This window comes from Brevundimonas sp. M1A4_2e, assembly GCF_053345555.1.
Window position 1 is genome coordinate 1 of the sequence record NZ_JBKFAI010000006.1, and the last position, 109507, is coordinate 109507.

General features: G+C 68.8%; 107 protein-coding genes, 2 tRNA genes and 1 pseudogene (1 of these 110 cut by a window edge). 68 read left to right on the plus strand and 42 right to left on the minus strand.

Features of this window, described 5'->3' with window-relative positions; genetic code table 11:
• Window positions 1-14: 14 nt before the first annotated feature.
• The 7 genes from ACLBV5_RS12455 (at window position 15) to ACLBV5_RS12485 (ending at window position 7158) form a co-directional block, all read left to right on the plus strand.
• Window positions 15-91 (plus strand) — tRNA-Met (locus ACLBV5_RS12455).
• Window positions 92-560: 469 nt separating this feature from the next.
• Window positions 561-1802, plus strand: a complete 1242-nt coding sequence (locus tag ACLBV5_RS12460; RefSeq protein WP_278070216.1) for a putative DNA modification/repair radical SAM protein — start codon at window positions 561-563, stop codon at window positions 1800-1802.
• On the plus strand, window positions 1802-3253 hold the full coding sequence (locus ACLBV5_RS12465; RefSeq protein ID WP_447605865.1) for a UdgX family uracil-DNA binding protein: 1452 nt from the start codon (window positions 1802-1804) through the stop codon (window positions 3251-3253). Before ACLBV5_RS12460 ends, ACLBV5_RS12465 begins: the two co-directional genes overlap by 1 nt.
• Window positions 3254-3303: 50 nt before the next feature.
• Window positions 3304-4332: an Ldh family oxidoreductase gene (locus ACLBV5_RS12470; RefSeq protein WP_447605866.1), complete on the plus strand. Its 1029-nt coding sequence runs from the start codon at window positions 3304-3306 to the stop codon at window positions 4330-4332.
• A gap of 132 nt (window positions 4333-4464) precedes the next feature.
• A complete protein-coding gene (locus tag ACLBV5_RS12475) occupies window positions 4465-5394 on the plus strand; it encodes a dihydrodipicolinate synthase family protein (RefSeq protein WP_253122785.1) in 930 nt (309 codons plus the stop codon).
• Between the two features lie 12 nt (window positions 5395-5406).
• Entirely contained in the window at window positions 5407-6405 is a 999-nt protein-coding gene (locus ACLBV5_RS12480) for a 4-hydroxyproline epimerase (RefSeq protein WP_303705539.1), read from the plus strand.
• A gap of 84 nt (window positions 6406-6489) precedes the next feature.
• Window positions 6490-7158 (plus strand): GntR family transcriptional regulator, encoded by a 669-nt coding sequence (locus ACLBV5_RS12485; protein WP_303705538.1) that lies wholly within the window; start codon window positions 6490-6492, stop codon window positions 7156-7158.
• A gap of 21 nt (window positions 7159-7179) precedes the next feature.
• Here the strand turns inward: ACLBV5_RS12485 and ACLBV5_RS12490 are convergent, their stop codons facing one another.
• On the minus strand, window positions 7180-8058 hold the full coding sequence (locus tag ACLBV5_RS12490; protein ID WP_134582133.1) for a TSUP family transporter: 879 nt from the start codon (window positions 8056-8058) through the stop codon (window positions 7180-7182).
• A gap of 98 nt (window positions 8059-8156) precedes the next feature.
• Between ACLBV5_RS12490 and ACLBV5_RS12495 the strand changes: the two genes are divergently transcribed.
• The 8 genes from ACLBV5_RS12495 (at window position 8157) to mnhG (ending at window position 16957) form a co-directional block, all read left to right on the plus strand.
• Window positions 8157-9326 (plus strand): M24 family metallopeptidase, encoded by a 1170-nt coding sequence (locus tag ACLBV5_RS12495; protein WP_447605867.1) that lies wholly within the window; start codon window positions 8157-8159, stop codon window positions 9324-9326.
• Complete coding sequence (locus ACLBV5_RS12500; RefSeq protein WP_447605868.1) at window positions 9323-10573, plus strand: NAD(P)/FAD-dependent oxidoreductase; 1251 nt, start codon at window positions 9323-9325, stop codon at window positions 10571-10573. The genes ACLBV5_RS12495 and ACLBV5_RS12500 overlap by 4 nt, the downstream gene beginning before the upstream one ends.
• 296 nt (window positions 10574-10869) lie before the next feature.
• A complete protein-coding gene (locus ACLBV5_RS12505) occupies window positions 10870-13824 on the plus strand; it encodes a monovalent cation/H+ antiporter subunit A (protein ID WP_134582136.1) in 2955 nt (984 codons plus the stop codon).
• Window positions 13821-14165 carry a Na+/H+ antiporter subunit C gene (locus tag ACLBV5_RS12510; protein WP_025976955.1) on the plus strand — a complete coding sequence of 115 codons (345 nt, stop codon included), beginning with the start codon at window positions 13821-13823 and terminating at the stop codon, window positions 14163-14165. Before ACLBV5_RS12505 ends, ACLBV5_RS12510 begins: the two co-directional genes overlap by 4 nt.
• Window positions 14162-15757, plus strand: coding sequence for a monovalent cation/H+ antiporter subunit D (locus ACLBV5_RS12515; protein WP_447605869.1), 1596 nt, complete (start codon window positions 14162-14164; stop codon window positions 15755-15757). Before ACLBV5_RS12510 ends, ACLBV5_RS12515 begins: the two co-directional genes overlap by 4 nt.
• The gene (locus tag ACLBV5_RS12520) at window positions 15754-16251 is read left to right on the plus strand and encodes a Na+/H+ antiporter subunit E (protein WP_134582139.1); all 498 of its coding nucleotides are present in this window, start codon (window positions 15754-15756) and stop codon (window positions 16249-16251) included. Before ACLBV5_RS12515 ends, ACLBV5_RS12520 begins: the two co-directional genes overlap by 4 nt.
• Window positions 16248-16529: a K+/H+ antiporter subunit F gene (locus tag ACLBV5_RS12525; protein WP_134582140.1), complete on the plus strand. Its 282-nt coding sequence runs from the start codon at window positions 16248-16250 to the stop codon at window positions 16527-16529. Before ACLBV5_RS12520 ends, ACLBV5_RS12525 begins: the two co-directional genes overlap by 4 nt.
• Window positions 16526-16957, plus strand: coding sequence for a monovalent cation/H(+) antiporter subunit G (gene mnhG, locus ACLBV5_RS12530; protein WP_025976951.1), 432 nt, complete (start codon window positions 16526-16528; stop codon window positions 16955-16957). The genes ACLBV5_RS12525 and mnhG overlap by 4 nt, the downstream gene beginning before the upstream one ends.
• On the opposite strand, the gene ACLBV5_RS12535 is transcribed toward mnhG, so the two are convergent.
• The 5 genes from ACLBV5_RS12535 to ACLBV5_RS12555 all read right to left on the minus strand — a co-directional run bounded on the left by ACLBV5_RS12535 (window position 16917) and on the right by ACLBV5_RS12555 (window position 20430).
• On the minus strand, window positions 16917-17213 hold the full coding sequence (locus ACLBV5_RS12535) for an HPr family phosphocarrier protein (RefSeq protein ID WP_134582141.1): 297 nt from the start codon (window positions 17211-17213) through the stop codon (window positions 16917-16919). The two genes, mnhG and ACLBV5_RS12535, sit on opposite strands and share 41 nt — an antisense overlap.
• Window positions 17210-17614, minus strand: coding sequence for a PTS sugar transporter subunit IIA (locus tag ACLBV5_RS12540; RefSeq protein WP_025976949.1), 405 nt, complete (start codon window positions 17612-17614; stop codon window positions 17210-17212). The genes ACLBV5_RS12535 and ACLBV5_RS12540 overlap by 4 nt, the downstream gene beginning before the upstream one ends.
• Before the next feature lie 77 nt (window positions 17615-17691).
• A complete protein-coding gene (locus ACLBV5_RS12545; protein WP_447605870.1) occupies window positions 17692-18147 on the minus strand; it encodes an HPr kinase/phosphorylase in 456 nt (151 codons plus the stop codon).
• Window positions 18144-19754, minus strand: coding sequence for an ATP-binding protein (locus ACLBV5_RS12550; RefSeq protein WP_025976947.1), 1611 nt, complete (start codon window positions 19752-19754; stop codon window positions 18144-18146). The genes ACLBV5_RS12545 and ACLBV5_RS12550 overlap by 4 nt, the downstream gene beginning before the upstream one ends.
• Window positions 19723-20430 carry a response regulator transcription factor gene (locus ACLBV5_RS12555; protein ID WP_134582144.1) on the minus strand — a complete coding sequence of 236 codons (708 nt, stop codon included), beginning with the start codon at window positions 20428-20430 and terminating at the stop codon, window positions 19723-19725. Before ACLBV5_RS12555 ends, ACLBV5_RS12550 begins: the two co-directional genes overlap by 32 nt.
• 209 nt (window positions 20431-20639) lie before the next feature.
• Here ACLBV5_RS12555 and ACLBV5_RS12560 point away from each other — a divergent pair, with 209 nt between their 5' ends.
• Window positions 20640-22364, plus strand: a complete 1725-nt coding sequence (locus tag ACLBV5_RS12560; RefSeq protein ID WP_447605871.1) for a hypothetical protein — start codon at window positions 20640-20642, stop codon at window positions 22362-22364.
• A 9-nt stretch (window positions 22365-22373) separates the two neighbouring features.
• On the opposite strand, the gene ACLBV5_RS12565 is transcribed toward ACLBV5_RS12560, so the two are convergent.
• The 10 genes from ACLBV5_RS12565 to nepR all read right to left on the minus strand — a co-directional run bounded on the left by ACLBV5_RS12565 (window position 22374) and on the right by nepR (window position 32679).
• Window positions 22374-22724 (minus strand): TFIIB-type zinc ribbon-containing protein, encoded by a 351-nt coding sequence (locus ACLBV5_RS12565; RefSeq protein WP_253122807.1) that lies wholly within the window; start codon window positions 22722-22724, stop codon window positions 22374-22376.
• A 145-nt stretch (window positions 22725-22869) separates the two neighbouring features.
• On the minus strand, window positions 22870-24093 hold the full coding sequence (locus tag ACLBV5_RS12570) for an NAD(P)/FAD-dependent oxidoreductase (RefSeq protein WP_447605872.1): 1224 nt from the start codon (window positions 24091-24093) through the stop codon (window positions 22870-22872).
• Between the two features lie 38 nt (window positions 24094-24131).
• The gene (locus tag ACLBV5_RS12575; protein WP_278070232.1) at window positions 24132-24440 is read right to left on the minus strand and encodes a GNAT family N-acetyltransferase; all 309 of its coding nucleotides are present in this window, start codon (window positions 24438-24440) and stop codon (window positions 24132-24134) included.
• 31 nt (window positions 24441-24471) lie between these two features.
• Entirely contained in the window at window positions 24472-27366 is a 2895-nt protein-coding gene (gene polA, locus ACLBV5_RS12580) for a DNA polymerase I (RefSeq protein WP_447605873.1), read from the minus strand.
• A gap of 185 nt (window positions 27367-27551) precedes the next feature.
• Window positions 27552-28607 (minus strand): GTPase ObgE, encoded by a 1056-nt coding sequence (obgE, locus tag ACLBV5_RS12585; protein WP_447605874.1) that lies wholly within the window; start codon window positions 28605-28607, stop codon window positions 27552-27554.
• A gap of 48 nt (window positions 28608-28655) precedes the next feature.
• Window positions 28656-29774, minus strand: a complete 1119-nt coding sequence (ald, locus tag ACLBV5_RS12590) for an alanine dehydrogenase (RefSeq protein ID WP_447605875.1) — start codon at window positions 29772-29774, stop codon at window positions 28656-28658.
• A 139-nt stretch (window positions 29775-29913) separates the two neighbouring features.
• Window positions 29914-30051, minus strand: coding sequence for an entericidin A/B family lipoprotein (locus tag ACLBV5_RS12595; protein ID WP_025976938.1), 138 nt, complete (start codon window positions 30049-30051; stop codon window positions 29914-29916).
• Window positions 30052-30098: 47 nt separating this feature from the next.
• Entirely contained in the window at window positions 30099-31784 is a 1686-nt protein-coding gene (phyK, locus tag ACLBV5_RS12600) for a sensor histidine kinase PhyK (RefSeq protein WP_447605876.1), read from the minus strand.
• An 80-nt stretch (window positions 31785-31864) separates the two neighbouring features.
• Window positions 31865-32476: a sigma-70 family RNA polymerase sigma factor gene (locus tag ACLBV5_RS12605; RefSeq protein ID WP_447605877.1), complete on the minus strand. Its 612-nt coding sequence runs from the start codon at window positions 32474-32476 to the stop codon at window positions 31865-31867.
• On the minus strand, window positions 32473-32679 hold the full coding sequence (gene nepR / locus ACLBV5_RS12610; RefSeq protein ID WP_025976935.1) for an anti-sigma T factor NepR: 207 nt from the start codon (window positions 32677-32679) through the stop codon (window positions 32473-32475). Before nepR ends, ACLBV5_RS12605 begins: the two co-directional genes overlap by 4 nt.
• Window positions 32680-32877: 198 nt before the next feature.
• On the opposite strand from nepR, the gene phyR reads away from it, so the two are divergent.
• Window positions 32878-33669: an anti-anti sigma factor/receiver protein PhyR gene (gene phyR, locus ACLBV5_RS12615; protein ID WP_134582151.1), complete on the plus strand. Its 792-nt coding sequence runs from the start codon at window positions 32878-32880 to the stop codon at window positions 33667-33669.
• 70 nt (window positions 33670-33739) lie between these two features.
• Here phyR and ACLBV5_RS12620 read toward each other — a convergent pair whose 3' ends face one another.
• Window positions 33740-34045, minus strand: coding sequence for a hypothetical protein (locus ACLBV5_RS12620; protein ID WP_253122818.1), 306 nt, complete (start codon window positions 34043-34045; stop codon window positions 33740-33742).
• 336 nt (window positions 34046-34381) lie between these two features.
• Here ACLBV5_RS12620 and ACLBV5_RS12625 point away from each other — a divergent pair, with 336 nt between their 5' ends.
• Window positions 34382-35404 (plus strand): NADP-dependent oxidoreductase, encoded by a 1023-nt coding sequence (locus tag ACLBV5_RS12625; protein WP_447605878.1) that lies wholly within the window; start codon window positions 34382-34384, stop codon window positions 35402-35404.
• A gap of 17 nt (window positions 35405-35421) precedes the next feature.
• Window positions 35422-35829: a MaoC family dehydratase gene (locus ACLBV5_RS12630; protein WP_025976931.1), complete on the plus strand. Its 408-nt coding sequence runs from the start codon at window positions 35422-35424 to the stop codon at window positions 35827-35829.
• A gap of 101 nt (window positions 35830-35930) precedes the next feature.
• Here ACLBV5_RS12630 and ACLBV5_RS12635 read toward each other — a convergent pair whose 3' ends face one another.
• Complete coding sequence (locus ACLBV5_RS12635) at window positions 35931-36719, minus strand: SapC family protein (RefSeq protein ID WP_278070238.1); 789 nt, start codon at window positions 36717-36719, stop codon at window positions 35931-35933.
• Between the two features lie 151 nt (window positions 36720-36870).
• On the opposite strand from ACLBV5_RS12635, the gene ACLBV5_RS12640 reads away from it, so the two are divergent.
• Genes ACLBV5_RS12640 through ACLBV5_RS12650 form a run of 3 tightly spaced genes read left to right on the plus strand, consistent with a single transcriptional unit; the run spans window position 36871 to window position 39102 of the window.
• Window positions 36871-37365: a Fur family transcriptional regulator gene (locus tag ACLBV5_RS12640; RefSeq protein ID WP_025976929.1), complete on the plus strand. Its 495-nt coding sequence runs from the start codon at window positions 36871-36873 to the stop codon at window positions 37363-37365.
• Window positions 37366-37370: 5 nt separating this feature from the next.
• A complete protein-coding gene (locus ACLBV5_RS12645; protein ID WP_447605970.1) occupies window positions 37371-38258 on the plus strand; it encodes an alpha/beta fold hydrolase in 888 nt (295 codons plus the stop codon).
• A 34-nt stretch (window positions 38259-38292) separates the two neighbouring features.
• Window positions 38293-39102, plus strand: coding sequence for a hypothetical protein (locus ACLBV5_RS12650; protein ID WP_447605879.1), 810 nt, complete (start codon window positions 38293-38295; stop codon window positions 39100-39102).
• A 4-nt stretch (window positions 39103-39106) separates the two neighbouring features.
• Here ACLBV5_RS12650 and ACLBV5_RS12655 read toward each other — a convergent pair whose 3' ends face one another.
• Both ACLBV5_RS12655 and secA read right to left on the minus strand, forming a co-directional pair.
• Window positions 39107-40270, minus strand: a complete 1164-nt coding sequence (locus ACLBV5_RS12655) for a kynureninase/PvdN C-terminal domain-containing protein (protein ID WP_303683130.1) — start codon at window positions 40268-40270, stop codon at window positions 39107-39109.
• A 150-nt stretch (window positions 40271-40420) separates the two neighbouring features.
• Window positions 40421-43273 (minus strand): preprotein translocase subunit SecA, encoded by a 2853-nt coding sequence (gene secA, locus ACLBV5_RS12660; protein ID WP_447605880.1) that lies wholly within the window; start codon window positions 43271-43273, stop codon window positions 40421-40423.
• A gap of 276 nt (window positions 43274-43549) precedes the next feature.
• On the opposite strand from secA, the gene ACLBV5_RS12665 reads away from it, so the two are divergent.
• From ACLBV5_RS12665 to ACLBV5_RS12680, 4 genes are read left to right on the plus strand one after another with little or no spacing between them, the layout of a single operon-like run.
• Complete coding sequence (locus ACLBV5_RS12665) at window positions 43550-44476, plus strand: peptidylprolyl isomerase (RefSeq protein WP_447605881.1); 927 nt, start codon at window positions 43550-43552, stop codon at window positions 44474-44476.
• On the plus strand, window positions 44473-45858 hold the full coding sequence (gene argJ, locus ACLBV5_RS12670) for a bifunctional glutamate N-acetyltransferase/amino-acid acetyltransferase ArgJ (protein ID WP_447605882.1): 1386 nt from the start codon (window positions 44473-44475) through the stop codon (window positions 45856-45858). The genes ACLBV5_RS12665 and argJ overlap by 4 nt, the downstream gene beginning before the upstream one ends.
• Window positions 45855-46271: a (deoxy)nucleoside triphosphate pyrophosphohydrolase gene (locus ACLBV5_RS12675; protein WP_253122822.1), complete on the plus strand. Its 417-nt coding sequence runs from the start codon at window positions 45855-45857 to the stop codon at window positions 46269-46271. Before argJ ends, ACLBV5_RS12675 begins: the two co-directional genes overlap by 4 nt.
• A 26-nt stretch (window positions 46272-46297) precedes the next feature.
• Window positions 46298-46474: a Flp family type IVb pilin gene (locus ACLBV5_RS12680; RefSeq protein ID WP_134582159.1), complete on the plus strand. Its 177-nt coding sequence runs from the start codon at window positions 46298-46300 to the stop codon at window positions 46472-46474.
• A 3-nt stretch (window positions 46475-46477) separates the two neighbouring features.
• Here ACLBV5_RS12680 and ACLBV5_RS12685 read toward each other — a convergent pair whose 3' ends face one another.
• Window positions 46478-47374, minus strand: coding sequence for a methyltransferase domain-containing protein (locus ACLBV5_RS12685; protein ID WP_447605883.1), 897 nt, complete (start codon window positions 47372-47374; stop codon window positions 46478-46480).
• Here ACLBV5_RS12685 and ACLBV5_RS12690 point away from each other — a divergent pair.
• From ACLBV5_RS12690 to ACLBV5_RS12710, 5 genes are all read left to right on the plus strand, one after another.
• The gene (locus tag ACLBV5_RS12690) at window positions 47373-48179 is read left to right on the plus strand and encodes a phosphoribosyltransferase family protein (protein ID WP_447605884.1); all 807 of its coding nucleotides are present in this window, start codon (window positions 47373-47375) and stop codon (window positions 48177-48179) included. The two genes, ACLBV5_RS12685 and ACLBV5_RS12690, sit on opposite strands and share 2 nt — an antisense overlap.
• Before the next feature lie 35 nt (window positions 48180-48214).
• The gene (gene grxC, locus ACLBV5_RS12695; RefSeq protein WP_025976919.1) at window positions 48215-48472 is read left to right on the plus strand and encodes a glutaredoxin 3; all 258 of its coding nucleotides are present in this window, start codon (window positions 48215-48217) and stop codon (window positions 48470-48472) included.
• Window positions 48473-49312: a carbon-nitrogen hydrolase family protein gene (locus tag ACLBV5_RS12700; RefSeq protein WP_447605885.1), complete on the plus strand. Its 840-nt coding sequence runs from the start codon at window positions 48473-48475 to the stop codon at window positions 49310-49312.
• Window positions 49309-49758: a DUF1178 family protein gene (locus tag ACLBV5_RS12705; RefSeq protein WP_447605886.1), complete on the plus strand. Its 450-nt coding sequence runs from the start codon at window positions 49309-49311 to the stop codon at window positions 49756-49758. The genes ACLBV5_RS12700 and ACLBV5_RS12705 overlap by 4 nt, the downstream gene beginning before the upstream one ends.
• Before the next feature lie 88 nt (window positions 49759-49846).
• Window positions 49847-50380, plus strand: a complete 534-nt coding sequence (locus ACLBV5_RS12710) for a GNAT family N-acetyltransferase (protein ID WP_447605887.1) — start codon at window positions 49847-49849, stop codon at window positions 50378-50380.
• A 4-nt stretch (window positions 50381-50384) separates the two neighbouring features.
• Here the strand turns inward: ACLBV5_RS12710 and ubiG are convergent, their stop codons facing one another.
• Window positions 50385-51203, minus strand: coding sequence for a bifunctional 2-polyprenyl-6-hydroxyphenol methylase/3-demethylubiquinol 3-O-methyltransferase UbiG (ubiG, locus tag ACLBV5_RS12715; RefSeq protein ID WP_447605971.1), 819 nt, complete (start codon window positions 51201-51203; stop codon window positions 50385-50387).
• A 57-nt stretch (window positions 51204-51260) separates the two neighbouring features.
• On the opposite strand from ubiG, the gene ACLBV5_RS12720 reads away from it, so the two are divergent.
• The 5 genes from ACLBV5_RS12720 to ACLBV5_RS12740 all read left to right on the plus strand — a co-directional run bounded on the left by ACLBV5_RS12720 (window position 51261) and on the right by ACLBV5_RS12740 (window position 57945).
• Complete coding sequence (locus tag ACLBV5_RS12720; RefSeq protein WP_447605888.1) at window positions 51261-52550, plus strand: aspartate kinase; 1290 nt, start codon at window positions 51261-51263, stop codon at window positions 52548-52550.
• Between the two features lie 55 nt (window positions 52551-52605).
• Complete coding sequence (gene ptsP / locus ACLBV5_RS12725) at window positions 52606-54885, plus strand: phosphoenolpyruvate--protein phosphotransferase (protein ID WP_447605889.1); 2280 nt, start codon at window positions 52606-52608, stop codon at window positions 54883-54885.
• A gap of 98 nt (window positions 54886-54983) precedes the next feature.
• On the plus strand, window positions 54984-56111 hold the full coding sequence (locus tag ACLBV5_RS12730) for a helix-turn-helix domain-containing protein (RefSeq protein WP_447605890.1): 1128 nt from the start codon (window positions 54984-54986) through the stop codon (window positions 56109-56111).
• An 80-nt stretch (window positions 56112-56191) separates the two neighbouring features.
• Window positions 56192-57346: a flavodoxin-dependent (E)-4-hydroxy-3-methylbut-2-enyl-diphosphate synthase gene (gene ispG, locus ACLBV5_RS12735; protein ID WP_447605891.1), complete on the plus strand. Its 1155-nt coding sequence runs from the start codon at window positions 56192-56194 to the stop codon at window positions 57344-57346.
• 2 nt (window positions 57347-57348) lie between these two features.
• A complete protein-coding gene (locus ACLBV5_RS12740) occupies window positions 57349-57945 on the plus strand; it encodes a glutathione S-transferase N-terminal domain-containing protein (protein ID WP_447605892.1) in 597 nt (198 codons plus the stop codon).
• Window positions 57946-57948: 3 nt separating this feature from the next.
• On the opposite strand, the gene ACLBV5_RS12745 is transcribed toward ACLBV5_RS12740, so the two are convergent.
• The 3 genes from ACLBV5_RS12745 to ACLBV5_RS12755 form a co-directional block, all read right to left on the minus strand.
• Entirely contained in the window at window positions 57949-58641 is a 693-nt protein-coding gene (locus tag ACLBV5_RS12745; protein ID WP_447605893.1) for a hypothetical protein, read from the minus strand.
• 66 nt (window positions 58642-58707) lie between these two features.
• The gene (locus ACLBV5_RS12750; protein ID WP_025976908.1) at window positions 58708-59478 is read right to left on the minus strand and encodes a sulfite exporter TauE/SafE family protein; all 771 of its coding nucleotides are present in this window, start codon (window positions 59476-59478) and stop codon (window positions 58708-58710) included.
• 87 nt (window positions 59479-59565) lie between these two features.
• Window positions 59566-60183 carry a response regulator gene (locus tag ACLBV5_RS12755; protein WP_447605894.1) on the minus strand — a complete coding sequence of 206 codons (618 nt, stop codon included), beginning with the start codon at window positions 60181-60183 and terminating at the stop codon, window positions 59566-59568.
• 198 nt (window positions 60184-60381) lie between these two features.
• Between ACLBV5_RS12755 and prfA the strand changes: the two genes are divergently transcribed.
• Window positions 60382-61449, plus strand: coding sequence for a peptide chain release factor 1 (prfA, locus tag ACLBV5_RS12760; RefSeq protein WP_278070253.1), 1068 nt, complete (start codon window positions 60382-60384; stop codon window positions 61447-61449).
• Window positions 61450-61459: 10 nt separating this feature from the next.
• Here the strand turns inward: prfA and ACLBV5_RS12765 are convergent, their stop codons facing one another.
• The gene (locus ACLBV5_RS12765; RefSeq protein ID WP_447605895.1) at window positions 61460-62647 is read right to left on the minus strand and encodes a YihY/virulence factor BrkB family protein; all 1188 of its coding nucleotides are present in this window, start codon (window positions 62645-62647) and stop codon (window positions 61460-61462) included.
• A 159-nt stretch (window positions 62648-62806) separates the two neighbouring features.
• On the opposite strand from ACLBV5_RS12765, the gene prmC reads away from it, so the two are divergent.
• The 5 genes from prmC (at window position 62807) to ACLBV5_RS12790 (ending at window position 67625) form a co-directional block, all read left to right on the plus strand.
• A complete protein-coding gene (prmC, locus tag ACLBV5_RS12770) occupies window positions 62807-63715 on the plus strand; it encodes a peptide chain release factor N(5)-glutamine methyltransferase (RefSeq protein WP_447605896.1) in 909 nt (302 codons plus the stop codon).
• 276 nt (window positions 63716-63991) lie between these two features.
• Entirely contained in the window at window positions 63992-64891 is a 900-nt protein-coding gene (locus ACLBV5_RS12775) for a DUF4167 domain-containing protein (RefSeq protein WP_447605897.1), read from the plus strand.
• A gap of 81 nt (window positions 64892-64972) precedes the next feature.
• Entirely contained in the window at window positions 64973-66319 is a 1347-nt protein-coding gene (locus tag ACLBV5_RS12780) for an ATP-binding protein (protein ID WP_447605898.1), read from the plus strand.
• 85 nt (window positions 66320-66404) lie between these two features.
• Window positions 66405-67139 (plus strand): DUF4893 domain-containing protein, encoded by a 735-nt coding sequence (locus tag ACLBV5_RS12785; RefSeq protein WP_447605899.1) that lies wholly within the window; start codon window positions 66405-66407, stop codon window positions 67137-67139.
• A gap of 84 nt (window positions 67140-67223) precedes the next feature.
• Window positions 67224-67625, plus strand: a complete 402-nt coding sequence (locus tag ACLBV5_RS12790) for a hypothetical protein (protein ID WP_025976900.1) — start codon at window positions 67224-67226, stop codon at window positions 67623-67625.
• Between the two features lie 179 nt (window positions 67626-67804).
• On the opposite strand, the gene ACLBV5_RS12795 is transcribed toward ACLBV5_RS12790, so the two are convergent.
• The 3 genes from ACLBV5_RS12795 to ACLBV5_RS12805 all read right to left on the minus strand — a co-directional run bounded on the left by ACLBV5_RS12795 (window position 67805) and on the right by ACLBV5_RS12805 (window position 72464).
• The gene (locus ACLBV5_RS12795) at window positions 67805-69457 is read right to left on the minus strand and encodes a serine hydrolase (RefSeq protein ID WP_447605900.1); all 1653 of its coding nucleotides are present in this window, start codon (window positions 69455-69457) and stop codon (window positions 67805-67807) included.
• Window positions 69458-69527: 70 nt separating this feature from the next.
• Entirely contained in the window at window positions 69528-71438 is a 1911-nt protein-coding gene (locus ACLBV5_RS12800; RefSeq protein ID WP_313634128.1) for a BCCT family transporter, read from the minus strand.
• Between the two features lie 150 nt (window positions 71439-71588).
• The gene (locus ACLBV5_RS12805; RefSeq protein WP_447605901.1) at window positions 71589-72464 is read right to left on the minus strand and encodes an isoaspartyl peptidase/L-asparaginase family protein; all 876 of its coding nucleotides are present in this window, start codon (window positions 72462-72464) and stop codon (window positions 71589-71591) included.
• Between the two features lie 109 nt (window positions 72465-72573).
• On the opposite strand from ACLBV5_RS12805, the gene ACLBV5_RS12810 reads away from it, so the two are divergent.
• On the plus strand, window positions 72574-73575 hold the full coding sequence (locus ACLBV5_RS12810) for an NADPH:quinone oxidoreductase family protein (protein WP_447605902.1): 1002 nt from the start codon (window positions 72574-72576) through the stop codon (window positions 73573-73575).
• A 141-nt stretch (window positions 73576-73716) separates the two neighbouring features.
• On the opposite strand, the gene ACLBV5_RS12815 is transcribed toward ACLBV5_RS12810, so the two are convergent.
• A complete protein-coding gene (locus ACLBV5_RS12815) occupies window positions 73717-74121 on the minus strand; it encodes a YkvA family protein (RefSeq protein ID WP_253122869.1) in 405 nt (134 codons plus the stop codon).
• 54 nt (window positions 74122-74175) lie between these two features.
• Here ACLBV5_RS12815 and ACLBV5_RS12820 point away from each other — a divergent pair, with 54 nt between their 5' ends.
• From ACLBV5_RS12820 to lpdA, 3 genes are all read left to right on the plus strand, one after another.
• Window positions 74176-74958, plus strand: a complete 783-nt coding sequence (locus ACLBV5_RS12820) for an SDR family oxidoreductase (RefSeq protein WP_447605903.1) — start codon at window positions 74176-74178, stop codon at window positions 74956-74958.
• A gap of 269 nt (window positions 74959-75227) precedes the next feature.
• Window positions 75228-75302 (plus strand) — tRNA-Gly (locus ACLBV5_RS12825).
• A gap of 204 nt (window positions 75303-75506) precedes the next feature.
• Window positions 75507-76919 (plus strand): dihydrolipoyl dehydrogenase, encoded by a 1413-nt coding sequence (lpdA, locus tag ACLBV5_RS12830; protein ID WP_447605904.1) that lies wholly within the window; start codon window positions 75507-75509, stop codon window positions 76917-76919.
• 107 nt (window positions 76920-77026) lie between these two features.
• On the opposite strand, the gene ACLBV5_RS12835 is transcribed toward lpdA, so the two are convergent.
• Genes ACLBV5_RS12835 through fsa form a run of 3 tightly spaced genes read right to left on the minus strand, consistent with a single transcriptional unit; the run spans window position 77027 to window position 79346 of the window.
• Window positions 77027-77971, minus strand: coding sequence for a tyrosine recombinase XerC (locus ACLBV5_RS12835; protein ID WP_447605905.1), 945 nt, complete (start codon window positions 77969-77971; stop codon window positions 77027-77029).
• Window positions 77953-78654: a DUF484 family protein gene (locus ACLBV5_RS12840; protein WP_025976891.1), complete on the minus strand. Its 702-nt coding sequence runs from the start codon at window positions 78652-78654 to the stop codon at window positions 77953-77955. Before ACLBV5_RS12840 ends, ACLBV5_RS12835 begins: the two co-directional genes overlap by 19 nt.
• A gap of 38 nt (window positions 78655-78692) precedes the next feature.
• On the minus strand, window positions 78693-79346 hold the full coding sequence (gene fsa / locus ACLBV5_RS12845) for a fructose-6-phosphate aldolase (protein ID WP_447605906.1): 654 nt from the start codon (window positions 79344-79346) through the stop codon (window positions 78693-78695).
• Between the two features lie 171 nt (window positions 79347-79517).
• Here fsa and ACLBV5_RS12850 point away from each other — a divergent pair, with 171 nt between their 5' ends.
• A complete protein-coding gene (locus ACLBV5_RS12850) occupies window positions 79518-81680 on the plus strand; it encodes a primosomal protein N' (RefSeq protein WP_447605907.1) in 2163 nt (720 codons plus the stop codon).
• 158 nt (window positions 81681-81838) lie between these two features.
• Here the strand turns inward: ACLBV5_RS12850 and ACLBV5_RS12855 are convergent, their stop codons facing one another.
• From ACLBV5_RS12855 to ACLBV5_RS12865, 3 genes are read right to left on the minus strand one after another with little or no spacing between them, the layout of a single operon-like run.
• The gene (locus ACLBV5_RS12855; protein ID WP_447605972.1) at window positions 81839-82624 is read right to left on the minus strand and encodes a glutaminyl-peptide cyclotransferase; all 786 of its coding nucleotides are present in this window, start codon (window positions 82622-82624) and stop codon (window positions 81839-81841) included.
• A gap of 27 nt (window positions 82625-82651) precedes the next feature.
• Complete coding sequence (locus ACLBV5_RS12860; protein WP_134582184.1) at window positions 82652-83479, minus strand: TerC family protein; 828 nt, start codon at window positions 83477-83479, stop codon at window positions 82652-82654.
• Window positions 83480-83534: 55 nt separating this feature from the next.
• Window positions 83535-84545 carry a cation diffusion facilitator family transporter gene (locus ACLBV5_RS12865; RefSeq protein WP_447605908.1) on the minus strand — a complete coding sequence of 337 codons (1011 nt, stop codon included), beginning with the start codon at window positions 84543-84545 and terminating at the stop codon, window positions 83535-83537.
• Window positions 84546-84771: 226 nt separating this feature from the next.
• Between ACLBV5_RS12865 and ACLBV5_RS12870 the strand changes: the two genes are divergently transcribed.
• The 5 genes from ACLBV5_RS12870 (at window position 84772) to ACLBV5_RS12890 (ending at window position 89664) form a co-directional block, all read left to right on the plus strand.
• Window positions 84772-85326, plus strand: a complete 555-nt coding sequence (locus tag ACLBV5_RS12870) for a F0F1 ATP synthase subunit delta (protein ID WP_025976885.1) — start codon at window positions 84772-84774, stop codon at window positions 85324-85326.
• Window positions 85327-85393: 67 nt separating this feature from the next.
• Window positions 85394-86926: a F0F1 ATP synthase subunit alpha gene (gene atpA / locus ACLBV5_RS12875; RefSeq protein ID WP_025976884.1), complete on the plus strand. Its 1533-nt coding sequence runs from the start codon at window positions 85394-85396 to the stop codon at window positions 86924-86926.
• Between the two features lie 37 nt (window positions 86927-86963).
• Complete coding sequence (locus tag ACLBV5_RS12880; RefSeq protein WP_025976883.1) at window positions 86964-87833, plus strand: F0F1 ATP synthase subunit gamma; 870 nt, start codon at window positions 86964-86966, stop codon at window positions 87831-87833.
• A gap of 37 nt (window positions 87834-87870) precedes the next feature.
• Window positions 87871-89391 (plus strand): F0F1 ATP synthase subunit beta, encoded by a 1521-nt coding sequence (gene atpD / locus ACLBV5_RS12885; protein ID WP_025976882.1) that lies wholly within the window; start codon window positions 87871-87873, stop codon window positions 89389-89391.
• A gap of 3 nt (window positions 89392-89394) precedes the next feature.
• The gene (locus ACLBV5_RS12890; protein ID WP_003167474.1) at window positions 89395-89664 is read left to right on the plus strand and encodes an ATP synthase F1 subunit epsilon; all 270 of its coding nucleotides are present in this window, start codon (window positions 89395-89397) and stop codon (window positions 89662-89664) included.
• 112 nt (window positions 89665-89776) lie between these two features.
• Here ACLBV5_RS12890 and ACLBV5_RS12895 read toward each other — a convergent pair whose 3' ends face one another.
• Entirely contained in the window at window positions 89777-90253 is a 477-nt protein-coding gene (locus tag ACLBV5_RS12895; RefSeq protein ID WP_134582188.1) for an RNA pyrophosphohydrolase, read from the minus strand.
• Between the two features lie 77 nt (window positions 90254-90330).
• On the opposite strand from ACLBV5_RS12895, the gene ACLBV5_RS12900 reads away from it, so the two are divergent.
• Window positions 90331-90726, plus strand: a complete 396-nt coding sequence (locus ACLBV5_RS12900; protein ID WP_447605909.1) for a Tat pathway signal protein — start codon at window positions 90331-90333, stop codon at window positions 90724-90726.
• 170 nt (window positions 90727-90896) lie between these two features.
• Here ACLBV5_RS12900 and ACLBV5_RS12905 read toward each other — a convergent pair whose 3' ends face one another.
• Window positions 90897-91871 (minus strand): ABC transporter ATP-binding protein, encoded by a 975-nt coding sequence (locus ACLBV5_RS12905; RefSeq protein WP_447605910.1) that lies wholly within the window; start codon window positions 91869-91871, stop codon window positions 90897-90899.
• Between the two features lie 189 nt (window positions 91872-92060).
• Here ACLBV5_RS12905 and ACLBV5_RS12910 point away from each other — a divergent pair, with 189 nt between their 5' ends.
• The 12 genes from ACLBV5_RS12910 to ACLBV5_RS12965 all read left to right on the plus strand — a co-directional run bounded on the left by ACLBV5_RS12910 (window position 92061) and on the right by ACLBV5_RS12965 (window position 100891).
• Window positions 92061-92351, plus strand: coding sequence for a hypothetical protein (locus tag ACLBV5_RS12910; RefSeq protein WP_025976877.1), 291 nt, complete (start codon window positions 92061-92063; stop codon window positions 92349-92351).
• Between the two features lie 57 nt (window positions 92352-92408).
• Window positions 92409-92648, plus strand: a complete 240-nt coding sequence (locus ACLBV5_RS12915; RefSeq protein WP_024355136.1) for a zinc-finger domain-containing protein — start codon at window positions 92409-92411, stop codon at window positions 92646-92648.
• Window positions 92649-92657: 9 nt separating this feature from the next.
• Window positions 92658-93098 (plus strand): VOC family protein, encoded by a 441-nt coding sequence (locus ACLBV5_RS12920; protein WP_134582191.1) that lies wholly within the window; start codon window positions 92658-92660, stop codon window positions 93096-93098.
• Window positions 93095-93712: a DUF6655 family protein gene (locus ACLBV5_RS12925; RefSeq protein WP_035302177.1), complete on the plus strand. Its 618-nt coding sequence runs from the start codon at window positions 93095-93097 to the stop codon at window positions 93710-93712. Before ACLBV5_RS12920 ends, ACLBV5_RS12925 begins: the two co-directional genes overlap by 4 nt.
• Window positions 93713-93848: 136 nt before the next feature.
• On the plus strand, window positions 93849-94535 hold the full coding sequence (locus ACLBV5_RS12930; RefSeq protein WP_447605911.1) for a nicotinate-nucleotide adenylyltransferase: 687 nt from the start codon (window positions 93849-93851) through the stop codon (window positions 94533-94535).
• A 114-nt stretch (window positions 94536-94649) separates the two neighbouring features.
• Complete coding sequence (gene rsfS / locus ACLBV5_RS12935) at window positions 94650-95096, plus strand: ribosome silencing factor (RefSeq protein ID WP_134582192.1); 447 nt, start codon at window positions 94650-94652, stop codon at window positions 95094-95096.
• Window positions 95097-95120: 24 nt separating this feature from the next.
• Window positions 95121-95585, plus strand: a complete 465-nt coding sequence (rlmH, locus tag ACLBV5_RS12940) for a 23S rRNA (pseudouridine(1915)-N(3))-methyltransferase RlmH (RefSeq protein ID WP_025976872.1) — start codon at window positions 95121-95123, stop codon at window positions 95583-95585.
• Window positions 95585-96679, plus strand: coding sequence for a peptidoglycan DD-metalloendopeptidase family protein (locus ACLBV5_RS12945; protein ID WP_227157872.1), 1095 nt, complete (start codon window positions 95585-95587; stop codon window positions 96677-96679). Before rlmH ends, ACLBV5_RS12945 begins: the two co-directional genes overlap by 1 nt.
• Window positions 96680-96818: 139 nt before the next feature.
• The gene (locus ACLBV5_RS12950) at window positions 96819-98258 is read left to right on the plus strand and encodes a S41 family peptidase (RefSeq protein ID WP_447605912.1); all 1440 of its coding nucleotides are present in this window, start codon (window positions 96819-96821) and stop codon (window positions 98256-98258) included.
• 121 nt (window positions 98259-98379) lie between these two features.
• On the plus strand, window positions 98380-99585 hold the full coding sequence (locus ACLBV5_RS12955) for a divergent polysaccharide deacetylase family protein (RefSeq protein WP_447605973.1): 1206 nt from the start codon (window positions 98380-98382) through the stop codon (window positions 99583-99585).
• A 97-nt stretch (window positions 99586-99682) separates the two neighbouring features.
• Window positions 99683-100642 (plus strand): hypothetical protein, encoded by a 960-nt coding sequence (locus tag ACLBV5_RS12960; protein ID WP_447605913.1) that lies wholly within the window; start codon window positions 99683-99685, stop codon window positions 100640-100642.
• Between the two features lie 51 nt (window positions 100643-100693).
• Window positions 100694-100891 (plus strand): hypothetical protein, encoded by a 198-nt coding sequence (locus tag ACLBV5_RS12965; protein WP_134582194.1) that lies wholly within the window; start codon window positions 100694-100696, stop codon window positions 100889-100891.
• Window positions 100892-100946: 55 nt separating this feature from the next.
• Here the strand turns inward: ACLBV5_RS12965 and bioB are convergent.
• Window positions 100947-101960, minus strand: a pseudogene (gene bioB, locus ACLBV5_RS12970) (biotin synthase BioB); the annotation flags it as partial.
• Between the two features lie 75 nt (window positions 101961-102035).
• Window positions 102036-103520 carry a globin-coupled sensor protein gene (locus ACLBV5_RS12975; RefSeq protein WP_025976094.1) on the minus strand — a complete coding sequence of 495 codons (1485 nt, stop codon included), beginning with the start codon at window positions 103518-103520 and terminating at the stop codon, window positions 102036-102038.
• Between the two features lie 255 nt (window positions 103521-103775).
• On the opposite strand from ACLBV5_RS12975, the gene ahcY reads away from it, so the two are divergent.
• Window positions 103776-105167 (plus strand): adenosylhomocysteinase, encoded by a 1392-nt coding sequence (gene ahcY, locus ACLBV5_RS12980; RefSeq protein ID WP_313634112.1) that lies wholly within the window; start codon window positions 103776-103778, stop codon window positions 105165-105167.
• Between the two features lie 218 nt (window positions 105168-105385).
• Here ahcY and ACLBV5_RS12985 read toward each other — a convergent pair whose 3' ends face one another.
• Window positions 105386-106510 carry a hypothetical protein gene (locus tag ACLBV5_RS12985; protein WP_447605914.1) on the minus strand — a complete coding sequence of 375 codons (1125 nt, stop codon included), beginning with the start codon at window positions 106508-106510 and terminating at the stop codon, window positions 105386-105388.
• A 113-nt stretch (window positions 106511-106623) separates the two neighbouring features.
• Window positions 106624-108780: a TonB-dependent receptor domain-containing protein gene (locus ACLBV5_RS12990; RefSeq protein ID WP_447605915.1), complete on the minus strand. Its 2157-nt coding sequence runs from the start codon at window positions 108778-108780 to the stop codon at window positions 106624-106626.
• 142 nt (window positions 108781-108922) lie between these two features.
• Here ACLBV5_RS12990 and ACLBV5_RS12995 point away from each other — a divergent pair, with 142 nt between their 5' ends.
• Together ACLBV5_RS12995 and ACLBV5_RS13000 are read left to right on the plus strand one after the other, a co-directional pair.
• Window positions 108923-109126 carry a twin transmembrane helix small protein gene (locus ACLBV5_RS12995; RefSeq protein ID WP_025976098.1) on the plus strand — a complete coding sequence of 68 codons (204 nt, stop codon included), beginning with the start codon at window positions 108923-108925 and terminating at the stop codon, window positions 109124-109126.
• Window positions 109127-109160: 34 nt separating this feature from the next.
• Window positions 109161-109507, plus strand: partial view of a cob(I)yrinic acid a,c-diamide adenosyltransferase gene (locus tag ACLBV5_RS13000; RefSeq protein ID WP_447605916.1) — the 5' portion only. The gene runs 226 nt beyond the window's last position; only the first 347 of its 573 coding nucleotides appear in the window; the start codon lies at window positions 109161-109163; its stop codon lies beyond the right edge, outside the window.

Here is a 109507-nt window from a genome sequence, read left to right on the forward strand (position 1 = left end):
ACACACCGCCTTGCCGCGGGATGGAGCAGCCCGGTAGCTCGTCAGGCTCATAACCTGAAGGTCGCAGGTTCAAATCCTGCTCCCGCACCCAAGTTCAAAACCCCCGAAGCTCATGCTCCGGGGGTTTTTGCTAATCTATGCCCTCTCTCAGCCCGACAGGCTCGATCACAGGGCAGCGCCGCAGGGCTATCTGGGCGTCGGTTGAACGTCGGCTTGATTTCGACTGCGCAGAGCGACCACTCCTGGCGCTGTTGTATCGTTCGTTCTGGCGATGGGCGTGGGAGCGATCCCTGCGACGGTGTTCAACGACGACCGCGTGTAGACGGATCGAGTTCTCACGGCCGGCGGTTGGATGGATTTCGGCTTTGAGGTCGGCCAAGCGAGCGAGTTTGGGGCCCTGCCGCGTTCGACGGCTCGTCGGGCGAAGCCGGTCAGCCAGAGCGGGGCCGAGCTTTTTCAAACATCCTTGGCGCGGCGACGCTGCGACGAGTCTTGCGTTCGACCAAAAAAGCGCTGCGGTGACGCTGGACCTGGTCTGATGCGGAACATATCATGAACTTATGGCTCAGATCGATCTTCGACGAAAGCTGGCGGTTCTGGCGGACGCCGCCAAATACGACGCCTCCTGCGCCTCGTCCGGCACGACAAAGCGCAACTCCCTGGGCGGGCGCGGGATCGGCTCGACCGAGGGCATGGGCATTTGTCACGCCTATACGCCCGACGGTCGGTGCGTCAGCCTGTTGAAGATTCTGCTGACCAACTTCTGCATCTACGACTGCGCCTATTGCATCAACCGGGTGTCGTCGAATGTCGAGCGGGCGCGCTTCACGGTGCAGGAGGTCGTCGACCTGACCCTGGCCTTCTACAAGCGCAACTACATCGAAGGGTTGTTCCTATCGTCCGGCGTGATCCGCAACGGCGACTATACGATGGAGCAGCTGGTCGAGGTCGCGCGGCGCCTGCGCGAGGATCATTACTTTCGCGGCTATATCCACCTGAAGCTGATCCCAGAGGCGGACGCGCGGCTGGTGGAGCTGGCGGGCCTCTATGCCGACCGACTGTCCGCCAATATCGAGCTGCCACGCGACGAGGCCCTGGGCCGTCTAGCCCCCGAGAAGGACGCGCGGACGATCCGCAAGGCGATGGGGCAGGTGCGGCTGAAGCTGGAAGAGGCCAAGCCGGAAAAGCGGGACCGTAAGCGCCCGCCCGCCTTCGCCCCGGCCGGTCAATCGACCCAGTTGATCGTCGGCGCCGACGGCGCGCCGGACACGGAGATCATGGCCCGCAGCGCCGCCCTTTACGGCGGCTATGGCTTGCGCCGGGTCTATTATTCGGCCTTCAGCCCCATTCCCGACGGCTCGAGCCTGCTGCCCCCGACCAAGCCGCCGCTGATGCGTGAACACAGGCTCTATCAGGCCGACTGGCTGATGCGTTTCTACGGCTTCACTGCGCCCGAGATCGGGGAGGGGACCGACGAGGGCATGCTGGATCTGGCCGTCGATCCCAAGCTGGCCTGGGCGCTGCGGCGCCGCGAAGCCTTCCCTGTCGACGTGAACCGGGCGGCGCGCGAAACCCTGCTGCGGGTGCCGGGGCTCGGGGTGAAGGCGGTGGACCGCATCCTGTCCGTGCGGCGGCATCGCACTTTGCGGCTGGAGGACGTCGGTCGGCTGACGCGGTCGATCGAGGCGGTGCGGCCGTGGATCACGGCGCTGGATTGGACGCCCGGCGGTCTGACGGACGCGGCCGACCTGCGCGCGCGCCTGGCGCCGCAGCGCAAGCCCGAGCAGTTGAGCCTGTTCTGATGCGCACGGCGGTCCTGGCCGATCCGTTGGATTTCGACGGCTGGCGCAAGGCGGCGCGGCGGCTGCGGCTGGCCGACATCGAGCCGGGCCGGGTGAAGTTCGCCGTGGGCGCGACTGGGGGCGGCCTGTTCGACGAGGGCGGCGCCCTGCCTGAGGTCGAAGGCGCTTTCACCGCGCCGCGCGCGTTCTTGGAAACGGCGGCGCAACTGATCCAGCATCGGTCCGAGGATCGCTTCGACCTGATGTATCGCCTGCTGTGGCGGCTGAAGGATCAGCCGAACCTGATGGCCGTCCTGTCCGACCGGGACGTGGCCGAGGCGGCGGATCGGGTGAAGGCGGTGCGCCGCGCCGCCCACAAGATGAAGGCCTTCGTGCGCTTTCGACAGGCGCAAGACGAGGCGGGCGAGCGCTGGGTCGCGTGGTTCGAGCCCGCCCATCGGGTGCTGCAGGCGACGGCGCCCTTCTTCGCGCGCCGGTACAGCGCCATGCGGTGGTCGATCCTGACGCCGGACGGGGCGGCGCACTGGGACGGAACGCTTCTGACCTTCGGCCCGCCCGCCGATCAGTCCCAGGCGCCCGCCGAGGACGCGGTGGAGGATTTCTGGCGCACCTACTACGCCTCGACCTTCAATCCGGCGCGGCTGCGGCCTCAGGCGATGCGGTCGGAAATGCCCAAGCGTTACTGGAAGAACCTGCCCGAGGCGGCATTGATCCCGGAACTCACCGCCGCCGCGTCGGTTCGCACGGAGGCTATGGTGAACCAGGCCGCGCACACGCCCAATGACAGGTTCCAGCGCGTTCGCGCGCCGTCGGTGGATCGCGCGGCGACGGATGATCTGGTCCCCGAAGGCCTGGACGAGCTGGCGCGCGGCGTTCAGGGATGCCGCCGCTGTCCGCTGTGGCGCGACGCCACCCAGGGCGTTTGCGGCGAAGGACCGAAACGCGCGGCCTTGATGGTCGTGGGAGAACAGCCGGGCGATCAGGAAGACCTGGCCGGTCGGCCCTTCGTCGGCCCCGCCGGGCGTCTTCTGGATGCGGCGTTCCAAGAGGCGGGACTGGATCGCGGCGACCTCTACCTCACCAATGCGGTCAAGCATTTCAAGCACGAGCCGCGCGGCAAGCGTCGGCTGCACAAGACGCCCAATGCGGGGGAGGTGCAGGCCTGCCGCTGGTGGCTGGATCATGAACGGCGCCTCGTCAGGCCGGAGCTGATCCTGGCTCTGGGCGCGACGGCGGGGCTGGCGGTGCTGGGACGAAAGCCCGCCGTCCAGGCCGAACGCGGCCGCGTGCTCACGACCGAGGACGGCGCGCGGGTGCTGCTGACGGTGCACCCGTCCTACCTGCTGCGCCTGCCCGATCCGGCGTTGCGCGCCGAGGAACGAAGGCGTTTTCTGGCTGACCTGTCCGTCGCCCGAGACGCGCTTAAGAGAACGGACGCTAAACGGGCTTGAAGTTTTTGCCCGCGCCCATATCGTATACGATTGTGTTGCGGGAGAGCGATATGAGCGTGTTTGAGGCCCAGGAAACGGTCGCCTTGTCGATTGACGAGGTGTTCGCCCTGTCGCGACGGGTGCTGACGGGGGCGGGGCTGTCCGTTCCGCATGCCGAGGCGGTGGCGCGCGCCATCACGGCGGGCGAGCGGGACGAGTGCGCCTCGCACGGGCTCTATCGTCTCCCCGGCTGCGTGATGACCATTCACTCGGGCAAGATGTCGCTGGACGCCGAGCCGGTCATCACCGACGCCTCGCCCGCCCTGGTGCGCGTCGACGCCCGTTACGCCTATTCCCTGCTAGCCTTTGAACGAGCCGCCCCGCTGTTGGCGCAGAAGGCCAAGGAGGTCGGGGTGGCGGCGCTGGTCATCAACAACTGCTTCCATTTCTCTGCCCTGTGGCCCGAGATCGAACACCTGACCGGCATGGGCGTGGCGGCCCTGGCCATGACGCCGAGCCATTCGTGGGTGGCGCCGGCGGGCGGCAAGCGCGGCCTTCTGGGCACCAATCCGATCGCCTTCGGCTGGCCGCGTCCGGGGCCGCACCCCTATGTCTTCGACTTCGCCACCAGCGCCATCGCGCGCGGCGACATGGCGCTGCACGACATCGCCGGCAAGCCGATCCCCGAGGGCTGGGGCGTCGACGCCGAGGGGCGGCCGACGACCAATGCGCGCGCGGCTCTGGACGGCGCCATGCTGACCTTCGGCGGGCACAAGGGCTCGGCCCTGTCGACCATGATCGAACTGATGGCGGGCCCGTTGATCGGCGATCTGACCAGCCGCGAATCGATGGCCTTCGACGACGGCGCCAAGGCGGCGCCCATGCATGGCGAACTGATCCTGGCGTTTGATCCGGACCTGATGGGCGGCGGAGATCCCGAAGCCAACGCGGCGCGGGCCGAGGCCCTGTTCGCCGCCTTCGCCGACCAGGGCGCGCGCCTGCCGTCGCAGCGCCGGTACGAGGCCCGCGCGCGCAGCCTGGCCAACGGCGTGCGCACCCCCAAAGTCCTGTACGACCAGATCATGGCCCTTGGGTTCTGACCCGAGGCGGCCAAGCCGACCAGCAGGCGTGAGAGCGGATTTTTAAAGGTCCTCCAGGGCCTTGATCGGTCACCGCTTCCGGCTTAATCATATACCGTATACGAAATAAGCAAGCTCGGGAGGGAGCAGCACATGGCGGGAATGAAGTTGGATTGGACCGGGGTGATTCCGGCGGCCACCACGCAGTTCAATGAGAGCCTGGGGGTCGATTTCGACTCCACCCAAAAGGTTCTGGACGGCCTGATCCGTGATGGCGTCGACGCCATCATTGTCATGGGCACTGTGGGCGAGAACAACTCGCTGGAGCCAGAAGAAAAGCGCGCTGTCCTAAAGGCGGCGGTCGAGGTCGTGGACGGCCGCGTGCCGATCATCACCGGGGTCAGCGAACTGACCACGGCGCGGGCGGAGGCCTACGCCAGGGACGCCGAAGACATCGGGGTGGACGCCCTGATGGTGCTGCCGGCCATGGTCTATGTGCCGACGCCGGCGGAGCTTGAGGCGCACTTCCGCGCCGTGGCCGCCGCCAGCGGCCTGCCCAACATGCTGTACAACAACCCGCTGATGTATCGTCAGACGCTGAACAACGACGACCTGCGCCGCCTGTCGGACGTGCCGAACATCGTCGCCCTGAAGGAAAGCGCCCCGGACTCGCGCCGCATCACCGACATCTTCAACGAGCTGGGCGACCGCTACTCGGTCATGGTCGGGCTGGACGACGTGGCGCTGGAAGGCATGATCCTGGGCGCCAAGGGCTGGGTCTCGGGCCTGACCAACGCCTTCCCCGAAGAGTCGGTGGCCCTGGTCAAGGCGGTTCAGGCCGGCGACATCGCCCGCGCCCTTGAGATCTATCGCTGGTTCATGCCGCTGCTTCACCTGGATTCGGTTGCGGATCTGGTCCAGTCGATCAAACTGTCCGAGATGATCATGGGTCGCGGTCACGAACGGGTCCGCATGCCGCGCATGCCGCTGGCCGGCGCCCGCCGCGCCGAGGTCATCGCCATGGTCGAAAAGGCGGCGGAAACGCGCCCGATCGGCTCGGGCAAGGCCACCAAGATCACCTGATCGGGAGCCCAGATGCGCGACGTCTTTTTCTGCATCGACGGTCATACCGCCGGCAACCCGGTTCGCCTGGTCGCCGGCGGCGCGCCCCTGTTGTCAGGGGCCAGCATGGCCGAGCGGCGGCTCGACTTCCTGAGCCGCTACGACTGGATCCGCACCTCCTTGTGTTTCGAGCCGCGCGGCCACGACATGATGAGCGGAGGCTTCCTGTATCCGCCGACCCTGCCGGATGCGGACGCGGGCATCCTATTCATCGAGACCAGCGGCTGCCTGCCCATGTGCGGCCACGGGACGATCGGCATGATCACCTTCGGGCTGGAGCATGGCCTGATCCGGCCGCGCACGCCGGGCCGGCTGAAGATCGAGGTCCCTGCGGGCGTTCTGGACATCGCCTATGAGACTGAGGGCGATAAGGTGACCTCGGTGCGCATCCGCAACGTGCCGGCCTATCTGGCGGCGCAAGGCATCGAGATCGACGTGCCGGGCCTCGGCCCGCTCAGCGTCGATGTGTCTTACGGCGGCAACTACTACGCCATCGTCGAACCGCAGGGCGCCTACACCGGCCTGGACGACCTGGGCGCCAGCCGCATCATCGAACTGAGCGGTCTGGTGCGCGAACGGGTGCGGGCGGCCTTCCATCCGGTGCACCCGGACGAGCCTTCGATCAACGGCGTCAGCCACGTGCTGTGGGCCGACAAGCCGAAGGGCGAGGGCGCCGACGGCCGCAACGCCGTCTTCTATGGCGACAAGGCCATCGACCGCAGCCCCTGCGGCACCGGCACCTCGGCGCGGCTGGCCCATCTGCACGCCAAGGGACGGCTGAAGGTCGGCGACGCCTTCGTCCACGAAAGCTACATCTGCAGCCGGTTCATCGGCCGGGTCGAAGCTGAAACGACCGTGGGCGACCACAAGGCCATCGTGCCCTCGATCGAGGGTTCGGCGGTCGCCACAGGCTTCAACACCATCTGGATCGACCGCACGGATCCCTTCTGGGCCGGCTTCCAGGTCGTCTGAGCGACTGGCCGTCGTAATTGCGCACGGCGCACGTTATGGCTGGGCCGGGCGACCGGCCCAGCCTTTTTCGACTCGATGAACCGCATGGCCGCATCTCCGTTTGAAGTCCGCACGCTGTCCGACCGCCTGATGGAGGTCGTGCGCGACATGATCCTGTCGGGGGCGATCGCGCCTGACGTGCCGATCCGGCAGGACGCCCTGGCGGCCGACCTGAACGTCTCAAAGATCCCCCTGCGCGAGGCGCTTGTGCGGCTGGAGCAGGACGGACTTGTGGTGTCGCACCCCAACCGGGGCTTCTTCGCGCGCGGCATGAGTGCGGCCGAGGTGGAGGAGATCTTCGAACTTCGCCTCAAGCTGGAGCCGGACGCGGCGGCCGAGGCCTGCCTCGTCGCGGATGAGGCCCGGCAGGACGAGGCTCTGCAGGTGCTGGCGCAGTTGAATGCGGCGGCGGCTGGAGGGATGCCGACGGTCGGCCCTCTGAACCGCGCCTTCCACATGGCTCTGGTGCAGCCGGGCAAGCGCGCCCTGACCGCGGAAATCACCACCCGCCTCCACGTCATGGCCGACCGCTATGTGCGCAAGCATCTTGAGCACAAGGGGCGCCATCTGACGGCCGAAGCCGAACACCAGGACATCCTTCAGGCCTGGCTGGCCCGCGACGCCGATAAGGTGCGCCGTCTGGTGGCCGACCACCTGCAGCACACCCTGTCCGACCTGCGCGAGGAGTTCGCGCAGGGCGACAGGCAAGGCTGATCAATAGCCTTGCCCGCAACCTCAGCCCTGTTCGACCGGGACGGGCTGCTGACGGGCCTTCAGGGCGGTCATCAACAGATTGACGGCCGCGTAGAGCACCACCACCACCACGCCCCAGCGCAGCACCGTCAGCGGCAGGGAGGTGATGACGAAGGCGGCAAGCAGCACCGCCGGTATCCCCCCGATGGCCATCCCCAGCACCAGCCGCAGATCGATGCGTTCGCTCTTGATGAAGCGCAGGCTCGACACCGGCATCAGGAAGGCGCAGGCGCCCATCATGATCGGGAAGGCCGCCGTGGGGTTCATGCCCATCAGGCTGAGCATGATCAGCGAAGGCGCATAAAGGCCGATGCCGAAGCTCATCAGGGCGCCCATCAGCACATGGGCCAGGACGGCGATCAAGAACAGGTTGCCGTCCAGGGCGACCGCCTCTCCGCCCGCAGGCATCAGGTTCAGATTGGTCATGGCGTAAAGGGCGGCGGCGATCAGCAGGGCCGCGCCGACCACGATCTGAACCGCGCGCACCGGCAGACGCAGCACGATGGGCGCGCCGATGACAGCCCCCAGGATGGAGGCGCCGATGCAGGCGATCAGCAGCACCGGATCGACCTGGATCAGCTTCATGAAGACCAGCCCCTGCATGACCGTCGGCAGGCAGTGGCCGGCGTTCAGCACCGCCGGAAGAAAGCTGTCGGGAACGAGTTTGCGGAACCGCAGCCAGGCCGTGGTCGGCGCAAAGGAGCCGATGCCCAGCGCATCGAAGAAGTTGGCGACCGCGCCGATGGCTATGCCTTCGGCCTTGGGTTTCAACGCTCCGCGCGCCTTGGCGGTGCGGACCAGTTGGACGGCGTAAAAGGCGGCCAGCAGCGCCAGCGCCGTCAGCAGAACGGCTATAATCATGATGTTTCCCTCCCCCGAGGTCCTCGCCGCCCTTTACGAGCGATCCGAGGAATGAAAGAAAACATGACTAGAAATCAGATACAATATACATTCGAGCCATGACCTTTCTTCCGCCCAGCGCCCCGCCCATCACCGTCGCCGAACGACAGGATCGCGTCGCCGCCCTGGCCGCACGATTGAGAGCCGATGGGCTGGCGGCCCTGCTGGTCGGACCTACGGCGTCGCTGCGTTATTATACGGGACTGGACTGGCATCCGTCCGAGCGGCTGACCGGCGCGCTGATCCATGTCGACGGCCGGGTCCAGTACATCTGTCCCCGGTTTGAGCTGGACAAGGTGGCCGGGCTGACGGCGGGCGCCGTCGCGGGCGACATCCTGACCTGGGAAGAGGAAGAAAGCCCCTACGCCCTGGCGGCGGCCAGCCTTCCCGAGGCCGGCGTGCTGGCGATTGACGATCAGGCGGCGGCCTTCATCTGGCTGGGCCTCAGCCGCGTTCTGGGCGCCGATCGCGTCACGGACGGCGGCCCGCTGATCGTCGCCCAGCGCAGCATCAAATCGGCGGCCGAGATCGCCCTTCTGACCCGCGCCAAGGCCATCACTCTGGAGGTCCAGCGCCGCACCCGTCACTGGCTGAAAGCGGGCGTCCTCACCTCCCAGGTCAAGGCCTTCATCGACGCCGAGCACCGCGCCCTTGGCGGCGAGGGCGGGTCCTGGTTCTGCCTGGTCTCCTTCGGCGACGACACCTGCCTGCCGCACGGGGGCGAGGGCGACCGCGCCCTGGGGGCGGATGATGTCGTGCTGATCGACACCGGGACCCTGGTGGACGGCTATCACTCGGACATCACGCGCACCTATGTCTTCGGCGAGCCGAGCGACGACTTCCGCCGCGTCTGGGCGCATGAGAAGGAAGCGCAGGCCCGCGCCTTCGCCGCCGCGGCCGTGGGCGCCCCCTGCGCCAGCGTCGACGCCGCCGCGCGCGACTATCTGACCGGTCTCGGCTACGGTCCCGACTACCGCCTGCCGGGCCTGCCGCACCGCACCGGCCACGGCATCGGTCTGGACATTCACGAAGCGCCCAATCTGGTGCGCAGCGATGTTACGCCGCTGGCGCCCGGCATGTGCTTCTCGAACGAGCCGATGCTGGTCATTCCCGGCCGGTATGGCGTGCGCCTCGAAGACCATTTCTACATGACCGAGGCCGGGCCGGTCTGGTTCACCGAGCCGTCGCATAGTCTGGACGACCCGTTCGGAGAGGACGCGGCGGCATGACGACAGCCCGGCGCTGGGCCGTCGTCGGCGGGGGGCTGGTGGGGGCGGCGACGGCACTTCGCCTTCAGGCGGCCGGTTTTGAGACGACGCTGATCGACCGGGGCGACTCGCGACGCGGCGCCTCCTTCGGCAACATCGGCCACATCGCCGCCGAGCAATGCGAGCCCATGCCCTCGCCTGCGACCCTCAAGGGCGCCGTGGGGCGGCTGTTCGCCTTTGGCGGGCCGCTGGACTTCCGCGCGCGCGATGCGTCCTTGTGGGGGCCGTGGGCGCTGCGGTTCCTGGCCGCGTCGCGTCCGGCGGCGGTCGCTCACGGCGCCGAGGTCCTGGCGCATCTGCTGGACGATCCGGTCGGCGCCTGGATGCGTCTGGCCGCTCTGGCCCAGGCGCCCGAGAGCCTGATCCGGGCGACGGGCCACTCGGTGGTCTGGTCCACGCCCGAAGCGGCCCGGCGCGGGCTGGCCGGTTGGAGCGCCGCGCGCACCGGCGGGGCGCGCTTCCGCGTGATGGAGGCGGATGAACTGGCCGCCTATGACCCCGTCCTGCGTCAGCGTCCAGCGGGCGGAATCCGGTTCACCGGCACGGGTCAGGTCAGCGAGCCGCAGGCGGTGCGCGACGCCCTACTGGCCGCCTTCGCCGCCAAAGGCGGGCAGACGGTTCACGCCGATGCCGCCGCCATCCGGCCCGTGGCCGACGCCGCCGAGGTCGCCCTGTCGGACGGAACAGTCATCGACGCCGATCGCGTCGTGGTCGCGGCCGGGGCCTGGTCGGAGCGCCTGATGCGGCCTCTGGGCGTGCGCGCGCCTCTGATCGGCGAGCGGGGCTATTCGGTGCAGTCGGCCCAGCATGACTGGCCCGAAGATCTGCCTCTGACCGTGTTCGAGGACCGCGCCCTGGCGGTCGCTCGTTTCGACGGGGGCCTGCGCGCCTCCAGCCACGTCGAGTTCGGCGCCGCGTCTGCTCGGCCCGATCCGCGTAAGTGGCGCAGCATCGAGGCGCATCTGCGCGACCTGGGCGTGGCCTTCTCGGCCCAGCCTGACCGGTGGTGCGGCCCTCGGCCGACCCTGCCGGACTATCTGCCCGCCATCGGACGGCTGAACGCTCACCCTCAGGTGCACTACGCCTTCGGTCACCAGCATCTGGGCCTCACGACGGCGGCGCGAACGGCGGAGATCATCGAGCAGATGGCGCTGGGCCGGCCCGCGCCTGCCTGGACCAAGGCTCTTAAGATCGAGCGCTTCGGCTGAGATTCCGGGGGCGCCGATGGCGCGGCGAAGGGGCGAGACCGGGCCGTAGCGTACAGCCCCGCCGGCGTTCGTCGCCCTGGCTCGAGCCTGTTCCTGGTTGAGGCGACCCACGGCTCAAACTTGCCGTGAGGTCGCGGCGCTGCGGCAAGGCGATGGCCGAACCGCTCCTGCTACGGTCACAATCGCGCCAACTCGTCGCTTTGACGCAAGGGCGTCATTTCCCTTAGGAAAAAGTCTGGCAAAACGAAAAGGCGCGATCCGCAGTCTTTCGGGCGCCGTCCCACAACCTATCGGAGATGATCGACACGCCCGTGCCAGCCAGCTTCCTCCTGCTCGTCATTCTCGTCCTGCCCTTCATCGGGGCCATGATCGCCTCGGGGCTGCCGCGTCACGCGCGGACCTCTGCGGCCATTCTGTCGTGGATCATCGCCCTGATCAGCGTCGGCTGTCTGGCGGTGCTCTGGCCGCGGTTCCAGGACGGGGAGGTGTTGAAGCTGACGCTGGCGTGGCTGCCGTCCCTGGGGGTGAACCTTACGATTCGCCTGGACGGCCTGTCATGGGTGTTCAGCGCCCTGATCCTGGGGATCGGCGCGCTCGTGGTGCTTTATGCGCGCTACTACATGTCGCCGAAGGACCCGGTGCCGCGCTTCTTCTCCTTCCTGCTGGCCTTCATGGGCGCGATGCAGGGCGTGGTGCTGTCGGGCAATCTGATTCAGCTGGTGGTGTTCTGGGAGCTGACCAGCCTCTTTTCCTTCCTGTTGATCGGCTACTGGCACCAGAATGCCTCGGCGCGCGAGGGCGCCCGGATGGCGCTGACCATCACGGCCACCGGCGGGGTGGCCCTGCTGGTCGGCATGATCCTGATCGGCCGCATCGTCGGCAGCTATGAGCTGGACGCCGTCATCGCCGCGCGCGACGTCATCCTGGCCAGTCCGATCTACCCGGTCGCCCTGGGGTTGATCCTGATCGGGGCCCTGACCAAGAGCGCCCAGTTCCCGTTCCACATCTGGCTGCCGCGCGCGATGGCGGCCCCGACGCCGGTCAGCGCCTATCTGCACTCGGCGACGATGGTGAAGGCGGGCGTCTTCCTGCTGATGCGGTTCTGGCCCGTCTTCGGCGAGACCGAGATGTGGTATTTCGTGGTCGGCGGCCTGGGCCTGACGACCCTGCTGGTCGGCGCCTGGTGCGCCATTTTCCAGCACGACCTGAAGGGCCTGCTGGCCTATTCGACCATCAGCCACCTGGGCCTGATCTGCCTGCTGCTGGGCCTGGGATCGGACCTGGGCGCCATCGCGGCCATCTTTCACACCATCAACCACGCCACCTTCAAGGCCTCGCTGTTCATGGCGGCGGGCATCATCGACCACGAGGCCGGGTCGCGCGACATGCGCAAGCTCAGCGGTCTGATCCGCTTCATGCCGATCACCGCCACCCTGGCCATGGTCGCCGCCGCCGCCATGGCGGGCGTGCCCCTGCTGAACGGTTTCCTGTCCAAGGAGATGTTCCTGGCCGAGGCCCTGGCCAGCACCCAGACCTCGGCGCTGAACCAGGCCCTGCCGGTGCTGGCGACCCTGGCGAGCGCCTTCAGCGTCTTGTATTCGCTGCGCTTCATCCACACGACCTTCTTCGGGCCGCCGTCGACTGAGCTGGACCGCGTCCCGCACGAGCCGCCCGGCTGGATGCGGCGTCCGGTCGAGGTGCTGGTGGCCCTGTGTCTGCTGGTCGGGGTCTTCCCGGCGGTCACCGTCGGCCCCTTCCTGCGCAGCGCGGCCGTGACCATGCTCGGCTTCGACCTGCCCTATTACAGCCTGGCCCTGTGGCACGGCTTCAACCTGCCGCTGCTGCTCAGCGTCATCGCCATGGCGGGCGGCATCGGCCTCTATGTCGTCTTCGGCAAGGCGCTGAACGCCAATCCGCGCGGCGGTCCCTGGGGCATGAAGCGGCTGAACGGCGGCTATCTGTTCGAGCGCTCCCAGGTCATGTTGATGGACCTGTCGCAATGGATCGTGCGCCACCTGGGCGCGCAGCGCCTGCAGCCGCAGCTGCGCCTGATCCTGCTGACGGCCTTGCTGTCGGGTGCCGTGGCGGCGGCGGGCGGCTTCGTGTTGACCTGGCCCGAGTTCCGCGTGCCCCAAGCGCACAACCTGGCCTTCGCCGCCCTGTGGCTGGCGGGGGGCGCCTGCGCCCTGGCCGCCGCCTGGCAGGCCAAATACCATCGCTTGGCGGCCGTCATCCTGATGGGCGGGGCGGGGCTGGCCAGCTGTCTGACCTTCGTCTGGCTGTCGGCGCCGGATCTGGCCCTGACGCAGCTTGTGGTCGAGGTGGTGACGACGGTGCTGCTGCTGCTGGGCTTGCGTTGGCTGCCCAAGCGGCTGGCCGAAATCCATGTCCCTGAGTCGGAGCGGCGCCGCGCGCTTTGGCGCCGTCGTCTGGACCGGGGCATCGCCATCTTCGCCGGGGCGGGCGTGGCGCTGATCTCCTGGGCCGTCATGGTGCGCCCGCCGGTCGAGGGCGTGTCGCGCTTCTTTATCGAGAAGGCCTATGAGGAGGCCGGCGGCCGCAACGTCGTCAACGTCATTCTGGTCGACTTCCGCGCCTTCGACACCTTCGGCGAGATCACCGTCCTGGGCGTGGTCGGCTTGACGGTGCTGGCCTTGCTGCGCCGCTTCCGGCCGGCCAGCGACAGCCTGTCCCAGCCGATACAAAAGCGCGTTCAGGACGCGTCTGACCGCGCCCGCGAGGGTCGCAGCGAGGGCGACACCCTCAGCGACACCATGATGATCCCCGGCGTGGTGATGCGCTGGCTCTTCCCCTTCATCATCCTTCTGGCGGTGCACCTGTTCCTGCGCGGGCATGACCTGCCGGGCGGGGGCTTCGCGGCGGGGGTGGCGCTGTCGATCGCCTTTATCCTGCAATATATGGCGTCCGGCGCCCGCTGGGTGGAGGAACGGCTGGAGATCCGCCCGATCATCTGGATCGGCGTCGGCCTGCTGATTGCGGCGGCCAGCGGCGCCGTGGGATGGATCTTCGACCAGCCCTTCCTGACCTCCTATTTCCAATACGCCGACCTGCCGCTGCTGGGCCGCGTCCCTCTGGCCAGCGCCGTCCTGTTCGACCTGGGCGTAGTGGTCCTGGTCGTGGGCGCTACCGTGCTGATCCTGGTCGCCCTGGCGCACCAGTCGCTGCGCCGCGCGCGCATTGAGGAGGCCGAGGCCGAAGCGGACGCCGAGCAGAAGGGAGGGGCGCAATGACCCAGATCGTCCTGGCCCTGGCCATCGGCGTGCTGACCGCCTCGGGGGTGTGGCTGATGCTGCGCCCGCGCACCTTCCAGGTGATCATCGGCCTGTCGCTGGTCTCCTATGCGGTCAATCTGTTCATCTTCTCCATGGGTCGGCTGCGTTCCGGCGCGGCGGCCTTCACCCGCGAGGGCGCCGAGGACCCGGCCCTCTACGCCGATCCGACGCCCCAGGCCCTGGTGCTGACGGCCATCGTCATCAGCTTCGCCCTGACGGCCCTGTTCCTGGTGGTGCTGCTCGCCTCGCGCGGCGAGACCGGCAGCGACCATGTCGACGGCCAGGAGGCGCCCGAATGACCGATTGGCAGGAACATCTGATCATCGGGCCGATCGTGCTGCCGATGGTCATCGCGGCGGCCATGCTGCTGTTCGACGAGCGCCGCCGCCTGCTGAAGGGCGGCCTGAGCCTGTTCGCCATGGCCGCCATCCTGGCCATGGCCCTGGCCCTGCTGCACGAAAGCGCGACCGGGGCGGCGGGCGGGGGCGACACCGCCCGCGTCTACCAACTGGGCGACTGGCCGGCGCCGTTCGGCATCGTTCTGGTGGCTGATCGTCTGTCGACGCTGATGGTGGCCCTGACCAGCGTGCTGGGCGCCTGCTCCATGATCTTCGCCCTGGCGCGGTGGGACCGGGCCGGGCCCCGTTTCCACGCCCTGTTCCTGCTGCTGGTCATGGGCGTCAACGGGGCCTTCCTGACCGGCGACCTGTTCAACCTGTTTGTCTTCTTCGAGATCATGCTGGCGGCCTCCTATGGCCTGGCCCTGCATGGTTCGGGCGAGGCGCGGATCCGCGCGGGCCTGGCCTACATCGCCGTCAACCTGACGGCGTCCATGCTGTTCCTGATCGGGGTCAGCCTGATCTACGGCGTGACCGGCACCCTCAACATGGCCGATCTGGCCGTGCGTATTCCCCAGATCGCCGCGGCCGACCGCGGGCTGTTCCACGTCGGGGCGGCGATCCTGGGCGTGGCCTTCCTGACCAAGTGCGCCATGTGGCCGTTGGGCTTCTGGCTGACCACCACCTATTCGGCGGCCAGCGCGCCGGCGGCGGCCGTCTTCGCCATTCTGTCCAAGGTCGGCGCCTATGTGATCATCCGCCTCAGCTTCCTGCTGTTCGCGCCCGACAGCGGCGCCTCGGCCGGGTTCGGCCAGTTGTGGATCCTGCTGGGCGGGTTGGCGACCATCGGCTTCGGCACGGCAGGCATGATCGCGGCGCGCGACCTGTCGATCGCGGCGGCCTACGCCGTCATCGTCTCTTCGGGCACGGTGCTGGCGGCGGTCGGGACGGGCAACGCCGATGTCCTGGGCGGGGCGGTCTTCTATCTGGTCGGCTCGACCCTGGCCTGCGGCGCCCTTTTCATGCTGGCCGAGGTCCTGAACAGGGGCCAGGACCTGGGCGCCCGCTCGGGCCGCGCCGTCTTCGACGATGAATATTTCGACCCCTTTGACGACGAAGAGCGCAATGAGCCAGGTCTGGTCATTCCCGCGGCGGTGGCGGCTTTGGGCGGAGCCTTCCTGATCTCGACCCTGATGATCGCGGGCCTGCCGCCGCTGGCGGGCTTCATCGGCAAGCTGGCCATGATGGAGGCCCTGTCGGGCCTGGGCGGCTGGGCCGGCTATGGGGTGATCATAGCCCTGTCGCTCGCCTCGCTGGGCGCCCTGATCGGTCTGACGCGGCTGGGCATGGCGGCGCTGTGGGCGCGAGACGACGACGCCGAACCGGCGATCGTGGTCGGCGCCGCCGAGGGCGTGGCCATTGCGGGCCTGCTGGCGGCCTGCCTGTTTCTGGCGGTCTTCGGCGAGGCGGGCTTCGCCTATGCCGACCACACGGCCGACTGGCTGGTGCGGCCTGACGCCTATGTCCGCGCAGTGCTGGGAGGCGGCGCATGATCCGGGCGGTTCTGCCTCACCCCATACTGTCGCTGGGGCTGTTCGGGGCCTCCCTGCTGCTCAGCGGCTCGACGGCGGCGCCGTCGCTCGCCCTCGCGCTGCTGATGGCCCTGGCGGCGCCGCAGATCATGCGCGTTCTGGATGTTGAGCCGGTGCGGCTTAAAAAGCCGCTGACCCTGCTGAGCTTCGCCGCAGTCGTCGCCTGGGATATCGTTCGCTCGAACTGGGAGGTGGCTCTGGTGGTGCTGGGGCTGAACGCCTCGCGCGACAGCCGCGTCTCGGGCTTCGTCCATATTCCGCTGGAGATGCGCGACCGCTATGGCCTGGCGGTCCTGGCGGTGGTCATCACCAGCACGCCGGGCACCATCTGGGTCGAATATGAGGACGCGACCGGCGTGCTTCTGCTGCATATCCTCGATCTGCAGGACGGCGACGACTGGGCGGAGCGCATCAAGAACCGTTATGAGCGCCGCCTGATGGAGATCTTCGAATGAGCGGCGCCGTCTTCTACTGGGCGCTGGTTTTGGCGCAGTTGTTCCTGGCGGCCGCCGGCCTGATCGGCGTGTGGCGCATCGCCAAGGGCCCGCGCGCCCAGGACCGCATCCTGGGTCTCGACACGCTTTACCAGGCGGGCATGTTGTTGGTCGTCGCCTTCGGCGTGCGGACGGGCACCCAGCAGTACTTCTATGCGGCCGTAATCATTGGAATGCTGGGCTTCACCTCCTCGGTCGCCCTCGCCAAATTCCTGATGCGCGGCGAGGTGATCGAATGAGCGGTTTTCCGGCCAATGTCCCGGCCTGGGCGGCCCTGCTGGCGGCGGGCCTGGTGCTGTTCGGCGCCGGCCTGACCTTCATCGGCGCGCTTGGCCTCGTGCGGCTGCAGACCTTCTATGAGCGGGTTCACGCCCCGACCTTGGGGGCGACGCTGGGCATGTTCCTGGTCTTGTGCGGCTCGGTGATCTATTTCACGGGGGCCGAGGGGCGCTTCATGCCCGTCGAACTGCTGGCGGCGGTCTTCTTCACGGCGACGACGCCGGTGACGCTGATCATCCTGGCTCGCGCCGCCCTGTTCCGCGACCGGACGGATCGATCCGGCGACGGCGTGCGCGTGCCGCTGGAGGGCGAGTGCGCGGGCGTCGTCCGCACGCCTCCTGACCTGGTTACTGGTCCTCGTCGAAGCGACGCGCCACAAGATCGATGAGAGCCGCCACGGCCTGGGGCGCGTCGCGCCCTTCGGCCTTCACCTCGACATCGCAGCCGATCCCGGCGCCGAGCATCAGCAGGCCCATGATCGAGCGCGCGTCCACGCTAACCCCGTCGCGCGTGACGTGAATCTCGGATTCGAACTCCGAGGCCAGTTTGACGAACTTGGCCGAGGCGCGAGCATGCAGGCCGCGCTGATTGCAGATGTTCAGGGTCGCCGTGGCGATGGCGGCTGGATCGGCGGCGTCGCTCATTTTTCGCCCGCCAGCACCCAGGAAGCGACCGAGATGTATTTGCGCCCGGCGTCCTGAGCATGGGCCACGCAGGCCTCCAGGCTTTCGCGGCCGCGCACGCTGGCCAGCTTGATCAGCATGGGCAGGTTCAGCCCGGCGATCACCTCGGCGCCGGTCTGTTCCATGACCGAGATGGCCAGATTGGACGGGGTGCCGCCGAACATGTCGGTCAGCAGGATGACGCCCTCGCCCTCATTGACGGCTGCGGCGGCGTCGACGATGTCGCGGCGGCGCCGCTCCATGTCGTCCTCGGGGCCGATGCAGATGGCGGCGACGCCGCGTTGCGGTCCCACCACATGCTCCATCGCCGACAGGAATTCAGAGGCCAGGCCCCCGTGGGTGACGATCACCAGCCCGATCATATAGGCTTCACCAAAGACATCCCCAGCCCGCCTTCGCGAGCGACAAGCCTTGTTTCATAGGGCAATCGCGGCTCGGATCAAAGAGCGGGCGGCGCCATCTCCGAAACAGCGTTAAGGGCGGCCGCCGCGACGGCCGCCGCCGAGGCCGGCCGCGGATCCAGATCGAGCTGAGGCAGGAGCACGCCCTCGATGACCCGCCATGTCGGCTGGGGCAGGCGCTCGACCGGCTCGCGCGTCAGGCGCAGGGCCAGGGCCAGCCGGGTCGAGGGGCGAAAAGGCCGGCTGACGATGCCGACGCCGCGCACCTCCATCCGCCCGGCGATGGTGTCGGGAACAGTGGCGTAAAGCGCGCCGCGACAGGCGAAGACCTCCACCCAGTCGTCGCCGACCAGCCGCCATCCGTTCTGCATCAGCCGCAGCGCCAGGTCGCTCTTGCCTGCGCCGGACGGCCCCTGGATCAGCACGCCGCGCCATCCCTTAGACGTGCGGGCGGCGACGACGCTGGCGTGGACAGGCTGGCGGGCAGGGGTCATGCGCGTTTGCCGACGGCGGGCAGGCTGACTTCAAAGCGGGCGCCCAGAACGGACCCGTCTTCGCCCTTGCGGTTTTCGGCGCGGACCCGGCCGCCGTGGGCGTCGACGATCTGGCGGACGATGGACAGGCCCAGACCCGAGTTGGCGCCGAAGGCCGTGCCCTTGGGCCGCGAGGTGTAGAAGCGCTCGAACACCGTCTCCAGGTTTTCAGCCGGGATGCCCGGGCCGTCGTCGTCGATGCGGATGCGCAGGGGCAGGTCGGCCGGGCTGTCGTCGCGATACAGGCTCACACGAACCTCGCCGCCGGCGGGGCTGAACGAGCGGGCGTTGTCGATCAGGTTGCGGAACACCTGGCCCAGAGGCACGTCGCGGCCCATGACGCGGGCGTTGTCGGTCGCCGTGACGAGCCGAACAGCCGGTTCGTCCGGCTTCCGACCGGCCTCATAGACGCCGATGATGTCGCCCAGCAGATCGTTCAGGTCGATGGCGCGCGGCCGGTCGCGCGACAGTTCGGCGTCCAGGCGCGAGGCGTTGGAGATGTCGGTGATCAACCGATCCAGACGCCGCACGTCCTGTTGCAGCAGATTGGTCAGACGCGCGCGCTGCTCGTCCGTCTTGACCAGCGGCAGGGTCTCCAGAGCCGAGCGGATCGACGTCAGCGGGTTCTTGATCTCGTGGCTGACGTCAGCCGCGAAGCGTTCGATGGCGTCCATCCGGGTCGACAGGGTGTCGGTCATCGACTCCAGGGCGCGGGCCAAATCGCCGATCTCGTCCTTGCGGTCTTCCAGATCGGGCAGGGAGATGGCGCGGGCGCGTTGCAGGCGCACCTGGTCCGCCGCCGCCGACAGCCGCATGACCGGCCGGGCCACGAACAGGTGCAGCACCAGGGACGCCAGCAGGTTCACCGCCAGGGCCACCAGGGCGAAGGGCATCAGAGCCCGCCGCTGGGCGTCCAGGGTGGCGTTGACGTCGCCGGCCTCCAGCGTCAGCACGCCCAGAACCTGTTGCACATGGCGGACGGGCAGGGAGACGGAGACGACCCGCTCGCCCTCCTCGTTACGGCGCAGGGAGGCCTGGGGCGCGCCGGTCAGAGCCCTCTCGACTTCGGCCGACAGCTCGGCGTTGGCCCGGGCCAGACGCGCCGTCTCGCGCGGCGATGGTTCGGCGGGGGCCAGAGCCGTTCCCGCGGGGTGGGCGGGCGGCAGGGGCGCGCCCGGAATGGTGTCGCTGACCCGGAAGGAGTCGGACACCTCGATCCCGTCGATGTCGAAGAGGCGGGCGCGCTGCCCGGCCGGAATGAAGTTGTCGCGCAACCACAGGGCGGCCGCCCGATCATCCAGCATGGGATAGGGGTCGCCCTGGGTGATGCCCAGTTCGCCCAGAACGTTGGCCAGAAGCTCGGCCTGAACGCCGAGGGATTCCTGACGCGCCTCGATCAGCCCTCGCCGCCATTCGTTCAGCAGCAAGGCGCCGCCGAACAGGATCAGCAGGCTGAGAAGATTGAGAGCCAGGATGAATCCGCCCAGGCGCGATCCGCCGAAGCGGAATCGGCGCCGCGCCCGGACGGTTTCAGGTTCAGCTCTCGCGGTAGCGGTATCCGACGCCATACAGGGTCTCGATAGCGTCGAACTCAGGGTCGACCATGCGGAACTTCTTTCGCATCCGTTTCACATGGCTGTCGATGGTGCGGTCGTCGACATAGACCTGATCGTCATAGGCGGCGTCCATCAGATTGTCGCGACTCTTCACGAAGCCGGGGCGCTGGGCCAGGGCCTGAAGCAGCAGGAACTCGGTGACGGTCAGCTTCACCGGCTTGCCGTCCCAGGTCGATTCGTGGCGCGCCGGGTCCATCGACAGCTTGCCGCGCTTGATCGCCTTGCCGGCTTCGGCGGCGGCCGGGTCGATGGGGTCCAGACCTTCGACGCCGGCGCGGCGCAGCAGGGCCTTCACCCGCTCGATCAGCAGGCGCTGGCTGAAGGGCTTGTGGATGTAGTCGTCGGCGCCGAGGTTGAAGCCGAGGATTTCGTCGATCTCCTCGTCCTTGGACGTCAGCATGATGACCGGCAGGCTGGAGGTCTGGCGCAGGCGGCGCAGCACTTCCATGCCGTCCATGCGCGGCATCTTCACGTCCAGGATCGCCAGGTCCGGCGGGGTGGTCTCCAGCGCTTCCAGGCCCGAGGCGCCGTCGTGATAGGCGGTCACCGTGTGGCCATGGCTTTCCAGAGCCAGGGAGACGGAGGCGACGATATTCTCGTCGTCGTCGACCAGAGTGATGTTGGCCAAGGGCTTCTCCTTAGTGCGGGCGGGGAACGTCCGGTCCGCCGTCGTCTGCACAACGCACGGCAAGCGTAACTGTTCTACTCGATCGTGGTGACTTTACGTTCACACAAAATGGAGCGCGTCGTCGCGGCTTTCAACCGCTGGAGACGAAAGCGAAACCCGAACTTAAGCTTGGGGCCGCAGGATAAGCGTCTGTGCTTGCGAAGGGCGTCATGGCCGGACCTGTTCATTACGAAATCTACATCCGCCGCACGGCGCCGGCCGACTGGTCCCTGCATCAGGCCGTGGAGGACCGGCGTCAGGCCGTCGACGCCGCCGAGGCGCTGTTGCGCGACCGTGAGGCGGTCGCCGTGCGCGTCACCAAGGAGACGCTGGACCCCGACACGATGGAGTTCGCCAGCGTCATCATCCTGACGCGCGGCGCGCCGGAACTGTCGCGCAAGCGTCCGCCCGCCGTCGACCAGCGCGGCCCGGCCTGTCGCGGCGTCGGCGACCTGTACGCCCCCCATGCGCGCGAGACCCTTGGCCGCGTGTTGGAGGACTGGCTGAACCGGCAGGGCGCGACGGCCTTCGAACTGCTGCACCGGCCCGACCTGGCCGAGCGGCTGGAGGCCTCTGGGGTCGAGCTTCAGCACGCGATCCAGAAGGTCGCCGTGCCCGAGGCGCAGGCCATCCCGGGTCAGTCGGTGCACGACCTGATGCGCCACTATCAGCGCCTGGCCGAACAGGCGATCGAGCGGCTGCTGACCGCCGGGCGCAAGAAGCAGTTTCCCAGCTTCGAGGATCGGCCGGTCGCGGCGACGGCTCTGGCGCTTCAGGGCGCGGCGGACCGGGCCTTCGTCATGGGCGGGGCGGTGGCGGGCGCCCTGCGCGGCCTGCCGGGCGCGCGGGCGCGGGTCGAGCGGCTGATGGACATCTGCGATCAGGCCCCGGCAGAAGGCGCGCCGCGCGCCCTCGTTCTGGTGCCGGTGGAGCAGATTCTTTGCGAGCTTTTGGGGTCGCGTCACGGCCTGGCTCAGGTGCTCGGGCCGGGGCTGGATCAGGGCGCCAGCCTGGCGGCGGTGGTGCGCATGGCCGCCCCGCGCGAGGTGGACGCCGTCCTGGCGCAGGATGCGCGCCTCAGCCTGCTGGCCCCGCCGATCGAGGGGCCGGTACGGCGTCTGGGCGAGCGGCTGGCGGCGGGCGAGTTTCCCCTGCTGGCCGCCTCCCTGGCGCGCATGGTGCTGCGCGAACTGATGAGCCAGCGCCGCCTGCGCCCCGGCGACGCGGTCGGCGAGATCGAGATCCTGCGCGTCCTGGCCATGGCGCTGACGGCCACGGCGGGGCGTCTGCTGACGCTGGAAGAGGTGCAGACCGCCTTTATCGAGCGGTCCAAGGCGCTGGTCGCGGCAGACTTCGTCGCCGCCTATGTCAAGGATTGCGCCAGCGTCCTGTCCGAGGCGGAGCGGCTGACGCGCCTATGCGAAAACGTCACCGGCGGCGCCAACAAGCGGGCGGCCGCGCGCTGGCTGGACGCCTGCGTCGTCTCCCTGCGGTTTGAGACCGAAATGCGGGCCCGCACGCCCGGCGCGACGCCGCCCGGGCAGCGGCTGATGGCCCTGGCCGAGCTTCAGCGCGGCGTGCGCAAGGCCGGATTGTCCGAGCGTGAGACGCAAGGGGTGGTCGAAGCCCTCGGCGCCGTTGGCGGCGCGATCGAGGCCGACGCCCGGCTGACGGCGCAACTGGCCCGCGCGCCGGCCCCGGTCCCGCAGAAGCTGGCGGTGCTGCTGCGTCTGGCGGCGGGCGAGACGGGCCCCAGCGGGCCGGTCGCCGAGCGCGCCCGCGCCGAGGCGGTGCGCCTCATGCGCGCGCCGGACGCCCGCGCCGCCCTCAGCGCCGAGCCGCAGGCGCTTCAGGCTCTGCGCCCGCTGATGCAGGCTGCGGGGCTGGCGGCCTAAATCGACGGCTCAGTCGAAGATGTCGAAGATATCCAGACGCTTCTTCTTCTTGCGGTACTGATAGTCGTCGTCGCGGCGGCGGTCGTGGTCGTAGCGGTCGTCGCGTTGACGCGGCGGCTCGCGATAGGTCGGCTGGCCGCCCCAGGGTTGTTGGGACGGTTGCGGCGGCGGCGCATAGGCCTGGGGCGCGGGCGCGGGCGCGGCGGCGCGGCCCTCGTCGCCGGCGGCGGCCATCAGCTTCTCCAGTTCGCCGCGATCCAGCCAGACGCCGCGACAGGTCGGACACATGTCGAACTGGACGCCATGGCGGTCCAGCGTCTGCATCGGCGCATTGTCGTTCGGGCACATCAACAGGGGCATCGTCATCCTCTTTCGTCGTTAAAAGCGGTCCGACATCACGCCGCCGAAGCGCCGCCAGAGGGGCCCGTCCCGCTACCTGAAAGAGGTAGGGCGCGTCCGCGCGCGCGACAACGCGCCGCGTCGCCGCAGGCTCTGTTTCACCGGCTCAGCAGCTCTGACCCGCGGCCCAGCCCGACGACCAGGCCCACTGGAAGTTGTAGCCGCCCAGCCAGCCGGTCACGTCCGCCACTTCGCCGATGAAGAACAGGCCGGGGATGGTCTTGGCCTCCATCGTCTGTTGGTCCAGGGCGGCGGTGTCGACCCCGCCCAGCGTCACTTCGGCGGTGCGATAGCCTTCGGATCCGACCGGCTTGACCGTCCAGGCGTTGACCGCCTCGGCCAGGGCCCGCAACTTCTTGTCGCCGACTTCCGCCAGTTTGCCCGACAGGTTTTCGCGCGCGCACAGGGCCTCGGCCAGACGGCGCGGCACGACATGGCCGACGGCCGTGTGGACCGCCTGCTTGCCATTCTCGGTCTTGGCGGCCAGAATTTCAGCCGCTGCGTCGCGATCGGGGGCCAGGTCGACGGTGATCGCCTCGCCCTCGCGCCAGTAGGTGCTGATCTGCAGGATGGACGGCCCCGACAGGCCGCGATGGGTGAACAGCAGGCCTTCGCGGAAGACGGTCTCCTTGGCCGGGCGGCCGGGGCCGGCCTCCTTGGGCGCCTTGTGGCGCACCACCGCGTCGACCGACACGCCCGCCAGCGGCTTGAGCTGCTCCAGCAGGCCGGGCTCGAACGTCAGTGGAACCAGCGCGGGGCGGGTGTCGGTGACGCGCAGGCCGAAGCGCCGCGCGATCTCATAGCCCCAGCCGGTTGCCCCCATCTTGGGAATGGACTTGCCGCCGCTGGCCACGACCAGCGACGCCGCCGTCACGCGCGATCCGTCGTCCAGATCGACCTGAAACCGCTCGCCCGCGCGCTCCACCGTTTTGACGCCGACGCCCAGCGACAGGGTGACGCCCGCCGCCTTCATCTCGTCCGTCAGCATGCGGATGATCTGTTTGGCGCTGTCGTCGCAGAACAGCTGGCCCAGGGTCTTCTCGTGCCAGGCGATGCCGTGGCGGTCGACCATCTTGATGAAGTCGTGCTGGGTGAAGCGCCGCAGGGCCGACAGGGCGAAGCGCGGGTTTTCGCCCAGAAAATTGGCGCCGCTCGTCCCCAGATTGGTGAAGTTGCAGCGGCCGCCGCCCGAGATGCGGATCTTTTCGCCGGGGGCGCGGGCGTGATCGATCACGCGCACGCGACGGCCGCGCTTGCCCGCCTCGATGGCGCACATCATGCCGGCCGCGCCGGCGCCGACGATCAGGACGTCGATGTCTGAACACTTCATCGCCCCGCCCTAGCAGGGGATCGCGCGCGAAGCGACCGTCAGAGGCCCAGCATGGCTCGATAGGTCGGATGCACCTGATCGGCGTATTCCGGGTGCTTCTTCAGATAGCTGGAGAAGAAGGTGCAGGTCGGCAGGATCAGCAGACCCTTGTCTTTCAGATCGGCCAGGACGTGCTTTGCCATGCGGCTGGCGATGCCGCGCCCTTCCAGTGGGACGGGCACGAGGGTCTCGGTGATCAGCCGCCCGCCCGCGACCGGGTTGTAGATGACCACGGCGGTCTCGCCGTCGACCTCCAGCTCGTAACGCTTGGCGTCTTCGTTGTCGCGGATTTCGGGGTCCAGGCTCATGTCGTGATCCTTGCTTGAAAGCCAATGGGTTTTAGTGCGCGCCGTCCCAGTTCAGGGCCGCCTTGGCCTCGACATCCAGCGGCACGCTCAGATCGACGACAGGCAGGGCGGCGCCTTCCATGATGCGGCGGATGATGGCGATGGCGCGGTCGGCCTCGGCCTCGGGGGCCTCGAACACCAGTTCGTCGTGGACCTGCAGCAGCATGCGGGTTTGCAGACCCGCCTCGGCCAGGGCGCCGGGCATGCGGATCATGGCGCGGCGGATGATGTCGGCGGCGGCGCCCTGGATCGGGGCGTTGATGGCCGCGCGCTCGCCGAACTGGCGCTCGGCGCCGGACTTGGAGTGGATGGCCGGGATGTGGATGCGCCGCCCGAAGACGGTGGTGACGAAGCCCTGCGCCTTCACCAGCGCCTTGGTCCTGTCCATGTAGGCGCGGATGCCGGGGAAGCGCTCGAAATAGGTCTTGATGTAGGCGCCGGCCTCGCCCTGGTCGATGCCCAGCTGGGCGGCCAGGCCGAAGGCGCTGATGCCGTAGATGATGCCGAAGTTGATGGCCTTGGCCCGGCGGCGCGTCTCGCTGGGCATGCCCTCGACCGGCACGCCGAACATCTCGGACGCGGTCGCCGCATGGATGTCGAGGCCGCTCTTGAAGGCGCGCTTCAGCTCGGGGATGTCGCCGATGTGGGCCAGAAGGCGCAGCTCGATCTGGCTGTAGTCGGCGCTGATCAGCACATTGCCCGGCGAGGCGATGAAGGCCTGGCGGATCTGCCGGCCGGTCTCGGTGCGGATCGGGATGTTCTGCAGGTTGGGATCGGACGAGGCCAGGCGCCCCGTCGTCGCCGCCGCCAACTGATAGGAGGTGTGGACCCGGTTCGTCTGCGGGTCCATCGCCGCCACCAGGGCGTCGGTATAGGTGCCCTTTAGCTTGGACAGCTGGCGCCAGTCCAGGATGGTGCGGGGCAGGGCCTGCGTCTGGGCCAGCTCCTCCAGCACGCTGGCGTCGGTGCCCCACTGGCCGCTGGCGGTCTTCTTGCCGCCCGGCAGGTTCATCTCGCCGAACAGGATCTCGCCGATCTGGCGCGGGCTGCCGACGTTGAACGGGCGGCCGGCCAGTTTGTGCGCCTCTTCCTCCAGCTCGGCCATGCGCTGGCCGAAGGTCGAGGACAGGGAGCGCAGACGATCCGGATCGACGCGAACGCCGGCCCGCTCCATGTCGGCCAGAACGGCGGGCATGCCGCGCTCCAGCGTCTCATAGACGCTCGACAGCCCCTCGGCCGCCAGGCGCGGCTTCAGCAGGCGATGCAGGCGCAGGGTCACGTCGGCGTCCTCGGCGGCGTAACAGACGGCCGACTTCATCTCCACGTGCTTGAAGCTCTTCTGGCTCTTGCCGGTCCCGGCCACGCTCTTGAAGGTCATCGGCTCGTGGCCGAGGTGCAGCCGCGCCAGCTCGTCCATGCCGTGGCCGTGCAGGCCCCCCTCCAGCACGTAGGAGATCAGCATCACGTCGTCGATCGGGGCGACGCGCACGCCGCGCCGGGCCATGACGGCGAGGTCGTATTTGATGTTCTGGCCGACCTTCAGCACCGATGGGTCTTCCAGCAGCGCCTTCAGCCGGGCCAGGGCCGTCGGCTTGTCGATCTGCTGCAGGGGCGGGCGCGCGTCGCCGCCGTCGCCGAAGTCCAAGCCGCCGTCGCCGGTCGGCTCATGTTCGTGCGTCAGGGGGATGTAGCACGCGTCGTTGGGCCCCACGGCCAGAGACACCCCGCACAGTCCGGCGTGGGTCGAGGACAGGGCGTCCGTCTCGGTGTCGAAGCCGACCACGCCCGCCGCCTTGGCCCGCGCGATCCAGCGGTCGAGGTCTTCCAGCGTCTGCACGCATTCATAGCGATCATGATCGATCGCCTGGGGCTCGGCCGGGGCGGCGACTTCGGTCTGGCCATAGCGCGGCGTAGCCACCGGGACGCTTGGCTGGCGCGCGAAAGTCGAGCCTTCCTTCTGCGGCGCCTTGCCGTCGCCGACGCGGCGGGCCAGCGATCTGAACTCCATCATCTCCAGGAAGGCGGACAAGGTCTGCGGGTCCGGGTCGCGGATGACGAAGTCGTCGATCGGTTCGGGAATCGGCGCGTCGCAGGTCAGCTTGACCAGTTCGCGCGACAGGCGGATCTGATCGGCGAAGTTGATCAGGGTCTCGCGGCGCTTGGGCTGCTTGATCTCGCCGGCCCGGGCCAGGAGGGTATCGAGGTCGCCGTACTCGTGGATCAACTGGGCCGCCGTCTTGGGGCCGATGCCGGGGGCGCCGGGCACGTTGTCGACGCTGTCGCCGATCAGGGCCTGGACCTCGACCACCTTGTCGGGCGTGACGCCGAATTTTTCAAACACGGCTTCTTCGTCCAGGCGGCGATCTTTCATCGGGTCGTACATGACCACGCCGCCCCCGATCAGCTGCATCAGATCCTTGTCGGAGCTGACGATCACCGCCTCGCCGCCCGCGTCGCGCGCCTGGCAGGCGTAGGTGGCGATCAGGTCATCGGCCTCGTAGCCGGCCATCTCGACGCAGTGGACGCCGAAGGCCTTGGTGGCCTCGCGCACCAGGGGGAACTGCGGGACCAGATCCTCGGGCGCCGGGGGACGGTGGGCCTTGTATTGATCATATAGATCGTTGCGGAAGGTCTTCTCCGAATGGTCGAAGACGGCGACCAGGTGCGTCGGCCCGTCCTCGCCCTTCATGTCGCGGATCAGCTTCCACAGCATGTTGCAGTAGCCCTGCACCGCGCCCACGGGCAGGCCGTCCGACTTGCGGGTCAGCGGGGGCAGGGCGTGGTAGGCGCGGAAGATGTAGGCCGAGGCGTCGATCATCCACAGCCGCAAGGGCGGCCCGTCTTGAGTGAGGGGGCGGGCGGGGATTTCGGCGGTCGCGTCGGTCATGGCGCGAACATAGGGGGCGGAAGGCGCGGCGTCATCCGGCCTTAGCTTTCCTCCCCATGCAATGGGGAGGGGACCGCGTAGCGGTGGAGGGGCTTTGCCACAGCGTAACCAAGCAGCCCCTCCGTCACGGACGCTATCGCGTCCGCGCCACCTCCCCATTTGCATGGGGAGGAGAGCTCCCGCGCTTACGGCTGCCAGCCGCCCGGCGTTTCGGGAATGATGTCCGCGCCCTCGTCGGTGACCTCGCCGCGGGTCAGTTTGACCTCGGCCCAGGCGGCGCGCAGCAGTTCGGTCACGCCCTCGCCTGAGACGCCGGACACCAGCATCGGGCGACGGCCCGCGACCGCCTCCAGCGCCGCCGCCTTCTCCTCACGAGCCTCGGGCGTCAGGGCGTCGATCTTGTTCAGAGCCAGGATCTCGGTCTTGTCGGCCAGGCCTTCGCCATAGGCCTCCAGCTCGCCGCGGATGATGCGATAGGCCTCGACCACGTCGTCCTGCGTGCCGTCGATCAGGTGGATCAGGCTGGCCGAGCGCTCGACGTGGCCCAGGAAACGCGTGCCCAGGCCTGCGCCCTCGCTGGCGCCTTCGATCAGGCCGGGGATGTCGGCGATGACGAAGCGTTCCGACGGGCTCAGGTCCACCATGCCCAGGTTCGGCGTCAGGGTGGTGAAGGGATAGTCCGCCACCTTGGGCCGCGCCGCCGAGACGGCCGACAGGAAGGTCGACTTGCCGGCGTTGGGCAGGCCGGCCAGACCGATGTCGGCGATCAGCTTCAGCCGCAGCCAGATCCAGCGCTCCTGGCCTTCCTGGCCGGGGTTGGCGTGGCGCGGCGCCTGGTTGACCGGCCCCTTGAAGCGGGTGTTGCCCCAGCCGCCGTTGCCGCCGGACAGCAGCTTCACCTTCATGCCCGGCTCGTCCAGGTCGACGAGCACGGTCTCCTTGTCCTCGTCCAGCACCTGGGTGCCGACGGGGACGCGCAGGACCACGTCCTCGCCCTTGGCGCCGTGCATCTGGCGGCCCTGGCCGTGGTGGCCGGTCTGGGCCTTGAAATGCTGCTGGTAGCGGAAGTCGATCAGGGTGTTCAGCCCATCGGCCGCCTCGACCCAGACGTCGCCGCCCTTGCCGCCGTCGCCGCCGTCCGGGCCGCCGTTGGGAATGAACTTTTCGCGACGGAACGAGACGGAGCCCGCGCCGCCGTTGCCGGAGCGAATGTAGATCTTGGCCTGGTCGAGGAACTTCATGGGCGCCTTATGGCCTAGAAGCGCGGCGAATTACAGGCGGGTGCGATCTTAGCCGCGCGCCCAGACGCCGAAGGGGTCGCGCCACGACAGGCCCAGCGCCTTGCCGACCGCCGGATGGGTGACCTCGCCCTTCAGCACGTTCAGACCGCGGGCCAGGTGCGGATCGGCGCGCAGGGCCTCCAGTCCCCGGTCCGCCAGGGCCAGGCCATAGGGCAGGGTGGCGTTGGTGAGCGCCTCGGAACTGGTACGCGGCACGGCGCCGGGCATGTTGCCGACGCAATAGTGAATGATGTCGTCGACCACATAGGTCGGATCATCGTGGGTGGTCGGGCGCGAAGTCTCGAAACAGCCGCCCTGGTCGATGGCGACGTCGATCAGGACGCTGTCCTTCTTCATCGACGACAACTGGTCCCGGCGCACGAGGGTCGGAGCTTCTGCGCCCGGCGTCAGAACGGCGCCGATCACCACATCGGCCTTGGGCAGTTCCTCCTCGATGGCGTGCAGCGAGGAATAGCGGGTGATGACGCGCCCGCCGGTCACTTCGTCGATATGACGCATCCGGGGGATGGAGCGCTCCAGCACCACCACCTCGGCGCCCAGACCGACGGCCATGCGCGCGGCGTTCAGCCCCACGACGCCGCCGCCCAGCACCAGCACCCGCGCGGGCGCCACGCCGGGCACGCCGCAGAACAACAGCCCCATCCCGCCCTTGTGCTTCAACAGGGTCTCGGCCGCCGAAAAGACCGCGATCCGTCCGGCCACCTCGGACATGGGCGCCAGCAGAGGCAGCCCTCCATTGGCGTCCGTCACCGTCTCATAGGCGATGGCGGCGCAGCCCGAGGCCAGCAGGGCCTTCGTCTGTTCGGGATCGGGCGCCAGATGCAGATAGGCGAACAGGATGTGGTCCGGCTTCAGCAGGGGGAACTCGGCGGGCTGAAGCTCCTTGACCTTCACGATCATGTCGCTGTCGGCGAAGACGGCCGCGGCGTCGGGGGCGATGCGCGCGCCCGCCTTCTCGTAGTCGGCGTCGGTAAAGCCCGCGCCCAGACCGGCTCCGGTCTCCAGCAGGACGGTATGGCCGTGGGCGACGTATTCGCCGGCGGCGGCTGGCGTCAGGCCGACGCGATGTTCATTGGTCTTGGTTTCTCGGGGGGAGCCGACGCGCATTTTTCTTTCACTGTCCTGACCCCTGCGTGGGGCGCGCGGACGCTAAACAAGCAGGCCATGCGGTGCCAGCGAAAAATAAAACCCCGCGGACACAAATGTCCGCGGGGCGAAAACTCCGGCCCGATGAGGGCTGGAGCGCTTAGTTCTTGGCGTCGCGAGCGGCGCCTTCGACCGCCTGGCCAGCGGCCTGGGTGTCCTTGCCGACGCCCTGAATGGTGTTGCAGGCGGCGGTGGTCAAAGCAGCGGCGGCGACGGCCAGAATGATGATCTTGCGCATAGGAGGCTCCTGTTGGTTCGGGCTCCGCGCCCGTCCTCCATACAACGCTACGCTTGGGGCGGGGTTCCGCTGAGACGAAAGGCTGCGACCTCTCGCACCTGGGCTGCGTCGCGGGCTTCGGGCGTGACGAAGGTCAGCCGCGCGATTGAGCCGCCGCCCGGCGCGGGAATGATCCGGGCCTCGCCGCGTAGTTGCTTGGCGAAGGCCATCATCAGAGTGCGGCCGACGCCCGCCTCGACGGCGTCGTCCAGTCCGGGGCCGTCGTCCTCGACCTCCAGCACACTGGTGTCGCCATCGACCTTGAAGCGCACCTTCAGCTCGCCGCCGCGGCCAGCGAAGGCGTGTTTCTGGGCGTTGGACACGGCTTCGACCAGCCACAGGGCCAGGGGCGCCAACTTGTCCGGGTCGATGATCAGCGGGTCGGCTTCGATGGACGTCGTCACCAGGGGGCCGCGCACCGCTTCCCCGGCGATGAGCTGGCCGACCAGTTCGCGCAGGAAGGTGTCGGCGTCGGCCTCGCGAATGTCCTCGCTCTGGTAGAGGACGCGATAGATCTGGGCCAGGGCGGTGATGCGCTGTCGCGTGTCGCCCAGCGCCGCCCGCGCGCCCAGATCGGTCACCGCCCGTTGCTGCATGGACAGCAGGGACGAGATGATCTGCAGATTGTTTTTCACCCGGTGGTGGATTTCGCGCAGCAGGGCGTCCTTCTCCTCCAGCGCATCCAGAATATCCCGGTCGCGACGGGTGATGGTCTCGCCCAGCTGGCCCAGGGTGCGGGCCAGGGTGCGGATTTCGGCCGGGGCGTGCTCGGCCTGGACCGGGCGAATGGAGAAACGTCCTCGCGCATAGATGGCGGCCACCCGTTCCAGATAATCCAGCCAGCGCACCACGATCCGCTCGGACAGCAGCATGACGGCGGCAAAGGCGGTCAGCCACGCCGCCAGCGGCAGCAACAGGGTGCCGAACGGGTTCAGCCGCGCCCAGGACAGCAGTCCCGGCGCCGGCGCCGACAGCAGGACGAAGACATCCTGCCCAGCCAGAGGCGCGCCTCCATAGACATTGCGTCGTCCCTGGGCGTCGCGCGCTTCGAACATGACGACGGCGTCGGCGCGCGCCCGGTCCGTCCAGCCGTTCGCCTCGGCCGCGCGTTTCAGCGCGAACGGCCGCGGATCAGTGGCGATCAGAATGTTTCCGGCGCCATCCGTCAGCGCCGCCTCCGACCCGGCGGGCAAGGCGGGATCGCGGATGTCCGGCTGGAGCACGCTCAGCGGCACCGTGGCCGCCATCGCGCCTTGAAAGGCGCCCATCGGGCGTTCCCAACGGACGGCGACGATCAGGGATTCGCCGTCGGCCGAACGCTGCATCACCACGTCTTCGCCGCGCTTCAGGCGCTGGTGCCAGGTATCCGCCGACACGTTTTGTTTCGTCTGCGCCTCGCTCTCGCTGCGCGAGGCGCAGACCGGCGCGCCCGTGGCGCTGTAGCGCGCCAGGCTGGTGATCCCCTCCATCCGCGCAGCGAGGGCGGTAAGGCGAGCCTCGCAAAAGAAGCCGCCCCCTTCCGGCGTCAGAGCCTGCAGCAGCACCACGGTCGAGCTGATCCGGGCCTTGGCGTCCGAGGCGCTGCGTTCGGCCGCCAGCTGCAGGTCGAGCCGGCGCTCCTGCTCCTGCTTGCGGAACTCGGCCTCGGTCTGGATCACGCCGAGCAGCAGTATGGGCAGCAGGCCCAGGGCCATGGCCAAGCCCAGGCGGAATCGGATGCCCTGGACGCGACGGCGCCCGAGCTTGCGGCCCAGAACCCGGCCGACACGCACCGCTATTTGCGCCCGGCGCCGCTTAATCTGTCCGCGTCGGCCAGGATCGAGCGCATGGCGTCGCCCGCCGATTGGCCGTCGCGCGCATAACCGCCGCGCTCCAGCGTGGCCTGCAGGGCCTTGCGCGCGCGCGACACCCGGCTCTTCACTGTGCCGACGGCGCATTGGCAGATTTCCGCGGCTTCTTCATAGGCGAAGCCGCCCGCGCCCACCAGGATCAGGGCCTCGCGCTGTTCTTCCGGCAGCGACTTCAGCGCCTGACGCAGTTCGTCCAGCGCCACCGGCGCCTCGGGGTCGTCTACGGCGATCAAGGTGCGTTCGGCGGCTTCCTGGTCCAGCTGGGTCTGACGCCACGAGCGGCGCTTTTCAGAATAGAACTGGTTGCGCAGGATCATGAAGGTCCAGGCCTTCATGTTGGTGCCCATCTGATAGCTGGCGCGGGCGTCCCACGCTTTCATCATGGCTTCCTGAGCCAGATCGTCGGCGGCCGTCGGGTCGCCGGTCAAGGTCCGGGCGAAGGCCCGCAGATGAGGGATCAGGGTGACGAGTTCAGCTTTGAACGCGTTGTCGTCTGATGACGAGGGCCGGGCGGCGGGGGTGGTGGTGGTGGTCACTGCCCCTCCTTGGCGGATGCGCCCTGATCGGCGCGGCGAAGGATTTCCAGAAATTCGTCCGGCACGGGCTCGTTGACGACTTCGTCGAACATATGGCGCAGCTTAACGCCGATGGCCTGTTGACGCAGACGGACCTCTTCGAGATCGCGTTCGTCCGAGTTGGACCCGCTGATACGCGCGGGGGTGTCCTTAGGTTCAATCATGGAGTTTCCGGCCGCCGCCCAAGCCTTGTGAAGTCGTTCATAGAGACGCAAAACGCCGCCTCTCCAATAGAGTTCCTACGCCGTTGCTATTTTATGCTCAAGCTGGACGAAGCCCACGGAACCGTGGCGTCTCTGATACGTTAAGGTCCGTCTAAGCCCGTCTCGTCAGTGGAGGCGGGCGCAGTCGGGGATCTACATATGAGCCTTTTGGCCAGACTTGCGCCGCATCTGCCCTATGTTCGCCGTTACGCGCGCGCCCTTACCGGCGATCAAAGCACGGGCGACAACTATGTCCGCGTCGCGCTTGAAGCCCTGGCGGCGGGCGAGCGTCAGCTGCCTGCCGACATGACGCCGCGGGTGGCGCTCTACCACGTCTTCCATACCATCTGGTCGAGCACCGGGGCCCAGCTGGAAAGCGGCGGCGTCTCCGAAGCCGACGACGCTTCTCGTCGGCTGATGCGCATCGCGCCCCAGTCGCGACAAGCGTTCCTGTTGACCGCGCTGGAAGGCTTTACGCCGTCCGAGGCCGCCCAGATTTTGGCCGTCGATCCGCGCACGGTCGAGCGCCTGATCTCTGAAGCTCAGTCCGACATCGACGCCGAGTTGGCCACCGACGTATTGATCATCGAGGACGAGGCCATCATCTCGGCCGACATCGAAAGCCTGGTGAAGGAGTTGGGCCACCGGGTCACCGGCACCGCCACCACCCACGACGAGGCCGTGGACGCCGTTTCGCGTCACGCGCCGGGACTGGTTCTGGCGGATATCCAACTGGCGGACGGCTCTTCGGGCATTGACGCGGTCAAGGACATCCTGCGCAAGTTCGATGTTCCGGTCATCTTCATCACCGCCTTCCCGGAGCGGCTGCTGACCGGGGAACGGCCCGAGCCGACCTTCCTGATCACCAAGCCCTTCCAGCCGGAAACGGTGAAGGCGGCGATCAGCCAGGCGCTGTTCTTCCATCCCTCGCGCCAGAAGGCGGCCGCCTGATCCACGGCGGCGCCCCCGACGCCTTTTTAGGGGCTCCGCTGCTGCGGAGCCCCTTTTTGCTGGTGCAAGATCAGGCGGCGGGAGAGGCGTCGACCGGCGGCGGCGCCGCTTCCGGGCCGGCGCTGCGGGCGGTGCGGTCGGCATCCACGACCGGCGGCGGTTCAGGCGTCATGCTGGCCTCCTCGGAGGTTCGACGCAGGCCGGCGTTGTTGACGGCCCATATGCCCAACAGCAACACGGCGGCCGCCCCCGCCGATACGATCAGCAGCATCAGGATGCGACGCCCGCCGCGGCCCTGGCGCACATATTGGGCCTCCACGGGGTGGTGAGTCTCTACGGCGTCGGCCGAGTGCGAATGCGGGTCTTGATGGCTCATGGGCTCGCCTCCTTGTCGCGGTTTGAGAACCTGTAGGGCGAACGTCGCCGTCGCTCGGCCGTTCCTTCGACGCCGGGACGCGAGCCCGTCGCCCAGGTCGGGAACCGAGTCGCAAGTCCGTCGTTATTCGATCGCCGAGGGCTATTCCCCCGGGCCGACCTGACCGTCGGTCTTCGCCCTCGCCTCATTCTCGATGATGCGACTCCTGGCGGATCCTCAAAAAGGGTCCGCCTTCTTTTTTGCTTGGCGGGCATGCGTCTGTGTTCGGCGGCTTGCTCTGCCAGCGGGAGGCGCCACTATGGGTCCTGAAAGAAAACCCTGATGGGAGACAGACTGATGAGCTTGCGCAACCGACAGTGGATCCTGCGTCGCCGCCCGCAGGGGCTGATTCAGGATGGGGATCTGGAACTGGTCGAAAGCGTCGTGCCTGATCTGAAGGACGGAGAGGTCCTGGTCCGCACGATCTATCTTTCGATCGACCCGACGAACCGCACGTGGATGAACGATTCCGAAGGCTATCTGCCGCCGGTGGGTCTGGGCGACGTCATGCGCGGGCTGACGCTGGGGGTGGTCGAGCAGTCGCGCGGCGAGCGGTTCAAGGAAGGCGAGCTGGTCACGCCTCTGTCCGGCGCCTGGGCCGACTACGCTGTCGTGCCCGAGGCGGGGCTGCGGCCGGTCCATCGCGCGCCGGGCCTGCCGCTGACCGCCAACCTGTCCGTGCTGGGCATGACCGGGATGACGGCCTATTTCGGCGTCACCGACGTGCTGAAGGCCAAGGCGGGCGAGACCCTGGTGATCTCGGCGGCGGCCGGGGCGGTCGGCTCCATCGCCGGCCAGGTGGCCAAGCAGCGCGGCTGCCGCGTCATCGGCATCGCCGGCGGCGCCGAGAAATGCCGCTGGCTGACCGAGGAGCTCGGTTTCGACGGCGCCGTCGACTACAAGAACGAGGATGTCGGCGACGCCCTGGACCGGCTGGCTCCCGACGGCATCGACCTCAATTTCGAGAACGTCGGCGGCGACATCATGATCGCCGTGTGGAACCGGCTCAAGGTGCACGGCCGCATGGCCGTCTGCGGCCTGATCTCGGCCTATAACGCCACGCGGATGCCGCCTTCGCCCAATTTCTCGCGCATCATCACCCACCGTCTGAACGTGCAGGGCTTCCTGGTCCTCGACTACGCGCACCGCGCCAAGGAGATGATCGCCGAAATGGGGCCTTGGCTGGCCGACGGGAAAATTCAGTGGAAGGTCCACGTCGATGACGGTCTGGAAGGGGCGGTCGGCTCGCTGAATCGCTTGTTCACCGGCGACCATGACGGCAAGCTGATGGTCCGGGTGTCGGAGGAGCCGGCGGCCTGAGCGAGGAACGACCGCGCATGACCGAACCTCTGCACGTCCATTTCGAGGATCTTGAGATCGGCCAGGTCATTCCTCTGGGCGCCTGCGCCGTGGATGCGGCGGCGCTGGACCTGTTCGCCGAACGCTTCCTGCCGGGGTGGGACGTCGCCTATGGCGCGCCTGAAGCGATGGTCTACGCCCTGTGGAGCCGTCTGTCCGCCGATCGCATGGGCGGCTGGGCGGGGTCCAAGACCCTCGCGGTCGACGGGCTGCGCTTCCTGCGCAATCCCCCGGCGGGCGAACTGCTGCGCGGCCGGCTGACGGTGATGGGCAAGGATCCGGTCGGCGACGAGAAGGGCGTGGTCATCGCCCAGCAGGACATGCTGGACGAGGCCGGACGGCTGGTCTTCTCCTGCCTGACCCGCGCCCTCGTGGCCCGCCGCTAAACCCATCTCCTGACAAAAAACGCCCCGCCAGCAATCTGACGGGGCGTCTTCATTTCATTGTTCATCGGGCCGTCGCGCGAACGCGCGTCGGCCCGATTTAATCAAGCGTTGGCGGCGACCGGTTGCTGGGCGGCGCGGGTCAGGGCCATGGCGATCAGGCGGTCCCAGCCCAGCAGCGACACCAGGTGGGCGTAGATCTGGCCCAGGGCGCCGTTGTCGCGCAGTTCGGCCAGCTTCTCGACCGGCAGGGCCTTCAGCTTGTCTTCCGATACGGCGAAATATTCGGCGATCTTTTGCGGCGCGCCGGCGGTGCCGTCGGCGTTGCGCGGGGTGAAGGTGGCTTCACGCACCTCGAACAGGTCCAGTTCCGTCAGCAGGTTGATGAAGGACTCGGTGCGCACGCGCTCCTGCTCGAAGTTGTTGCAGAACTCCATGCCGAAGTTGACGTAGCCGCTGGGCTGGCCGTTTTCGAACAGCGGCGTCTCGCCGCCTTCGACCACGAAGGGAGCGGCGCGGTCGATGCACAGCACCATGCGCTTCTGCTCTTCGTCATTGGCGAAGACGAAGGGATAGCGGCGGACATAGGCCGGGATATAGGCGTCGGGCCGGAAGTCGCCGTTCTCGATGAACAGGTTCTCGCCCTGGTTCAGGCCCATGGCGGCGACGGGCTGCTTGGCGTCGCCGACGAAGATGACCGGATAGGACAGGGCGGCCGGGGCGAACTCCGTCACCGTCAGCGGCACGACGTGGGTCTGGGCCACGAAGGCGTAGGGTTTGTCCGCGGGCGTCACGCCCAGCTTGCCGTGCACGTCGGCCGACAGCGGCTCCGGCTGGGAATAGAACAGGACAGTGCCCGACAGGGGGCTGTTCGCTTGGGTGGCGTCGGTCATGAAATAGGGTCTTCTGAACAGAAAGGACGGCTCTTCTAGCCCATGCCCGAGGCCGCCGCAAACGCCGCGGTTTGGCCACAATGGCGCCTGATCGGGCCTGCGGCGCGCGGTCCCGGTTGCGGCGCGGCTCAGGACCCCCTAGCTCTAGCTCATGGGCGACGCCTGCGATCATGATCATATCGACAGCCGACCCGGCGCCGCCGAGGTCGAACGGGCGATCGCCGCCGTCGAGGCGCGGTTTTCGGCCGACGGCGACCGCATGACCGCCCCGCGGCGCCGCGTGCTTGAGCTGCTGCTGTCGGCCGCCGAGCCGGTCAAGGCCTATGACCTGATCGCCCGTTATGGCCTCGATGGTCAGGCCGCCAAGCCGCCGACCGTCTATCGCGCCCTCGAATTCCTGGAGAAGCGGGGCCTGGCCCACCGCATCGCCTCCATCAGCGCCTATGTCGCCTGCACGGCCGACGCCTGCGCGCCGGGCGGCCATGCGGCGGCCTTCCTGATCTGCGACTGCTGCGGCGCGACCGAAGAGGTGGCGGTCCCCGGCGCCGATGTGATCGCCCAGGCGGCCGCGAACGCGGGCTACGCGATCGACCGCACCACCATCGAAGGCCACGGCCGGTGCGGCGCCTGCCGCATCGCGGCCTGATCCGGATGGACGCTCTGGCCCTGTCGGCGCCGCGCCGGATCAGCGTGCCGATCGACAATCGCTGGGGCGCGGGCGACATGGCCGTGCTGGACTTCGGCGATCCCAAGCGGCCGGTCGACCTGATCTTCGTCCACGCCAACGGCTTCAACGCCCTGACCTATCGTTCCGTGCTGCAGCCCCTGTCGGGCGCGCTGCGGATCTGGGCGCCGGATCTGCGCGGTCACGGCCGGACGCGCCTGCCCGCCGTTCCCGACGGCCGCCGCAGCTGGAAGGATCATCGGGACGACCTGATCTGCCTTCTGGAGGCGATCGACGGCCCTCCTGTCGCCCTGGCCGGCCATTCCATCGGCGGGACCTGCGGCCTGATGGCCGCCGCCGAGCGCCCGGATCGGGTCTCGCGACTGTTGCTGCTGGACCCTGTCGTCTGGCGCCGCGAGATGGTGTGGGCGATGAACCTGCCGCTCGCGGGCCTGCTGTCCCAGCGCTTTCCCATCGTCGCCAACACCCTGCGCCGCCGCGCCCTGTTCGACAGCCGTGAACAGGCCATGAGCGCCTATCGCGGGCGCGGCGCCTTCAAGGGCTGGCCGGACATGATGCTGGCCGACTATCTGGCTGACGGTCTGGTCGAGACCGATTGCGGGCTGGAGCTGGCCTGCGCTCCGGCGTGGGAGGCCTCCAACTACGCCGCCCAGGCGCATGACCCCTGGCGGGCCCTGGCGAGCTATCCGGGCGCTGTGAGAATCCTCAAGGCGGAGACAGGCGCCCTGTGCGCCGTCGCCCCGTCGTCGCGCCGCCCGAATGTCGAGGTCGAGACCGTGGCGGGGGGCGGTCACCTGTTCCCCATGACCCATGCCGAGCTGACGCGCGACGCTCTGCTGGACCTGGCGGTCTGACAGCCGCGCCATTCGGTGCTAGGCCTTGGCGGCGATGACCTCCGCCGCCCTGACCTCATCCTCCGACACGGACTGGCCGCGCCTGCTGCTGGGGACGCTGATCGGCGCCGTGCTCGGTCTGCTGTTGCTCGGCGTGGTTGTGGCGGCCTGGTGGCTGGGCGTGGCGCGGCACGATCTGCAGCGCCTGACCGCGTCTCAGGGGTTGGAGGCGCGGCTGGAGCAGGCGGCGGGTCCCGCGGCCTTCGGCCTCACACCCGTCTATGTCTACGACCCGGACGGCGCGGGGTGGGACTGGCTGGCGCAGACGGCTCCGCTGTGGGAGGCGCAGGGGCATGAGATCCGCGCCATCCCGGTCGGCGCCGATGAGGCGCTGGAGAGGGATCTAGCCCGCCTGGCTCATCGCTGGGCCGAGCCGCCGCGCAGGCCCTTGATCCTGTGGCGCGAGGGCGAGGATCTGGTTCTGTGCCGTTGCGACAGCCCCCGCGCGCGAACCCAGGCGCGTCAGGCGCTCGAGGCCTCGTCGCCTGACGCAGAACCCGCGCTGACCGCCCCGGCTGCGCCGCCGACCGCGCGCCGACCGCCCCTGCCGCCGACGCCGAAATATCCGACGCTGGGCCCGCCGCCGAGGACCGAGGCGAGCGCGCCGCCGCCGCCAGCCGCCGCCGCTCCAGCGCCGCGCGCGACCCCGACGCCGCGGCTGCCGGGCGATCCGGCCCCGGCTACTGCCGCACCGGCCGCGCGGGCGACGCCGCCTGCCTCAGCCCCGGCGCCGCGCCGCGAGCGTCAGCCGCGCCGCACCGATCCGCCTGAGGCCCGCCGCGACGCCGACAGCCTGTTCTTCTAAAGGCCTAGTCCAGCCGGGCGCAGGCGTGGATCAGCCGCTCGACGTCTTCCTGGCTCTGGTACAGGCTGAAGCCGAAGCGGATGACGTCGTCGCGCACATCGGCGATGACGTTCATCTCCTGCAGGGCCGCCTTCCAGCGCGGAGCGTCGGCGTGGCGCAGGGCCAGGAAGCGGGCGCGGGGCGCCTCGCCGTGGACCGGATTCAGAATCTCGGCCTGTGACAGGCCGCCCGCTTCTGCGCCTTCAATCGCCGCCTGGAACCGCGCCTGCAGGCCGCGCGCGTGGTCGGCGATCATCGCTGTGGTCAGGCCGTGCTGGTCCAGCATCGCGCGCACGGCGTTGAAGCGGTAAAGGGCGCTGGCGTCGAAGGTGGCGCCCCAGAAGCGGCCGCCGTCGGTGCGGTACTGAACCCCGCCGGGCGGGCCTTCCAGATGGCCGAACTCGGCGAACCAGCCGGTCACGACGGGGCGCGGCCCGAAGCCGGGCGGGGCGTGCAGGAAGCAGGCGCCTTCGCCCGCCATCGCGTACTTATAGCCGCCCGCCAGATAAAAAATCTTGTCCGCCACGGCCGAAAGGTCGGTCGGCGTGGCCATGAAGCCGTGATAGCCGTCCACCACGACCCACGGCCCGGCCGGGTCGGCCAGGTCCGCCAGTTCGGCGATGCGCTCGAACAGGCCGCCGGTGCGGAAGAAGACCTGGCTGACGAAGATCAGGTCGTGCCCGCCCGCCCGCGCCGCCGCGACGAACCGCTCGGCGAAGGTCTCGAACGGGGCCAGGGGCACGCGGGTGACCACGGCCTGACCGGCCTCTTCCCAGCGTTCCGACTGGCGGCGGAAGGAGTGGAACTCGCCGTCGGTGGCCAGGATGCGCACCGGCGCCGTGTCGACCGCCGAGACGATGCGCAGCAGGATGTCATGGGTGTTCGGCGCGAAGATCAGGCTGTCGGACGAGGGCAGGCCCAGCTCGCGCGCGACGTGGCCTTGAGCCTCGGGGATGACCTCGCCGAAGATCAGGTCCCATTTGCGATCAGCGAAGCGGTTGGCCTCGGCCCAGGCCCGCACCTGGCCGTCGAAGCTGGCGTCGGGCCACAGGTGGTGGCTGTGGGCGGCGAAATGCAGGCGTTCGGGGTCGAGGCCGAGCGCGCGAGAGAACAGGGGCTTGTAGTTCATGAGGGCAGGCTAACGCGCATGGCGGCCGGCGTCACCGGGCAAAGAAAAAGGCGGGCCGCTTTCGCGAACCCGCCTCTCTCAACTCAGTCTTCGGCGCTCAAGCAGCGAGCGACCGCGTCGCGAGCGTAGCGCCGCGCGCGTCAGCGCGCCTTAAACCAAACTACCGTGGCAGTGCTTGAACTTACGGCCCGAGCCGCAGGGGCAGTCGGCGTTGCGGCTGGTGCGCTCCCAATCGGCGGGCAGGGCCTCGACCGGCAGTTTCGAACGATCATCGCCGGTCAGCATGCCTTCCGGGTTCTGGGCCATCGGGTTGGCCATTTCGTTCTCGCCGGTGCCGGGGTTCAGGTGGATTTCCTGGAACTCAGGCATTTCCATCGGCGGCGGCGCCTGGAACTGGAACTCGACCGTCATCAGCCAGCGCGTGACGTTGTGGCGCAGGTCGTGCAGCAGGGTCTCGAACAGGTTGAAGGCTTCGGTCTTGTATTCGTTCAGCGGGTCCCGCTGGCCGTAACCGCGCAGGCCGATGACGCCGCGCAGGTGGTCCAGGTGGACCAGATGCTCGCGCCACTGCATGTCGATCATCTGCAGCATGAACTGCTTTTCGAGGCCGCGCGTCTGATCGGCGCCGATCAGCTCCAGACGTTCAGCGGCGCGGGCGTCGGCGGCGACGGTGATGCGCTCTTCGATCTCTTCGTTGGAGACGCCTTCTTCGGCGGCCCAGTCATGCAGCGGCAGCTCCAGGCCCAGGGTCGAGCGGACCTTTTCGTCCAGGCCGTCGATATCCCACTGCTCGGCATAGGCCTTGGGCGGCATATAGCGTTCGACCAGGTCGTTGATCACGTCGCTGCGGAAGTCGGCGACCAGTTCCGACAGATCGGTGGAGTCCATGAACTCCTGGCGCTGTTCGAAGACGGCCTTGCGCTGATCGTTCACGACGTCGTCGTACTTCAGCACGTTCTTACGCATGTCGTAGTTGCGGGCTTCGACGCGCTTCTGGGCCGTTTCGACGGCGCGGTTCAGCCACGGATGGCTGATGGCCTCGCCTTCGGCCACGCCGAACTGGCGCATGATGGCGTCCAGGCGGTCGCCGGCGAAGATGCGCAGCAGGTCGTCTTCACACGACAGGTAGAATTTCGAGGTGCCGGGGTCGCCCTGACGGCCGGTCCGGCCGCGCAGCTGGTTGTCGATCCGGCGGCTTTCGTGGCGCTCGGTGCCCAGGACGAACAGGCCGCCGGCGGCCAGAGCCTTCTCCCTGGCGACAGCGATCTCGGCCTTGAACTCGGTTTCCTTGGCGGCCAGCGCCTCGGGCGGGACCTCCATCGCCATGTTGCGCTGTTCCTGGACCCAGCGCTGGATCCGCATGTCCAGGTTGCCGCCCAGCTGGATGTCGGTGCCGCGGCCGGCCATGTTGGTGGCGATGGTCACCGCGTGCGGCAGGCCCGCCTCGGCGACGATATAGGCTTCCTGTTCGTGCTGGCGCGCGTTCAGGACATTGTGCGGGATGCCGCGGCCGGTGACGTACTCGATGTCATAGGCCGGGTCGCCGACCTTCTGGGCTTCCTTCTCACGGCCTTCGTATTCGGGCTTCAGCTTGCGCGAAACCTCGACCTGATAGTCGTAGTCCTTCAGCAGGTCGGACAGTTCTTCGGACTTCTCGATCGACACCGTGCCGACCAGGATCGGCTGGCCGCGCACATAGCAGTCGGCGATCTGAGCGGCGATGGCGCGGTTCTTCTCTGCGAAGGTGCGGTAGACCTCGTCGTCGTAATCCTTGCGCAGGATCGGACGGTTGGTCGGCACTTCCAGGACGTCCATCTTGTAGATGTCGAGGAACTCCTGCGCCTCGGTCGCCGCCGTGCCGGTCATGCCGGACAGCTTTTCGTACAGGCGGAAGTAGTTCTGGATCGTCACCGAGGCCAGGGTCTGGTTCTCGGGCATGATCTTGACGTCTTCCTTGGCCTCGATGGCTTGGTGAAGACCTTCGGACAGGCGACGGCCGGTCATCATGCGGCCGGTGAACTCGTCGATCAGGACGATCTCGCCGTCCTTGATGATGTAGTCCTTGTCGCGCTGGTAAAGGGTGTTGGCCCGCAGGGCCTGGTTGGTGTGGTGGACCAGGCTGACGTTGGCCGGATCATACAGATCGACGGTGTCCTCGGCGAAGTGGCCGCCCTGTTCCAGCATCTGCTCCATACGCTCCGAGCCCAGCTCGGTCAGTAGGGCCTGACGCTGCTTCTCGTCGAGGTCGTAGGTGGCCTTGTCCTTGACCAGTTCCTTCACCAGGGCGTCGACGATCTTGTACAGGTCCGAGCGGTCCTCGGTCGGGCCCGAGATGATCAGCGGCGTGCGCGCCTCGTCGATCAGGATGGAGTCCACTTCGTCGACGATGGCGAAGTGGTGGCCGCGCTGCACCATCTCGCGTCGGTCGTAGACCAGATTGTCGCGCAGATAGTCGAAGCCGAACTCGTTGTTGGTGCCGTAAGTGATGTCGGCCTGATAGGCCATCTGGCGCTGACCCTGCGACAGGCCGTTGACGATCACGCCGACCTCCAGGCCCAGGAAGCGATAGACCTTGCCCATCTGCTCCGCGTCGCGGCGGGCCAGGTAGTCATTGACGGTGACGACGTGGACGCCCTTGCCCGCCAGCGCGTTCAGATAGACCGGGGCCACGGCCACCAGGGTCTTGCCTTCGCCGGTCCGCATCTCGGCGATGCCGCCTTCGTGCAGGATCATGCCGCCCGCCATCTGCACGTCGTACTGACGCTGGCCCAGCACGCGCTTGGAGGCTTCGCGCACGACGGCGAAGGCCTCGTTCTGCAGCTTGTCCAGGCTCTCGCCGGCCTCGATGCGATCCCGGAAAGTCTGCGTCATCATGCGCAGCTCGTCGTCAGAGAAGGCCTCGAACTTAGGTTCTAGGGCGTTGATCTTCTGGACCTGGGCCTGGAAGGCCTTGACCTTGCGGTCGTTGGAGGAACCGAGAAGTTTCTTGGCGAAGCCGAGCATGGGCGATCCGGGTCAGGCGGTCGAGCGGCTGAAGGCTCTGAGAAAGACAGGTTTCGCCCGGTCGGGAGGCCGCGATCACGCCAGCCCTAGGCCTTCCCTGCAGTCAGGGCGCGCGAAGGGCCGCGCATACGATCGAAAATCCCTCGACTTGGGCGCAGGCGGGACTTAAGCACCGCCCTTACCCCTGTCAACGCGAGGGCCTTTTTAAGGCGGCGCCGCGCAGGCGCGAACGGTCGCCCCGGCGACCTGTCCCCAGACCCTTGCCCGGAGCGTCCGATGCGAGCGCGGCGTCCCCTCACCAGCCTGTTTCTGGTCGCCGCCGTAGGGCTGGCGATGGGCGTGGCCGCCTGCGGGCGCGGCGGCGACGAGGCTGCGCCGGAAAAGAACGACCGGGTGGTGGCCAGGGTCAACGACCGCGCCGTCTGGGCCTCGGACGTGCGGCGCGAGGCGGTGGCGCAAGGGCTGATCGGCGAGGACGACCCGCTGGATGTCTCCTCCGAACTGTTCCGCCGGGTGATGGACGAGGTGGTGGATCAGAAGCTTCTGGCCGCCGAGGCCGAGCGTCGCGGATTGGATTCCAGCCCCGCCGCCCAGCGTCGCCTGCAGGCCGTGCGCGAACGCATCCTGGGCGACATGCTGGTGGAAAAGGTGGTCTCCGGCGCTGTTTCGGAACAGGCGGTCGAGCGCCTCTACGCCGAGCAGCAGCGTCTGGCGCGCGCCACCGAAGAGGTCCGCGTGCGCCTGATCCTTGCGCCCACCAGGGAGCAGGCCGACGCCGTTCTGGGCGTGCTGGGCCAGGGGGCGGCGTTCGAGGCCGTGGCCGCTCAACGCTCCATCGATGACGCCACCCGCTATTCCGGCGGCGATCTGGGCTATTCGACGCTCGACGTTCTGCCGGGGGCCTATGCGACGGCCCTGCAGGGCAAGACGCCGGGCCAGGTCGTCGGTCCGATCCAGACCGAGACCGGCTGGGCCGTGCTCAAGGTCGAGGATCGACGCGTGGAGACGGCGCCGACGCTGGAGCAGGCCCGTCCCCAGATCGTCCGCTATCTGACCTATGAAGGCGTGCGCCAATTGCTCGAGCAACTTCGCGGCAAGGCCGAGGTGGAAATCACCCTGAACGACGCAAAGACGCCGCCGCCCGCCGCCGCCGCGCCCGCCGATAAAGTCCCCGTTCCTCCCGCCGCCGGAAACGCCACATGAGCCAGCCGCCCAAGTCCGCCTCGACCGGCAAGAAGATCGAAACCGTCATCGAGAAGGCTCTGGACCCGTTGGCCTCGGCCCTGAAGCGCGCGGCCCAGTCGGCCGGGTCGACGCCGGCCAAGGCCTCTGCGCCCGGCAAGCCGGGACTGATGATCTCGCCGCTGGCCGTGCCCTTTCCGGCCATCGCGCCGATCGGCGGGGTCGAGATCGCGACCGCGCGCGCGGGCTTCTACAAGCATGAGCGCGACGATCTGGTGGTCTTTCACTTTCCTGAAGGCGCCTCGTGCGCGGGCGTCTTCACCCGGCACAAGGTCGGCTCGGCGCCGGTCGACTGGTGCAAGCGCCAGCTGGACGCCGACAAGGGCGGCGAAGAGGTCCGGGCCCTGATCGTCAACGCCGGTTGCGCCAACGCCTTCACCGGCAAGGCGGGCGCCGATGCCGCGCGTCGCACGGCCTCGGAGTTCGCCAAGCGCTTCGGTTGCCGCCAGCGCGACGTCATGCTGGCCTCGACCGGGGTCATCGGCGTGGTGCTGGACGACAAGAAGATCACCGCCCGCCTGCCCGAGGTTCAGGCCGGTCTGAAGGCCGACAACTGGGCCAGGGCCGGCCTGGGCATCATGACCACGGACACCTTCCCCAAGGGCTCCTACGCCGAGTGCGAGATCGAGGGCGTCAAGGTGAAGATCGCCGGCATCGCCAAGGGTTCGGGCATGATCGCGCCGGACATGGCGACCATGCTGGCCTTCATCGTCACCGACGCCGACATCGCCCCGCCGGTGCTGAAGGCCCTGCTGAACCTGCACGTCCGCACCACCTTCAATTCTGTGACGGTAGACGGCGACACCTCGACCAACGACACGGCCCTGCTGTTCGCCACGGGCGCGTCCGGCGCGCCGCGCATCGGCCGCGTCGGCGACCGCCGCCTGAAGGAGTTCTCGGCGGCGCTGGACGCCGTCATGCTCGATCTGGCTCACCAGCTGGTCAAGGACGGCGAAGGCGCGACCAAGTTCGTCAAGGTGACCGTGGACGGCGCCGCTTCGCCCGCCTCGGCGCGCAAACTGGCCAAGTCGATCGCCGACAGCCCGCTGGTCAAGACCGCCATCGCCGGCGAGGACGCCAACTGGGGCCGCATCGTCATGGCGGTGGGCAAGACCGAGGAGGCCGTCGATCGCGACCGTCTGGCCATCCGTTTCGGTCCCCACGTCGCCGCCGTCGACGGCGCGCCGTCGCCTGACTACGACGAGGCGGTCATGAGCGCCTATATGAAGAACGACGAGATCGACATCACCGTCCATGTCGGCTCGGGGCGCGCCTCGGCCACGGTGTGGACCTGCGACCTGACCAAACGGTACATCGAGATCAACGGGGACTATCGCTCGTGAGCGAGACGCTAGCCGTCCCCACCGTCCTCGTCGTCGCTGTCGCCCTGATCGATCCGGACGGCCGGGTGCTGATCGCCAAACGCCCCGAGGGCAAGCAGTTGGCGGGCCTGTGGGAATTCCCCGGCGGCAAGGTCGAGCCGGGCGAGCGGCCCGAGACGGCCCTGATCCGCGAGCTGAAGGAAGAACTGGGCATCGACGTGAAGGAGGCCTGCCTGGCCCCCTTCGTGTTTACCAGTCACGCTTACGAATCGTTTCACCTGTTGATGCCACTGTATCTGTGCCGGCGCTGGTCCGGCGTGGTCGAGGCGCGCGAGCATGCGGGCCTGGCCTGGGTGAAGCCGGACAAGCTGTCGGCCTATCCCATGCCTCCGGCCGATGAACCGCTGATCGCCTGGCTGCGCGATCTGCTCTGACAGGCCGACGACAGGGGAGGCCGGGCGTGAAGGGTTTCATCCACCGGCTGCTCCGCGATGAAGGCGGCGCCACCGCCATCGAATACGGCCTGATCTGCGGCCTGATCGGCATGGTCGTACTGGCCGCGCTCGGCGCCTTCTCCGGGCGGATGGAGGCGGTCTACGGCAAGGTCAGCCAGTTCGTGCTCGCCGCCGGCGGCTGACGCTCAGCCTTCCTCGCCGGTCTGCTCCCTGACGCCCAGCGCATCGGCCAGACGCGTCTTGGCCGAGCCGCGCTTGGCGGGCTTCTGCTGGCTCTCGTGCGGCGCCCATCCGGCCAGGTGCACCATCTCGAAGGTGGCGGGGATGCGCCCGTCGGCCTCTGCGTGGCGCTCGCCGTAGAGCTGGGCCGCTCGGGCCAGCACGGCGCGGCTCAGCGGCCGGATCGGCCCGGCCAGCACATTGGTCTCGCCCATCGCCCGCAGGTCGCGCATCAGGGCGAAGGGGTCGCCATAGCGCACGGTCACCCGGTCCACGTCCGTCACCGGCAGGGCGAACCCGGCCCGTTGCAGCAGGGCCGCCCCGTCGAAGCCGTCGGCGAAGGGCGACACGCGCGCCTGCGCCCCGCCGTTGACCTCCAGCTCCGCCTCGGTCAGCACGCCGCGCAACTCCTTCAGCGTCGCCGCCCCGAACAGGCTGGCGACGAACAGGCCGTCCGGCTTCAGCGCCCGACGGATCTGGCTCAGGGCGCCGGGCAGGTCGTTGGCCCAGTGCAGGCCCAGCAGGTTGACGATCAGATCGGCCGATCCGTCCTCAAGCCCCAGCGGCCCGGCCCCCGGCGCGGCGCGCTCGGCCGTCGAGCCGACGGCGCGGACCTCAGCCACCCGTTCGCGCGCCGGGCTGTCGGCCAGGGCGCGGGCGAAGACGCCGGGATGGGGCGACAGGTCGACGGGCGTCTGAAACTCGCGCAGGATCACCTCGAGGCTGTTCACCGCATTGTCGGCGGCGCGCAGGTGCAGGAAGTCGGCGCCCCCGAAACGTCGGGCGGCGCGGGTCAGGCGCGCGGCGCGTCGGGCGGCGTCGAAGAGGATCGGGGGACCGGAGGAAGGGGAGGGGGCGCTCATGTCGGTTCAGGATGGGGGCTGGCGAGGTCGATTGAAAGGCGTCGGGGGGCCTTTAGCATCCGGCGCGCGCGATGCGGGGCGGGGCCTGCTGGATATTTTGCTGCCGCCGCTCGCTCACGACAGCCGCGAGGCGGCGGCGTCCGCCGGCCTTTCGCCCGACGCCTGGAGCCGGGTCGCCTTTCTGGAGGCGCCGGTCTGCGACGGCTGCGGCGCCGCGTTTGAATGCGACGGCGGCGACTTCGCGGCGGATCGGTGCGCGGCCTGCCTCGCCAGCCCCTACGCCTTCGGCCGGGCGCGGGCGGCCTGCGTCTATGACGAGGCGTCGCGCGGGATCATCCTGAAATTCAAGCACGGCGACCAGCAGCAGTTCGCCCCCCTGTTCGCCCGCTGGATCAGCCGCTCGGCCGCGCCCCTGATTGAGACGGCCGACGCCGTGGTCCCCGTGCCCCTGCACCGCGCCCGCCTGCTGTCGCGTCGCTTCAATCAGGCCGCCGAGATCGCCCGGCCGCTGGCCCGCGCGGCGCGGCTCGACTACCTGCCCGACGCCCTGATCCGCGCCCTGCCGACCGCCAGCCAGGGCGGCAAGTCTGCGCGCGGGCGGCGGCTGAACGTCAAGGCGGCCTTCGCCGTGACCGAGGCCGGGCGGCGACGCATCAAGGGACGGCGCCTGCTCCTGGTCGACGACGTGCTGACGACGGGGGCCACCGCCGAGGCCTGCGCGCGGGTCCTGATGGAGGCCGGAGCGCGCGCCGTCGACCTGGCCGTCATCGCGAGGGTGAAAAACGCGCGCGAACCGCTTAAATGAAGGAAAGCCTTCCCCTCAGCCTTCAGGAGCTCCCCTTGGCCGAAGTCGTTCTCTACACCAAACCCGGCTGCCCCTACTGCATCCGCGCCATGGCCCTGCTGGACAGCAAGGGCGCGGCCTATACCAACATCGTCGCCTCCAACGACCCCGAGAAGAAGGCCGAGATGGTCCAGCGCTCGGGCGGCGCCGCCACCTTCCCGCAGATCTTCATCGACGGGAAACACGTCGGCGGCTCGGACGACATCCACGCCCTGGACCGCAAGGGCGAGCTGGACGCCTTGCTGGCGGCCTAGGTGACCGACGCGCTCGACATTGCGCTGATCCAGACGCGGACGCCGGCGACGGCGGCCGCGGGGCTGGCGCATGTCGAGCCCCTTATCCGCCAGGCCGCCGCAGGGGGCGCCCAGCTGATCCTGACGCCTGAGGGGACCAACGTCCTCGAACAGCGCCGGGCCTTCCGCGACGCCGCCCTGTCAGACGAAGGCGCCGATCCGGCTGTGCTGGGGCTGCAGGCCCTGGCCGCCGAACTGGGAGTCTGGCTTCTGGTCGGCTCGGCCATTGTCCGTTCGGGCGTGGCGGACGACCCGCGCGCCGCCAATCGCTCGCTGCTGATCGACCCCGGCGGTACGATCACTGCGCGCTACGACAAGCTGCACGTCTTCGATGTCGACCTGCCGAACGGCGAGACCTATCGCGAGAGCGCCTCGGTGCGGCCCGGCGAGGCGGCGGTGGTCGCCGATACGCCCTGGGGCGGTCTGGGCCTGACCATCTGCTACGACCTGCGTTTTCCGCACCTGTATCGCGCCCTGGCCAAGGCGGGCGCGAGCCTGATCGCCGTCCCCGCCGCCTTCACCCGCCCGACCGGCGAGGCGCACTGGGAGACGCTGCTGCGCGCCCGCGCGATCGAGACAGGGGCCTTCATCCTGGCGCCGGCCCAGGGCGGCGCGCATGAGGACGGCCGCCAGACCTGGGGCCGCTCCCTGGTCGTCGGCCCGTGGGGCGAAATCATCGCCCGGCTCGACCATGATGAGCCGGCCGTGCTTCACGCCCGGCTGGACCTTTCTGCTGTAGAGCGGGCGCGCGCCTCCGTGCCGGCCCTGCGCCACGACCGCGACTTCGACCTGCCCCTATGATCCGTTACGCCCTTTGCTGCGACCACGACCACGGCTTCGAGGCCTGGTTCGGCTCCTCGTCCGACTACGACGATCAGGCGGCGCGCGGCCTGGTCGAATGCCCCTTCTGCGGCTCGACAGCGGTGCGCAAGCAGGTGATGGCCCCGGCCGTCTCGGGCACGAAGAAGACCGCGCCGTCGCCCGACGCCCTGAAACCTGAAGCTCTGAAGCAGATGCAGTCGATGATGATGCAGGCGGCGCAGCAGGTGCGCGCCCACGTCGAGCAGAACTTCGACTACGTCGGCGACGCCTTCGCCCGCGAGGCCCGCGACATCCACGAAGGCCGCAGCGAAAAACGCGAGATCTACGGCGAGGCCACCCCCGCCGAGATCAAGAAGCTCAAGGACGACGGCGTGCCCTGCGCCCCCCTGCCCAGCTTGCCGCCCGACCCCAAGAAGGCGAATTAGTCGCAGTCTTTCGCTCGCGACGCACGGTGCACGGTCGCCTATGTCGGGCGCGGAGGGATTTGACGTTAACGGATGAATGGAGCGTGCAATGGCGATTCAACAGGGCGAAGCTGAACGCCCGCTGTCCGAACTGAACTGGCGGGCCATGACGCCGGACGACCTCGACGGCGTGGTCGCGGTGGCCCAACTGTCTTTCCCCGATCATCCCGAAGAGCGCGCCTGTTTCGCCAACCGGCTGGAGCTCTATCCTCAGGGCTGCTTCGTTCTGGCGGCGCAGGACGGAGCGATCACGGGTTATCTGGTCGCCTATCCGTGGAGGCTGAATGCGGCCCCGGCGCTCAACGTGCTGATCGACGCCATCCCGGCCGAGGCGGAGGTGGTCTATCTGCACGATCTGGCCCTGCACCCCGATACGCGCGGCGGCGGCCACACCCGCCCCATCATCGAGCGTCTGGCCGATCAGGCCCGGGCGGACGGCTGGCCGTCGGTGGCGCTGGTCGCGGTCAACGACGCATCAAGCTTCTGGTCGCGCAACGGTTTCGAGATCCAGAACCCGCCCGGCATGGCCGAGAAGCTGGCCAGCTACGGCGACGACGCCCGCTACATGGTCCGGCCGCTCTGAGCGGTCAGGCGTCCCGCGTCGCCATCATCATATAGTTGACGCCCGCGTCATCGCCCTCGCTCCAGCGGTCGCTCAGCGGGTCGTAGGCCAGGCCGTAGGGGCCGGTGACGCTCAGGGGCTCCCCGTCCAGCATGGCGCGCAGTTCTTCGGGCTTGAGGAACTGGCGCCAGTCGTGGGTGCCCGCCGGCACCCAGCGCAGCACATATTCGGCCGCGACCTTGCCCAGCAGCAGCCCCTTCAGCGTGCGGTTCAGGGTGGCGACGATCATCAGGCCGCCGGGCTTGATCAGCTTTGAGCAGGCGCGGATGAAGCTTTCCGGGTCGGCGACGTGCTCGATCACCTCCATCGTCAGCACCACGTCGAACGGCCCGGCCCCCGCTTCGACCATCTGCTCCACCGTGGCGGCGCGATAGGCGATGTCCAGCCCGACCTGCTCGGCGTGGGCGCGGGCGGTGCCGATGTTCTCGGACGAGGCGTCGATGGCGGTGACGTCAAAGCCCAGGCGCCGCATCGGCTCGGCGATCAGCCCGCCGCCGCAGCCGATGTCGATCAGGCTGAGGCCGTCGAACGGCGCGCGCGCCTTTACGTCGCGCTGGAAATGCTCGGCCGCCCGGTCGCGCACGAATTTCAGCCGCGCCGGATTGAAGCGATGCAGGGGCGCGAAAGGGCCTTTGGGGTCCCACCACTGCGCCGCCTGGGCCGAAAAGCGCGCCACATCGGCAGGATCAATGCTCGGCCCTTCGGCACGATCGGTAGCAAAGGGTGAAAAACCCTCATCGCTTTGGGGTTTGCGCGGATCAAGGCTGTCGTTAGAAGCGGGCATGGGCTCAGGCATGGACCGCCTTCGCCCGCCATGCAAGCAGGGGGATCAGGCGCAGGGATGACGCGGGCCGACACGAACCGGTTGGTGATGAAGTTCGGCGGCACCTCCATGGCCGACCTCGAACGCATCCGTCGCGCGGCGCGCATCGTCGCCGCCGAGGCCTCCAGAGGCAAGGGCGTGGCGGTGGTCGTCTCGGCCATGGCGGGCAAGACCAATGAGCTGGTCGCCTGGACCGACGGCGTCGGCGCCGCCGCGCCGGGCCTGTACGCCGACAGCGCCCTGTCGGACGACGAATACGACGTAGTGGTCGCCTCGGGCGAGCAGGTGACCTCGGGCCTTCTGGCCCTGACCCTGCGCAACATGGGCTTCAAGGCCCGCAGCTGGATGGGCTGGCAGATTCCGATCCTGACCGACGACGCCCACGGCCGCGCCCGCATCGAGGAGGTGCCGGGCGACGTGCTGGGCGCCGCCGTCGACGCGGGCGAGATCGCCATCGTGCCGGGCTTCCAGGGCGTGACCCGCGACGGGCGCATCACCACCCTGGGCCGGGGCGGCTCGGACACCTCGGCGGTGGCGGTGGCGGCGGCGCTCGGCGCGCCGTGCGACATCTATACCGACGTGGACGGCGTCTATACGACCGACCCGCGCATCCAGAGCCGCGCCCGGCGCCTGGAGAAGGTGTCCTACGAAGAAATGCTGGAGATGGCGTCGCTGGGCGCCAAGGTGCTGCAGACCCGCTCGGTCGAGCTGGCCATGCACAAGCGCGTGCCGGTGCGCGTCCTGTCCAGCTTTATCGAACCGGATGAAAACGGAAACCTGCCGCAACACGCCGGCACCCTGATTTGCGACGAGGATGAGATCGTGGAAAAGCGCATCGTTTCCGGCGTGACCATGAGCCGGGACGAAGCCCGGATCACGCTTTTGGGCCTGTCGGACCGGACGGACGCCCCGGCCGACGTCTTCACCCGCCTGGCCGAGGCCGAGGTCAATGTCGACATGATCGTGCAGAGCCAGGCCCGCACCGAAGGGGCGGTCAATCTGACCTTCACGACCGGCCGCCGCGACGCGCGCCGCGCGGCCGACCTGATGATGGCGGCCAAGGCCGATATCGGCTTTGAGGAGCTGCGGGTCGACGACGACGTGGCCAAGGTCTCGGTGATCGGCGTCGGCATGAGAAGCCACGCGGGCGTGGCCCAGACCATGTTCCGCGCCCTGGCCGACAAGGGCGTGAAGTTCCAGGCTATCTCGACCTCTGAAATCAAGATCAGCGTTCTGATCGATTCGGATTATGCAGAGCTGGCGGTGCGTGCGCTGCACGCGGCCTACGGACTGGACGCGGAAAGCTAGGATAACGGACGCGCCGCCCTATCTGAACGGATCGGACGGTTAGGCGGGAGAGACCATGGTCAAGGGCGCAGCAGTGACGGCGAGGGGGCCACGCCTCCTGTTGCGCCAGATCCGCGAGGCCCTGGCCGGGCCGGGGGGCGGCGCGCCGGCCCAGACCCGGCTGAACATGGTGGTGCGGATCATCGCCCGCTCGATGGTGGCCGAGGTCTGCTCCATCTATCTGCGGCGCGCCTCGGGCGAGCTGGAGCTGTTCGCCACCGAGGGGCTGAACCCCGAGGCTGTCCATAACACCCGCCTGCGCCCCGGCGAGGGTCTGGTCGGCGAGGTGGCCCGCACGGCCGAACCGCTGAGCCTGTCGGACGCCCAGTCGCACCCCAGCTTCTCCTACCGGCCGGAAACGGGCGAAGACCCCTATCACGCCTTCCTCGGCGCGCCCCTGCTGCGCGGCGGCCGGGCCATCGGCGTTCTGGTCGTCCAGAACCGCGCCGCTCGTCGCTATGACGAGGAAGAGATCGAGGACATCCAGACCATCGCCATGGTCCTGGCCGAGACGGTGGCCTCGGGCGAGCTGCTGGCGCTGGAGGAGTTGCGCGACGTCGAGGTGGCGCCCCATCGGCCCGAACGGCTGCGGGGACAGAAGTTCGCCGAAGGCCTGTCGTTCGGTCGGGCGGTGCTGCACGAGGCGCCGATCGCGCCCGAACAGCTTCTGGCCGACGACCCGGTCGCCGAGGAGGTCCGCCTGAAGGCGGCGCTGGACGGTCTGCGCACCAGCATCGACGCCCTGCTGGAAGGCAGTCAGGGCAAGCTGGGCGGCACCCCCTATGAGGTGCTGGAGACCTATCGCATGTTCGCCGACGACCGGGGCTGGAACCGGTCGCTGGAGGAGGCGGTGCGCTCTGGCCTGACGGCCGAGGCCGCCGTCGACCGCGTCCGCAACGAGCACCGCGCCCGCTTCGCCAACGCCCGCGATCCCTACATCCGCGAGCGGCTGCACGACTTCGAGGACGTGGCCAACCGCCTGCTGCGTCTGATGGCGGGCGACCATCCGGGCCAGCGCGACCTGCCCGACGACGCGATCCTGGTGGCCAAGAATCTGGGTCCGGCGGACCTGCTGGAATATCCGCGCCACAAGCTGCGCGGCCTGCTGCTGGAAGAGGGCTCCGCCGCTGCCCACGCGGCCATTGTCGCGCGCGCCCTGCAGATCCCTTGCGTCGGCCGCCTTCAGGGCCTGCGCGACCGCCTGACCGAGGGCGATCAGGTGATCGTCGACGGCGAAACGGGCGAGGCCTATCTGCGGCCGCGTCCGGACATGCTGGCGGCGGTCGAGAGCCGCATGGCCGTGCGCGCCCAGCAGCGCGCCGAGTTCGACCAACTGCGCGACACCCCCGCCGTCACCAAGGACGGCAAGCGCATCGTGCTGCTGACCAACGCCGGTCTGGCGGTGGATCTGGAGAATCTGGACGCTACGGGGGCTGAGGGCATCGGCCTGTTCCGCACCGAGTTCCAGTTCATGGTCTCGGACGAACTGCCGCGCCTGGACTCGCAGACGGCGCTCTACAAGCTGGTGCTGGATGCGGCGGGCGATCGGCCGGTCACCTTCCGCACGCTGGATATCGGCGGCGACAAGGTCCTGCCCTATCTGGACAATGAGCGCGAGGAGAACCCGGCGCTGGGGCGGCGCGCCATCCGTCTGGGGCTGGATCGTCCGGCCCTGCTGAGGATGCAGCTGCGCGCCCTGCTGACCGCCGCCGCCGGGCGCGAACTGCGCGTCATGTTCCCGATGATCGCCACGGTGGACGAGTTCAGGGCCGCGCGCGAACTGGTCGACATTGAATGCGACTGGGCGCGGCGCCGGGGCCGCCCGCTGCCGTCCCTGCTGCGCGTCGGGGCCATGATCGAGTGCCCCAGCCTGCTGTGGCACCTGGACGCCCTGCTGCCGCTGACCGACTTCGTCTCGATCGGCACCAACGACCTGATGCAGTATATGTTCGCCTCCGACCGCACGAACCCGCGGGTGTCCGAGCGTTATGACGCCCTGTCGCCGCCCTTCCTGCGCGCCCTGGCCGAGATTCAACAAAAGTGCGCCGACAGCGCCACGCCGGTCTCCGTCTGCGGCGAACTGGCGGGCCGCCCGCTGGAGGCCTTCGCCCTGATCACCCTGGGCTACAGCCGCCTGTCCGCCCCCGCAGGCGGGGTGGGGCCGGTCAAGCGGATGATCCTGTCGGCGGATCTCAACGCGGCGCGACGGGGGATGAACGTCCTGCTCGGCTCCTCGGCCGGGTCGGTGCGCGGCGAGATCGAGTCGCTGGCGCGCAAGCTGAACGTGGAAGTCTAGGAAAGCTGCGCCGCTTTCCCGCGTTGCCCGCGCTCCTCGCCTCGTCTAAGCGGGGATGACGGGCGCACGGCCGCCTGGCGTGACGGAACCCCGACCCTATGGACCAGGATCGGCAAGCCGCGTTCGACTTCGACGCCGACGCGACGCTGGATCAGACCCCTGAGCCGACGCCCCAGCCGGCGCCGGAAGATCCCTCGGATGATTCCCTGGGCGCGACTTTGCGCGCCGCGCGTCTGGCCTCGGGCCTGTCGATGGCCCAGCTGTCGACCATGACGCGGGTGCATCCGCGTTTCCTGACGGCGCTGGAGCAGGCCGAATACGCCGCCCTGCCGTCGCGCATCTTCTCGATGGGCTATGTGCGCGCCTACGCGGGCGCCCTGGGGCTGGACGAGCTGAACGCGATCGAGCGGTTCAAGCAGGAATATCCCGATGCGGCCGTGCCGCTGCAGCCGCCGACGGGCGCCGCCCTGCAGCAGATGCGCCAGAACTCGCCCAAGATCCTGGGCGTCATCGGCGCCTTTCTGGCGGTGGTGGTCGGCTGGAACGTGTTTCAGCGCCTGAACCGTATCGAGGCGCCGCACCCGTCGGATCTGGTCGCCGTACCCAAGGACTGGGCCGAGCAGGCCGACCGCCAGCGCGACCGCGCCCTGTACCTCGGCGCCCCCCGGGCCGCCCCGCCGGATCAGACCACGCCGGCCATGTACATCACGCCGGGCTTGGAGGCGCAGCTGACCGGCATCGACCCGGACGACCCCAACGCCGCGCCGCCGCCCGCCCCGCCGGTGCAGGCCGCCTTCAACCCGCGCGGCGCCATCTACGGCGCCTCGGCCACGGTGTCGCAGGTCACGCTTCAGGCCCGCAAGCCCGCCATCCTGGTCATCCGTCAGGGCGACGGCCGCATCCTGTTCGCGCGCCAACTGGCGGCGGGCGAGGCCTGGCGCGCGCCGCCCGGCCTGTCGGCCACCATCGACACGCCCGATCCGGAGGCGTTCGACGTCTATCTGAACGGCGAGCACGGCGGGGTCCTGCCCGCGCCTCAGTCGCCGCTGGGCGCGCTGAACAATCGCGCCCAGGCCGCCGCGCGTGAATCCGAGGCGCGCGCCGCCGCCGCCGTCGAGGCCCGCGCCCGCGCCGCCCAGGCCGCCGCCGCCGCCGCCGCCGCTGCGCCGGGACCGCAGCCGTATCAGCCTGCCGCTGCCCCGGTCGCCCAGCCGCCCGCCGCCTGATCTGATCCTTTGGCTGCGACGACGATCTTTCGTCGTCTGTCGTGGTTTTGCCGTCCGTCCTGTCCTATGTGTACGGCGTCATGAGCGACCAAAGTTCCGAACTCGGCCACGTCCGCCCCTGGCGCCACATCGAGCGCCGCAAGAGCCGCCAGATCATGGTCGGCTCCGTTCCCGTCGGCGGGGGCGCGCCGATCAGCGTCCAGTCGATGACCAATACGCCGACCGCCGACGCGGCGGCGACGCTGGAGCAGATCCGCCAGCTGGAAGAGGCCGGGGCCGACATCGTCCGCGTCTCTTGCCCGGACGAAGAGTCGACGGCGGCCTTCAGCACCATTGCGCGCGAGGCCTGCGTGCCGCTGGTGGCCGACATCCATTTCCATTACCGCCGAGGCATCGAGGCGGCCCAGGCGGGCGCCGCCTGCCTGCGCATCAACCCCGGCAACATCGGCTCGATCGAGCGGGTCAAGGAGGTCGTTCAGGCCGCCCGCGACCACGGCTGCTCCATGCGCATCGGCGTCAACGCCGGGTCGCTGGAGAAGGAGTTGCTGGAGAAATACGGCGAGCCCTGTCCCGACGCGATGGTCGAAAGCGCCCTGAACCACGCCCGCATCCTGCAGGACCTGGACTTCCACGAGTTCAAGATTTCGGTGAAGGCGTCCGACCCCTTCCTGACGGTCGCCGCCTATCAGCAGCTGGCCGACGCCATCGACTGCCCCCTGCATCTGGGCGTGACCGAGGCGGGCCCGCTGCGCACCGGCACGATCAAATCGGCCATCGGCATGGGCAATATGCTGTGGTCGGGCATCGGCGACACCATCCGCGTGTCCCTGGCCGCCGATCCGGTCGAAGAGATCAAGGTCGGTTTCGACATCCTCAAGTCGCTGGGCCTGCGGCACCGGGGGGTGAACATCATCGCCTGCCCGTCCTGCGCGCGTCAGGGCTTCAACGTGATCGAGACGGTGGGGATTCTGGAAGAGCGGCTGGCGCACATCTCGACCGCCATGTCGCTGTCGATCATCGGCTGCGTCGTCAACGGGCCGGGCGAGGCCCTCTATACCGACGTCGGCTTCACCGGCGGCGGCAAGGGGGCGGGCATGGTCTATCTGAACGGCAAGATCGCCCACAAACAGGCCAACGACGGCATGATCGAGGAGATCGTCGCCCAGGTCGAAGCCAAGGCCGCCGAACTGGACGCCGCCCGCGCGGCTCCCGCCACCCTCAACGCCGCCGAGTAATCATGAAACTCTACATCACCACCCCGTCGCCCTTCGCGCGCAAGGTGCGCATCGTCGCCCGTGAAAAGGGTCTGGCCGACCGTATCGAGGAGATCGTCGTCGATCCCTACGGCAATGCGCCGGAGCTGCTGTCGACCAACCCGGTGGTGCAGGTGCCGACCCTGATCGCCGAGGACGGCCTGCCGCTGAACGACAGCCCGGTGATCGCTGAATATCTGGACGCCCTGGGCGCCGGCCCGCGCCTGCTGCCGCCGGAAGGCGCAGAGCGTCTGCGGGTCAAGCGGCTGGAGACGCTCGGCAATGCGGCGCTGGAGATGGGCGTCAAACTGGTGCTGGAGAAGCGCCGCCCGGAGCAGGAGCGCTCGGCGTCCTGGATCGAGCGCTGGACCGTCAATATGGGCCGCGCCCTGGACGCGCTGGAAGCCGCCGCGCCGGACGGCCAGGCGCTGGACGTGGGCGTGCTGACGGCGGGCGTCGCCGTCACCTGGATCGGCTTCCGCCACCCGGACTACGACTGGAAGACCGGGCGCCCGAACCTGGTCGCCCTGCAGACGGCGCTGGAGCAGCGGCCCAGCTTCATCGACACCTATCCCGTCTGAGGCTCAGTCGTCCCCGTCGAACGCGGCGAGAAGGCGGTAACGCAGACGGGTGTTGTCCGCCTCCAGAACCTCCAGCCGGGCGCCGCGAAAGCCGATCACCGCGCTGTGGGCCAGGTCATAGTCGAGGCTCTGGGTCTGCGGCGCGCTGTCGCCCATCGTCTCGCGATAGAGGAAGCGGACCTTGCCGTCGGCCCGGCCGTGGTAGATCAGCTCGCGTCGCCGCGCGCCCTCGTCGGCCTCTTCGATACGGATATCGCGCACCTGGGGCGTCGCGTTCCAGGTCAGGACGCACTGGCCCGGCGTGATGAAGCCGCGCACCGGGCCTGAGCCGTCCTTGGCGCGGCACAGCCCGCCGGAGGCGTAGGGCGCCGTTCCGAACAGCGGATCGCGGGCGGTCATCCGGTCGGAAAAATAATAGATGTGGCGGGCGTCGCTCTGGCGCGCCGCCAGTCGGCCCGGCGCGATGGTGAAGCGTTTTCTCAGCACCCCGTCGCCCCAGCTCAGCTCATTGGCCAGGGCCAGACCCGGCAGGCTTCGGCTCCGTCCTGTCGCGACCGCCGCCTCGCCCACTTCGATGGCGGCGACGGCGCCGAGAGCGGGCTGATCGATCTGTTCGATCTGCGGCGGGATCGTCTGTGTCGAGGCGCAGCCGGACACCAGTCCCCCGACCATGACGCCGATCATCCATACGCGCATTCGTCGCCCCCCGGCCTGGTGTGGGGACAGTCGGCCAGCCGCGCGATCGGCTGTCAATGACCCGCGTTAGGTCAGGAGCTGATAGCCCTGGAACGCCGCCAGCACGATCAAGAGGCCGCCGACGGCATAGGTCAGCACCTTGCGCGGCACCTTCTTGACGATCAGGCCGGCGAAGGGGGCGGCGATCAGCCCGCCGACGACCAGTCCGCCCACAGCGGCGGCGTGATTCTGGAGGGCCCCGGCTTCTTCCCAGTGGCCGGTGACCAGGGCCCAGACGAAGGTGGCCGAGACGGCGACGGTCAGGAAGAACTCGGCCGTGTTGACCGTGCCGATGGCCTTGCGGGGCTCGTGCCCGGCGCCGACCAGGGTCGAGGAGACGGTCGGCCCCCAGCCTCCGCCGCCGATCGCGTCCAGAAAGCCGCCGACCAGTCCCAGCGGCCCGGTGATCCAGGCGGGCAGGCGGCGGTGCGGAATATCGTGCCCGGCCCGCCACAGAATCCACACTCCGATCAGGGCCAGATAGGCGACGATGAAGGGCTTGATCACCGCCGCTTCCAGCCCGGTCAGCACATAGGCGCCCAGAACTCCGCCGATCACCCCGGCGACGGCCAGCGGCGCCATCAGCCGCCATTCGACGTTCTTGTGCCAGGCGTGGCTGCCCGCCGAGGCGGCGGTGGTGAAGACTTCGGCGGCGTGAACGCTGGCCGACGCCGTGGCCGGGGGCACCCCCAGCGCCAAAAGGACGGATGACGAGATGACGCCATAGGCCATGCCGAGCGCCCCATCGACCGCCTGGGCCAGGACGCCGACCAGCAGAAACAGGAAGAAGGTTTCCATTCAGCGCCTCAGCCGGGGATTACGGACCATCAGGCGCAGGTCGCAGCCGGTCTGGCAATGGCCTGCGCGAAGCGCCCCTGCCGGGCGTCAGGCCCCCTCCAGCCGGGCGATGGCGTCCAGCACGTCGCGCCCGCTGTAGGGTTTGATCACCATGGCGGCGGCCAGCTCGGCGTTGTGCGCCGCCGCCGTGACGTCGCCCGACAGGAAGATGACCGGCACGCCCCAGCGCGATTTCAGCTTGCGCGCCAGGTCGACGCCGGTCGCCTCGCCCGACAGATTGATGTCCAGCAGGGCCAGGTCGATGGCGTGCAAGGCGGTCGCGGCCTCGGCCGCTTCGGCGCTGTGGAAGGGGCCGATCACGCGATGTCCGGCGGCGTCCAGCGCCTCGGTCAGATCGGCGGCGGCGTCGGCGTCGTCCTCGACCAGCAGGACGGTGCGGGGCTCGACCGGCGTGGAGGCCGCCGTCGGCTCCGGCGGCGCTTGCCGCACCAGGACCGCGCGGAGATAGGGCCACAGTTCGGCGGCGGGCCGCTCGGCGTCCAGGTCGAAGATCTTGGCCAGAGCCTTCAATTCCTGTTCGGCGGCGGGGCTTATGGAAGGTGAGCCCGGCGTCAGCAGGCCGTCGTAGAGCGCGCACAGGCGCGCGACATCGGCGCCCGGCGCAATGGCCGCCGGCGCCCCTTCAGGAGGTTTCTGATATGTCATGCCCTGTCTCCTCTTCCGTTCCAGCCCGTTAAAGTCGAGGTGGAGCTAGGGTGTTTGCAGGTGCGAAGAAACCGGGCTGACGGGCTTGTGACGGCCGTTCACAATCGCTCCATATGCGCGTGTAGAGGCGTTTTTATCGACACGGCGCGGCGGCGCGGGTAAGGCTCCGCCCTCGTTTTCCTCTGCAAGGACACGCCGTTGCGACTGCCCCAGGCCCGGCTCGATCAGGTGCTCGACCGCTTCCATCAGGTGGAGGCCCGCATGGGCGCCGCCACGGACGGCGCCGAGATCGTGCGCCTGTCCAAAGAGCACGCCGAGCTCAAGCCGGTGGCGGATGCGGTTCAGGCCCTGGCGCGCGCCCGCGCCGAGATCGAAGACCTGAAAGCCATGGCCGCCGACCCGGAAATGGCCGCCCTGGCCGGCGATGAACTGGACGCCCTGACTGCACGCCTGCCGGAACTGGAGCGCGAGGTCGCCTTGCTGCTGGCGCCGCGCGACGCCGATGAAAACGCCTCGGCCGTGCTGGAAGTGCGCGCCGGCACCGGCGGGGACGAGGCGGCGCTGTTCGCGGGCGACCTGTTCCGCATGTATTCCCGCTACGCCTCCACGCGCGGCTGGCGCGTCGAGATCGACAGCGCGACCGAGGGCGATGCGGGCGGCTTCAAGGAAATCATCGCCACCGTCAGCGGCGAAGGCGTGTTCGGCCGTCTGAAGTTTGAAAGCGGCGTCCACCGCGTCCAGCGCGTGCCAACCACAGAGGCGGGCGGCCGCATCCACACCTCGGCGGCCACGGTCGCCGTCCTGCCCGAGGTCGAGGACGTCGAGATCGAGATTCTCGACAAGGACATCCGCATCGACACCTTCCGCGCCTCCGGCTCGGGCGGCCAGCACGTCAACAAAACGGATTCGGCGGTGCGCATCACCCACCTGCCCACCGGCATCGTCGCCACTTCGTCAGAGAAGTCGCAGCACGTGAACCGCGACAAGGCGATGAAGAACCTGCGCATCCGCCTGTACGACATGCAGCGCCAGGCCAAGGACGCCGCTCGTTCCGACGCGCGCAAGTCTCAGGTCGGCTCGGGCGACCGGTCCGAGCGCATCCGCACCTACAACTTCCCGCAAGGGCGCGTGACCGATCACCGCATCGGCCTGACCCTGCACAGCCTGCCGCAGATTCTGGAAGGCGACCTGGCCCCTTTGCTGGACGCCCTGATCGCCGAGGATCAGGCCGCTCGCCTGGCCGATCTGGAAGCTGAGTTCGCTTAAGGCTCAGGCATCAGCGCCGTTTCTTGCGGGCGCCTCGCTTCAGCACCCGGTCGCCCAGGCTCTCGGCGTATTTCAGCGTATAGGCCAGGGCGGCGGGGTTGCCGCGACGGGCCCCGACGGAATCGGCCATCACTGCGCCCCGCTCGCCGATGGCCAGGGGCGGGCCGATGGTCGTGTCCTGGGCCGTCTGGTGTTCGATCTCGGCGTTCAGGCGCGCGCCCATCAGGATCACCTGCACCGAGAACCAGGTCCACAACAGGAAACCCATGGCCGCCGCCAGCGGGCCGTAGGAATCGGTGCGCACGAAGTTGGTCAGGAACCAGCTGAACAGGAAGGAGACCAGCAGGCTCATCGTCGCTGCGAACAGGGCGCCCGGCGTCAGCCAGCGCCACCGCGCCCGCGCCCGGCTCGGCCCCAGCCGATAGATCAGGGCCAGCGCGCCGACATAGCCGAAGAACAGCAGGGGCCAGCGGAGCGGCGCCAGATAGGCCCATTCGTCCTGAAGCCCGAACACCGCCAGCACCAAGGGCACGCCGACCACCAGGGCCGAACTCAGCAGCACGGCCGCCATCGCCGAGACGGTGAAGGCCATGCACATCAGGTTGTAGACCACGATGTTGCGCCGCTCGACCTCGTGATAGGCGAGATTCAGGCCGTAGAAGAGCGTCTTGATGCCCCCGTTCGCCGCCAACAGCGTCAGCAGCAGGGTCCACACCAGGGTGAAGGTCAGCTGACCGGTGGAATTGCCCGCCAGCCGCGTCATCTCAGCCCCCAGGAACTGCGCCACGTTCGAGGGCAGGATCTCATACAGGAAGCTGAGCTGCCCCCAGGCGTCGGCCGGATCGGCGAACAGGCCGTAGATGGTGACGAAGGCGCCCAGCGTCGGGAACAGCGCCAGCAGCATGAAGAAGGTCACGCCCCCCGCCACGAAGCCGACCCGGTCGCCGAAATAGCCCATCACCGTGCGCCACAGGATATCGACCCAGCCCTTGTGCGGGATTTGCAACGGCCGCTGGGCCAGGCGACCGCGTCCCGGCTCCTTGGCGTCATAGTCCTCGGGCGTCGGATCGCGCGGCGGCAGGACGTCGGGGCGCGGCGGCCGCAGCTCAAGGCCGAAGCGATGGCCTTGCGTATAGAGCAGGTGGGCGGCGGTGGCTCCGGTCGCCAGCCCGCCGGCCGCAGCCGCCAGATAACGCACCAGGCCGCCGCTGCCTCTCGTCGAGGAACCAGAGGGGCGACGCCTTGAACGGCGACGGTTCGATTTGAGCAGGTCGTGAATCCCCATTCGCCCCTCAACGGCTACGCTGCGATGCCGTTCCGTCTTGAAATCGCGCGCCGCAGACCCCAATCACCGGGAATGCCCGATCAGAACACCCAACCGACCCTGCTGACCGCCTGGAAAGGCGCGCAGGCCCGCCTGAAGGCCGCCGGCATCGACAGCCCCTCCATCGACGCCCGCCTGCTGCTTGAGGCGGCGACCGGGGCGGGGCGCGTCGACATCCTGACCGATCCCTATCGCGCTCTCAGCGAAGAGCAAAGCCGCGCGCTGGACGCCATGGTCGATCGCCGCCTGCGCCGCGAGCCGGTGTCGCGCATCCTGGGCCGCAAGGGCTTCTGGAAGATCATGCTGAACGTCACCCCCGACGTGCTGAGCCCGCGCCCGGACACCGAGACGGTGGTGGACGTCATCGTGCGCGCCTTTCCGCCGCACTCGACCTTTGAGATGGCTGATCTGGGCACCGGGTCGGGCGCCATCCTGCTGGCGGCCCTGGCCGAGCGGCGCGGCGCGCGCGGCGTCGGCACCGACATCTCGACCGAGGCCATCGCCGTGGCGCGGGAGAATGCGGCCAATCTGGACCTGAACAACCGCTGCACCTTCATGCGAACGGACTGGGCGGCGGGTTTCGCCGACGCCAGCTTCGATCTGGTGGTGTCCAACCCGCCCTATATTCCGACCGGCGACATCGCCGGCCTGGACCCCGAGGTGCGCGAGCACGACCCTCATCTGGCTTTGGACGGCGGGCCGGACGGGCTGCAGCCCTATCGCGACCTGGCGCCCGAGATCGCCCGCATCCTGCGCCCCGAAGGCGTCTTCGCCGTCGAGATCGGCTGGGACCAGGGCGAGGCGGTCAAGGCCCTGTTCGAGGCGGCCGGCTTCACCGACGTCAAGGTGGTCAAGGACCTGGCGGATCGCGACCGCGTCGTGACCAACGGTCCGGACCCCCGCGTGGGCCCCATCCCCGAGGTCGAGGCGCCGCTGCAATAAAAACCCTTGGAAAGCGGCGCGCCGCGCGCTAAGTCCGTGTTGTTCCCATCCCAACGCATCCTTTTCGGGCAGGTTTGCTCGCTTAAGCGCGTCCGGGTCCAGTGACGGTCGCGCCCCTCAGACGGACGCGGCGGACCACGGGGAACGCACGGTTTTCCGAAAAGCTCGCACCGGGGATAGGCCCCGAACGAACGGAACGACGAACAGGGTCCCGCCCGTCTTCTTCGACGGCGGCCCGCACCAGCACGGTAAGCTCCGATGAGAGATTTCAAGGGCATGAAGCGTCAGCGCGGACGCAACCGGAAGCCCGGCGGCGGCAACAACGCCAACGCCACAAATCCGAACCGCTCGTGGGACTCGCAAGGTCCTGAGAACATCAAGGTCCGGGGCAACGCCCAGACCGTCTATGAACGCTATATGCAGCTGGCGCGCGACGCCGCAGCCGCTGGCGACCGCGTCCTGGCGGAGAACTACACCCAGCACGCCGAACACTATTTCCGCGTCCTGCGCGCGCTTCAGCCGCAACGCCCGGTCAGCGAGATCGCCCAGCGCGAACTGGCGGGCCAGGGCTTTGACATCGATTTCGAGGACGAATCGGGCGCTCAGGCCGCCGCGATCATCGCCGCTCAGCAAGCCGAGGAGCGCCGTGTAGAAGACGAGGCGCGCCGCCAGGCCGAGCGTGCCGACCGTGAGGCCAACCGCGACCGTGACCGCGATCGCGACCGTGACCGTGACCGCGAGGGATCGGACAACGGCGCCGACGCCGAAGGCCGCGAGGGCGGTCGCCGCGAAACCCGTCGGGAGCGCTGGGAGCGCCGGCGTGAGGAGCGCAACCGCCGCTTCGAGAACAATGAAGGCGAAGGCGACGCTGCCGCCTCTGGCGAAGATTCGGCCCCGGGCGAGGACCAGCCGATTCAGAGCGCCGAGGCGCCGGCCGTGGTTGAAGAAGCCCCGGTCGAGCGCGCGCCTCGCGCGCCTCGCGCTCCGCGACGTGCACGTGCGGCGGCCGAGGACGATGCGGCTCAACCGACCGATGACGCCGCCGCTCTGCCGGGCTTTCTGACGCGGCCGATCGCGGCCGGAGAAGCGGCCTCCGCCGAGGATGAACCGGCCCCCGCGCCCAAGCGTCGCACCCGCCGCAAGGCCGATGCGGTCGCCACGGACGAAGAAGGCTGAGACCCGCTTAACCCGTAGGGGTTGCGCCTACAGACAAATACAACCTTTCGTCGTCATCCTCCCGCTCTGGGAGGAAGGCTGATGGAATTGCTCGTCTTTGTAGTCGCTCTCTGTCTGGCGACAGGCGTCGCCGGGGTCCGGCTGTCTTTCCGCGCGCATCGACGCATCGGCGCGGTCCAGCGTCTTCATGACGGCCAGCTGGAAGGCGCCCGTGGCCGCGTCGCCCAGCTCGAGGCCGCGCTGACGCAGTCCGATGCGGCGCGCCTGCGTGCTGAAGAAGAGGCCTTTCAGGGCCGTCGTCGCCATGCCGATCTGATCCGCGTCGTCAGTCGCCAGATGCGCACGCCGCTGGAGGGCGTGCTGGGCTTTTCGGATCTGCTGCGGTTGAACGCAGGGGGCGAGCCGCTCAGCCATCGCCAACGGCAGGCGGCCGAACGCATCGGCGAAGCGGCGACGCGCCTGCTGACGCTGGTGGAGGGCTTGAGCGCCCTGGCCGAGGCCGAACGGCCGGCGACGGGCCGGCTTCAACGCGTCGATCCCCTGTTGCTGGCGCACCGCGCCTGCCTGCCCCTGCTTCAGGAGGCCGAGGCGGCCAAGGTGTCGCTGGCCCTGCCCGAGCCTCAGGCCGGGCTGACCGCGATGGCGGATCCCGAACGCCTGATGCGCGTCTTCGCCGACGTGATCGCGGGTGCGGTACGCCGCAGCGACCCCGGCGGCTCTGTGGAGATTCAGGCGCGCCGTCTTGGCGGCGAGGTCCAGGTGACGGTTCGCGACAACGGTCCGGGCCTGTCGTCGGCGCAGCTTGAAACCCTGTTCCAGCCGCTCGCCGCCCACGCCATCGCCGCTGTCGGCGAAGAGGGCGCCCGCTCATCCTGGCCGGGACTGGCCGCCGCCAGGACCCAGTTGCAAGCCATGCAAGGCCGTCTCGAAGGCGTCAGCGCCGAGGGGCGGGGCGCCGCCTTCATCATCAGCCTGCCTGCCGTCGACGCGGCTTCGACGGATGGGGCGCCGAATGCGGATCGCCTGTTGCCGGAGCTGTCGCGGTTGCCGCACGGCGTGGTCCTGTATGTCGCCAGGGACAAGGCCGCCGTCGCCCTGATGCGACGCCTGGTGCAGGATTTCGGCGGCTTGCAGCTTCATGTCGCGGACTGCGCGGCCAAGGCCGCAGCGATGGCGCGCGACCTGCGGCCGGACGCAGTGGTGCTCGATCTGGATCTGGCGGCGGACGGCGGCGCGGCCTTCCTGACGGACCTGCGGAGGGACCCGGCCATGCGCTCCACCCCCGTGCTGGGCGTCAGTTCGGATCCTGAGGTTTCCAGGGCCGCGGACGTGGCCGAGGTGCTGCACCGCCCGGTCTCCGTGACGGGGTTGGCGCAGGCGTTGACGCGCGCCCTCAGCGGACCGCCGGCGATGCGCGCCGCTTCATAAGTCGCGGCTCAGGGTTGACGCGGAGGGCTGCGACGGCTTCCTAGAGAAATGGGGCTTTCGATCCCGTTCGTCAGGGAAACCCGATATGCAGCGCGCGCCCGTTGACTTTTTCCGACCAACCGTTGTCCGCACCGGTCTGGCGGCGCTGTCGCTGTCCGCCCTGCTGGCGGCGTGCGCCACGACCCCGCCGCCGCCCCCTCCGCCTCCGCCGCCGCCTTCCATTCCGGCCGCGCCGGACGCGCCGACGGGCGCCGTGCTGGCGGATTGGCGCGGCGTCATCACCGCCGCCGATCGTGATCGTTATCAGCGCCGGGCCGCCGCCTGGTCGCTGGCTCTGGAGCAGTCCAGGCGTCAGACAGGTTCGGGCGACCTAGCGTCGCTGGGCGATCTGATCGACCCGGCCGCGACGCGGGCGGGCGTGACGCCGCCTGAGGGCGCCTATCGCTGCCGGACGGTCAAGCTGGGCTCTCAGGGCGGTGACGGCGGTCTGGGTTATGTCGTCTACGGCTGGTTCGCCTGCCGCATCGAGAACACCGCCCTGGGGCTGAAGCTGACTAAGCTCAGCGGCTCGCAACGTCAGGCGGGCCTGCTGTTCCCCGAGAATGATCGTGAAATGGTCTTCCTCGGCTCGATGGCGCTGGCGTCGGAGCCAGCCGCCCGCGCCTATGGCCAGCGGCCCGAGCGCGACATGGTCTCGGTGCTGGAGCGGATCGGCGAAAGCCGCTGGCGGCTGGTGACGCCCTGGCCGGCTAATGAGTCCAACCTCGATATCCTGGAGCTGGTTCCTGCTCCGGCCGCGACGCTGAAGCGCCGACGCTGATCGGCGTCGTCATGATGCTTGACCGCAGGCGGCTCTCGCCGCCACCTTGCGCGTCTCTTTGCTTTAGCTTTTCAGGACAAGCCCATGCGCGGCGTCGGCCTCACCGTTGGATCCATCGTCGGCGTCGTCGCCGTCCTGGCGATCGTGCTGATCGGATTTCCGACCTACAACGTCTACTCCAAGCAGATGGCCGGCCGCGCCGCCTATGAAGAGGCGGTGCAGAACCGCCGCATCCGCGTGCTGGAGGCCCAGGCCGCCCTGGACTCGGCCAAGCTGACCGCCGCCGCCGAGATCGAGCGCGCCAAGGGCGCCAATGAGGCCAACCGCATCATGGCTGAGGCCCTGGGCGGCCCGGAGGCCTATCTGCGCTGGTCCTACATCAACATGCTGCAGGAGACGGCCGGCAAGGACGGTCGCCAGACCATCTACATCCCGACAGAGGCGGGCATGCCGATTCTCGAGGCGGGGCAGCGGCCTGCGCGCTGACCGAGGCCCTTCTTCCCTTGTGGGAGAAGGTGGCATGCGCAGCATGACGGATGAGGGGTGATGGCGGGCGGCTTCAAGGTTCAAACGTGTCGTCGCCCCACATCTTAGGCGAGGCGCCCACACCCCTCATCCGGCCCTGACGGGCCACCTTCTCCCACAAGGGGAGAAGGGACTTTTTTTCAGACCCGCGTCAGCCGCAGGTCTTGATAGTCGTAGCTGAAGTCGATGTCGGGCGAGACGCCCTTGACCGTGGCGGTCGCGGGCTTGGCCGTGGCGATCGCAAAGGTGATGAAGGCGTCCTCTTCGCGCTTGTCGGGGAAGCGGGTGCGGAAGGTCTCGCCGTCATAGGGCTCCAACCAGCCCTGCAGCGCCGGGGTGTGGGTGAAGCGCAGCCACAGGCCGGACTTGCGGTTGCGGCCGCGACCTTCGGTCTTCGGCTCGATGACGATGTCCCCGTACCAGGGATCGCGCCAGGTTCCGGCGTAGGCCTCCAGCGGCAGGGAGGGGGCCGCGCCCGCCGCCTGCTTGGCGTCGATCTCGACAGCGGCCTTCAGCGACTTCTCGGTTCCCTCGGCCTCGCGCTTCTTGGAGTCGGCGATCCAGTCGACGTCGACCTTGTTCATGGCGATGTCCGAAAGTCCCGAACGCAGGGCGCGCAAGAGGAAGCTCTCCTCGGCGTTGGTGAAGACGGAAAAACCGATTTTGCGGCCGGGGATCAGCACCGTGGCCGAGATGCCGCCGGGCGAGCCGCCGCCGTGCGTCGCCAGCCGCTCGCCGCGATAGTCCTGCACCTGCAGCCCCATGGCGTAGGTCGAGGCCACGGCCCGGTTGGGCAGCTCAGCCGTCGGTCCGTTGGACGAGGAGACGACGATGTTCGGCTTGACCATCTCGCGCGCGGCGGCTTCGGAGAACAGGCGCGACCCGTCGGCCAGCTTGCCGTCGTTCAGACGCACGGCGATCCACTTGGCCCAGTCGTGGGCGCTGGCGCAGATGCCGCCCGCCGCCGCCGCCGAATCCCAGTTCCACACCTCGACGATGGACTCGGCGATCTGGGTCATCGGCCCCTGATAGCGCAGGGGCGGCCCGACGCGGCCGTGGGGCAGGGCGCTTTTCTTCGGATCGGCCAGGCGGGCCAGGGGCACGCTCTCGCTCATGCCGACCTTGTCGAAGATGCGGGTCTGGACGAAGTCCTCCCACGACAGGCCGGATGCCTTCTCGATCACGGCGCCCGCGACCACGAACATCAGGTTGCAGTAGTTGTAGCCTTCGCGAAAGCCGTCCTTGACCGGCACGAAGGCGGCCTGGGCCAGGACCTCGGCGCGGGTCCGGTCGCTATTGGGCCAGAACAGCAGGTCGCCCGCGCCCAGGCCGAAACCCGCGCGGTGGCTGAGGGTATCGCGCACGGTGATCCGCTCGCCCACCATCGGGTCCGACAGGGTGAAGCCCGGCAGATACGTCCTGATCGGCTCGTCCCACTTCACCTTGCCCTCGTCGACCAGGATGGCCAGGCAGGCGGCGGTGACGTTCTTGGAGTTCGACGCAATGGCGAACAGGGTGTGCTCATCGACCGGCTCGGCCTTGCCCTGGCGGCGCACGCCGTAACCCTTGGCCAGCACCGTCCTGCCGTCGCGCACCAGGGCCAGGGACACGGCGGGCTGCTCCGGCCAGGCGGCCATGCAGCGCTGCACCCAGGCGTCGGCGGCGGCGGCGATCTCCTCGTCGGAGCGTGTATCGGCGCTGGTCTGGGCCCAGCCGGTCGTCGGCAGGGCCGCGCCCGTGGCGGCGACGGCGGACGAAATCAGCGCCGCGCGGCGCGACAGGCGGATGGACATCAAGAACGCTCCCGAAGACTGAGCGGCGACGCTACCGCCGCCCGTCTCCGGGGCCAAGGGGGAGTCTGACCTAGGCGGCCAGCCGCCAGCGTTGCAGGTGCTCCAGCACGTCCGCCACGATCTGGGCGCGGGTAAAGCCGGTCACGTCGCGCGGGCGGGCGCCGTCGCCGGTCACGGCGCTGAGCCGCCACTCCAGCGCCCGGCGACTTTCGGGGGCTTCCAGCGCGGTGAGGGCGGGGCGAGGTCGCGACCGGGCGCCCAGTCGATACAGGAAGTCCCGCCCGTTGGCGTGCTCGACCCTCAGCCAGACGCCGTTCTCGTCGCTCTGCACTTCGCTGTTCTCCAGCCCCTCGGCGGCCACGGCGGCGCGCACCTCTTCCAGCGCCGGGGCGCCGTGGCGTGCGATCTGGCGATCAATATCGCGGCGGCTGGCGGGGGCTAGGATGCGCTTGAGCTGTTCGCGCAGCGGCGCCGCGTCGGTCTCGACGGCCTCGCCCTTCAGGTCGGCGTTCATCTGCCGCGCCAAGCCGAAACAGGCCAGGATCATGATGACGGCGAAGGGCAGGGCCGCCACCAGTGTCGCCGCCTGCAGGGCGCCGAGCCCGCCGGCCAGCAGCAGCAGGGCCGCCGCCAGCCCCTGCACCAGGCACCAGTAGATGCGCTGCCAACGCGGCGTGTCCTCGGCGCCGCCCGAGGCCAGGGTGTCGATCACCAGAGAGCCTGAATCCGCCGAGGTGACAAAGAAGACCGCCACCAGGGCGATGGCCAGGACCGAGGTGATCGCCGTCCCCGGCAGATACTCCAGGAAGCGGAAGAGGGCCGTCGACAGGTCCGCCTGAACGGCCTCCGAGATCGCCCCCGCCGCCACGCCCAGGTCCAGGCTCATGGCCGAATTGCCGAAGACCGTCATCCACAGGAAGGTGAAGGCCGACGGCACCAGCAGCACGCCGATCAGGAATTCCCGAACGGTCCGCCCGCGTGAGATGCGGGCGATGAACATGCCGACGAACGGCGACCAGGCGATCCACCAGGCCCAGTAGAACAGGGTCCAGTCCGCCATCCATGCGCGCGGCTCATAGGCGTAGAGGGTGAAGGTGCGGACGAAGAAATGATCCAGATACAGGCCGAAATTCTGCACATAGGCCCGCAGCAGGAACAGCGTCGGCCCCGCGATCAGCACGAACAGCATCAGGCAGACGGCGATGACGAGGTTCAACTCGGACAGTCGCCGCACCCCCTTGTCTACGCCCGTCAGGACCGAGATCGTCGCCGCACCCATGACCACGGCGATCAGCCCGACCTGCATCATCACATTGCTGGGTACGCCGAAGACGTAGTTCAGTCCCGAGTTCATCTGCGCCACGCCCAGCCCCAGGGAGGTGGCGATGCCGAACAGCGTGCCGCAGATGGCGAAGATGTCGACCGCATCGCCCAGCCAACCATTCACCCGCTTGCCCAGTAGGGGATAGAGACTCGACCGCATGGTCAGGGGCAGACCCTTCCTGTGCGCGAAATAGCCCAGGCTGAGGCCGACCACGGCGTAGATGGCCCAGGCATGCACGCCCCAGTGGGTATAGGTGATGACCATGGCCTCGCGCGCGGCGTTCAGCGTGCCGGGCTGGGCCTCGGGCGGGGCGATGTAGTGCTGAACCGGCTCGGCCACGGCGAAATACATCAGGCCGATACCCATGCCCGCCGCGAACAGCATGGCCAGCCAGGAGACATAGGGAAAGTCCGGCTCGGCGTCGTCCGGCCCCAGCTTCAGCCGTCCGGTCGGCCCGACCGCCAGCACCGCCACAAACAGCAGGAAGCCCGCCACCGAGGCCACGTAGAACCAGCCGAACGTGTCTATGACCCAGGCCTGGGCGCGCCCGAACAGCAGGTCGGACGTAGCGGGCGCCATCAGGGCGAGCAGCAGCAGCCCGCCCGCAATCGCGCTGGCCCCCCAGAAGACGCGGGGGTTCATCTTGGTCGTCAGCATGGGGGCCAAGCGTCCGGCGAAGCTTATTGTTCCAGCCCTTCGCCGACCCTGCTGCAGATCAGGCCCCAGGTCAGGGTTGAGGACAGGCGCAGGAACCGGTCAGGCGGCGCAGATGAGAGGAGGCGAGGGCGGCGCCGCCCTCGCGACGGTTCACCGCTCGAACACTTCGACCCCGATCAGGCCGTCGGTCGCCAGCCAGGCGCGCTTCATGCCCTGGCTGTTGTAGGGGGCGGCGATGTTCCCCTCCCGGTCCAGGGCGATCAGGCCGCCGTCGCCGCCCAGGGCGCCGATGCGGTCGATCACGCTCTGAGAGGCCTCGGCCAGCGACTGACCGGCGGCGACGCCGAAGGCGGTGCGGGCGGCGGCGGCGACGCGGATGAAATACTCGCCCTGTCCGGTGCAGGAGACGGCGGCGTGCTCGTCGGCCCAGGTTCCGGCGGCGGGGATGGGGGTGTCGCCGACGCGGCCCGGCATCTTGCCGAACACGCCCGCGGTCGAGGTGGCGGCCGCCAGACGGCCCTGGCTGTCCAGCACGCAGCAGCCGACGGTGCCATGGCTCAACATGCTGGGCGGGTGGTTGTCCTCGCCCTTGCCGGCGCCGGTGAACCAGGCGGCGGGGTCGTCCACGCGCGCCAGGCCCTGTTCGGCGGCGAAGCGGGCGGCGCCGCTTCCGGCCAGCATGACGTGGGGGGTGCGGTCCATCACCGCGCGGGCGGCGACGACCGGGTTGCGGAAGCCCTGCAGGGCGGCGACGGCCCCGGCCTTGCCGGTCGCGCCGTCCATCAGGCTGGCGTCCAGCTCATATTCGCCCGCCAGATTGGGCGAGGCGCCGCGCCCGGCGACGTAGAGGCCGGAGTCTTCGAGCATGACGACGGCCTCGACCGCCACGTCCAGCGCCGAGGCGCCGGCGTCCAGCCGCGCCTTCATCGCCTCGACCACCTGGCGCATGTTGGCGACCTCGGCGTCGTAGTTGCGCTCGCGCCGGGCCCCGGCGCCGCCGTGAAGGATGAGGGCGGGTTTCGCCATGATCGTCTCCTCAGAACCTGTTCGGCCTCTTTGCATCGGGCCGCAGGCTGATTAGCGTCGCTGGCGTGTCGGCGCCATGGCCGGCGGGGGTGGCTGAAGAGAGTTCCTAATGCGCGCAGTCCTGTCCAAGGCTCCCGGCGGCCCGGAATCGCTTGTCGTCGAGGAGGTCATGGACCCCACGCCCGGACCGGGCGAGGTGGTGATCGAGGTCAAGGCCGTGGGCGTCAACTATCCCGACGCCCTGATCATCGCCGACAAATACCAGTTCAAGCCCGAGCGCCCTTTCGCGCCGGGGGCCGAGGTCGCCGGCGTGGTCGACGCTGTCGGCGAAGGGGTGAAGGGCGTGTTCCGGGGCGACCGGGTCGTCGCCGTGCCCGGCTGGGGCGGCATGGTCGAGCGACTGAAGGTCAGGGCCGAGACCCTGATCCCTATCCCCGACGGCATGGACTATGAGACCGCCGCCGGCTTCATCATGACTTACGGCACCAGCTATTACGCGCTGAAAGACCGGGCGCAGCTGCAGCCGGGCGAGACCCTGCTGGTGCTGGGCGCGGCGGGGGGCGTCGGCGCCGCCGCCGTCGAGCTGGGCAAGGCGATGGGCGCACGCGTGGTCGCCGCCGCCTCGACCAACGACAAGGTGGAGTTCGCGCTGGAGTTGGGCGCCGACAACGGCCTGATCTACCCGTCCGGCCCGATGGACAAGGCGGCGCAGAAGACGCTGTCGGGCGAGTTCAAGCTGTCGACCGGCCGCGACGGCGCCGATGTGGTCTTCGACGGGGTGGGCGGCGACTACGCCGAGCCGGCCCTGCGCGCGATGGACTGGAACGGGCGCTACCTGGTGGTGGGCTTCCCGGCGGGGATTCCGTCCCTGCCGTTGAACCTGACGCTGCTGAAGTCGGTGTCGGTCATCGGCGTCTTCTGGGGCGCCGCCGTCGCCCGCGATCCCAAGGCCCACGCCGCCAACATGGCAGAGCTGATGCAGCTCTACGCCGAGGGCAAGATCAAGCCGCGCGTCAGCCGCACCTTCCCGCTGGAACGCGCCCATGAGGCCATTCAGGCGCTCAGCGACCGCACGGCCGTCGGCAAGATCGTGGTGAAGGTCGAGGATTGATCGGAGCATCCTTCTCCCCTTGTGGGAGAAGGTGGCCCGTCAGGGCCGGATGAGGGACGGCGACAGGATTTCAGACCAGGCGCCGACACCCCTCATCCGAGCGCCTCCGGCGCCCACCTTCTCCCACAAGGGGAGAAGGATTTATTCCTCGTCCTCCCGCAGCCGTTTCAGCGCCTGCGCCGCCTGATCGTGATGGCGCGGTTTCAGGTGCGCGCCCAGGGTCGCCAGCACGGCGGCGATCACCGCCGCGTCGTCGGTGAAGCCGATGCCGGCGAAGATGTCGGGAATGGCGTCCACCGGCATGACGAAATAGGCCAGCGCCCCCAGGATCAGGCCCTTGGCCGCCAGCGGGGTCTTGGGGTCCTGGGCCGCGTACCACGCGGCGACCGCCTGCTGGGCGAAGGGGATGCGGGCGGCGGTGCGCCGCATCTTGGGCCAGAAGCCCTTGCGCACGCGCAACTCGTTCACCTTCTGCACGGCGGGAACCAGGGCCTTGTCAGGATTGATGGCGTCATCAGGCGACATTCCGTTGGTCTTTGCGGTCATGGCCGCTAAATCCTCGCACGAGCACTCGGTTCAATCGAATATAGGACGACTTCCATGAAACTCGACGCTTCGATCGCGGCGGTGGTGACGGGCGGGGCTTCGGGCCTTGGCGAAGGCACGGCGCGCGCCCTGGCGGCCAAGGGCGTCAAGGTCGCCCTGTTCGACCTGAACGAAGAGCGCGGCGAGGTCATCGCCCAGGAGATCGGCGGCGTCTTCTGCAAGGTCGACGTAACTTCGGACGACAGCGTCGCCGCCGGATTCGCCAAGGCGCGCGCCGCCCATGGCCAGGAGCGTCTGACCGTCAACTGCGCCGGCATCGCCACCGGCCAGAAGACCGTCAGCCGCAAGAAGGACACCGGCGAGATCCGCGCCCACGACATGGCCCAGTTCGAGCGCACCGTCTCGATCAACCTGTTCGGCACCTTCCGCGTCCTGTCGCAGTCGGCGGCGGGCATGGTCACCATGGAGCCGATGGAAGACGGCGAGCGCGGCCTGATCGTCAACACCGCCTCGGTCGCGGCGCAGGACGGCCAGATCGGCCAGGCGGCCTATTCGGCGTCCAAGGGCGGCGTCTACGCCATGACCCTGCCGATCGCGCGCGACCTGATGAACGAGGGCGTGCGGGTCAACACCATCCTGCCGGGCATCATGTGGACGCCGATGATGGCGGGCATGGATCAGAAGGTGCAGGACGCCCTGGCCGCCATGATCCCCTTCCCCAAGCGCCTGGGCACGCCGGCCGACTACGCCGCCCTGGCCCTGCATCTGGCCGAGAACACCTACATCAACGGCGAGTGCATCCGTCTGGACGGGGCTATACGCCTCGCCCCTCGCTAAGGCGAGGAGCGGAAGGCCGCTAACGCTCGCCGCGCGGCGGCTCGCTGCTTGAGCGGGTCGGGCGCGTAACGGCAGGCGGCGGCGCTTTGAAGCGGCCTCCGGGGCGTCCTTTCGGGCGTTTCGGGGGCCGTTTTCGTGTGAAGTTTCAGGGCTGTTCGAAAAAAATCGACGGATTGGACGAAAATCGAAAAAGGGGCTTGCGCGATCCGAAGCGGGTCCGCTATACGCCCCTTCCTCGACGGGGAGCAGCACATCGCTCCCAACGGAGTGCGGGCGTAGCTCAGGGGTAGAGCATCACCTTGCCAAGGTGAGGGTCGGGCGTTCGAATCGCCTCGCCCGCTCCAGTCGAAGCGTGGAAAACGGGGTCCGGCCGCAAGGTCGGGCCCCGTTTCGCTTTTCCGCCCATTGTGTTCAGCCTGCATGGCCGCGCGCGCGATCGCGGCCTATATGGAGCCTGGCGGTTGACCCCGCCGGGAGCGGCGCTAGTGTCCGCGCCGCTTCCTTCCCAGCGCATTTCGTATCCAGCGCCAGACCGATCAGAGGACCTCATGGCCGACGCCGCTTCCCAGACCTATGACGTGGTGATCATCGGGGGCGGGCCCGGCGGCTACAACGCCGCCATCCGCGCCGGCCAGCTGGGCCTCAAGGCCGCCCTGGTCGAGAAGCGCGCCACGCTGGGCGGCACTTGCCTGAACGTCGGCTGCATGCCCTCCAAGGCCCTGCTGCACGCCTCGGAGCTCTATGAGGCCGCCAACGTCGAGTTCGCCGGCATCGGCATCGAGGTGAAGCCCAAGCTGAACCTTTCCCAGATGCACAAGGCCAAGGACGACAGCGTCGAGGCCCTGACCAAGGGCATCGAATTCCTGATGAAGAAGAACAAGGTCGACGTGGTGAAGGGCTTCGGCCGCATCGCGGGTCAGGGCAAGGTCGAGGTGGAAGCCGAGGGCGGCGCCAAGACCACGCTGGAGACCAAGAACATCATCATCGCCACCGGCTCCGAGCCGACCCCCCTGCCGGGCGTCGCCTTCGAAGACGGCAAGGTCATCGACTCGACCGGCGCCCTGTTCCTGCCCAAGGTGCCCAAGCACCTGATCGTCATCGGCGCGGGCGTCATCGGCCTGGAGCTGGGTTCGGTCTGGCGCCGCCTGGGCGCCCAGGTCACGGTCGTGGAGTTCCTCGACAAGGTCGGCGCGGGCATGGACGGCGAAGTCGCCACCGCCTTCCAGCGCGGCCTGACCAAGCAGGGCATGACCTTCCGCATGGGGACCAAGGTCACCGGCGCTCAGACCTCCAAGGACGGCGTCGAACTGACGCTGGAGCCGGCCAAGGGCGGCGCGGCGGAGACGCTGAAGGGCGACGTGGTGCTGGTCGCCATCGGCCGCCGCCCCTACACGCAAGGCCTGGGGCTGGAGACGGTCGGCGTCACGCCGGATCAGCGCGGCTTCATCGCCAACGACCACTTCAAGACCTCGGCGCCGGGCGTCTGGGTCATCGGCGACGTGACGCACGGCCCGATGCTGGCCCACAAGGCCGAGGAAGACGCCGTGGCCGTGATCGAGCTGATCGCAGGCAAGCCGGGCCACGTCGACTATGACCTGGTGCCGTCGGTGATCTACACCGGCCCGGAAGTGGCCTGGGTCGGCAAGACCGAAGAGGCGCTGAAGGCTGCGGGCGTCAACTACAAGAAGGGCAAATTCCCCTTCGCCGCCAACAGCCGCGCCAAGATCAACCACGAGACCGAGGGCTTCGTGAAGGTCCTGGCCGACGCCGCGACCGACAAGGTCCTGGGCGTCCACATCTACGGCCCGCAGGCCGGCGAGCTGATCGGCGAGGCCTGCATGACCATGGCCTTCGGCGGATCGTCCGAGGACATCGCCCGCACCTGCCACCCCCACCCGACACGCTCCGAAGCCGTCCGCCAGGCGGCCATGGGCGTCGAGGGCTGGACCATGCAGGCGTAAGCCTCCGGCTTCCGTTTGAAGTCAGAACGGCGCGCTCCGCACGGGGCGCGCCGTTTTGTTTGGAACGGCGTCAGGAAGCGCGATCATGGCGGTCTGGCCCCCCGGGGTCAGCCGCGCGGGTGCGCCTGCGAGTAGGCGGCCAGCAGGCGGGCGGCGTCGACCTGGGTGTATTTCTGCGTCGTCGACAGGCTGGCGTGGCCCAGCAGTTCCTGGATCGAACGCAGATCGGCCCCCGCCCCCAGCAGGTGGGTGGCGAAGCTGTGCCTCAGCGCGTGGGGCGTCGCGGAGGCGGGCAGGCCGAGCCGTCCGCGCAGGCGCTGCACCGTCGCCTGCACATGGCGGGCGTTCAAGGGGCCGCCGCGCCGCGCTCGGAACAGGGCCTGCTCGGCGTCGATGACGAAGGGCTGGAGCGCAAGATAGGCGTCGATCGCCTCGCGCACCTGGGGCAGGACGGGGACCATGCGCGTCTTGCCGCCTTTGCCGGTGATGCGAAGGCTGTCCGGCAGGGGGGCGTCCGACCGCGTCAGCGACAGGGCCTCCGAAATCCGCAGGCCGCAGCCGTAGAGCAGGGTCAGGACGGCGCGGTCGCGCGCCGCCTCCCACGGCTCCATGTCGGGGTCGGCCTCGGGTTCGTGCAGCAGCCCTTTCGCCTGATCCTCGCTGATCGGTCGGGGCAGTGAGGGCTTGACCTTGGGCCCGCGCACCAGGGTCAGTTGCGGTGTCGCCACGCCCAGCCGTCGGTCGAGGAAGGCGTGAAAGCCCCGGATGGCGGCCAGGGTCTGGCTGAGCGAGCGGGCGTTCAGCGGGCGCTCGCCGCTGCGGCGCTCGGCCAGGTGGGCGCGCGCCTCGGCCGCCGTGACCGAGCCGAGCTCGGCCGCGCTTTGCGGCCCGCCGCGATGGCGCTCCAGAAAGGCCAGATACAGCCGCCCGATATGGCCATAGGCCTCGAGCGTGCGCGGCGACAGGCGGCGTTCGTGGGCGAGATGCTCCAGCCAGGCGGCCAGGGCGTCCTGCGAAGTCATGGAGGGGGCGGTCAGGCTTCCAGCGGCCATCGCTCGGCCATGCGTTCGACGACGCGGGCGACGAAGGCCACCAGTTCGCAGCCCATGGCGGGGGTGAAGCCGTCGTCCTCGGCCGAGCCGAAGGCGCACAGGGCCGGTCGGGGCAGGCTTTCGCCGGGCGCGCTCAGGCTCATCCGCACCAGGGCGACCGAGGCGACTTCGCCCTCAGAAGGGCCGAACAGGCTGAGGCCGGTGAAGTTGGGACCGAGCCAGTGCAGGCCGTCCTCGCCCAGCAGGGCGTCGACGCGGCCCGGCTCCAGCGCCTTCCAGCCGAAGGGGACGGCGCCCGGCTTCTCGATCGCCACGGCGGCGCCGGCCAGGCCGAAGCGGCCCTGCGCGACGGCGTCCAGATGGCGCGCCAGTTCAACGTGGGTGCGCGCCTCCATCAGGTCCAGGGCGGCGACATGGGTCTGGGTCTGGGCGGCGAAGTTGGCGCGGGCGATCTCTTCGATCAGCTTGCGCGCGCCGGCCTCGCGCTGGGCCACGGCCTCCAGCCGCGCCAGGGCGGCGCGGCCGAAATCGACGACGTTGCGGCCGGTGGCGGCCAGGCCCAGCTCTTCCAGCAGGGCCCGGTCGTCCAGCAGGTGTTCGGCGTGATCTTCCAGCCAGGCGCGCACCTGCGGCCAATGAAGGCCCGCGGCCGGGTCGGCAGAGAGGTCCAGGGAAGTGCTCAAGCGGGACCTCTCATCGGGTCAGAACTACAGAATCGGCGTCACAGGATGGACTGACCGGTCTTGCCCCAGTCCGCCAGAAACGCATCCAACCCCTTGTCGGTTAACGGGTGCTTGACCAAGGCCTTGAAAACGTCGGCCGGAATGGTCGAGGCGTCGGCCCCGGCCAAGGCGGCGGCGGTCACATGGTCCGTATTGCGCACCGAGGCGGCCAGGATTTCCGTGCTGAAGTCGTGGATGTCGTACAGGGTGCGGATGTCCTCCAGCAGGCCCACGCCGTCGGCGCCGACATCGTCCAGACGGCCGACGAAGGGCGAGATGAAGGTCGCGCCGGCCTTGGCCGCCAGCATGGCCTGGGCCGCCGAGAAACACAGGGTGACGTTGGTCTTGATCCCCTTGTCGGCGAAGGCGCGCGTTGCGCGCAGCCCGTCCCACGTCAGCGGCAGCTTGACCACGACGTTGGGGGCGATGGAGGCCAGCTTGTCGCCCTCCTTGACCATGGTCTCGAAGTCGGTGGCCACGGCCTCGGCCGAGATCGGCCCCTCGACCAGGGCGCAGATTTCGGCGATGACCTCGGCGATGTTGCGACCCGACTTGGCGATCAGGCTAGGATTGGTGGTGACGCCGTCCACCATCCCGGTGGGCAGCAGGTCCTTGATGACGGCGACGTCGGCGGTGTCGAGAAAGAGTTTCATGGGGAAGAGTTCTAACCCTGACCAACGCGAAGGGCGACTCCCCTTTTCCTCCCCATTTTATGGGGAGGGGGACCACGTCGTGGTGGAGGGGCATGCCCGGTTTGAAGCAGCCCCTCCGTCACGGCGCTGCGCGCCGCGCCACCTCCCCACTCAGTGGGGAGGAGAAGCCGCGTGAAGGTCGCCTCCGTCCTCATCCCCCTGCCGGTGCCGGAAGCCTTTGACTACGAAGTCCCCGAGGAACTGACGGTCGCGCGCGGCGATCAGGTCGCCGTGCCGCTGGGGCCGCGCCTGATCCGGGGCGTAGTGGCCGAAGTGTTCGAGACGACCGGCTCCAACCGCAAGCTGAAGGCGGTCGAGCAGGTGCTGGACGATCCGCGCCTGCCGGAACGCACGCTGGACTTCGTCGAATGGGCGGCGCGCTGGACGCTCAGCCCGCCTGGGGAGATGGCGGCCACGGCGCTGAAGGGCCTGCGCGCGCCGCGGCCCCGGCCCGAGCGGCGGGTGCGGCGTGTCGAGGGCCGCAGTCCCGCCCGCCCGACGGCGGCGCGCACGGCGGTGCTGGAGGCCCTGGGCCAACGATCCATGCCCGGCCCCGATCTGGCGCGGGCGGCGGGCGTCTCGTCCGGGGTGGTCAAGGGCCTGGTCGATGAAGGGGTGCTGGAGCCGTTCGAGGTCGAGGCGGTCGCCGCCTTCGACCCGCCCGATCCCGACCATGCGCCCGCGACCCTGAACCCGGATCAGGCGGCCTCGGCGGCGGCCATTGCGGACGCTGTGGCGGCGGGCGGCTTCGCCCCCTTCCTGCTGGACGGGGTGACGGGCTCGGGCAAGACCGAGGCCTATCTGGAGGCGGCGGCGCGGGCGCTGCGGGCCGATCCGACGGCGCAGGTGCTGATCCTGCTGCCCGAGATCGCCCTGACCCAGGCGGTGATCGAGCGCATCACCGCCCGCTTCGGCGTCGCCCCGGCCGAATGGCATTCCGGCGTCGCCCCGCCGCGCCGGCGACAGGCGTGGGAGGCGGTGGTCTCCGGCCGCTGCAACATCGTCGTCGGCGCGCGCTCGGCCCTGTTCCTGCCCTACGCCAACCTGAAGCTGATCGTGGTGGACGAAGAGCACGACGGCTCGTTCAAACAGGAGGAAGGGCTAGTCTATCACGGCCGCGACCTGGCCGTGGCGCGGGCGCGGATCGAGGGGGCGACGGTCGTCCTCGCCTCGGCCACCCCGTCGCTGGAGACGCTGTGGAACGCCCATCAGGGGCGGTATCGCTGGCTGAAGCTGGCGGCGCGACACGGGGCGGCGGTCCTGCCCGAGATCGGCCTGATCGATCTGCGCGACTGTCCGCCGGACCCGCAGACCTGGCTGTCCGCACCTTTACGCGAAGCCATCGGCGAGACGCTGACGCGCGGCGAGCAGAGCCTGCTGTTCCTGAACCGGCGCGGCTACGCCCCGGTGGTGCTGTGCCGGTCGTGCGGGCATCGGCTGACGGCGCCGGATACGGATTCCTGGCTGGTCGAGCATCGCTACACCGGGCGGCTGGTCTGCCATCTGACCGGATTCTCCATGCCCAAGCCGAAGGCCTGCCCGTCGTGCGGGGCCGAGGATTCGCTGGTCCCCGTGGGGCCGGGCGTCGAGCGGGTCGAGGAAGAGGTGCGCCAGCTGTTCCCCGAGGCGCGCACCGCTGTGTTCAGCTCGGACACCGTGCCGGACGGCAAGTCGGCCCGCGCCCTGATACAGAGCATGGCCGACGGCGAGATCGACATTCTGGTCGCCACCCAGGCTGCGGCGAAAGGCCACAACTTCCCGCGCCTGACGCTCGTGGGCGTGGTGGACGCGGATCTGGGCCTGCGCGGCGGCGACCTGCGCGCGGCCGAGCGCACCTATCAGCTGCTGGCCCAGGCCACGGGCCGGGCGGGGCGGGCGGACAAGCCGGGCCGCGCCCTGCTGCAGACCTGGACGCCCGAGCATCCGGTGCTGCAGGCCCTGGCGGCGGGCGACCGCGACGCCTTCGTCGAGGCCGAGATGGCCGAGCGCGAGGCGGCCTCCCTGCCGCCGCACGGCCGTCTGGCGGCGCTGATCCTGTCCAGCGAGAACGCCATGGCGGTCGAGAAGGTCGCCCGCGACCTGGCCGAGGCCATCCCCAACGCCGAGCGGCTGGAGGTCTATGGCCCCGCCGACGCGCCCCTGGCCCTGGTGCGCGGACGGCGACGCAAGCGGCTGTTGGTGCGGGCGGATCGCGACGTGAACCTGCAGGCCTTCCTGCGCGCCTGGCTGGCGCGGGTGAAGGTCCCGGCGTCCGTCAGACTGACCGTGGACGTGGATCCTTATAGTTTCTTGTAGGGCGCTATCGCTCGCCGCCGGCGGCTCGCTGCTTGAGCGCGTCCCTTACATCCGCTCACCCCGGCGGACGCCGGGGCCCAGTGAGAGCCTCAGAAGCGGTCGTTTGCAGCCAAAGGACTGGATCCCGGCGTCCGCCGGGACGAGCGGGAAGAAGGGGCTTATCGCGGCCCGGTGAGCCGGATCTCGAACAGGGCGGGCCAGTCCTTGCCGGTGACGAACAGGCGGCGGCTCTTGGCGTCCCAGGCGATGCCGTTCAGCACGTCGTCGGCCGGATCCTGCACCGGATCCTTGAGCAGGCCGGTCAGGTCGATGACGCCGACGACCTGGCCGGACGCCGGGTCGATGCGGACGATGTAGTCGGTCTGCCAGACGTTGGCCCAGACCTCGCCGTCGATCCATTCCAGCTCGTTCAGCCGCCCCAGCGGACGGCCGTTCAGGGTGACGGCGAGGCGGCCGGTCTCGGCCTGGGTGTCGAGGTCGAGAAAGCGCAGGGTCGCCGATCCATCCGACAGGATCAGGCGCGTTCCGTCGTGCGTCAGCCCCCAGCCTTCGCCCGCATAGGCGAAGCGCGACAGGGGGCTCAGGTCCTTGGCGTCCCAGATGAAGCCGACGCCGTTGATCCAGGACAGGGAGAAGACGCGCCCGTCCTTCTCGGTCAGGCCCTCGCCGAAATACTCGGGGTCGAGTTCATGACTCTGAAGCACGACGCCGTCCTCCAGCCGCACGCGGCGGACGCTGGACGGGTTGCGGCCGGTGCTCTCGATCAGCACGCCGTCGCGGATGACCAGCCCTTGGGTGAAGGCGGCCGGATCGTGGGGAAAGGCCCGCACCACCTCATAGCCGTAGACCGCAATCGGCGCGGGCGCTGGGCGGGCGGGGGAAGATGGGGGGGCCGGCCCCGGCGCTTGCGCCGCCGCCGGCGCGCAAAGCGCCAGCAGAAGCATCGCCAGGACCGGCCCCACGCCCATGTCTTAGACGCCGGGCTCGGCGGTTTCGGCCTTGTTGAGGGCGGCCCGCGCGGCTTCCTGGGCCTGGGCCTTTCTGATCTGGGCGTTGCGCGACCACATGTTCAGGCCTTCCACCAGAGCCGAGAAGGCCATGGCGGCGTAGATATAGCCCTTGGGCACATGGACGCCGAAGCCGTCGGCGATCAGCACGGCGCCGATCATCAGCAGGAAGCCCAGGGCCAGCATGACCACGGTCGGGTTCTTGTCGATGAAGTTGGCCAGCGGATCGGCGGCCAGCAGCATGACGGTCACGGCGGCGATGACGGCCACCATCATGATGGGCACGTGTTCGGTCATGCCGACGGCGGTCAGGATCGAATCGACCGAGAAGACCAGGTCCAGCAGGATGATCTGGAAGATGGCCGCGCCGACGTTGTTGAGGACGACGTCCTTCTTGTCCTTCTCCAGCAGATCGTTCGACGGGGTGGTGTCGACCGAGTGGTGGATTTCCTTCGTGGCCTTCCACAGCAGGAACAGGCCGCCGGCGATCAGGATCAGGTCGCGCCAGGAGAAGGCGGTGTCGAAGGTCTCGCCGTGGAAGCCCAGGTCGAACACGGGCTGGGTCAGGCCGACGATCCAGCCGATGGTGGCCAGCAGGCCCAGACGCATGATCAGGGCCAGGCCGATGCCGATGCGGCGCGTGCGTTGGCGATGCTCGGGCGGGAGCTTGTTGGAGAGGATCGAGATGAAGATCAGGTTGTCGATCCCCAGCACGACCTCCATGACCACCAGAGTCACGAGGGCCGCCCAGGCGGCGGGGTCGCTGAGGAGCGGGGTTATGCTTTCAAGCATCGGGTTTCCAGGATGTGATGGTGAGCATAAGCGGTAACGGGGCCGTGAGGTTGCATCAAGCGGTCGTGCGCGGCGTCGTGGTCGCACCCCCCGGCACATCGGACACCAGGGCGCCCGGCCCGCCCCCCGCCATGACGGCCGCGCGGACCGCCGCGTGGCTGGCCAGGCTCTGGGCCTCGACATAGATGCGGCCTGCCTGGGGGTGGGCGGCGCGGATGCGCTGCTCCAGCCGCGCCACGGCAGCCTCGACATCGGCGGCGCTGAGCCGGTCGTCGAAATCCAGGCTGAGGGCGACCAGGATCTCGTTGGGTCCGAAATGCATGGTGCGCAGGTCGTTCAGACCCTCGACGCCCGGCTCGGAGCGGGCGATGGCGGCGATGCCGGCCCGCGTGACTGGATCGGCGGCCTCGCCGGTCAGCAGGCTCTGGCTCTCGAAGGCCAGGAAGCCGGCGGTCAGGGCCAGCACGACCCCGATGGCCACGGAGGCGACCCCGTCGATGACGGGCAGGCCGAAGACGTGGCTGGCGACCACCCCGATCAGGGCGATGACCAGGCCGGTCAGGGCGGCGGTGTCCTCGAACAGCACGGTGAAGACGGTGGGGTCCTTGCTGTCGCGCACGGCGGCCAGCAACGGGCGGCCGCCGCGCTGGCCGTTGAAGGCCCTCAACGCCACCCACCAGGAGCCGCCCTCGAACAGCACCGCCAGCCCCAGCACCAGATAGTTGACCCAGGGGTTCTGGATCGGCTCGGGCGCGCGGATGCGCTCGAGCCCGTGCAGGATCGAGATGACCGCCCCCAGGCCGAAGATCAGGATGGCGACGACGAAGGTGTAGAAATAGAGCTGAAGCCCGTGACCGAAGGGATGGCTCTCGCTGGCCGGCCGCGCGGCGCGGCGCAGGCCGATCAGCAGCAGGACCTGATTGCCGGTGTCCACGGCCGAGTGGATCGCCTCGCTCATCATGGCGGCCGAGCCGGTGAACAGGGCGGCGGCGAATTTCGTGATGGCGATGGCGGCGTTGCCCGCCAGGGCCGCGAAGATCACCTGCTTGGATGTAGAGGCGGCCATGACATCCCGCTTCGGTTCGACCAAAGGAGCGCGGGTGCGGCGTTATCGTTCCGCGCCCCTTGGTTGCGGCTTGCGGCCTTGCATGGTATCAGCCGCGCGGCTTTAGCGAAGGGCGTATCGAAAGATGCGTCCCCAGCGTGCTTTCTCAAAGCATATCAGGCCCTTGACTGGCGCAGGCGACTGCGGCCGGTCTTGCGACAATCGCTTCAGACGCGGACCAATATAAGTGGCGGACGATTTCAGGACGACGGAAGTCGGCGGACGGTATGCACAGGCGCTGTTCGACCTGGCGGATGAGACGGGGGCGCTGGACGCCGTGCGCGCCGATCTGGCTTCGCTGAAGGCGGCCTGGATCGACAGCGCCGACCTGCGCCGTCTGGCGACCTCGCCGCTGATCTCTTCGGATGATCAGGCCAAGGGTCTGGCGGCCATCGCCGACAAGGCGCAGTTCACGGCCACGACGCGCAACTTCCTGGGCCTGCTGGGCCAGAACGGCCGCGCGGCGGACCTGCCGGGCGTGATCGCCGCCTTCGAGGCGCTGTACGCCAAGAAGACGGGCGTGGTGGCCGCCGAGGTGACTTCGGCCGTGGCTCTCAGCGCCGCTCAGACCAAGACGATCCAGAGCGAGCTGCGCGCCGCCCTGGGCCGCGACCCCGAACTGACCGCCCGCGTCGATCCGTCGATCCTGGGCGGCCTGAAGGTCAAGGTGGGCTCGAAGCTGTTCGACGCCTCGCTGAAGACCAAGCTCGACCAGATGACCTTTGCGCTGAAGCGCGCCTAAACCCCGAATTTCAGTTCAAGCCGGGCCAGCGGGCCCGCACCGAAGACGAAAGCCGAAAGAGCCAATCATGGATATCCGCGCCGCCGAAATCTCGGCCATCCTCAAGTCGCAGATCGCCAACTTCGGCGTAGAAGCCGACGTTTCCGACGTCGGCCAGGTGCTGTCGGTCGGCGACGGCATCGCGCGCATCCACGGCCTGGACAACGTCCAGGCGGGTGAAATGGTCGAGTTCACCAAGGCCGGCGTGAAGGGCATGGCCCTGAACCTGGAACGCGACAACGTCGGCGCGGTGATCTTCGGCGCGGACGCCGCCATCGCCGAGGGCGACGACGTGCGTCGCCTGGGCGAGATCGTGGACGTGCCGGTCGGCAAGGGCCTGCTGGGCCGCGTCGTCAACCCGCTGGGCGAGCCGATCGACGGCAAGGGCCCGATCCAGTTCACCGAGCGTCGCCGCGTCGACGTGAAGGCCCCTGGCATCATCCCGCGTAAATCGGTTCACGAGCCGATGCAGACGGGCATGAAGGCCATCGACACCCTGATCCCGGTCGGCCGCGGCCAGCGCGAGCTGATCATTGGCGACCGTCAGGTCGGCAAGACCGCCGTCGCCATCGACACCATCCTGAACCAGAAGACGGTCAACAAGTCGGACGACGAGTCGGCCAAGCTGTACTGCATCTACGTCGCCATCGGCCAGAAGCGCTCGACCGTGGCCCAGATCGTCAAGACTCTCGAAGAGTCGGGCGCGCTGGAATACACCATCGTCGTGGCCGCCACCGCGTCGGAACCGGCCCCGCTGCAGTTCCTGGCCCCGTTCGCCGGCACCGCCATGGGCGAGTATTTCCGCGACAACGGCATGCACGGCCTGATCATCTATGACGACCTGTCCAAGCAGGCCGTGGCCTACCGCCAGATGTCGCTGCTGCTGCGCCGTCCGCCGGGCCGTGAAGCCTACCCGGGCGACGTCTTCTACCTGCACAGCCGCCTGCTGGAGCGTTCGGCCAAGCTGAACGAGGATTACGGCTCGGGCTCGCTGACCGCCCTGCCGATCATCGAAACCCAGGCCAACGACGTGTCGGCCTACATCCCGACCAACGTGATTTCGATCACCGACGGCCAGATCTTCCTGGAATCGGACCTGTTCTATCAGGGCATCCGTCCGGCCGTGAACGTCGGCATCTCGGTGTCGCGCGTGGGCTCCTCGGCCCAGATCAAGGCCATGAAGCAGGTCGCCGGTTCGATTAAGGGCGAGCTGGCCCAGTATCGTGAAATGGCCGCCTTCGCGAAGTTCGGCTCGGACCTGGACGTCTCGACCCAGCGCCTGCTGGCCCGCGGCGCCCGCCTGACCGAGCTGCTGAAGCAGCCGCAGTACTCGCCGCTGGCCGTCGAGGAGCAGGTCGTGTCGATCTACGCCGGCACGCGCGGCTATCTGGACGGCATCGCCGTTTCGGACGTCGGCCGCTTCGAGAGCGAACTGCTGGCCCGCGTTCACGCCAACCACGCCTCGCTGCTGGAAGGCATCCGCACCAAGAAGGCCCTGACGCCCGAGCTGGAAGCCGAGCTGAAGGACATCCTGGCGGCCTTCGCCAAAACCTTCGCCTGATCGTTCGGCCCTGTAGTCAAAGGAAGAGCAGAGCCGGATGGCTAGCCTCAAGGAAATGCGCGATCGGATCGGAAGCGTCAAAGCGACGCAGAAGATCACGAAAGCCATGCAGATGGTCGCCGCGGCCAAGCTGAAGCGCGCCCAGGAGCAGGCGGAGAACGCCCGCCCCTATGCGTCGCGGATGGCCTCGGTCATCGCCAACCTGGCGGCGGGCGTCGGCGACGACGGCCCGCGCCTGATGACCGGAACCGGCGCCGACCAGAAGCACCTGGTCGTCGTCGCCACGGCCGACAAGGGTCTGGCGGGCGGGTTCTCGACCAACGTCATCCGCGCCGCGCGCGATCACATCAACAGCCTGATCGCCAACGGCAAGGACGTCGAGATCGTCGCTGTCGGCCGCAAGTCGCGCGACCAGCTGACCCGCCTGTTCGGGGACAAGGTCGTCAAGACTTTCGAGTTGAGCGAGCACAAGACGGTGGGCCTGCACTCGGCCCAGCCGATCGCCGAACTGCTGGCTGAAAAGTTCGAGGCGGACGAGGCCGACAAGGTCACGCTCTTCTACAGCCAGTTCAAGTCGGTGATCTCTCAGGTCCCGTCGTCGCGTCAGCTGGCCCCGGCCGAAGTCGACGCCGACGCCTCGGCCGACGCCGGCGCGCTCTATGAGTACGAGCCGTCGGAAGAGGACATCCTCGAGACCCTGCTGCCGCGCAACCTGACGACGCAGATCCTGGCCGCCCTTCTGGAAAACCAGGCCGGCTTCTTCGGCGCCCAGATGGCTGCGATGGACAACGCCACGCGCAACGCCGGCGACCTCATCAGCGCCTTGACGCTGCAGTACAACCGTTCCCGCCAGGCCCAGATCACCACCGAGCTGATCGAGATCATCGCCGGCGCTGAAGCGCTCTGATCCCGACACAGCCGACATTCGACACGGATAAACCCCGATGACCGACACCACCGCCCCCAAGAAACCCGCCGCCAAGAAGCCGGCCGCCAAGAAGGCCGCTCCGGCCGCCGCTCCCGTCGCTGTCGCGGGCCAGGGCAAGATCGCCCAGGTCATCGGCGCCGTCGTCGACGTTGAGTTCACCGGCCACCTGCCGGGCATTCTGAACGCTCTGGAAACCCAGAACGTCGACCAGAAGACGGGCGAGCCCTTCACCCTGGTCCTGGAAGTGGCCCAGCACCTGGGTGAGAACATGGTCCGCACCATCGCTATGGACACGACCGAAGGTCTGACGCGCGGCCAGGCCGTCGTCGACACCGGCAAGTCGATCATGGCCCCGGTCGGCCCGGGCACGCTCGGCCGCATCATGAACGTCGTCGGCCAGCCGATCGACGAAGCCGGTCCGATCAAGACCACCGAGTTCCGCCCGATCCACCGCGAGGCGCCTTCGTTCGAGGAGCAGTCGACCTCGTCGGAAATCCTGGTCACGGGCATCAAGGTCATCGACCTGATCTGCCCCTACACCAAGGGCGGCAAGACCGGCCTGTTCGGCGGCGCCGGCGTCGGCAAGACCGTGACCATGCAGGAACTGATCAACAACATCGCCAAGGCGTACGGCGGTTATTCGGTTCTGGCCGGCGTGGGCGAACGCACCCGCGAAGGCAACGACCTGTATCACGAGATGATCGAGTCGAACGTGAACGTCGCCGGCGGCGGCGAAGGCTCCAAATGCGCCCTGGTCTACGGCCAGATGAACGAGCCCCCCGGCGCCCGCGCCCGCGTGGCCCTGACCGGCCTGGCCCAGGCCGAATACTTCCGCGATGAAGAGGGCAAGGACGTCCTGCTGTTCATCGACAACATCTTCCGCTTCACGCAAGCCGGTTCGGAAATGTCGGCTCTGCTGGGCCGCATCCCCTCGGCCGTGGGCTATCAGCCGACGCTGGCCACCGAGATGGGCAACCTGCAGGAGCGCATCACCTCGACCAAGAAGGGCTCGATCACCTCGATCCAGGCCATCTACGTCCCGGCTGACGACCTGACCGACCCGGCGCCCGCCGCCTCGTTCGCCCACTTGGACGCGACCACGGTTCTGAACCGCGACATCGCCGCCCAGGCCATCTTCCCGGCCGTGGACCCGCTGGACTCCACCTCGCGGATCATGGACCCGCTGGTGATCGGCGAAGAGCACTACACGGTCGCCCGCCGCGTTCAGGAAATCCTGCAGCAGTACAAGGCGCTGAAGGACATCATCGCCATCCTGGGCATGGACGAGCTGTCGGAAGACGACAAGCTGGTCGTGTCGCGCGCCCGCAAGATCCAGCGCTTCCTGTCGCAGCCCTTCTTCGTGGCCGAGCAGTTCACCGGTTCGCCGGGCAAGTTCGTCGAGCTGGCTGACACCATCCGCTCGTTCAAGGCGATCTGCGACGGCGAATACGACCACCTGCCGGAAGCCGCCTTCTACATGGTCGGCGCCATCGAAGAGGCCGTCGAGAAGGCCGCCAAGATGGCTGCGGAAGCCTAAGTCATGGCCGGTAAGCTGAACTTCTCCCTCGTCGCCCCGGAACGCGAAGTCTTCGCCGGTTCGGTCGATCAGGTCGATGCGCCGGGCGTCGAGGGCGACTTCGGCGTCCTGCCGGGCCACGCGCCCTTCATGACCACCCTGCGCGAAGGCGTGGTGACCGTCTATGACGGCGCCCAGCGTCGCCGCTTCGAGGTCAAGGGCGGCTTCGCCGACGTCAACGGCGAAGGCCTGACCATCCTGGCCGAAGAGGCCTCGGAGCTGACCGCGAACTAAGGTTCGCGCGGCTGAAACGATCAAAGGCCCCTCGCTCCGGCGGGGGGCCTTTTGTTTTGAGCGATGGCTTTAGTGCATTGGCGGAAGGGCCGAGGGGTTGGAGGGCGAGCGCTTAGGCGGCCCACTCTCCGAACGCCTGCACCACCTGCTCATAGACCGGCCGTTTGAACGGCACGATCAGGCCGGGCGCTTCGTCCAGCCGCCCCCAGCGCCAGGCGTCGAACTCGGGCTCGCCGTGCGCGTTCAGGTCGATCTCGTCTTCGGCGCCGGTCAGGCGGAAGGCGAACCACTGCTGGCGCTGCCCCTTCAGCCCCTTCCAGCTCTTCGGGCTCGGCAGGCCCTCGGGGAAGTCATAGGGGATCCAATCCCTCGTGCGGCCCAGAAGGGCGATGGAGCGCACGCCGGTCTCCTCGTGCAGTTCGCGGCGGGCGGCGGCCTCCAGGTCCTCGCCGTCGTCGACGCCGCCTTGCGGGAACTGCCAGTTCCACGGCTCGGGCGTGTCGGCGCGGCGGCCGAACCAGACCTGGCCGGCCGGGTTGAACAGGACGACCCCGACGTTGGGGCGATAGAGGGACAGATCGATGCTCATGCCCTTCGCATACGCCGCCGTCTCGATGCGGGCTAGGCGTCAACGTCCGGGAAAGGCGCCGCGACTAAGGTCGCCGCATGGACAGACGTCATCTGATCGGCCTGACTTTGAGCGCCTTGACGCTGGCGGGCGCGGCGCAGGCTTCGCCTGAGAAGAGCGGCGGCGGCAAGGGCGGCTATCTGTCCTTGCCCACCGCCACGGCCACGGTTCTGCGCCGCGACGGGCGGCGCGGGGTCATGACGGTCGAGACCGGGCTGGACATCGCCGACGGCGCCCTGATGGAGCGGGCGCGCCTGTCGCAGCCGCGCCTCAGCGCCGCCTATAACGAGATCGTCCGCATCGCCGCCGAGCGGCTGCTGCCGGACGCGCCGCCGAATGTCGAATGGCTGGTGGTGGCGTTGCAGCACGCGACGGACGCGATCCTGGGCAAGCCGGGGGCCAAGCTGCTGCTCGGCACGGTGATGGTGGCGTGATCCGCGTCGTCATCCTCCGGCGTAGCGAAGCGGAGACCGGGGGACCCAGCGGCGCCCGTAGGGCGAAAGCGGCCGCCACCGCTCTAGCCGTAAAGATCGCCTTCGGCGCCGCTGGGTCCCCCGGTCGCGCCGCTCCGCGGCTTGCCGGAGGATGACGGAGGGGGGAGAGGTCAGTCCTGCGTCGGATCGGGGCGGCTCGTGTCGCCGTAGGTCATGGCCAGGAAGACGTCTTCCAGATCCGGATCTTCGGTGGCGATGTCCTTGATGGTCACGCCCGCTGCGCGCACGGCCGCCAGCACCTGTTCGACGCTGGACTCGCCCGTGCGGTAGGTGACGACGAAGGCGCCGTTGGCGCGCGGGGCGACGTGGAAGCCGTTCAGGACCGGCAGGGTCTCGGGCGCCGTCTCGGGCGTCACCACCACGTTGCGGGTGTCGAGACGTTTCAGCAGCTGCTGCGTCGGCTCGCAGGCCACGACCTCGCCCCGGTTGATGATGGCGATGGTGTCGCACAGCTCCTGGGCCTCTTCGAGGTAGTGGGTGGTCAGGATCACCGTCACCCCCTCCTCGTTGATCTTGCGGACATAGTCCCACAGCTGGCGGCGCAGCTCGACGTCCACGCCCGCCGTCGGCTCGTCCAGGATCAGCACGGGCGGATTGTGCACCAGGGCCTTGGCCACCATCAGGCGCCGCTTCATGCCGCCGGACAGGGCGCGGACATAGGCGTTGGCCTTGTCCGACAGGCCCAGGGCCGCCAGCAGTTCGTCCGAGCGGCGCTCGTTGGCGGGCACGCCGTAAAAGCCGGCCTGGACCTCCAGCGCCTCGCGCGGGGTGAAGAAGACGTCGGCGACGATTTCCTGCGGCACCACCCCCAGGGCCGAGCGGGCGTCGCGCGCCTCATGGTCGATGTCGCGGTCCCAGATGCGGACCGTGCCCTCGGACTTGTTCACCACTCCGGCGATGATGTTGATCAGGGTCGACTTGCCCGCGCCGTTGGGCCCCAGCAGCCCGAACATCGAGCCGCGCGGCACTGTCAGGTCGACCCCGCGCAGGGCCGTCTTCGGCGGCGACTTGCGCGAGCCCTTGTAGGTCTTCTTCAGCCCCCTGACCTCGATGGCGTTGACGGGCAGGGCGGGGGCTTGGGTCATGGCGCGGACTTCGACTCGGGCAGGGAGGGGCGGACGGCATAGGTAGGGGGCGCGGCGCCGTTCGCCAAGGCGTCGTTGCGAAGGTGAAGACAAGGCTGCGAGACGATATGTCAAAGTCGCTTGACGCCGCCCTCAACCATGTCTAGCTTACTTGTCAGAAAGACAACTTCGCTTGGATAAGGAAACGCCATGACCCCCGCCATCGCCTCCCGCAAAACGCTGACCCGCACCCGCTTGATCGGCTTTATCGCCATGGGTTTCTGCGCCGTCGGCTACGTCGGCTTCGCCCTGGCGCTGGGCGCTGGCAAGATGGAATACCTGCCGATGACCCAGGCGGCGATCATCGCCGCCGTCGCCGCGGTGGTCGGCGAGGTCGGCCTGTGGGTCGGCGCCGGCTGCCTGGGGTTGACCCTTTTCAAGAAGCGCAAGGCCCTGTTCGACAAGGTGATGGGCCGCAAGCCCGCCGCGTCGGACGTTTGACCTGAGGTTCCGGTCCGCCTAGGAACGGCGCAAAGCCTCTCCAGACCGGACCGGATCATGCCTCCCCGTCATCTCGAAGCCGTCATTCCTCCCCCCGAAGAGATCGTCGTCTCGACCAAGCGCGTCGCCTGCGACGGCGGCGGCGGCGCCCTGGGCCACCCGCTGGTCTATATGGACATGGGCGAGGACGACTTCATCGAGTGCGGCTATTGCGACCGCCGCTTCGTGCTGTCGGCGCACCCGCAGCCGGAGAACGAATACCTCGACCCGGCGGCCCGCCCGCCCGAGGCGCACTGAGGCGGGACGATGCGTTTTCTGCACACCATGGTCCGGGTGAAGGATCTGGACGCCTCGATGCGTTTCTACTGCGACCTGCTGGGTCTGCGGGAGACGCGTCGCGCCGACTATGAGGCCGGGCGTTTCACCCTGGTCTATCTGGCGGCCCCTGCGGACAAGGCGCGGGCCGAGGCCGAGAAGTCGCCTGAAGTCGAGCTGACCTACAACTGGGACGATCAGGATTACGACGGCGGCCGCAACTTCGGCCACCTGGCGTTCCAGGTCGACGACATCTACGCCGCCTGCCAGCGCCTGATGGACGGCGGCGTCGTCATCAACCGCCCGCCGCGCGACGGTCACATGGCCTTCGTCCGCTCGCCGGACGGCATCTCGATCGAACTGCTGCAGGCGGGCGAGCGTCTGGCTCCGGCCGAGCCGTGGGCCTCCATGCCGAACGTGGGCGCCTGGTGAGGACTGCTCTCCGTCTCCTGCCCGCCGCCTTGGTCCTGACCCTGGGCGCCTGCGCCATGGTGACCGAGACCAATCCGGCGCGGACGGCCACCGACATGCTGCTGGTCAACCGGGCGGCCGACCGCGCGGTCGAGGGCCTGACCCTGCCCATCCCCCAGGGCGCGCGCGTCTTCGTCGACGAGACCTATTTCCAGGCCGAGAACGCCCGCTATGCGCTGAGCGCCATCCGCGCCGCCCTGTCGGAAGCCGGCTACGCCATCGTGCGCGAGCGGGGCGAGGCCGACGCCATCTTCGAGGTGCGCGCCGGCGCCCTGTCGCTGGATCAGTTGCGCCGGGTGGTCGGCATCCCCGACATGCGGGTGCCGATCAATGAGAGCCTGAACGTCGTCTCCATCCCCGAGGTGTCGCTCTACTCCAACCGCGACCGCATGGGCGTGGCCGAGTTCTCGGGCTTCCTCTACGACGCGCGCACCGGCATGCCCCTGGGCGCCGTCACGCCCATGATCGGCCAGTACAAGATCCGCAGCCACAAGGCCTTCATGATGCTGACCTGGGGCCAGCAGCTGGCCCAGCCGGGCGAGCGCGATCCGGGATCGAGCTGGAAGGAATTCTAGGGCGGGGCCAAATCGCCCTTGCGCCGCTCGGTCCGTTCGCGGAGCGAGACAGGCGCGTTCGGCCGTGTTAGGGCGCAAGTGAGCATAAGGCGTTCCGGCCGCGCTCATCTGTTCGCCGCCGCCGCAAGAGACGCCCTTGTCCTTCTTCCACGCCGGTCCTGCGCCGAAAGGCTCCGGTCTTCGCCGAGGCGCCCTGCGCGACGGGCTGGACCTGGCGCCGGGGATGAAGGTCGGCCTGTTCGGCGGCTCGTTCAATCCGGCCCACGACGGCCACGCCCATGTGGCGGCCACCGCCATGCAACGACTGGGGCTGGACCGGGTGGTCTGGCTGGTCTCGCCGCAGAATCCGCTGAAGTCCGCCCATGAGACCGCCCCCTTGGCCGAGCGGATGGCCTCGGCGCGAGCGGCCGCGGCGACGGTCGGCCCAGCCATGATCATCTCGGATTTCGAGACGCGGGCGGGTACGCGCTGGACCGTGGACACCCTGCGCGCCATCGTCGCGCGCCATCCGGGGGTGCATTTCGTCTGGCTGATGGGGTCTGACAATCTGGCGGATTTCCACCGCTGGCGCGGTTGGACCGACATCATGCGGCTGATGCCCGTGGCGGTGATCGCCCGGCCCGGCAGCCTGCTGGACAGCCGCACGGCGCCGGCGGCCGTGCGCTTCGCCCGCTATCGCGTGCCCATGGCCCAGGCCGGGCTGCTGCCCAGCCTTGAGGCGCCGGCCTGGACCTATCTGTCGGCGCCGCTGAATCACCGCTCCTCGACGGCCATCCGCGCCGCGCGGGCGGGGCGGGGCGAAGAGTCGAATCCGATCGGGTGACCTTTCACGCCGGGCGTGCTATATTGGGCTTTTAGTAAATCGCCTTGGAGCCCTCCGCTGACCCCCTCGACCGCGCACGACGCGCAAGACGCCGTTTCCAATGCGGCGCACGAAATGGACCTGATGGATTCCGTCCATTCCGAAGACGGTCAGGCCGAGGACGGCCCCAGTAGCGACGAGTCCGGCGATGGGCGCCAGCCTCTGCCGGTCGGCGCGACCGAGCTGGAACAGGCCATCCTCGCCAAACTCGACGAAGACAAGTCTCAGGACATCGTCCTGATCGACCTGCGCGGCAAGAGCCCGATGACCGACGCCATGATCGTGGCTTCGGGTCGTTCGCACCGCCACGTCGGCGCCATCGCCGACCACCTGCTGCGCCTGTTCAAGGAGCAGGGGCTGGGCAAGGTGAAGGTCGAGGGCCTGCCGCACTGCGACTGGGTGCTGCTGGATGCGGGCGACGTCATCGTCCACCTGTTCCGCCCCGAAGTGCGCACCTTCTACAACATCGAGAAGATCTGGGCGGTCGACAGCGCCCACCGCGGCGGCCCCGTCCGCGGCTGAACCACCTGACGGCGGGCTGACCTCATGAAGCTGGCGATCGCGGCCATCGGCAAGCCGGGCCGCGGTCCCGAGGCGACCCTCGCCGAGGACTACGCCCGGCGCGCCACCCTGTCGGGGCGGGCGCTGGGCCTGGGGCCTCTCGAACTCATCGACCTTGAGCCGAAGAAGCCCGGCAAGGCGCCGGAGGCCGAGCTGCTGCTCGCCGCTGCCGAGGGCGCGCATCTGATCGCCTGCGACGAGCGGGGGCGGACCTATTCCTCGCGCGCCTTCGCCGACCATGTGGCGGCCCTGCGCGACCAGGGCGAGCGGCGCCTGGTCTTCGTCATCGGCGGCGCCGACGGTCTGGACGAAAGCGTGCGCCGCGCCGCGCGTTCGACCCTGGCCTTCGGGCCGCAGACCTGGCCCCACGCCCTGGCCCGCGCCATGCTGGCCGAACAGCTGTATCGGGCCGTGACGATCCTGGCCGGTTCGCCCTATCATCGCGACTGATGCGACGCGGGGCCGTTCTTCTTCTGACCTCTTCCAGCCTGCTGCTGGCCCTGGCCGGGCCGGCGGCCAGCCAGCGCGCGGGTCAGGCTAGCGCCGAGCTGACCCGGCTTCAGGCCGAGTATCGCGACGAGACGGCCCGCGCCCGCCGCCTGCGCGCCGAGGCCGCCGCCGCCGCCGAGGAGATCGTCGACCTGGACCGCCAGCTGCGCGACCTGCGCCGGGCCGAGGCCGAGGACGACGTGCAGCTGGAGGCGCAGCGCGCCCGGCTAAAGGAGCTGGCCGAGCGTGAGGGGTCGCTGGTCGCCGCCCTGTCGCGCGAGCGCGCGGCGCAGGGACGGCTGCTGTCGGCCCTGCAGATGATGAGCCGCAAGCCGCCGCCGCCCCTGCTGATCCCCGCCGATCAGGCGGTGGACGCCGTGCGCGCCTCCATCCTGATCCGGGCTATCACGCCCGACCTTCAGAAGCGCGCCGAAACCCTGGTCGAGCGTCAGGCCGAGATCGGCCGCATCCGCCGCCTGGCCGCCCTGTCCAGCGAGCGCCTGTTCACCGTCGAGAGCGCCCAGAACGACCGCCGCGCCGAGATCGAGGGCCTGACGGCGCGCAAGACCGCCCTGCGCTCGGTCCTGCGGGCCGAGGCGGCGCGGGCCGAGCGCGCGACACGGGCGCTGGAAGCCCGCATCCGCGAACTGGGCGGGCAGGCGCCGCAGGTGGCCGAGGCGCCCGAAGCGGCGCCCGCCGCCCGCCTGCCTGCGGGCCGCAGCCGCCTGACCCCGCCGATCGCGGGGACGCCGTCGCAACGCTTCGGCGGCCGTTCGGCCGGTTGGAGCTGGCGCTCCAGCCATGAGGCGGTCGGCGCGCCCGCGGCGGGCCGCGTCGCCTACGCCGGGCCGCTGAAGGAGTGGGGCGAGGTGGTGATCCTGGACCTGGGCCCCGGCTGGCGCGCCGTGATCGCGGGCCTGGACCGGCTGGAGGTCGAGACGGGCCAACGCGTGGCCGACGGCCAGACCCTGGGCCGCACCGGCGAGGACGGCGAGGCCTATTTCGAACTGCGGCGCCAGGAACGGCCCATCGATCCGGCGCCGTGGCTCCAGTAAGGGGGCCAACCGCGCGAAATCCCTTTCAAATCGGCGCGGACGCTGATTGTATCGGCCCAACTGTCGCGCGCGCCGTTTGCGGCGTCCGCGCCGCCCTGGACGACCGGAGCCGAGAGCGGATCCGATGGAAAGAGACCGAATGCGTAAACTGCTTCTCGTGGGCGCCGCCGCCCTGGCGCTGGGCGGATCGGCGGCGGCTGTCGCCAGCCAGACTCCGCGCAACGAGACCTTCCGGATGCTCGAGATGTTCGGCGACGTGCTGGGCATCGTCGAGCAGGCCTATGTCGTTCCGGTCGATAACAAGAAGCTGATCGAGGCCGCCCTGCAGGGGATGATGACGGCGCTCGATCCGCATTCCAACTACCTGCCCGCCAAGGGGTTCGACGACCTGCGCGAACGGACCTCGGGCGAGTATTCGGGCGTCGGCCTGACCATCACTTCCGAAGGCGGGCTGGTGAAGGTCATCTCGCCGATGGACGACAGCCCGGCCGGGCGCGCCGGGGTTCAGGCGGGCGACGTCATCAGCGCCGTCAACGGCCAGAACGCGGCGGGCCTCAGCGTCTCCGAGGTCTCTGACAAGCTGCGCGGCGCCACCGGCACCAGCGTCACCGTCACCTTCCTGCGCGACGGCGAAGAGCCGCGCGAGGTCGTGCTGACCCGCGAGGTCATCAAGGTCGAATCCGTCACCGGCCGTCTGGAAGGCGACTTCGGCTACCTGCGCGTCTCCACCTTCAACGAGAACACCGGCCGCGAGCTGACCGAGACCATTGAGCGGCTGAAGCGCGAGAAACCCGGCCTGAAGGGCTATGTGCTGGACCTGCGCAACAACGGCGGCGGGCTGCTGACGGCGGCCATCGACGTGTCCGACGCCTTCCTGGAGCGCGGCGAGATCGTCAGCCAGCGCGGCCGCAAGCCTGAGGATATCGAACGCTACGCCGCCAAGCCGGGCGACCTGACCGGCGGCCTGCCGGTGGTGGTGCTGATCAACTACGGCTCGGCCTCGGCGTCCGAGATCGTGGCGGGCGCCCTAAAGGATCAGGAGCGGGCGACGGTCGTCGGCCTGACCAGCTTCGGCAAGGGATCGGTGCAGACGGTGATCCCGCTGCGCGGGGGTCGCGACGGCGCCCTGTCGATCACCACGGCGCGCTACTACACGCCGTCGGGTCGCTCGATCCAGAAGATCGGCATCGAGCCGGACCTGGAGGTGGCCCGTTCCGAGGCCGAGGCGCGCATCGTCTCGCGCTCCAGCTTCATCTATTCCGAGGCGGCCTATTCGACGGCGCTGGACTCCTCCATCGGGGCCGAGCGCAAGGGGCCGCACACCCCGCGCGAGGCGCCGGGCGCCGACTACGCCAAGGACAAGGACTATCAGCTGGAGCGGGCGCTGGACGTGCTGCGCGCCGGCGGCGACCTGACCAAACTGGCCGCCGCGCCCGAAGGGATCGTCATCACCGAACCGGGACAGGACAAGGTCGAGACGGCCGAGACCGACACGCCCAAGGTCACGGTCGCGCCGAAAGACCCCCCGGCGCCGCGCACCCCGGAAATCACGCCGGGGAACAAGCCGAAGAGCGACTGAGGCGCGGCCCTCGAACGTGGTGAACGCGCCGTTAGGGTTTCTTAACCGGCGCAGGGCTTAACTGAGGCTGAGGGGCGCCGCGCCTGTGCGGCGCCTGCAAGCTCGAGCCGCCATCCTGACCATGTTCGCCAAGCGCCAGTCCGCCCTAGCCGCCGTCGCAGGCGCGCCGCCGGAGCCCCGGTCGCGCGTCGCCATGGACCCGGTCCTCAACGCCCTGAAGAAGCCGCCCGTCGCGGCGGGCGCGGCCGGGGTCTTCGTCATCGGCGCGGCCGCCCTGTTCGTCGCCGTTCTGGGCGATCCGCGCGCCGGCGCGCCGACGGCCAGCGCGCGCCTCGAGCGTCCCGCCGCCGCCGACACGGCCCCGACCGGCGCCGAAGCTTTCGGCTTCAGCGGTCTGGACATCTATCAGGACCTCGGCGCCATCGACCCGGCTCTGATGGGCGAAGAGGGCGGCGCTATGGGGGGCGAGGCCCTCATCACCCTGCCCGACGGCGCCAGCGTTGCCTCGGGCCAGGGCTTCAGCGCCCCGGTGCGCGCCCCGTCCAATCCCTTGCCCAAGGCGCCGATCGCCGGCATGTTCCAGCCCGGACCGAACGGCCCCCTGCCGCGGATCGCCGCCGACGGCCGCGTGCCGGCCCAGGCCTACGCTCGGCCCTTCCGCTCGAACGGCAGGCCCATGGTGGCCCTCGTGGTCGGCGGTCTGGGTCTGAACAGCGCCACCACCCGCGCGGCGATCGAACGTCTGCCCGCCGAGGTGACCCTGTCCTTCGTGCCCTATGCTGAAGGTCTTCAGACCTGGATCGACATGGCCCGCGCCCACGGCCATGAGGTGATGATCGAACTGCCGATGGAGCCCACCGGCTATCCCGACAGCGACCCCGGCCCCTACACGCTTCTGTCCAGCGGCGGCGCCGACGATGTGGCGGTCAAGCTGGACTGGCTGCTGGCGCGCGCCACCGGCTATTTCGGCGTGACCAACTATCTGGGCGACCGGTTCGCGACCTCGGACGAGAGCATGGGCGCGCTGATGACCAATCTGCGTCAGCGCGGTCTGGCCTTCCTCGACGACGGCTCGATGCGCCGCCGCCCCGGCGCCTTCGCCCGCGCCAGCGCCGACCGCATCATCGACGAGGAACAGAGCCCCGCCGCCATCCTGCGCCAGTTCAACGCGCTAGAGGCCGCCGCCAAGACCAACGGCGCGGCGCTGGGAACCGGCTTCTCCTACCCCGTCACCGTCGAAGCCGCCGCCCGCTGGACGGCGGGCCTGGAGGCGCGGGGCCTGCAGCTGGCCCCCGCCTCTGCGATGACCCGGCGGCCGGGGCGCTAAGGCGGGGGCTGCTTCTTCGGCTAGGCGAACGGCGTGATGCCGACTAGGGTATCGATGTTCTTGTCGGCAGGAGGTCTGGGAAGTGAGCAGCTTTCGTATGGGCGCCCTCTGGGCCGCGCTGGTGTCAACGGGGCTGGCCTCAACGGCCTTGGCGCAGGCGCAGCCTGACGTCACGGTCCTGCCTGAAGTCGCTGTGCAGGGCCGGGCGACGCCTGAGGCTGTGCGTGACTTCGTCGGTCGAGTGGCGGCGCCGTCTCCGGGCCGCCCCCTGGCGCAATGGCGCGGGCCGATCTGCCCTGGGGTGGTCAACCTGGAACGCGAGCCCGCCCAGGCGATCATTGATCGCGTGAGCCGGACTGCGGCAGGCCTGGGGCTTCATACAGGCAAACCGGGCTGCGAAAGCAATCTGGTCGTGGTTTTCGCCGAAGACGGCCGCGCGACGGCTCAGAGTTTGAACCAGGCGAACCCCCAACTGTTCCGACAGAATGTCACCGGTTGGGATGCGGGCCGGGGGGCGTTCCGCGCTTTTCTGGCGGACGAACGGCCTGTGCGCTGGTGGTCTCTGAGCATCCCTACAGATCCAGATACGGGGCAGCGCGGGGTGCGGATGCCCGGCGAGAGAGGCGGCGTAGTTGTTGACGGAGAAATCGCCGGAATCCTGAACTGCAACCAGCACGACTGCGCCATTGGCGCTGCACCCATCATAAAGCGCCGCCAGGGCAATACGCGGCTTGACGCGGCCGTGGTGGAGACGCTTTTCAAGGTGATTGTCATCGTTGACATGGATTTGATCGGTTCCGTCAATACGACGCAGCTGGCCGATTACGTTTCCATGATCGCCCTGGCGCAGATCGACGCCAGCGCCGACACGACAGGGTTTGATACGGTCCTGAACCTCTTCTCCGGGAGCCTTCCTGCCGGACTGACCGAATGGGATAGATCCTATCTTGCGGCTCTATATGCGCCTCGCGCGCAGAGGCGCTCGGTGTCGGCGCAAGCTGAAGCGGTCGCTGAAGTGATGACGCGAGGCGAACTGACTGCGCGACGCCAGCCCTGAAGACGGCGCAAAATCTCGGCCCTGAACGCGTCGCCGTGTTACAGATCGGGCATGAGCACTGACGATGATCACCCCGCCGCCGCCGAACCCGCGGACGCTGTTGCCGGCGAGACGCCTGTTCAGCGGGCTCTGCGGCTCAAGAAGGCGGCGCTCGATGCGCGGCCGAAGCCGCCGCGCGGCGGGCGCTTCCAGCGTGAGCAGGCCGCCCGCATCAAGAGCGGGGCGGCGCGGCCCTGGATGAGCAAATAGGGGCCTCCGCCCTCCCGGCCGAGGATGGTTGAGGAGGAGGGGGCGGCGAGCCCTTAGCCCGCGCCTCGATCTTCAGCGGCATGGGCTTCAGGTCCAGCAGGGCGAACAGCTTGGCGTCGTCGTCCTCTTCCGGGTTGGGCGTGGTCAGCAGCTTGCCGCCGACGAAGATGGAGTTGGCGCCGGCCAGGAAGCACAGGGCCTGCATCTCGGGCGTCATGCCTTCGCGGCCGGCCGACAGGCGGACCATCGACTTGGGGCAGACCAGACGGGCGACGGCGACGGTGCGGACGAACTCGATCGGGTCGATCTCGCCTTCCTTCAGCACCCGCTCGCCCAGCGGCGTGCCGCCGACCGGCACCAGGGCGTTGACCGGAAGGCTGTCGGGGTGGACGGGTAGGGTGGCCAGCGCATGCAGCAGGCCCGCGCGGTCGCGGCGCTTTTCGCCCATGCCGACGATGCCGCCGCAGCAGGTCGACATGCCGGCGTCGCGGACGTGCTGCAGCGTCTCCAGCCGGTCCTGATAGGAGCGGGTCGTCACCACCTCGGCGTAATACTCAGGCCCGGTGTCGAGGTTGTGGTTGTAGTAGTCGAGGCCCGCCTCCTTCAGCTGTTTCGCCTGGTCGGCGTTCAGCATGCCCAGGGTGGCGCAGGTCTCGAGGCCGAGCGCCTTCACGCCTGAGATCATGGCCGCCAGCTTGGGCGTGTCGCGGTCCTTCAGCTCGCGCCAGGCGGCGCCCATGCAGAAGCGGCTGGCCCCGCCCGCCTTGGCCGCCATGGCCTCAGCGATGACGGCGGTCAGCTCCATCAGCTTTTCAGCCTTCAGGCCGGTCTTGAAGCTGGCCGACTGCGAGCAGTAGCCGCAGTTTTCGGCGCAGCCGCCGGTCTTGACCGACAGCAGTTGGGATTTCTGGACCTCGTTCGGGTCGAACCAGCGGCGGTGCACGCTCGCCGCCTCGAACACCAACTCCATGAAGGGGCGGGCGAACAGGGCCTCGACCTCCTCCAAAGTCCAGTCGTGACGGGGGATCGAGAGATCGCGGGCGGGTCGGATCGAAGCGTCGTCAGCCATGGGGCGACGGCTTAGACGACTTGCGGCCGATCCGCCAAGCCTGTCTTGGCCGCACGATGTTGCGCGAGGCGCCCGTCAGGCGACCAGGCGCGGCCCCGCCGCGCTGGCGACCGGACGGTCCAGGCGGAAGCGGCCGACCTGTTGGTTCAGGCTGACGGCCTCGTTGGCCAGCTGACGGGCGGCGGCGGTGGCCTCCTCGGTCATGGCGGCGTTCTGCTGGGTGATGTCGTCCATCTCGCCCATGGCGCGGCGGACGCGGGCCAGGCCTTCCGCCTGTTCCTGAGCCGAGCCGGCGATGCCGCCGGCCAGGCCGTCGACGGCTGTGACCTTGGCGCCGATGCGCTCCAGCGCCGCGCCGGTGCGCTCGACCAGATCGACCCCGCGCGCCACCTGGGCCGAGGAGGTGGAGATCAGGGTGCGGATCTCGCCCGAGGCTTCCGAAGAGCGCTGGGCCAGGGCGCGCACTTCCTGGGCCACCACGGCGAAGCCGCGCCCGGCGTCGCCCGCGCGGGCGGCCTCGACCCCGGCGTTCAGCGCCAGCAGATTGGTCTGGAAGGCGATCTCGTCGATCAGGCTGGTGAAGCGGGCGATCTCGGCCGAGGATTCAGCGATGGCGTGGATGGCGGACACCGCGTCGCCGACCACCTGGGTCGTGTGTTCGACATCGGCGCGGGCGGCGGCCAGGGCCTCGGCGGTCTGGCGCGCGCCGTCGGCGGTGGCGGCCACTTCGCGGGCGATGGCGTCGGCTTCGTTGACGGTCCGCTCCAGATTGGCGGCCTGACGCTCGGTGCGGCTGGCCAGATCCTCGGAGGCGACGGCCAGTTGGCTGGAGCCGGCGCTCAGGCTCTCGACGCTGTCGGCCACGGCGCGCACGGCGGTGCGCAGGGCGCGGGTCGCGGCGTGGAAGTCGTTCTGCAGCGAGCGATACTGCTCGGGGAAGGTTTGGGGGATGGTCACCGACAGGTCGTTGTCGGCCAGGCTGTGCAGGGCGGCGCCCAGCGCCCGCACCACCTCGGCCTGTCGCGCCTCGGCGGCGTCATGTTCGGCCTGAACGCGGTCGCGCTCTTCCTGCAGGGCGTCCAGATAGATGGAGATGGCCAGGTCCATGTCCAGCATGACCCGCTGGGTCAGTTCGGCGACGGCCTCGGCGGTGATGCGGTCATGTTCGCGGCGATTGGCGAACAGCTTTTTCGGCCGCTCGACGATGGCGCGGGTCAGGTGGGCCAGGATCACGCTGTAGCCGCCGATGTACCAGCGGGGCTCCAGACCGATGCGGGCGTGAACCCGGCCGATGGTGCGCACCGAGGCGGCGTAGTCCTCGTCGGCCCGGCCGTCGATGATGGCGTCCCAGTGGCGTTGCTGGGCGTTGCTGGCGGCGCTGATGTGGCCTTCGTCGCGGAAGAAGCGGCGCATCTCCGGCTCGGCGCGCACCTTGTCGTAGAAGGCGGCCAGGGCCAGAGGCGCATTCTTGCGCAGCACGCCGGAAACGGCGCTGTAACCGGCCGACGGCCGACCCAGGCCCATGAAGTTCATGCGGCGGTCGATCTCGTGGGAAGCCATGAACCCAATACTCACTGCAACGGCAGGGCGGGGGAGAGCCCTTAATACCCCTTGTCACCAAGAGGGTATTGGCCGGGTTAAGCCGCGGATGCGTAGATTCCCTTAATGAGCGGGCTCAAATCGCGGTGGGAGGCCGAGGTGGTCAGCGCCCTAGCGCGATTCATATAAAGACATCCTTATGTCTTGATTGCTCCACCCGCCGCGTCGCGCTATAGCGGCGACAATCCCCTGATAGTGGCCGAAAGACATTCCAGCATGACCGACTACATCGTCCGCGACATCTCCCTGGCCGATTTCGGCAACAAGGAAATCGCCATCGCCGAAACCGAGATGCCGGGCCTGATGGCGCTGCGCGACGAATATGGCGCGTCCCAGCCGCTGAAGGGCGCCCGCATCGCCGGCTCCCTGCACATGACCATTCAGACGGCCGTGCTGATCCAGACGCTGGAAGCCTTGGGCGCCGAAGTGCGCTGGGCCTCGTGCAACATCTTCTCGACCCAGGACCACGCCGCCGCCGCGATCGCCGCGTCGGGCACGCCGGTCTTCGCCTTCAAGGGCGAGAATCTAGTCGAGTACTGGGAATACGCCCACAAGATCTTTGAATGGGCCGACGGCGGCTATCCGAACCTGATCCTGGACGACGGCGGCGACGCCACCCTGCTGTGCGTGCTGGGTCCGAAGGCCGAGAAGGACGCGTCGGTCCTCGACAACCCGCAGAACGAGGAAGAGGAAGCCCTCTTCTCGGTCATGAAGCGCTATCTGAAGGAGAAGCCGGGCTTCTACTCGGCCATCCGCGACGCCATCGGCGGCGTGTCCGAAGAGACCACCACGGGCGTGCACCGCCTGTATCAGATGGCCGAGCGCGGCGAGCTGCCCTTCCCCGCCATCAACGTCAACGACAGCGTCACCAAGTCCAAGTTCGACAACCTGTACGGCTGCCGTGAATCGCTGGTCGACGCCATTCGTCGCGGCACCGACGTCATGCTGTCGGGCAAGGTGGCGGTGGTCTGCGGCTACGGCGACGTGGGCAAGGGCTCGGCCGCTTCGCTTCGCAACGGCGGCGCCCGCGTGATCGTCACCGAAATCGACCCGATCTGCGCCCTGCAGGCGGCGATGGAAGGCTATGAGGTCCAGACCCTGGAAGACGTCGCCGACAAGGCCGACATCTTCGTCACGACGACGGGCAACAAGGACGTCATCCGCGTCGAGCACATGCGCGCCATGCGCAACAACGCCATCGTCTGCAACATCGGCCACTTCGACAGCGAAATTCAGGTCGCGGGCCTGAAGAACTTCAAGTGGGACAAGATCAAGGATCAGGTCCACCACGTCGAGTTCCCGGACGGCAAGAAGATCATCCTGCTGTCGGAAGGCCGTCTGGTGAACCTGGGCAACGCGACCGGCCACCCGTCCTTCGTGATGTCGGCGTCCTTCACCAACCAGACGCTGGCCCAGATCGAACTGTGGACCAACGCCGCCAAGTACGAGAACAAGGTCTACACCCTGCCCAAGCACCTGGACGAGAAGGTCGCCTTCCTGCACCTGGCCAAGCTGGGCGCCAAGCTGACGACGCTGAACCAGGACCAGGCCGACTACATCAACGTGCCGGTCCAGGGCCCGTTCAAGCCGGAACACTACCGCTACTAAGGCCTGCGGAAGGTCTGAAAAGCAGAACCCCGCGCTGGCGACAGCGCGGGGTTTTTCTTTCCTCCCCATGCAATGGGGAGGTGGATCGGCGGCGTAGCCGACGAGACGGAGGGGCTGCTTGGTTTCGCCTCGGCCTTCTTTTCCGTCCCGCTGTTCAAGCCCCTCCACCCCTTCGGGGTCCCCCTCCCCATTTCATGGGGAGGAAAGCGGCGCTCAGTTCACGCCGCGATGTCGCGCGGATCGAACTCGTCCGGCCCGCGTCCCATCAGGCCGGTCTCGAAGTCCATGAAGATGTCGATCAGCTCGTCCACCCCCACTGGCGGCGCCTTGGGGTTGAAACGGAAGCGCCAGAAGCTGACGATGTGCTGCACCGCGCCCAGCTGGTCCCCCAGCCGGGTGAACAGGGCCGGCGCCTCCAGAAGAAAGTCGCGGAACGCCACCGGATTGCCCTCGCGCGTCAGGGCCGCATAGGCGTCGTCGTAATAGCGCAGCGTCCGGCTGACCTCGTCGCAGGTTTTCATGATGCGCGCGCGCAGGACGCCGCGTCCGCGTTGAATATATTCGGCGGCGGCCCGGTCGCTGGGGCCGACGGGCTGCACCGTCACCACCTCGTCGGCGACATTGACGATGTCGGCCATCAGGCTGCTGAGCGCCCATTTGTAATAGAGGAAGCCCTTCCAGCAGAAGACGCCCTCCTGATACTGCTCAGGCTCCAGCTTCAGCGTCAGGCGCAGGGCCTCCAGCCGGTCGCCGGGCGCGTTGGACAGGATCTTCGCGGCCATGCGGGCTGTCGAGCCGGCGGCCACGACCCCGTCGCCGATGCTGAGGGTCACCAGGGGCTCGATTTCGAGTTGGACGAACTCCAGCATCCGCTCCAGGTCGGCGTCGCTGAGGGCGAAGTAGCAGGGCGCGGCGTCGACATTGCCGCGTCTCAGTTGCTCGCGCAGCAGGAAGGGGTCCAGCGACGGCAGCCGGTCCATCAGCCGCAGGGTCTTCAGGTCCGGGTGATCGGCGTCGACGCCGAACGCTTCATGCATGGCGCGCTCGAAGCCGATCTGATTGACGAAGATGAAGCGCCCTCCGGTCTTCAGGTCGGTGCTGTCGATCGGCACCACGATCTTGGTCGCGACCTGACGACGGCCAGGAAAGGCGTCCGTCTCGTTGCGCCGCAGCCGGTGCTTGATGATCAGGCAGCGGTTCAGCGCGGGGGTGCGGAACATCGGGCGCTCCGCCCAGTCGTCGGTGTCGCCGTGCTCGTCATAGACCTTGAGCAGGTTCAGCACCCGCGCCGTCGAGGCGGTGCGGCGCAGGTGTTCGAGATTGCGGATGGCGCGATCGGTCATGCCGCCATTGTGCTCGCCAAAGGTGACCAACGGCTTAGTTTGGAGCGCCAAAAAAACGGGCCGCTTCCCGCAGGAGGCGGCCCGGTCAGTCGGGGAGGAAACCGAAGCGGGGTTTAGAAGGTCGTCGTCACCGACACCCAGAGGCGGCGCGGTTCCTGATTGTTGGCGTATTCCGGCGAATAGGCGACCGGCGTCCCATAGGGAGCCAGGCGCACGAAGTCCTTGTCGAACAGGTTGTAGACCGCCGCATTCAGCGTCACCCGGTCGTTGACCTCGTACGAGCCGCCGATGTGGAACAGCTCATAGGCCTTGAAGTCGCCCAGGGCGTCGCGGGCGGCGCCTTCGCCGCGCCAGCGCTCGGAGCGGTATTCGCCGCGCACCCAGGTCGACAGGCGGTCGGTGGGCCGCCATCGCAGCTGGGCGTTGACCATGTGTTCGGGCGTGTCGGTCAGGCGCTGGCCCGCCCGGGCGCCGGACTTCTGCTCGCTGTCGGTATAGGTGTAGTTGCCGTGCAGGCTCCAGGCTTCAGCGAAGCGCCAGCGGGCGGCGACTTCCAGCCCCTGGGTCACGGCCTCGTCGATGTTCACGCTCTGGCCGAACTCCTTGATGGCGGACCAGAAGCCGACGTCGGCGCAGCCCGTCTTGGAATAGGTCCCGGCGTCATACTGGGCCTGGGTCAGGCCGAAGGTGCAGTTGGCGATCGGTTGACCCGAGGCGATCTTGTCCTCGAAGTCGTTGCGGAAGATCGTGGCGTTGGCGCGGAAGGTCGAGGCGTTGTCGAAATAGACGCCGAACTCATAGGCGGTGCTGGTCTCGGGCTTCAGTCCCGGGCTGCCGATCAACGGCAGGGCGCCCTGGCGGCCGAACCCGTTAATGCCGGGGGTCAGCTGCTCCAGGCGCGGGGTCTTGTAGCCGCCGCTGACGCCGCCCTTCAGCGTCCACTGCTCATTGGCGTTCCACACCAGATAGGCGCGCGGGCTGACGTGGTCGCCGAAGCTGGAGTGGTCGTCGTAACGAAGGCCGACGGTCAGGGCCAGATCATCGCGCAGCCGCCATTCGTCTTCGGCGAACAGGGCCCATTGCTCGAAGACGAAATTGCCGCTGGCCACGCCGTCGGTCATTTCGGCGTCCATATACTGGCCCCCGACGGTGAAGGTGTGGTTGCGCCACTGGCTGTTCAGCTTGGTGTCGAACAGGGTGGTCGTCGTCTCCAACGTGCGGTCGCCGCCAGCGCCGGAAACGCCGCGCGGGATCAGACGGCCCAGCGTCTCGGTCTTGTTGTGCGACAGGGTGGATTCCAGCGTGCCGAAGCCGAAGCGCCAGTTATGGGCCAGCAGGTATTGCTCGCGGTTGAACTCCAGGAAGTCCTTGTAGCCGCCGGCGACGGTGTTGGTCCCCATCTGACCCCTGGCGTTGTCGTACCACTGGCTGGCGGCGTCGACGTCCAGCCACAGGTCGTGGTCGGCGTTCGGCGTCAGGCTGAGGCGGGCGCCCAGGGTCCAGATCTCATAGGCGGTGGCGCTGCGGCCGAAGCCGGCGACCTCGACCTCGTCGCCGTTCAAGTCGCGGTACTTCAGGTTGGACTGCTCGCGCTCGGCCCAGGAGCCGCGCAAGGCCAGGCCGAGGCGGTCGGCGATCAGCGGACCCGAGGCGTAGCCGTTGACGCCCCAGAAGTCGCCGAACTCGCTGTCGCCCTGCAGCGTATAGTTGGCCGAGGCCGAGCCGGTCCAAACCTGCCCGACCTTGCGGGTGATCAGATTGATGACGCCGCCCATGGCGTCGGAACCATAGAGGGTGGCGACCGGCCCGCGCACAACCTCGACCCGCTCGATAGCCGACACCGGCGGCAGGAAGCTGTTGGCGGTTTCGTTGAAGCCGTTGGGCGTCACGCTGCCGGCGGTGTTCTGGCGGCGGCCGTCGATCAGGATCAGGGTGTAGTCCGGGCCCATGCCGCGGATGTTGATGGTCTGGCCGCCCGACTTGCCGACGCCTGAGCCGGTGTCCACGCCCTCGATGTTGTTGAGGATTTCGGCGATCGACGTTGCGCGAATCTCTTCGATCTCCTGGCGCGGCAGCACGCTGATCGAAGCGGGCGCCTGAGTGATCCTCTGTTCGAAGCCGGATGCGGTGACGACGACATCAGCGACCTTGTGCGCTTGATCCATCCCGTCGCCGCTGTCCCTGGCCAGGGCCGGCGCGGGACCCGCGACGGTCATCAGGGCGGCGGCGGTCAGCAGGGACGAGCGGCGGGAGACGGGGAAGCAGGACATGGTGGCAAGGGCCTTAAGAAATGAGAACGCTTCTCAACAGCGTTCGCATCTGTCTGGCAACGGGGGTGTGCGAATAGGTCGCATTTGCGCTCGCCTCGGACCCGACTGGCGCGCCAATGCGGGTGGGCCTAAAGAGGCGGTCATGGACATCATCGACATCCTGATCCTCATCGCCGTGGCCGCCGTCGCGATCACTCTTGGCCTGGGCCTGTACAACCTGCAGCGCGGGGGCGAGGGCGCCGGCGTCCGGTCCAACAAGCTGATGCGGTGGCGCGTGGCCCTGCAGGCGGTGGCGGTGCTGCTGCTGATGATCGGAATGTGGCTGAAACGCACGCACGCGGGCTGAGGCCGGCGCCGACGAAAACAGGGGAGGGCGCGCCATGGTGACGCTGAACAAGATTTACACCCGCACCGGCGACGCCGGTCAGACGCGACTGGCCTCGGGCGCGCCGGTGTCCAAGACCGATCTGCGGGTCGAGGCCTATGGGACGGTGGACGAACTCAACGCCGTCATCGGCGTGGCGCGCCTGAACAGCGGCCAGAACGATCGCATCGACGCCATGCTGGGCCGCATCCAGAACGAGCTGTTCGACCTGGGCGCCGACCTGGCCACCCCGCTGGAGCCTGCGCCCAAGTGGGAGGCCCTGCGCATCATCGCCTCTCAGGTCGAGCGTCTGGAAAGCGAGATCGACTGGATGAACGGCTGTCTCAAGTCGCTGGACAGCTT

What these genes read in the sequence shown, in the direction of transcription:
- ACLBV5_RS12510 (WP_025976955.1), top strand. Translation starts at nt 13,821, where the DNA reads ATGACCCAGATCGTCCTGGCCCTGGCCATCGGCGTGCTGACCGCCTCG.
- ACLBV5_RS12855 (WP_447605972.1), bottom strand. Translation starts at nt 82,624, where the DNA reads ATGCTTCTGCTGGCGCTTTGCGCGCCGGCGGCGGCGCAAGCGCCGGGG.
- ACLBV5_RS12810 (WP_447605902.1), top strand. Translation starts at nt 72,574, where the DNA reads ATGCGCGCAGTCCTGTCCAAGGCTCCCGGCGGCCCGGAATCGCTTGTC.
- ACLBV5_RS12525 (WP_134582140.1), top strand. Translation starts at nt 16,248, where the DNA reads ATGAGCGGCGCCGTCTTCTACTGGGCGCTGGTTTTGGCGCAGTTGTTC.
- secA (WP_447605880.1), bottom strand. Translation starts at nt 43,273, where the DNA reads ATGCTCGGCTTCGCCAAGAAACTTCTCGGTTCCTCCAACGACCGCAAG.
- fsa (WP_447605906.1), bottom strand. Translation starts at nt 79,346, where the DNA reads ATGAAACTCTTTCTCGACACCGCCGACGTCGCCGTCATCAAGGACCTG.
- ACLBV5_RS12520 (WP_134582139.1), top strand. Translation starts at nt 15,754, where the DNA reads ATGATCCGGGCGGTTCTGCCTCACCCCATACTGTCGCTGGGGCTGTTC.
- nepR (WP_025976935.1), bottom strand. Translation starts at nt 32,679, where the DNA reads ATGATTGAACCTAAGGACACCCCCGCGCGTATCAGCGGGTCCAACTCG.
- ACLBV5_RS12880 (WP_025976883.1), top strand. Translation starts at nt 86,964, where the DNA reads ATGGCTAGCCTCAAGGAAATGCGCGATCGGATCGGAAGCGTCAAAGCG.
- phyK (WP_447605876.1), bottom strand. Translation starts at nt 31,784, where the DNA reads ATGGCCCTGGGCCTGCTGCCCATACTGCTGCTCGGCGTGATCCAGACC.
- ACLBV5_RS12565 (WP_253122807.1), bottom strand. Translation starts at nt 22,724, where the DNA reads ATGCCCCTGTTGATGTGCCCGAACGACAATGCGCCGATGCAGACGCTG.
- ACLBV5_RS12900 (WP_447605909.1), top strand. Translation starts at nt 90,331, where the DNA reads ATGGACAGACGTCATCTGATCGGCCTGACTTTGAGCGCCTTGACGCTG.
- ACLBV5_RS12945 (WP_227157872.1), top strand. Translation starts at nt 95,585, where the DNA reads ATGCGACGCGGGGCCGTTCTTCTTCTGACCTCTTCCAGCCTGCTGCTG.
- mnhG (WP_025976951.1), top strand. Translation starts at nt 16,526, where the DNA reads ATGAGCGGTTTTCCGGCCAATGTCCCGGCCTGGGCGGCCCTGCTGGCG.
- ACLBV5_RS12640 (WP_025976929.1), top strand. Translation starts at nt 36,871, where the DNA reads ATGGGCGACGCCTGCGATCATGATCATATCGACAGCCGACCCGGCGCC.
- ACLBV5_RS12620 (WP_253122818.1), bottom strand. Translation starts at nt 34,045, where the DNA reads ATGAGCCATCAAGACCCGCATTCGCACTCGGCCGACGCCGTAGAGACT.
- ACLBV5_RS12560 (WP_447605871.1), top strand. Translation starts at nt 20,640, where the DNA reads ATGGCCGGACCTGTTCATTACGAAATCTACATCCGCCGCACGGCGCCG.
- ACLBV5_RS12470 (WP_447605866.1), top strand. Translation starts at nt 3,304, where the DNA reads ATGAGCGTGTTTGAGGCCCAGGAAACGGTCGCCTTGTCGATTGACGAG.
- polA (WP_447605873.1), bottom strand. Translation starts at nt 27,366, where the DNA reads ATGACCGACGCGACCGCCGAAATCCCCGCCCGCCCCCTCACTCAAGAC.
- ACLBV5_RS12635 (WP_278070238.1), bottom strand. Translation starts at nt 36,719, where the DNA reads ATGACCGACGCCACCCAAGCGAACAGCCCCCTGTCGGGCACTGTCCTG.
- ptsP (WP_447605889.1), top strand. Translation starts at nt 52,606, where the DNA reads ATGGTCAAGGGCGCAGCAGTGACGGCGAGGGGGCCACGCCTCCTGTTG.
- ACLBV5_RS12790 (WP_025976900.1), top strand. Translation starts at nt 67,224, where the DNA reads ATGCGCGGCGTCGGCCTCACCGTTGGATCCATCGTCGGCGTCGTCGCC.
- ACLBV5_RS12540 (WP_025976949.1), bottom strand. Translation starts at nt 17,614, where the DNA reads ATGATCGGGCTGGTGATCGTCACCCACGGGGGCCTGGCCTCTGAATTC.
- ACLBV5_RS12995 (WP_025976098.1), top strand. Translation starts at nt 108,923, where the DNA reads ATGGACATCATCGACATCCTGATCCTCATCGCCGTGGCCGCCGTCGCG.
- ACLBV5_RS12775 (WP_447605897.1), top strand. Translation starts at nt 63,992, where the DNA reads ATGAAGCGTCAGCGCGGACGCAACCGGAAGCCCGGCGGCGGCAACAAC.
- rlmH (WP_025976872.1), top strand. Translation starts at nt 95,121, where the DNA reads ATGAAGCTGGCGATCGCGGCCATCGGCAAGCCGGGCCGCGGTCCCGAG.
- ACLBV5_RS12965 (WP_134582194.1), top strand. Translation starts at nt 100,694, where the DNA reads ATGAGCACTGACGATGATCACCCCGCCGCCGCCGAACCCGCGGACGCT.
- atpA (WP_025976884.1), top strand. Translation starts at nt 85,394, where the DNA reads ATGGATATCCGCGCCGCCGAAATCTCGGCCATCCTCAAGTCGCAGATC.
- ACLBV5_RS12835 (WP_447605905.1), bottom strand. Translation starts at nt 77,971, where the DNA reads ATGGCCGCTGGAAGCCTGACCGCCCCCTCCATGACTTCGCAGGACGCC.
- ACLBV5_RS12665 (WP_447605881.1), top strand. Translation starts at nt 43,550, where the DNA reads ATGCGAGCGCGGCGTCCCCTCACCAGCCTGTTTCTGGTCGCCGCCGTA.
- ACLBV5_RS12730 (WP_447605890.1), top strand. Translation starts at nt 54,984, where the DNA reads ATGGACCAGGATCGGCAAGCCGCGTTCGACTTCGACGCCGACGCGACG.
- ACLBV5_RS12985 (WP_447605914.1), bottom strand. Translation starts at nt 106,510, where the DNA reads ATGACCGATCGCGCCATCCGCAATCTCGAACACCTGCGCCGCACCGCC.
- ACLBV5_RS12535 (WP_134582141.1), bottom strand. Translation starts at nt 17,213, where the DNA reads ATGAGCGACGCCGCCGATCCAGCCGCCATCGCCACGGCGACCCTGAAC.
- ACLBV5_RS12915 (WP_024355136.1), top strand. Translation starts at nt 92,409, where the DNA reads ATGCCTCCCCGTCATCTCGAAGCCGTCATTCCTCCCCCCGAAGAGATC.
- ACLBV5_RS12485 (WP_303705538.1), top strand. Translation starts at nt 6,490, where the DNA reads ATGGCCGCATCTCCGTTTGAAGTCCGCACGCTGTCCGACCGCCTGATG.
- ACLBV5_RS12705 (WP_447605886.1), top strand. Translation starts at nt 49,309, where the DNA reads ATGATCCGTTACGCCCTTTGCTGCGACCACGACCACGGCTTCGAGGCC.
- ACLBV5_RS12595 (WP_025976938.1), bottom strand. Translation starts at nt 30,051, where the DNA reads ATGCGCAAGATCATCATTCTGGCCGTCGCCGCCGCTGCTTTGACCACC.
- ACLBV5_RS12860 (WP_134582184.1), bottom strand. Translation starts at nt 83,479, where the DNA reads ATGCTTGAAAGCATAACCCCGCTCCTCAGCGACCCCGCCGCCTGGGCG.
- ACLBV5_RS12495 (WP_447605867.1), top strand. Translation starts at nt 8,157, where the DNA reads ATGACCTTTCTTCCGCCCAGCGCCCCGCCCATCACCGTCGCCGAACGA.
- argJ (WP_447605882.1), top strand. Translation starts at nt 44,473, where the DNA reads ATGAGCCAGCCGCCCAAGTCCGCCTCGACCGGCAAGAAGATCGAAACC.
- ACLBV5_RS12990 (WP_447605915.1), bottom strand. Translation starts at nt 108,780, where the DNA reads ATGTCCTGCTTCCCCGTCTCCCGCCGCTCGTCCCTGCTGACCGCCGCC.
- ACLBV5_RS12685 (WP_447605883.1), bottom strand. Translation starts at nt 47,374, where the DNA reads ATGAGCGCCCCCTCCCCTTCCTCCGGTCCCCCGATCCTCTTCGACGCC.
- ACLBV5_RS12625 (WP_447605878.1), top strand. Translation starts at nt 34,382, where the DNA reads ATGAGCTTGCGCAACCGACAGTGGATCCTGCGTCGCCGCCCGCAGGGG.
- ACLBV5_RS12740 (WP_447605892.1), top strand. Translation starts at nt 57,349, where the DNA reads ATGAAACTCTACATCACCACCCCGTCGCCCTTCGCGCGCAAGGTGCGC.
- ACLBV5_RS12800 (WP_313634128.1), bottom strand. Translation starts at nt 71,438, where the DNA reads ATGCTGACGACCAAGATGAACCCCCGCGTCTTCTGGGGGGCCAGCGCG.
- ACLBV5_RS12895 (WP_134582188.1), bottom strand. Translation starts at nt 90,253, where the DNA reads ATGAGCATCGATCTGTCCCTCTATCGCCCCAACGTCGGGGTCGTCCTG.
- ACLBV5_RS12465 (WP_447605865.1), top strand. Translation starts at nt 1,802, where the DNA reads ATGCGCACGGCGGTCCTGGCCGATCCGTTGGATTTCGACGGCTGGCGC.
- ACLBV5_RS12975 (WP_025976094.1), bottom strand. Translation starts at nt 103,520, where the DNA reads ATGGCTTCCCACGAGATCGACCGCCGCATGAACTTCATGGGCCTGGGT.
- ACLBV5_RS12955 (WP_447605973.1), top strand. Translation starts at nt 98,380, where the DNA reads ATGTTCGCCAAGCGCCAGTCCGCCCTAGCCGCCGTCGCAGGCGCGCCG.
- ACLBV5_RS12630 (WP_025976931.1), top strand. Translation starts at nt 35,422, where the DNA reads ATGACCGAACCTCTGCACGTCCATTTCGAGGATCTTGAGATCGGCCAG.
- ACLBV5_RS12490 (WP_134582133.1), bottom strand. Translation starts at nt 8,058, where the DNA reads ATGATTATAGCCGTTCTGCTGACGGCGCTGGCGCTGCTGGCCGCCTTT.
- obgE (WP_447605874.1), bottom strand. Translation starts at nt 28,607, where the DNA reads ATGAAGTTCCTCGACCAGGCCAAGATCTACATTCGCTCCGGCAACGGC.
- ACLBV5_RS12755 (WP_447605894.1), bottom strand. Translation starts at nt 60,183, where the DNA reads ATGACATATCAGAAACCTCCTGAAGGGGCGCCGGCGGCCATTGCGCCG.
- prmC (WP_447605896.1), top strand. Translation starts at nt 62,807, where the DNA reads ATGCCCGATCAGAACACCCAACCGACCCTGCTGACCGCCTGGAAAGGC.
- ACLBV5_RS12820 (WP_447605903.1), top strand. Translation starts at nt 74,176, where the DNA reads ATGAAACTCGACGCTTCGATCGCGGCGGTGGTGACGGGCGGGGCTTCG.
- ACLBV5_RS12910 (WP_025976877.1), top strand. Translation starts at nt 92,061, where the DNA reads ATGACCCCCGCCATCGCCTCCCGCAAAACGCTGACCCGCACCCGCTTG.
- ACLBV5_RS12550 (WP_025976947.1), bottom strand. Translation starts at nt 19,754, where the DNA reads ATGGCGTCGGATACCGCTACCGCGAGAGCTGAACCTGAAACCGTCCGG.
- ACLBV5_RS12710 (WP_447605887.1), top strand. Translation starts at nt 49,847, where the DNA reads ATGGCGATTCAACAGGGCGAAGCTGAACGCCCGCTGTCCGAACTGAAC.
- ald (WP_447605875.1), bottom strand. Translation starts at nt 29,774, where the DNA reads ATGCGCGTCGGCTCCCCCCGAGAAACCAAGACCAATGAACATCGCGTC.
- ACLBV5_RS12920 (WP_134582191.1), top strand. Translation starts at nt 92,658, where the DNA reads ATGCGTTTTCTGCACACCATGGTCCGGGTGAAGGATCTGGACGCCTCG.
- ACLBV5_RS12960 (WP_447605913.1), top strand. Translation starts at nt 99,683, where the DNA reads ATGGGCGCCCTCTGGGCCGCGCTGGTGTCAACGGGGCTGGCCTCAACG.
- ACLBV5_RS12475 (WP_253122785.1), top strand. Translation starts at nt 4,465, where the DNA reads ATGGCGGGAATGAAGTTGGATTGGACCGGGGTGATTCCGGCGGCCACC.
- ACLBV5_RS12905 (WP_447605910.1), bottom strand. Translation starts at nt 91,871, where the DNA reads ATGACCCAAGCCCCCGCCCTGCCCGTCAACGCCATCGAGGTCAGGGGG.
- ACLBV5_RS12655 (WP_303683130.1), bottom strand. Translation starts at nt 40,270, where the DNA reads ATGAACTACAAGCCCCTGTTCTCTCGCGCGCTCGGCCTCGACCCCGAA.
- ispG (WP_447605891.1), top strand. Translation starts at nt 56,192, where the DNA reads ATGAGCGACCAAAGTTCCGAACTCGGCCACGTCCGCCCCTGGCGCCAC.
- ACLBV5_RS12570 (WP_447605872.1), bottom strand. Translation starts at nt 24,093, where the DNA reads ATGAAGTGTTCAGACATCGACGTCCTGATCGTCGGCGCCGGCGCGGCC.
- ACLBV5_RS12795 (WP_447605900.1), bottom strand. Translation starts at nt 69,457, where the DNA reads ATGTCCATCCGCCTGTCGCGCCGCGCGGCGCTGATTTCGTCCGCCGTC.
- atpD (WP_025976882.1), top strand. Translation starts at nt 87,871, where the DNA reads ATGACCGACACCACCGCCCCCAAGAAACCCGCCGCCAAGAAGCCGGCC.
- ACLBV5_RS12815 (WP_253122869.1), bottom strand. Translation starts at nt 74,121, where the DNA reads ATGACCGCAAAGACCAACGGAATGTCGCCTGATGACGCCATCAATCCT.
- rsfS (WP_134582192.1), top strand. Translation starts at nt 94,650, where the DNA reads ATGGACCTGATGGATTCCGTCCATTCCGAAGACGGTCAGGCCGAGGAC.
- ubiG (WP_447605971.1), bottom strand. Translation starts at nt 51,203, where the DNA reads ATGCCCGCTTCTAACGACAGCCTTGATCCGCGCAAACCCCAAAGCGAT.
- ACLBV5_RS12865 (WP_447605908.1), bottom strand. Translation starts at nt 84,545, where the DNA reads ATGGCCGCCTCTACATCCAAGCAGGTGATCTTCGCGGCCCTGGCGGGC.
- ACLBV5_RS12745 (WP_447605893.1), bottom strand. Translation starts at nt 58,641, where the DNA reads ATGCGCGTATGGATGATCGGCGTCATGGTCGGGGGACTGGTGTCCGGC.
- ACLBV5_RS12505 (WP_134582136.1), top strand. Translation starts at nt 10,870, where the DNA reads ATGATCGACACGCCCGTGCCAGCCAGCTTCCTCCTGCTCGTCATTCTC.
- ACLBV5_RS12750 (WP_025976908.1), bottom strand. Translation starts at nt 59,478, where the DNA reads ATGGAAACCTTCTTCCTGTTTCTGCTGGTCGGCGTCCTGGCCCAGGCG.
- ACLBV5_RS12515 (WP_447605869.1), top strand. Translation starts at nt 14,162, where the DNA reads ATGACCGATTGGCAGGAACATCTGATCATCGGGCCGATCGTGCTGCCG.
- ACLBV5_RS12780 (WP_447605898.1), top strand. Translation starts at nt 64,973, where the DNA reads ATGGAATTGCTCGTCTTTGTAGTCGCTCTCTGTCTGGCGACAGGCGTC.
- lpdA (WP_447605904.1), top strand. Translation starts at nt 75,507, where the DNA reads ATGGCCGACGCCGCTTCCCAGACCTATGACGTGGTGATCATCGGGGGC.
- ACLBV5_RS12545 (WP_447605870.1), bottom strand. Translation starts at nt 18,147, where the DNA reads ATGACCCCTGCCCGCCAGCCTGTCCACGCCAGCGTCGTCGCCGCCCGC.
- ACLBV5_RS12460 (WP_278070216.1), top strand. Translation starts at nt 561, where the DNA reads ATGGCTCAGATCGATCTTCGACGAAAGCTGGCGGTTCTGGCGGACGCC.
- ACLBV5_RS12785 (WP_447605899.1), top strand. Translation starts at nt 66,405, where the DNA reads ATGCAGCGCGCGCCCGTTGACTTTTTCCGACCAACCGTTGTCCGCACC.
- ACLBV5_RS12720 (WP_447605888.1), top strand. Translation starts at nt 51,261, where the DNA reads ATGACGCGGGCCGACACGAACCGGTTGGTGATGAAGTTCGGCGGCACC.
- phyR (WP_134582151.1), top strand. Translation starts at nt 32,878, where the DNA reads ATGAGCCTTTTGGCCAGACTTGCGCCGCATCTGCCCTATGTTCGCCGT.
- ACLBV5_RS12890 (WP_003167474.1), top strand. Translation starts at nt 89,395, where the DNA reads ATGGCCGGTAAGCTGAACTTCTCCCTCGTCGCCCCGGAACGCGAAGTC.
- ACLBV5_RS12690 (WP_447605884.1), top strand. Translation starts at nt 47,373, where the DNA reads ATGTCGGTTCAGGATGGGGGCTGGCGAGGTCGATTGAAAGGCGTCGGG.
- ACLBV5_RS12650 (WP_447605879.1), top strand. Translation starts at nt 38,293, where the DNA reads ATGACCTCCGCCGCCCTGACCTCATCCTCCGACACGGACTGGCCGCGC.
- ahcY (WP_313634112.1), top strand. Translation starts at nt 103,776, where the DNA reads ATGACCGACTACATCGTCCGCGACATCTCCCTGGCCGATTTCGGCAAC.
- ACLBV5_RS12805 (WP_447605901.1), bottom strand. Translation starts at nt 72,464, where the DNA reads ATGGCGAAACCCGCCCTCATCCTTCACGGCGGCGCCGGGGCCCGGCGC.
- ACLBV5_RS12950 (WP_447605912.1), top strand. Translation starts at nt 96,819, where the DNA reads ATGCGTAAACTGCTTCTCGTGGGCGCCGCCGCCCTGGCGCTGGGCGGA.
- ACLBV5_RS12500 (WP_447605868.1), top strand. Translation starts at nt 9,323, where the DNA reads ATGACGACAGCCCGGCGCTGGGCCGTCGTCGGCGGGGGGCTGGTGGGG.
- ACLBV5_RS12575 (WP_278070232.1), bottom strand. Translation starts at nt 24,440, where the DNA reads ATGAGCCTGGACCCCGAAATCCGCGACAACGAAGACGCCAAGCGTTAC.
- ACLBV5_RS12480 (WP_303705539.1), top strand. Translation starts at nt 5,407, where the DNA reads ATGCGCGACGTCTTTTTCTGCATCGACGGTCATACCGCCGGCAACCCG.
- ACLBV5_RS12645 (WP_447605970.1), top strand. Translation starts at nt 37,371, where the DNA reads ATGGACGCTCTGGCCCTGTCGGCGCCGCGCCGGATCAGCGTGCCGATC.